The sequence below is a fragment of the Proteus sp. fly-1089 genome, assembly GCF_040138965.1.
GTDB classification, from domain to species: Bacteria; Pseudomonadota; Gammaproteobacteria; order Enterobacterales; family Enterobacteriaceae; genus Proteus; species Proteus vulgaris_B.
In genome coordinates, this window is the sequence record NZ_JBEETS010000001.1 from 867,804 (window position 1) to 983,146 (window position 115,343).

At 37.0% G+C, this 115,343-nt stretch carries 109 protein-coding genes and 1 tRNA gene (2 of these 110 cut by a window edge); 50 read left to right on the top strand and 60 right to left on the bottom strand.

Translation table 11 applies throughout. The features are described from left to right. Both ABN080_RS04055 and pyk read left to right on the top strand, forming a co-directional pair. Positions 1-776: the 3' portion of a MurR/RpiR family transcriptional regulator gene (locus ABN080_RS04055; protein ID WP_196554184.1), read on the top strand. Its footprint begins 67 nt before the window's first position; only the last 776 of its 843 coding nucleotides appear in the window; its start codon lies beyond the left edge, outside the window; the stop codon is at positions 774-776. Between the two features lie 232 nt (positions 777-1,008). Further along, positions 1,009-2,451 carry a pyruvate kinase gene (pyk, locus tag ABN080_RS04060; protein ID WP_072068204.1) on the top strand — a complete coding sequence of 481 codons (1,443 nt, stop codon included), beginning with the start codon at positions 1,009-1,011 and terminating at the stop codon, positions 2,449-2,451. A gap of 75 nt (positions 2,452-2,526) precedes the next feature. Here pyk and lpxM read toward each other — a convergent pair whose 3' ends face one another. The 3 genes from lpxM to znuA form a co-directional block, all read right to left on the bottom strand. Next, positions 2,527-3,501 carry a lauroyl-Kdo(2)-lipid IV(A) myristoyltransferase gene (gene lpxM / locus ABN080_RS04065; protein ID WP_196554183.1) on the bottom strand — a complete coding sequence of 325 codons (975 nt, stop codon included), beginning with the start codon at positions 3,499-3,501 and terminating at the stop codon, positions 2,527-2,529. 105 nt (positions 3,502-3,606) lie between these two features. Further along, a complete protein-coding gene (gene mepM / locus ABN080_RS04070; protein ID WP_349440433.1) occupies positions 3,607-4,932 on the bottom strand; it encodes a murein DD-endopeptidase MepM in 1,326 nt (441 codons plus the stop codon). A 12-nt stretch (positions 4,933-4,944) separates the two neighbouring features. After that, the gene (gene znuA / locus ABN080_RS04075; protein ID WP_349440434.1) at positions 4,945-5,889 is read right to left on the bottom strand and encodes a zinc ABC transporter substrate-binding protein ZnuA; all 945 of its coding nucleotides are present in this window, start codon (positions 5,887-5,889) and stop codon (positions 4,945-4,947) included. Between the two features lie 74 nt (positions 5,890-5,963). Here znuA and znuC point away from each other — a divergent pair, with 74 nt between their 5' ends. Both znuC and znuB read left to right on the top strand, forming a co-directional pair. Next, positions 5,964-6,689, top strand: coding sequence for a zinc ABC transporter ATP-binding protein ZnuC (znuC, locus tag ABN080_RS04080; RefSeq protein ID WP_115349826.1), 726 nt, complete (start codon positions 5,964-5,966; stop codon positions 6,687-6,689). Further along, on the top strand, positions 6,682-7,467 hold the full coding sequence (gene znuB / locus ABN080_RS04085; RefSeq protein WP_349440435.1) for a zinc ABC transporter permease subunit ZnuB: 786 nt from the start codon (positions 6,682-6,684) through the stop codon (positions 7,465-7,467). Before znuC ends, znuB begins: the two co-directional genes overlap by 8 nt. Before the next feature lie 93 nt (positions 7,468-7,560). Here znuB and ruvB read toward each other — a convergent pair whose 3' ends face one another. From ruvB to aspS, 6 genes are all read right to left on the bottom strand, one after another. Further along, complete coding sequence (ruvB, locus tag ABN080_RS04090; protein ID WP_349440437.1) at positions 7,561-8,568, bottom strand: Holliday junction branch migration DNA helicase RuvB; 1,008 nt, start codon at positions 8,566-8,568, stop codon at positions 7,561-7,563. 12 nt (positions 8,569-8,580) lie between these two features. Continuing rightward, positions 8,581-9,201, bottom strand: a complete 621-nt coding sequence (ruvA, locus tag ABN080_RS04095) for a Holliday junction branch migration protein RuvA (protein WP_349440438.1) — start codon at positions 9,199-9,201, stop codon at positions 8,581-8,583. 103 nt (positions 9,202-9,304) lie between these two features. Beyond that, positions 9,305-9,826, bottom strand: a complete 522-nt coding sequence (gene ruvC, locus ABN080_RS04100; RefSeq protein WP_006536599.1) for a crossover junction endodeoxyribonuclease RuvC — start codon at positions 9,824-9,826, stop codon at positions 9,305-9,307. A 125-nt stretch (positions 9,827-9,951) separates the two neighbouring features. After that, entirely contained in the window at positions 9,952-10,707 is a 756-nt protein-coding gene (locus ABN080_RS04105) for a YebC/PmpR family DNA-binding transcriptional regulator (protein ID WP_072068212.1), read from the bottom strand. Positions 10,708-10,735: 28 nt separating this feature from the next. Then, complete coding sequence (gene nudB, locus ABN080_RS04110) at positions 10,736-11,170, bottom strand: dihydroneopterin triphosphate diphosphatase (protein ID WP_349440439.1); 435 nt, start codon at positions 11,168-11,170, stop codon at positions 10,736-10,738. A 3-nt stretch (positions 11,171-11,173) separates the two neighbouring features. Further along, positions 11,174-12,958, bottom strand: a complete 1,785-nt coding sequence (gene aspS, locus ABN080_RS04115) for an aspartate--tRNA ligase (RefSeq protein ID WP_349440440.1) — start codon at positions 12,956-12,958, stop codon at positions 11,174-11,176. A 266-nt stretch (positions 12,959-13,224) separates the two neighbouring features. On the opposite strand from aspS, the gene ABN080_RS04120 reads away from it, so the two are divergent. The 5 genes from ABN080_RS04120 to ABN080_RS04140 all read left to right on the top strand — a co-directional run bounded on the left by ABN080_RS04120 (position 13,225) and on the right by ABN080_RS04140 (position 18,297). Continuing rightward, a complete protein-coding gene (locus ABN080_RS04120; RefSeq protein WP_023582071.1) occupies positions 13,225-13,623 on the top strand; it encodes an MAPEG family protein in 399 nt (132 codons plus the stop codon). A gap of 187 nt (positions 13,624-13,810) precedes the next feature. Beyond that, on the top strand, positions 13,811-14,563 hold the full coding sequence (gene cmoA / locus ABN080_RS04125) for a carboxy-S-adenosyl-L-methionine synthase CmoA (protein ID WP_196554179.1): 753 nt from the start codon (positions 13,811-13,813) through the stop codon (positions 14,561-14,563). Further along, positions 14,563-15,537 (top strand): tRNA 5-methoxyuridine(34)/uridine 5-oxyacetic acid(34) synthase CmoB, encoded by a 975-nt coding sequence (gene cmoB / locus ABN080_RS04130; RefSeq protein WP_349440441.1) that lies wholly within the window; start codon positions 14,563-14,565, stop codon positions 15,535-15,537. The genes cmoA and cmoB overlap by 1 nt, the downstream gene beginning before the upstream one ends. A 128-nt stretch (positions 15,538-15,665) precedes the next feature. Then, on the top strand, positions 15,666-16,481 hold the full coding sequence (locus ABN080_RS04135; RefSeq protein WP_349440442.1) for a hypothetical protein: 816 nt from the start codon (positions 15,666-15,668) through the stop codon (positions 16,479-16,481). 241 nt (positions 16,482-16,722) lie between these two features. Continuing rightward, positions 16,723-18,297, top strand: coding sequence for an ATP-binding cassette domain-containing protein (locus ABN080_RS04140; RefSeq protein WP_349440443.1), 1,575 nt, complete (start codon positions 16,723-16,725; stop codon positions 18,295-18,297). Positions 18,298-18,353: 56 nt separating this feature from the next. Here ABN080_RS04140 and cutC read toward each other — a convergent pair whose 3' ends face one another. Continuing rightward, positions 18,354-19,106 (bottom strand): copper homeostasis protein CutC, encoded by a 753-nt coding sequence (gene cutC, locus ABN080_RS04145; protein ID WP_072068218.1) that lies wholly within the window; start codon positions 19,104-19,106, stop codon positions 18,354-18,356. Between the two features lie 154 nt (positions 19,107-19,260). Further along, positions 19,261-19,815, bottom strand: coding sequence for a VOC family protein (locus ABN080_RS04150; RefSeq protein WP_349440444.1), 555 nt, complete (start codon positions 19,813-19,815; stop codon positions 19,261-19,263). Between the two features lie 172 nt (positions 19,816-19,987). On the opposite strand from ABN080_RS04150, the gene argS reads away from it, so the two are divergent. Beyond that, positions 19,988-21,718: an arginine--tRNA ligase gene (argS, locus tag ABN080_RS04155; RefSeq protein WP_349440445.1), complete on the top strand. Its 1,731-nt coding sequence runs from the start codon at positions 19,988-19,990 to the stop codon at positions 21,716-21,718. Positions 21,719-21,859: 141 nt separating this feature from the next. Here the strand turns inward: argS and ABN080_RS04160 are convergent, their stop codons facing one another. The 3 genes from ABN080_RS04160 to ABN080_RS04170 all read right to left on the bottom strand — a co-directional run bounded on the left by ABN080_RS04160 (position 21,860) and on the right by ABN080_RS04170 (position 25,439). Continuing rightward, on the bottom strand, positions 21,860-22,132 hold the full coding sequence (locus ABN080_RS04160; RefSeq protein WP_072068221.1) for a hypothetical protein: 273 nt from the start codon (positions 22,130-22,132) through the stop codon (positions 21,860-21,862). Between the two features lie 1,027 nt (positions 22,133-23,159). After that, positions 23,160-24,695 (bottom strand): murein biosynthesis integral membrane protein MurJ, encoded by a 1,536-nt coding sequence (gene murJ, locus ABN080_RS04165; RefSeq protein ID WP_196554172.1) that lies wholly within the window; start codon positions 24,693-24,695, stop codon positions 23,160-23,162. A gap of 147 nt (positions 24,696-24,842) precedes the next feature. Next, positions 24,843-25,439 (bottom strand): TetR/AcrR family transcriptional regulator, encoded by a 597-nt coding sequence (locus ABN080_RS04170; RefSeq protein ID WP_349440446.1) that lies wholly within the window; start codon positions 25,437-25,439, stop codon positions 24,843-24,845. A gap of 102 nt (positions 25,440-25,541) precedes the next feature. Between ABN080_RS04170 and ABN080_RS04175 the strand changes: the two genes are divergently transcribed. Continuing rightward, positions 25,542-26,177: a GNAT family N-acetyltransferase gene (locus ABN080_RS04175; protein ID WP_349440447.1), complete on the top strand. Its 636-nt coding sequence runs from the start codon at positions 25,542-25,544 to the stop codon at positions 26,175-26,177. A gap of 109 nt (positions 26,178-26,286) precedes the next feature. Here the strand turns inward: ABN080_RS04175 and rimJ are convergent, their stop codons facing one another. Further along, positions 26,287-26,868, bottom strand: a complete 582-nt coding sequence (gene rimJ, locus ABN080_RS04180; RefSeq protein ID WP_072068225.1) for a ribosomal protein S5-alanine N-acetyltransferase — start codon at positions 26,866-26,868, stop codon at positions 26,287-26,289. Positions 26,869-27,065: 197 nt separating this feature from the next. Between rimJ and mdtH the strand changes: the two genes are divergently transcribed. After that, a complete protein-coding gene (mdtH, locus tag ABN080_RS04185; protein WP_072068226.1) occupies positions 27,066-28,268 on the top strand; it encodes a multidrug efflux MFS transporter MdtH in 1,203 nt (400 codons plus the stop codon). A gap of 42 nt (positions 28,269-28,310) precedes the next feature. Continuing rightward, complete coding sequence (locus tag ABN080_RS04190; protein ID WP_196554168.1) at positions 28,311-28,865, top strand: lipoprotein; 555 nt, start codon at positions 28,311-28,313, stop codon at positions 28,863-28,865. Positions 28,866-28,974: 109 nt separating this feature from the next. Here the strand turns inward: ABN080_RS04190 and ABN080_RS04195 are convergent, their stop codons facing one another. From ABN080_RS04195 to ghrA, 4 genes are all read right to left on the bottom strand, one after another. Next, the gene (locus tag ABN080_RS04195) at positions 28,975-29,547 is read right to left on the bottom strand and encodes a TorD/DmsD family molecular chaperone (protein ID WP_349440448.1); all 573 of its coding nucleotides are present in this window, start codon (positions 29,545-29,547) and stop codon (positions 28,975-28,977) included. A 253-nt stretch (positions 29,548-29,800) separates the two neighbouring features. Then, positions 29,801-30,409 (bottom strand): 2OG-Fe(II) oxygenase, encoded by a 609-nt coding sequence (locus ABN080_RS04200; protein ID WP_349440449.1) that lies wholly within the window; start codon positions 30,407-30,409, stop codon positions 29,801-29,803. Positions 30,410-30,646: 237 nt separating this feature from the next. Further along, a complete protein-coding gene (locus tag ABN080_RS04205; protein WP_349440450.1) occupies positions 30,647-33,541 on the bottom strand; it encodes a hypothetical protein in 2,895 nt (964 codons plus the stop codon). 198 nt (positions 33,542-33,739) lie between these two features. After that, complete coding sequence (gene ghrA, locus ABN080_RS04210) at positions 33,740-34,681, bottom strand: glyoxylate/hydroxypyruvate reductase GhrA (RefSeq protein ID WP_196554164.1); 942 nt, start codon at positions 34,679-34,681, stop codon at positions 33,740-33,742. A 314-nt stretch (positions 34,682-34,995) separates the two neighbouring features. Here ghrA and ABN080_RS04215 point away from each other — a divergent pair. Both ABN080_RS04215 and dauA read left to right on the top strand, forming a co-directional pair. Next, positions 34,996-35,083, top strand: a tRNA-Ser gene (locus ABN080_RS04215). A gap of 577 nt (positions 35,084-35,660) precedes the next feature. Continuing rightward, a complete protein-coding gene (gene dauA / locus ABN080_RS04220; RefSeq protein ID WP_072068232.1) occupies positions 35,661-37,361 on the top strand; it encodes a C4-dicarboxylic acid transporter DauA in 1,701 nt (566 codons plus the stop codon). A gap of 168 nt (positions 37,362-37,529) precedes the next feature. On the opposite strand, the gene ABN080_RS04225 is transcribed toward dauA, so the two are convergent. The 7 genes from ABN080_RS04225 to hemA are packed head-to-tail and all read right to left on the bottom strand — an operon-like array spanning position 37,530 to position 43,544. Beyond that, complete coding sequence (locus ABN080_RS04225) at positions 37,530-37,718, bottom strand: type II toxin-antitoxin system TacA family antitoxin (RefSeq protein WP_349440451.1); 189 nt, start codon at positions 37,716-37,718, stop codon at positions 37,530-37,532. Beyond that, positions 37,666-38,610, bottom strand: a complete 945-nt coding sequence (mnmL, locus tag ABN080_RS04230) for a tRNA modification radical SAM protein MnmL/YtqA (protein WP_349440452.1) — start codon at positions 38,608-38,610, stop codon at positions 37,666-37,668. Before mnmL ends, ABN080_RS04225 begins: the two co-directional genes overlap by 53 nt. 7 nt (positions 38,611-38,617) lie before the next feature. After that, positions 38,618-39,472, bottom strand: a complete 855-nt coding sequence (gene kdsA, locus ABN080_RS04235; RefSeq protein WP_109407578.1) for a 3-deoxy-8-phosphooctulonate synthase — start codon at positions 39,470-39,472, stop codon at positions 38,618-38,620. 57 nt (positions 39,473-39,529) lie between these two features. Beyond that, positions 39,530-40,339, bottom strand: coding sequence for an invasion regulator SirB1 (gene sirB1, locus ABN080_RS04240; protein WP_349440656.1), 810 nt, complete (start codon positions 40,337-40,339; stop codon positions 39,530-39,532). Continuing rightward, positions 40,323-41,171: a peptide chain release factor N(5)-glutamine methyltransferase gene (prmC, locus tag ABN080_RS04245; RefSeq protein WP_349439054.1), complete on the bottom strand. Its 849-nt coding sequence runs from the start codon at positions 41,169-41,171 to the stop codon at positions 40,323-40,325. The genes sirB1 and prmC overlap by 17 nt, the downstream gene beginning before the upstream one ends. After that, positions 41,171-42,253 carry a peptide chain release factor 1 gene (prfA, locus tag ABN080_RS04250; RefSeq protein ID WP_072064034.1) on the bottom strand — a complete coding sequence of 361 codons (1,083 nt, stop codon included), beginning with the start codon at positions 42,251-42,253 and terminating at the stop codon, positions 41,171-41,173. The genes prmC and prfA overlap by 1 nt, the downstream gene beginning before the upstream one ends. Positions 42,254-42,281: 28 nt before the next feature. Beyond that, positions 42,282-43,544 (bottom strand): glutamyl-tRNA reductase, encoded by a 1,263-nt coding sequence (gene hemA, locus ABN080_RS04255; protein ID WP_072068236.1) that lies wholly within the window; start codon positions 43,542-43,544, stop codon positions 42,282-42,284. A 240-nt stretch (positions 43,545-43,784) separates the two neighbouring features. On the opposite strand from hemA, the gene lolB reads away from it, so the two are divergent. The 3 genes from lolB to prs all read left to right on the top strand — a co-directional run bounded on the left by lolB (position 43,785) and on the right by prs (position 46,330). Beyond that, positions 43,785-44,423, top strand: coding sequence for a lipoprotein insertase outer membrane protein LolB (lolB, locus tag ABN080_RS04260; protein WP_072068237.1), 639 nt, complete (start codon positions 43,785-43,787; stop codon positions 44,421-44,423). Continuing rightward, positions 44,420-45,295 (top strand): 4-(cytidine 5'-diphospho)-2-C-methyl-D-erythritol kinase, encoded by an 876-nt coding sequence (gene ispE, locus ABN080_RS04265; protein WP_072068238.1) that lies wholly within the window; start codon positions 44,420-44,422, stop codon positions 45,293-45,295. The genes lolB and ispE overlap by 4 nt, the downstream gene beginning before the upstream one ends. 87 nt (positions 45,296-45,382) lie before the next feature. After that, positions 45,383-46,330, top strand: coding sequence for a ribose-phosphate diphosphokinase (gene prs, locus ABN080_RS04270; protein ID WP_036912921.1), 948 nt, complete (start codon positions 45,383-45,385; stop codon positions 46,328-46,330). Between the two features lie 244 nt (positions 46,331-46,574). Here prs and ychH read toward each other — a convergent pair whose 3' ends face one another. After that, entirely contained in the window at positions 46,575-46,853 is a 279-nt protein-coding gene (gene ychH / locus ABN080_RS04275; RefSeq protein WP_072068239.1) for a stress-induced protein YchH, read from the bottom strand. Positions 46,854-47,198: 345 nt separating this feature from the next. On the opposite strand from ychH, the gene pth reads away from it, so the two are divergent. From pth to lhgD, 14 genes are all read left to right on the top strand, one after another. Further along, positions 47,199-47,783, top strand: coding sequence for an aminoacyl-tRNA hydrolase (gene pth / locus ABN080_RS04280; protein WP_072068240.1), 585 nt, complete (start codon positions 47,199-47,201; stop codon positions 47,781-47,783). Between the two features lie 184 nt (positions 47,784-47,967). Then, a complete protein-coding gene (ychF, locus tag ABN080_RS04285) occupies positions 47,968-49,059 on the top strand; it encodes a redox-regulated ATPase YchF (protein ID WP_072064039.1) in 1,092 nt (363 codons plus the stop codon). Between the two features lie 565 nt (positions 49,060-49,624). Beyond that, positions 49,625-50,452 (top strand): acetolactate decarboxylase, encoded by an 828-nt coding sequence (gene budA / locus ABN080_RS04290; RefSeq protein ID WP_349440453.1) that lies wholly within the window; start codon positions 49,625-49,627, stop codon positions 50,450-50,452. Positions 50,453-50,518: 66 nt separating this feature from the next. After that, the gene (gene alsS, locus ABN080_RS04295; RefSeq protein ID WP_349440454.1) at positions 50,519-52,198 is read left to right on the top strand and encodes an acetolactate synthase AlsS; all 1,680 of its coding nucleotides are present in this window, start codon (positions 50,519-50,521) and stop codon (positions 52,196-52,198) included. A 302-nt stretch (positions 52,199-52,500) separates the two neighbouring features. Further along, entirely contained in the window at positions 52,501-52,929 is a 429-nt protein-coding gene (locus ABN080_RS04300; RefSeq protein WP_349440455.1) for a PPC domain-containing DNA-binding protein, read from the top strand. Positions 52,930-53,004: 75 nt separating this feature from the next. Beyond that, entirely contained in the window at positions 53,005-53,586 is a 582-nt protein-coding gene (locus ABN080_RS04305) for an ECF transporter S component (protein ID WP_072068244.1), read from the top strand. 2 nt (positions 53,587-53,588) lie between these two features. Beyond that, complete coding sequence (locus ABN080_RS04310; RefSeq protein WP_349440456.1) at positions 53,589-54,293, top strand: energy-coupling factor transporter transmembrane component T; 705 nt, start codon at positions 53,589-53,591, stop codon at positions 54,291-54,293. After that, positions 54,284-55,129 carry an energy-coupling factor ABC transporter ATP-binding protein gene (locus ABN080_RS04315; protein WP_349440457.1) on the top strand — a complete coding sequence of 282 codons (846 nt, stop codon included), beginning with the start codon at positions 54,284-54,286 and terminating at the stop codon, positions 55,127-55,129. The genes ABN080_RS04310 and ABN080_RS04315 overlap by 10 nt, the downstream gene beginning before the upstream one ends. Then, entirely contained in the window at positions 55,113-55,934 is an 822-nt protein-coding gene (locus tag ABN080_RS04320; protein ID WP_349440458.1) for an energy-coupling factor ABC transporter ATP-binding protein, read from the top strand. The genes ABN080_RS04315 and ABN080_RS04320 overlap by 17 nt, the downstream gene beginning before the upstream one ends. 58 nt (positions 55,935-55,992) lie before the next feature. Beyond that, positions 55,993-56,505, top strand: a complete 513-nt coding sequence (locus ABN080_RS04325) for a DedA family protein (protein WP_349440459.1) — start codon at positions 55,993-55,995, stop codon at positions 56,503-56,505. A gap of 387 nt (positions 56,506-56,892) precedes the next feature. Then, positions 56,893-57,927, top strand: coding sequence for a TAXI family TRAP transporter solute-binding subunit (locus tag ABN080_RS04330; protein ID WP_349440460.1), 1,035 nt, complete (start codon positions 56,893-56,895; stop codon positions 57,925-57,927). Positions 57,928-57,939: 12 nt separating this feature from the next. Beyond that, positions 57,940-59,907: a TRAP transporter permease gene (locus ABN080_RS04335; RefSeq protein ID WP_072068250.1), complete on the top strand. Its 1,968-nt coding sequence runs from the start codon at positions 57,940-57,942 to the stop codon at positions 59,905-59,907. Continuing rightward, positions 59,908-60,621, top strand: a complete 714-nt coding sequence (locus tag ABN080_RS04340) for a FadR/GntR family transcriptional regulator (protein WP_072068251.1) — start codon at positions 59,908-59,910, stop codon at positions 60,619-60,621. Between the two features lie 15 nt (positions 60,622-60,636). Further along, the gene (gene lhgD / locus ABN080_RS04345) at positions 60,637-61,842 is read left to right on the top strand and encodes an L-2-hydroxyglutarate dehydrogenase (protein ID WP_349440461.1); all 1,206 of its coding nucleotides are present in this window, start codon (positions 60,637-60,639) and stop codon (positions 61,840-61,842) included. A gap of 64 nt (positions 61,843-61,906) precedes the next feature. Here the strand turns inward: lhgD and ABN080_RS04350 are convergent, their stop codons facing one another. After that, positions 61,907-62,785 (bottom strand): LysR family transcriptional regulator, encoded by an 879-nt coding sequence (locus tag ABN080_RS04350; protein ID WP_349440657.1) that lies wholly within the window; start codon positions 62,783-62,785, stop codon positions 61,907-61,909. Positions 62,786-62,955: 170 nt separating this feature from the next. Here ABN080_RS04350 and bla point away from each other — a divergent pair, with 170 nt between their 5' ends. Next, positions 62,956-63,852, top strand: coding sequence for a class A beta-lactamase (gene bla, locus ABN080_RS04355; protein ID WP_349440462.1), 897 nt, complete (start codon positions 62,956-62,958; stop codon positions 63,850-63,852). 503 nt (positions 63,853-64,355) lie between these two features. On the opposite strand, the gene ABN080_RS04360 is transcribed toward bla, so the two are convergent. Continuing rightward, the gene (locus ABN080_RS04360) at positions 64,356-64,820 is read right to left on the bottom strand and encodes an Lrp/AsnC family transcriptional regulator (RefSeq protein WP_036936508.1); all 465 of its coding nucleotides are present in this window, start codon (positions 64,818-64,820) and stop codon (positions 64,356-64,358) included. Positions 64,821-64,981: 161 nt separating this feature from the next. Between ABN080_RS04360 and ABN080_RS04365 the strand changes: the two genes are divergently transcribed. Continuing rightward, positions 64,982-65,593: a LysE family translocator gene (locus ABN080_RS04365; protein WP_349440463.1), complete on the top strand. Its 612-nt coding sequence runs from the start codon at positions 64,982-64,984 to the stop codon at positions 65,591-65,593. A 57-nt stretch (positions 65,594-65,650) separates the two neighbouring features. On the opposite strand, the gene ABN080_RS04370 is transcribed toward ABN080_RS04365, so the two are convergent. Both ABN080_RS04370 and ABN080_RS04375 read right to left on the bottom strand, forming a co-directional pair. After that, on the bottom strand, positions 65,651-66,220 hold the full coding sequence (locus ABN080_RS04370) for a HutD/Ves family protein (RefSeq protein WP_349439062.1): 570 nt from the start codon (positions 66,218-66,220) through the stop codon (positions 65,651-65,653). Between the two features lie 115 nt (positions 66,221-66,335). Continuing rightward, complete coding sequence (locus ABN080_RS04375; RefSeq protein ID WP_349440464.1) at positions 66,336-67,751, bottom strand: aminotransferase-like domain-containing protein; 1,416 nt, start codon at positions 67,749-67,751, stop codon at positions 66,336-66,338. Between the two features lie 137 nt (positions 67,752-67,888). On the opposite strand from ABN080_RS04375, the gene ABN080_RS04380 reads away from it, so the two are divergent. The 5 genes from ABN080_RS04380 to ABN080_RS04400 all read left to right on the top strand — a co-directional run bounded on the left by ABN080_RS04380 (position 67,889) and on the right by ABN080_RS04400 (position 72,509). Beyond that, on the top strand, positions 67,889-69,223 hold the full coding sequence (locus ABN080_RS04380) for a cytochrome ubiquinol oxidase subunit I (protein ID WP_115349849.1): 1,335 nt from the start codon (positions 67,889-67,891) through the stop codon (positions 69,221-69,223). Further along, a complete protein-coding gene (gene cydB / locus ABN080_RS04385) occupies positions 69,213-70,220 on the top strand; it encodes a cytochrome d ubiquinol oxidase subunit II (protein WP_349440465.1) in 1,008 nt (335 codons plus the stop codon). Before ABN080_RS04380 ends, cydB begins: the two co-directional genes overlap by 11 nt. Beyond that, positions 70,201-70,362 (top strand): DUF2474 domain-containing protein, encoded by a 162-nt coding sequence (locus tag ABN080_RS04390; protein WP_072068259.1) that lies wholly within the window; start codon positions 70,201-70,203, stop codon positions 70,360-70,362. The genes cydB and ABN080_RS04390 overlap by 20 nt, the downstream gene beginning before the upstream one ends. 524 nt (positions 70,363-70,886) lie before the next feature. Beyond that, a complete protein-coding gene (locus ABN080_RS04395) occupies positions 70,887-71,270 on the top strand; it encodes a DUF805 domain-containing protein (RefSeq protein WP_072068260.1) in 384 nt (127 codons plus the stop codon). A 393-nt stretch (positions 71,271-71,663) separates the two neighbouring features. Then, a complete protein-coding gene (locus ABN080_RS04400; protein ID WP_197269125.1) occupies positions 71,664-72,509 on the top strand; it encodes a siderophore-interacting protein in 846 nt (281 codons plus the stop codon). A gap of 93 nt (positions 72,510-72,602) precedes the next feature. On the opposite strand, the gene ABN080_RS04405 is transcribed toward ABN080_RS04400, so the two are convergent. The 6 genes from ABN080_RS04405 to phoH all read right to left on the bottom strand — a co-directional run bounded on the left by ABN080_RS04405 (position 72,603) and on the right by phoH (position 79,606). After that, positions 72,603-73,301 carry a fimbrial biogenesis chaperone gene (locus ABN080_RS04405; protein ID WP_349440466.1) on the bottom strand — a complete coding sequence of 233 codons (699 nt, stop codon included), beginning with the start codon at positions 73,299-73,301 and terminating at the stop codon, positions 72,603-72,605. Between the two features lie 11 nt (positions 73,302-73,312). Next, positions 73,313-74,389, bottom strand: coding sequence for a fimbrial protein (locus ABN080_RS04410; protein WP_349439066.1), 1,077 nt, complete (start codon positions 74,387-74,389; stop codon positions 73,313-73,315). Positions 74,390-74,400: 11 nt separating this feature from the next. Continuing rightward, positions 74,401-76,914, bottom strand: a complete 2,514-nt coding sequence (locus ABN080_RS04415; RefSeq protein ID WP_349440467.1) for a fimbria/pilus outer membrane usher protein — start codon at positions 76,912-76,914, stop codon at positions 74,401-74,403. 13 nt (positions 76,915-76,927) lie between these two features. Next, positions 76,928-77,620, bottom strand: a complete 693-nt coding sequence (locus tag ABN080_RS04420; protein WP_349440468.1) for a fimbrial biogenesis chaperone — start codon at positions 77,618-77,620, stop codon at positions 76,928-76,930. A 49-nt stretch (positions 77,621-77,669) separates the two neighbouring features. Beyond that, complete coding sequence (locus ABN080_RS04425; RefSeq protein WP_196554139.1) at positions 77,670-78,260, bottom strand: fimbrial protein; 591 nt, start codon at positions 78,258-78,260, stop codon at positions 77,670-77,672. Positions 78,261-78,820: 560 nt separating this feature from the next. Further along, complete coding sequence (phoH, locus tag ABN080_RS04430; RefSeq protein WP_349440469.1) at positions 78,821-79,606, bottom strand: phosphate starvation-inducible protein PhoH; 786 nt, start codon at positions 79,604-79,606, stop codon at positions 78,821-78,823. A gap of 349 nt (positions 79,607-79,955) precedes the next feature. On the opposite strand from phoH, the gene ABN080_RS04435 reads away from it, so the two are divergent. Continuing rightward, positions 79,956-80,399, top strand: coding sequence for a methyltransferase family protein (locus ABN080_RS04435; protein WP_115349854.1), 444 nt, complete (start codon positions 79,956-79,958; stop codon positions 80,397-80,399). A 15-nt stretch (positions 80,400-80,414) separates the two neighbouring features. Here the strand turns inward: ABN080_RS04435 and ABN080_RS04440 are convergent, their stop codons facing one another. Next, positions 80,415-81,398, bottom strand: a complete 984-nt coding sequence (locus ABN080_RS04440) for an endonuclease (RefSeq protein ID WP_231619288.1) — start codon at positions 81,396-81,398, stop codon at positions 80,415-80,417. Positions 81,399-81,651: 253 nt separating this feature from the next. Between ABN080_RS04440 and ABN080_RS04445 the strand changes: the two genes are divergently transcribed. After that, positions 81,652-81,834, top strand: a complete 183-nt coding sequence (locus tag ABN080_RS04445) for a hypothetical protein (protein WP_036912881.1) — start codon at positions 81,652-81,654, stop codon at positions 81,832-81,834. Between the two features lie 4 nt (positions 81,835-81,838). Here the strand turns inward: ABN080_RS04445 and ABN080_RS04450 are convergent, their stop codons facing one another. The 6 genes from ABN080_RS04450 to ABN080_RS04475 form a co-directional block, all read right to left on the bottom strand. Then, positions 81,839-82,312: a threonine/serine exporter gene (locus ABN080_RS04450; protein WP_176694679.1), complete on the bottom strand. Its 474-nt coding sequence runs from the start codon at positions 82,310-82,312 to the stop codon at positions 81,839-81,841. Further along, positions 82,303-83,106 (bottom strand): threonine/serine exporter family protein, encoded by an 804-nt coding sequence (locus ABN080_RS04455; protein ID WP_115349856.1) that lies wholly within the window; start codon positions 83,104-83,106, stop codon positions 82,303-82,305. Before ABN080_RS04455 ends, ABN080_RS04450 begins: the two co-directional genes overlap by 10 nt. Positions 83,107-83,713: 607 nt before the next feature. After that, complete coding sequence (locus ABN080_RS04460; protein WP_072068270.1) at positions 83,714-84,151, bottom strand: universal stress protein; 438 nt, start codon at positions 84,149-84,151, stop codon at positions 83,714-83,716. A gap of 65 nt (positions 84,152-84,216) precedes the next feature. Further along, positions 84,217-84,555 (bottom strand): hypothetical protein, encoded by a 339-nt coding sequence (locus tag ABN080_RS04465; protein ID WP_075674296.1) that lies wholly within the window; start codon positions 84,553-84,555, stop codon positions 84,217-84,219. Positions 84,556-84,669: 114 nt separating this feature from the next. Beyond that, on the bottom strand, positions 84,670-85,098 hold the full coding sequence (locus tag ABN080_RS04470) for a universal stress protein (RefSeq protein ID WP_036912874.1): 429 nt from the start codon (positions 85,096-85,098) through the stop codon (positions 84,670-84,672). Between the two features lie 142 nt (positions 85,099-85,240). After that, a complete protein-coding gene (locus ABN080_RS04475) occupies positions 85,241-86,125 on the bottom strand; it encodes an NAD(P)H-hydrate dehydratase (protein WP_349440470.1) in 885 nt (294 codons plus the stop codon). Between the two features lie 262 nt (positions 86,126-86,387). Here ABN080_RS04475 and ABN080_RS04480 point away from each other — a divergent pair, with 262 nt between their 5' ends. The 4 genes from ABN080_RS04480 to ABN080_RS04495 all read left to right on the top strand — a co-directional run bounded on the left by ABN080_RS04480 (position 86,388) and on the right by ABN080_RS04495 (position 89,762). Then, positions 86,388-86,609, top strand: coding sequence for a DUF2594 family protein (locus tag ABN080_RS04480; protein WP_036936466.1), 222 nt, complete (start codon positions 86,388-86,390; stop codon positions 86,607-86,609). A gap of 729 nt (positions 86,610-87,338) precedes the next feature. After that, positions 87,339-87,701, top strand: a complete 363-nt coding sequence (locus ABN080_RS04485) for a hypothetical protein (RefSeq protein WP_006536483.1) — start codon at positions 87,339-87,341, stop codon at positions 87,699-87,701. Between the two features lie 445 nt (positions 87,702-88,146). After that, the gene (hemB, locus tag ABN080_RS04490; protein ID WP_072064069.1) at positions 88,147-89,124 is read left to right on the top strand and encodes a porphobilinogen synthase; all 978 of its coding nucleotides are present in this window, start codon (positions 88,147-88,149) and stop codon (positions 89,122-89,124) included. A gap of 173 nt (positions 89,125-89,297) precedes the next feature. After that, entirely contained in the window at positions 89,298-89,762 is a 465-nt protein-coding gene (locus ABN080_RS04495) for an HIT family protein (RefSeq protein WP_072068274.1), read from the top strand. A 110-nt stretch (positions 89,763-89,872) separates the two neighbouring features. Here the strand turns inward: ABN080_RS04495 and ABN080_RS04500 are convergent, their stop codons facing one another. The 8 genes from ABN080_RS04500 to betI all read right to left on the bottom strand — a co-directional run bounded on the left by ABN080_RS04500 (position 89,873) and on the right by betI (position 98,405). Further along, complete coding sequence (locus ABN080_RS04500; protein WP_197269123.1) at positions 89,873-90,217, bottom strand: low molecular weight protein tyrosine phosphatase family protein; 345 nt, start codon at positions 90,215-90,217, stop codon at positions 89,873-89,875. A 2-nt stretch (positions 90,218-90,219) separates the two neighbouring features. Beyond that, entirely contained in the window at positions 90,220-90,438 is a 219-nt protein-coding gene (locus ABN080_RS04505; protein WP_349440471.1) for a hypothetical protein, read from the bottom strand. 192 nt (positions 90,439-90,630) lie between these two features. After that, positions 90,631-91,383: a YaaW family protein gene (locus ABN080_RS04510; protein ID WP_349440472.1), complete on the bottom strand. Its 753-nt coding sequence runs from the start codon at positions 91,381-91,383 to the stop codon at positions 90,631-90,633. A gap of 319 nt (positions 91,384-91,702) precedes the next feature. After that, entirely contained in the window at positions 91,703-92,980 is a 1,278-nt protein-coding gene (locus ABN080_RS04515; RefSeq protein WP_349440473.1) for a cytosine deaminase, read from the bottom strand. Then, positions 92,970-94,220 (bottom strand): cytosine permease, encoded by a 1,251-nt coding sequence (gene codB, locus ABN080_RS04520; protein ID WP_340893161.1) that lies wholly within the window; start codon positions 94,218-94,220, stop codon positions 92,970-92,972. The genes ABN080_RS04515 and codB overlap by 11 nt, the downstream gene beginning before the upstream one ends. A gap of 363 nt (positions 94,221-94,583) precedes the next feature. After that, complete coding sequence (betA, locus tag ABN080_RS04525; RefSeq protein WP_349440474.1) at positions 94,584-96,263, bottom strand: choline dehydrogenase; 1,680 nt, start codon at positions 96,261-96,263, stop codon at positions 94,584-94,586. Positions 96,264-96,302: 39 nt separating this feature from the next. Beyond that, positions 96,303-97,778: a betaine-aldehyde dehydrogenase gene (gene betB, locus ABN080_RS04530; protein ID WP_349440475.1), complete on the bottom strand. Its 1,476-nt coding sequence runs from the start codon at positions 97,776-97,778 to the stop codon at positions 96,303-96,305. A gap of 24 nt (positions 97,779-97,802) precedes the next feature. Beyond that, positions 97,803-98,405: a transcriptional regulator BetI gene (betI, locus tag ABN080_RS04535; RefSeq protein ID WP_349440476.1), complete on the bottom strand. Its 603-nt coding sequence runs from the start codon at positions 98,403-98,405 to the stop codon at positions 97,803-97,805. A gap of 208 nt (positions 98,406-98,613) precedes the next feature. Here betI and ABN080_RS04540 point away from each other — a divergent pair, with 208 nt between their 5' ends. Further along, positions 98,614-100,656 carry a choline transporter gene (locus tag ABN080_RS04540; protein WP_197269119.1) on the top strand — a complete coding sequence of 681 codons (2,043 nt, stop codon included), beginning with the start codon at positions 98,614-98,616 and terminating at the stop codon, positions 100,654-100,656. Between the two features lie 64 nt (positions 100,657-100,720). Here the strand turns inward: ABN080_RS04540 and ABN080_RS04545 are convergent, their stop codons facing one another. Continuing rightward, positions 100,721-101,335 carry a LysE family translocator gene (locus tag ABN080_RS04545; protein WP_349440477.1) on the bottom strand — a complete coding sequence of 205 codons (615 nt, stop codon included), beginning with the start codon at positions 101,333-101,335 and terminating at the stop codon, positions 100,721-100,723. 203 nt (positions 101,336-101,538) lie between these two features. Here ABN080_RS04545 and ABN080_RS04550 point away from each other — a divergent pair, with 203 nt between their 5' ends. Further along, a complete protein-coding gene (locus ABN080_RS04550) occupies positions 101,539-102,414 on the top strand; it encodes a LysR family transcriptional regulator (RefSeq protein WP_349440478.1) in 876 nt (291 codons plus the stop codon). Positions 102,415-102,573: 159 nt separating this feature from the next. Beyond that, a complete protein-coding gene (locus ABN080_RS04555; protein WP_349440479.1) occupies positions 102,574-103,731 on the top strand; it encodes a pyridoxal phosphate-dependent aminotransferase in 1,158 nt (385 codons plus the stop codon). Between the two features lie 73 nt (positions 103,732-103,804). On the opposite strand, the gene ABN080_RS04560 is transcribed toward ABN080_RS04555, so the two are convergent. After that, positions 103,805-104,704, bottom strand: a complete 900-nt coding sequence (locus ABN080_RS04560) for an endonuclease/exonuclease/phosphatase family protein (RefSeq protein WP_072068282.1) — start codon at positions 104,702-104,704, stop codon at positions 103,805-103,807. A 674-nt stretch (positions 104,705-105,378) separates the two neighbouring features. On the opposite strand from ABN080_RS04560, the gene ABN080_RS04565 reads away from it, so the two are divergent. Both ABN080_RS04565 and ABN080_RS04570 read left to right on the top strand, forming a co-directional pair. Continuing rightward, positions 105,379-106,131: a T6SS immunity protein Tli3 family protein gene (locus tag ABN080_RS04565; protein WP_349440480.1), complete on the top strand. Its 753-nt coding sequence runs from the start codon at positions 105,379-105,381 to the stop codon at positions 106,129-106,131. Then, positions 106,128-108,326 (top strand): T6SS effector phospholipase Tle3 domain-containing protein, encoded by a 2,199-nt coding sequence (locus ABN080_RS04570; protein WP_349440482.1) that lies wholly within the window; start codon positions 106,128-106,130, stop codon positions 108,324-108,326. Before ABN080_RS04565 ends, ABN080_RS04570 begins: the two co-directional genes overlap by 4 nt. A 94-nt stretch (positions 108,327-108,420) precedes the next feature. Here ABN080_RS04570 and oppF read toward each other — a convergent pair whose 3' ends face one another. The 6 genes from oppF to ABN080_RS04600 all read right to left on the bottom strand — a co-directional run. After that, positions 108,421-109,428 (bottom strand): murein tripeptide/oligopeptide ABC transporter ATP binding protein OppF, encoded by a 1,008-nt coding sequence (oppF, locus tag ABN080_RS04575; protein ID WP_072068286.1) that lies wholly within the window; start codon positions 109,426-109,428, stop codon positions 108,421-108,423. Next, entirely contained in the window at positions 109,425-110,411 is a 987-nt protein-coding gene (locus tag ABN080_RS04580; protein ID WP_072068287.1) for an ABC transporter ATP-binding protein, read from the bottom strand. The genes oppF and ABN080_RS04580 overlap by 4 nt, the downstream gene beginning before the upstream one ends. 10 nt (positions 110,412-110,421) lie before the next feature. Beyond that, complete coding sequence (gene oppC / locus ABN080_RS04585) at positions 110,422-111,330, bottom strand: oligopeptide ABC transporter permease OppC (RefSeq protein ID WP_072068288.1); 909 nt, start codon at positions 111,328-111,330, stop codon at positions 110,422-110,424. A gap of 18 nt (positions 111,331-111,348) precedes the next feature. Then, a complete protein-coding gene (oppB, locus tag ABN080_RS04590) occupies positions 111,349-112,269 on the bottom strand; it encodes an oligopeptide ABC transporter permease OppB (RefSeq protein WP_023581988.1) in 921 nt (306 codons plus the stop codon). Between the two features lie 77 nt (positions 112,270-112,346). Further along, positions 112,347-113,984, bottom strand: a complete 1,638-nt coding sequence (gene oppA, locus ABN080_RS04595) for an oligopeptide ABC transporter substrate-binding protein OppA (protein WP_115349871.1) — start codon at positions 113,982-113,984, stop codon at positions 112,347-112,349. A gap of 270 nt (positions 113,985-114,254) precedes the next feature. After that, positions 114,255-115,343, bottom strand: the 3' portion of a protein-coding gene (locus ABN080_RS04600) for an ABC transporter substrate-binding protein (protein ID WP_197269110.1). Its footprint extends 549 nt past the window's final position; the window shows 1,089 of its 1,638 coding nt (coding positions 550-1,638); the start codon falls outside the window, past its right edge — the gene reads right to left on this strand; the stop codon is at positions 114,255-114,257.

Sequence of the window (115,343 nt, forward strand, 5' to 3'; positions counted from 1 at the left end):
AAGCTGTTTTAACTGCACCACAAACTGTTATTCATTCTAGTATTGCCTTAATGGCTAAAACCGCTGATGTCAGCGAACCCACGGTTAATCGCTTTTGCCGTCGCATGGCAACCAAGGGATTTCCTGATTTTAAATTACAATTAGCACAGAGCATTGCTAACGGCACGCCTTATGTAAATCGTAATATTGATGATTCTGATACAGTCTCTTCTTATACCAATAAAATTTTTGAATCCGCCATGGCGGGACTTGAGAACGTTAAAAATAATATTGATATCGCCGCAATCAATCGTGCAGTTGATATTTTGACACAAGCTAAAAAAATCTCTTTTTTTGGCTTAGGCGCATCAGCGGCCGTGGCTCATGATGCCATGAACAAGTTTTCTCGTTTTAATATTCCTGTTACTTACTTTGATGACGTTGTTATGCAGCGTATGAGTTGTATCAATAGCGCTGATGGTGATGTTGTCGTGGTTATCTCCCATACGGGGCGGACTAAAAATCTCGTTGAAATAGCTAAAATTGCACGTGAAAACGATGCTGCAGTGATTGCTATTACGACACCCGGCTCACTTTTAGCCTCTGAAGCCACTCTTCCTATTTTACTTGATGTGCCTGAAGATACTGATATCTACATGCCAATGATCTCCCGCCTTGCACAACTCACTATTATTGATGTTCTCGCGACAGGATTTATTTTACGTCGAGGACCAAAATTCAGAGATAACTTGAAGCGCGTCAAAGAAGCTTTACGTGATTCACGGTTTGATAAGTAACCGTTTTTAATTATTCTGTTAGTATTGTCACACTTCCTATTGTGCCCCTGACTAGATAACTTTTTGAAAACTGGTAGCATATCTGCGAGCTAACTCTCGCATATAATGAAAACAGTAGTGTATGTTGCAATTAGCTTGATGCGTTTCACTTAACATATTGGATAAAATATTGTCTAATTTCTGTTTTATCCAATAGCCAACACCTTTTCGTTCAAGGTCAACGGAGTAATACATGTCCAGACGGCTCAGAAGAACAAAAATTGTTACCACCTTAGGCCCAGCAACAGATCGTGATAATAACTTAGAAAAAATTATTATTGCTGGTGCAAATGTTGTTCGATTAAATTTCTCTCATGGTTCTGCGGAAGATCATCTTGCTCGCGCTAATCGTACGCGTGAAATTGCAGCAAGATTGGGGCGCCATGTTGCTATTCTTGGAGATTTACAAGGCCCTAAAATCCGTGTTTCTACATTTAAAGACGGAAAAGTTTTCCTGAATGTCGGTGATAAATTCTTGCTTGATGCCGCCCTTGAAAAAGGTGAAGGCAATCAAAATCAAGTCGGCATTGACTATAAAGGCCTACCTGCCGATGTGGTTCCTGGTGATATTTTGCTGCTCGATGATGGTCGCGTTCAGTTAAAAGTTCTCAAAGTTGATGGACTAAAAGTCTTTACTGAAGTCACTGTGGGTGGCCCTTTATCTAATAATAAAGGAATTAACAAGCTCGGTGGCGGTCTTTCTGCAGATGCATTAACAGAAAAAGATAAACAAGATATTATTACGGCAGCTAAAATTGGTGTCGATTATCTTGCTGTTTCATTTCCAAGAACAGGTGAAGATCTTAACCTCGCTCGGCGTTTAGCCCGTGATGCAGGTTGCGAATGTCAAATCGTATCTAAAGTAGAGCGAGCTGAAGCGGTAGCTAATGATGAAATTATCGATGAAATCATTATGGCATCCGATGTTGTGATGGTAGCTCGTGGTGATTTAGGCGTTGAAATTGGCGATCCTGAACTTGTTGGTGTGCAGAAAAAATTAATTCGCCGTGCTCGTCAGCTTAATCGTGTTGTTATCACAGCTACTCAAATGATGGAGTCAATGATAACAAACCCAATGCCAACTCGGGCAGAAGTTATGGACGTTGCTAATGCGGTGTTAGATGGCACTGATGCCGTTATGCTTTCGGCAGAAACTGCAGCAGGACAATATCCAGCAGAAACAGTCGCTTCAATGGCACAAGTCTGTTTAGGGGCTGAAAAAATGCCTGCGGCTAATGTTTCTAAGCATCGCTTAGATATGGTGTTTGATACCGTGGAAGAAGCAATTGCGATGTCCACTATGTATGCCGCTAACCACATGAAAGGCGTTAATGCGATTATTGCGATGACAGAATCAGGCCGTACTGCACGCATGATGTCTCGTATTAGTACCGGTTTACCTATTTTCTCAATGTCTCGCCATGAGAAAACACTAAATCAAACAGCACTTTATCGTGGTGTTACGCCTGTTTACTGTAGTACTCACACTGATGGTATTGCAGCAGCTAACGAAGCAATTTCTCGTTTGCGTGATAAAGGTTTCTTAGTTTCTGGCGATTTAGTGCTAGTCACTCAAGGTGACCTTATGGGTACAATCGGTAGCACTAATACATGCCGTATTTTGACGGTTGAATAATACCCAGTTGTAAATCTTAATAACAAAACGGGCACTTAATTAAGTGCCCGTTTTTTATATTTACTTATTAACTGACTAATCCAATATATTTTCACGCGAGTAAGGCTCTATTTCGCCCTCTTTACGTGTCTTCAGTAATTTTAAGATCCAAGTATATTGTTCAGGGGTTGGTGCCACTAGTGCTTCTAACTCTTCATTCATTCTACGTGCAATGTACGCATCATCTTTATCTTCAATATCATCCATCGGCTCACGAATAATAATGTGAAGTTGATGTGTTTTATGACAATAGACTGGGAACAAAGGCACAATAGCGGCTCGGCATACTTTCATTAAACGCCCAATCGCAGGTAATGTTGCTTTATATGTACCAAAAAAATCCACAAATTGGCTATGCTCTGCGCCATGATCTTGATCAGGTAAATAATATCCCCAAAAGCCTTGTCGAACAGAAGAAATAAATGGCTTAATACCAGCTTCGCGCGAATGTAATCGTCCATCAAAATGGTGGCGTGCTTTATTCCATAAATAATCAGCCACGGGATCTTTTTGGTGGTGGAACATAGCCGCCATTTGCTGGCCTTTGGCTGCTAATAACATTGCAGGGATATCAACTGCCCAGCCATGTGGCACCATAAAAATGACATTACGGCCTTGCTCTTTAAAACGTTCGATGATCTCCAAGCCTTGCCAGCTTGTTCGTTTTAATATGTGCTCAGGCCCTCTTAAACAAAGCTCTGCTAACATTACAAAGGATTGAGGAGCCGTTTCAAACATACTATCAAGAACTGTTTCACGTTGTGTTTTATCCCATTTTGGAAAACAGTATCTCAAATTGATATCTGCACGACGTCTTGCGCTTTTCGCTTTACGCCCAACAAAACGACCAATAGAAGCAAGAAATGGATCACGCCATTTAACTGGCATATAAGCCAATGCACTTAAAACACCAGCACCTATCCAAGTTCCCCAGTGACGAGGATGTAAATATGCACGGTGAAAAGTAGGCACATAACCCGCTTTGCTATCTGTATCTTTTTCTTTATTCATCAGATAACTCTCTGAACTGACACCCCTAATAGGCGTAAAAAACGTTAAAACAAAAACGGATGATATCAATCATCCGCTTTTATGTCTTTAAAATCGTGTTTATTGTCAATCGGCTAGCACTAATTGAGGCTTAATCTCTTTGACTTTAGCTAGGTATTCTTGCTTATCTTTGCCTGTTAAACCATCAGCTCGAGGTAATGTTGCCGTTAATGGATTAACTGCTTGTTGGTTGATCCACAGTTCATAGTGTAAATGAGGTCCTGTAGAACGCCCTGTATTACCTGATAACGCAATTCTATCGCCACGTTTAACACGTTGCCCTGGTTTTACTAATAATTGACGTAAATGCATATAACGCGTGGTGTATTGGCTACCATGGCGAATAGCGATAAAGTTACCTGCGGCACCACTATATTTTGCCACAATCACTTCACCATCCCCTGTTGCTAATACTGGTGTACCCACTGGCATAGCAAAATCGACACCTTTATGAGCCGCTAAACGTCCTGTAACTGGGTTAATACGACGAGGATTAAATTGAGAAGACACTCTAAACTGTTTGACCGTTGGGAAACGCATAAACCCGCGTTCTAATCCACCTGCTTGGCTATCATAAAAACGGCCATCTTCAGCAAGGAACGCATAATAATCTTTACCGGCACTACGTAAACGGACACCAATTAGCTCACTTTGCTCAGTGCGCCCATCAAGCACTTCACGAGAAAACAGTGCCGCAAATTGGTCACCACTTTGTAATTTTTTAAAGTCTACTTGCCACTGTAATGCTTTAGTAACAGCGCGTGCTTCAGCGTTAGTTAAACCTGCGTTTGTTGCACTAACAGAAAAACTGCCTCGAATAACACCAGTCGTTACGCTATTTTTCCATTCCCCTTTCTGGAATTCTTTTGTTTCTTTAAAACCCGCTTCTGTACGGGTATAAACGCGAGTTTCGCGACGAGAAACACCCCAGCTTAATTCTTGAAGTAACCCACTATCATCAAGTTCCCAGCTAATTGGTTGCCCAATCTTGAGATTTCTGAGATCTTTATTTTGATTAGAAATAGTCGCAATATCAGCAGAATCAATACCAAACTGAGTCAGTATTGAACTTAATGAATCGCCACTAGACACAATATAAGTATGAGGAACTTGTGCAACTATTGTACTTGCATCAGTACCATCATCTGCACCAACCAAGCCTTCGTCTGTAAGCTGATCGCTACTATCTGTGATGATGTCATCGGTATTTTCGCCTTGATTAGCAAGAGGCATTTGAATACTGACAGGAACTTCTCGACTTTGTTCATTTTGAAGAACCACTGGCCGCCAAATCGCGACGGCCAATGTTGCTGCAGTTAACGAACCAAGCATGATTTTATGTGGGAGTGGTAAACTTAAATATACCTGTGCAATGGATTTCTTCTGCTGCACGCTCTTAATTCCTTATTGTGTTTCATTCAGGCAGCTCGCATATTGGTTAGCTAGTTGGGTAAGGAATTTTACATAGCTCTCTTGAGTTAGAGCAATCCCACTTCCTAGGGGGTCTAATACACCCATTTTAACCCCAGTGCCTTTCGCCACTGTTTCTATTACTGTCGGCCTAAATTGTGGCTCAGCAAAAATGCAGGTTGCTTTTTGCTCAACCAACTGTGTTCGTATTTGATGTAATTTCTGCGCACCTGGCTGTATTTCAGGGTTGATAGTAAAATGACCTAATGGCTTTAAATTATAATGTTTTTCGAAGTAGCCATAAGCATCATGAAAGACAAAATAACCCTTATTTCTAACAGGCGACAGAATATTAACAAGATTTTTATCAGTTTGCTTGAGTTGTTCACTGAATTTACCTAGGTTTACGTCCAGAAGTTCTTTTTTATCTGGATAAAGTGCAATTAACCTTTCATGGATCTGTTTTGCAGACGACAACGCAATCTCTGGTGATAACCAGATGTGCATATTATAATCACCGTGAGAATGATGTTCGTGATTTTCCTCATGTTTATGCACATTGTCATCATCATCTTTCAATAAAAGCGACTTTATTTCGTTAGTTTCTGCTAAGGCCAACTTATGATTGTCTGTAAGTCTGTTTAATGGCCTATCTAAAAACACTTCCATATCAGGCCCAATCCATACCATTAGGTCTGCGGAAGTAATTTTTTTTAAATCAGAAGGTTTTAACGCGTAATCATGTGGAGATGCACCATCCGGTAATAAAACTTCCGTTGGGGTCACCCCGTCAGCAATAGCTGCAGCAATAAACCCGATAGGTCGAATAGAAGCCACCACATCAGCCTGAACAGAAGCGCTGAATGAACTTATTATTATTGTCGCTAAAAATGATTTCAATAAAAAACGATGCGCAAATTTGTTGTTTTTATGTAACATAGGAAGAATTCTCGTGAATCATCATTGGAAATGTTATATTATAACGTTTCAATGATTCTGCAAGTGCTAATTTTATGTCTGACTTGATTTGTTTAAAATCGGTTTCTGTTTCTTTTGGTGAAAGAGAAATTTTAAAAGATATCTCTTTTGATTTAAAAGCAGGCCGTATTCTTACTTTACTTGGCCCTAATGGTGCGGGTAAATCCACGGTTATCCGTTTAGTTCTTGGATTATTAAATCCAACATCAGGAAAAGTAGAACGCCATAATACGTTACGTATTGGCTATGTTCCTCAAAAACTTTATCTTGACCCCACAATGCCATTAACAGTTAAGCGCTTTATGACGCTAAAACCAGGTGTACAAGATAAAGATATTCTCCCTGCCCTTGAGCGTGTTAATGCAGCTAAATTACTCAATCAGCCAATGCAAAAACTGTCTGGTGGTGAATCTCAACGTGTGTTATTAGCAAGAGCCTTGCTTAATCAACCTCAACTTTTAGTTTTAGATGAGCCGACTCAAGGTGTTGATGTTAATGGCCAATTAGCACTTTATGATTTGATTAATCAACTTCGTAATGAATTAGGTTGTGCTATTTTGATGGTTTCTCATGATCTTCATCTTGTAATGGCAAAAACAGACGAAGTCCTCTGTTTAAATGGTCATATTTGCTGTTCGGGTACACCTGACGTGGTTTCTTCTCATCCTGAGTTTATTGCCATGTTTGGAAGCCGCGGTGCTGAACAACTCGGTATTTATCGTCATCATCACCAGCATAGTAAGGAGTGTCGTCATGATTGAGTTGCTGTTACCGGGTTGGATTGCCGGTATGCTCTTAGCAATGGCGGCGGGCCCTTTGGGCTCTTTTGTCGTTTGGCGTCGTATGTCTTATTTTGGCGATACCTTAGCTCATGCCTCGCTACTTGGTGTTGCTTTTGGTTTGCTATTTAATATTGAGCCTTTTTATGCCGTTATTGCAGTCACACTTCTTTTAGCTATTTTGTTAGTGTGGTTAGAATTAAAACCTCAACTTTCTGTTGATACCCTTTTAGGGATCATGGCACACAGTGCGCTTTCTTTAGGACTTGTGGTTGTTAGTTTGATGTCCAATGTGCGTGTTGATTTAATGGCATACCTATTTGGTGATTTACTCTCGGTTAACTACCAAGATGTTATTAGTATTTTTATTGGTGTTGTGATTGTTTTATTTGTGATTATCCGTTCATGGCGTCCACTACTTTCTATGACCATTAATCAAGATATGGCCTTTGTTGATGGCGTAAATATTCAGAAAGAACGCTTAAAGCTAATGATGATCACCGCATTAACTATTGGTTTAGCAATGAAGTTTGTTGGAGCATTAATTATCACCTCACTGCTCATTATCCCCGCAGCAACGGCACGTCGTTTTGCTCGTTCTCCGGAACAAATGGCTCTGATTGCAATCGCTGTTGGTATGTTGGCAATTACTGGCGGTTTAACCTTCTCTGCTTTATATGATACTCCCGCTGGCCCTTCTGTGGTTTTAGCCGCGAGTTGTCTATTTATTTTGAGTTTATTTGCACCTACTAAACAGTAATCAAATAATCCAAATTTAATACAAAAATAACCCTTGATGAAATGACTCCATCAAGGGTTATTTTTTATTTATGATAAATGACAGAACGTAAATTTAGTCTTCTACAATACGATTAAAATGACGATAGGCATGATTAGTGGCAATACGACCTCTTGGCGTGCGCTGAATAAAACCTTGCTGAATTAAATAAGGCTCTAACACATCTTCAATGGTTTCTCGCTCTTCACCAATAGCGGCCGCAAGGTTATCTAATCCCACCGGGCCACCCATAAATTTATCAATGATGGCAAAAAGTAATTTACGATCTAAATAGTCAAAACCTGCAGCATCTACATTTAGCATATCAAGTGCTTTAGAGGCGGTATCCTCATCGATGGCTCCATTACCTTTGACCTGTGCAAAGTCTCGTACTCGGCGCAACAATCGATTAGTAATACGTGGTGTACCGCGTGAACGCATTGCAATTTGACGTGCTCCTTCATCTGTCATCTCTAATCCCATAAAGCTGGCACTGCGAGACACAATGTGTTGGAGATCGTCAACATTATAAAACTCAAGACGTTGCACAATACCAAAACGATCACGCAAAGGTGATGTTAAAGAGCCAGCTCTTGTGGTTGCTCCCACTAAAGTAAATGGCGGTAGATCAATTTTAATTGAACGGGCGGCAGGCCCTTCACCAATCATAATATCGAGTTGGTAATCTTCCATTGCAGGATAAAGGATTTCCTCAACCACGGGAGAAAGTCGATGAATTTCATCAATAAACAGTACGTCATGAGGCTCAAGGTTAGTTAGCATTGCGGCTAAATCTCCTGCTTTTTCAAGCACAGGCCCTGATGTCGTACGCAAATTAACCCCCATTTCATTAGCAATGATATTTGCCAATGTGGTTTTACCTAATCCGGGAGGGCCAAAAATAAGCAAATGGTCGAGTGCATCATGACGTAATTTAGCCGCCTGAATAAAAATCTCCATCTGTTCACGAACTTGTGGTTGCCCAACATATTCGGCAAGAGATTTAGGGCGAATAGCCCTATCTATCATTTCTTCTTCAGGTTGTTGAATTTCTGCTGAAATCAGGCGATCTGCTTCAATCACAATGTGTTACTCCTAAATAGCCGCGCGCAATGCTTCTTTGATAAGCGTTTCACTATCTGAACCCAGTTTTGCTACTTTACTGATCATTTTTGCTGCTTCTTGTGGTTTATAACCCAATGCGATTAATGCAGCCGAAGCTTCAGCTTCAATATCAGCCACTTTTGGTGCTTTAGGCGAAGCACTTTCTGGTAATTCAATATCGCTATTTTCGAATAAATCACCATTAAGGCCCTTAAAGCGGTCTTTCATTTCAACCACTAAACGTTCTGCTGTTTTCTTACCCACGCCCGGTAATTTTACTAATGAAGAGATAGATTCATTTTCAATGGCGGTCACAAATTGGCGAGCAGACATACCAGATAAAATGGCTAAAGCGAGTTTAGGTCCCACACCATTTACTTTGATTAATTCACGAAAAAGTGCGCGCTCTTGTTTTTGGTTAAAACCATAAAGTAATTGTGCATCTTCGCGTACAATAAATTGCGTATAGATAATGGCTTCTTGGCCAATATCAGGCAGTTCATAAAAACAGGTCATTGGCATATTAATTTCATAACCTACACCATTACCTGCCTCGATCAGCACCACTGGTGGCTGTTTTTCAAGAATAATTCCTCTGATACGACCTATCACCCTAACGCCTCCGCAAATATATTTACGCCAAGTTTATAACATAAAAAAAGCTGGACGTATATCCAGCCTGTGAAAAACCAAAGACATTTACCAAGATAACAACTTATCTTAATCGACCTCGCGTTAAAACTAATCGAGGATCACCCACACGTAATAAATTTTGGTTAAAGTGGCAATGTGTAATAGCAATTGCCAAGGCATCGGCGGCATCTGATTGTGGTGCAGCGGATAGCTTTAATATTGAACGCACCATATGTTGCACTTGGCTTTTTTCGGCAGCGCCTGTCCCCACAACCGTTTGTTTAACTTGGCGAGCTGCATATTCAAAAACAGGTAAATCGTTATTTACTGCAGCCAGTATCGCCACACCTCGTGCTTGCCCTAGTTTTAATGCAGAATCCGCATTTTTAGCCATAAACACTTGTTCAACCGCAAATACATCAGGCGAAAATTGCGTAATTATTTCGCTAACACCTGCATAAATACGTTTAAGTCGATTAGGAAGGTCGGGAACTTGTGTACGAATACAACCACTTCCCAAATAGATAAGTTGTCGCCCTTGTTGTCGAATTACACCGTAGCCTGTAACACGCGAACCGGGGTCTATACCTAGAATGATAGCCATATCAATTCCTGTTGCCGATATGGTCGATGGCGAGAGAAAAGAGCAAGAAAATCTGCTCTGCTCTTCTCTTCGCACTTTTTAATAACAGCAATCAAAACTGTTATTTTCGATAATCGTTATAACGATTACAGGATATCTTCCAGTTGTTTTGCAACTTCATCAGAGATATCACCGTTGTGATACACTTCCTGCACGTCATCACTATCTTCTAACATATCAATAAGACGCATTAGTTTTGGTGCTGTTTCAATATCCAATTCTGCTTTTGTTGATGGGATCATGGAAACTTCTGCAGCTTCAGCGACAAAACCAGCCGCATCCATTGCATCTTTCACTTCACCAAATGATTCTGGTGTAGTGTAAACATCAATAGCGCCATCATCATAAGTTTCAACGTCATCCGCACCTGCTTCTAACGCAGCTTCCATCACAGCATCTTCATCAACACCCGGTGCGTAAGAAATTACACCTTTTTTGGTGAAAAGATAAGAAACTGAACCATCCGTTCCTAAGTTACCCCCTGTTTTGGTAAATGCATGGCGAACATCGGAAACAGTACGGTTACGATTATCACTTAAGCATTCAACCATCACAGCAGTACCCGCAGGGCCATAGCCTTCATAGATGATAGTTTCCATATTATCATTTTCATCATTACCCACACCGCGTGCAATCGCACGGTTTAAGGTGTCACGAGTCATGTTGTTTGATAATGCTTTATCAACTGCCGCACGTAAACGTGGGTTAGTTGCAGGATCACCACCACCTAAACGTGCTGCTGTAACTAATTCACGGATGATTTTAGTGAAAATTTTACCGCGTTTTGCATCTTGCGCTGCTTTACGGTGTTTTGTATTGGCCCATTTACTATGACCTGCCATGAAAATATCTCCAAACGTGGTCTAATCATTAAATAACAAATTCTTCAATCGCTTGCTGATTACTGGTGGATTTTGTTAATTTTGCCGCCAGTGGTGCGTCGAGCCATTGACATTGAGAATGCTCAGTTAACACAAGTTCTCGCTCTGCGGGCAGTGCTAACGTAAACCAATGTTCCTGACAATGTGTCACATCGGGTGCATAACGATGCCGAAAATGTGCAAAAATTTCAAAAAGGACTGAGCGATGACAATCCACCAGCTCAAGATTTTCTTTTATGATATCAATTCCAACTTCTTCTTGCACTTCACGTAACGCAGTTTGAAAAGGCGCTTCGTTCTCTTCTAAACTACCTGTCACCGATTGCCAAAAATCCGGATCATCTCGACGCTTAAGCATAAGCACCCGTTTGGTCTCTTTTGCATAAATAACAACTAAAACGGATACCGGGCGCTTATATTTCATTATTTACTCTTTATCTTCACTAACTTCTTTTTGAGTTACCGCAATTGCTAGCTCTTTTAAAGAATCAGCATTAGCAAAACTTGGTGCGTTAGTCATTAAGCACGCTGCCGCTGTTGTTTTAGGGAATGCAATAACATCACGAATATTATCAGTTCCAGTTAGCAACATCACTAAACGGTCTAAACCAAAGGCTAAACCTGCATGTGGCGGTGTACCAAATTTAAGTGCATCTAATAAGAAACCGAATTTCTCTTGTTGCTCATCTGGCGAAATACCTAAAATACTAAATACCGCTTGTTGCATTTCATTACGGTGAATACGCACAGAGCCACCACCAACTTCATAACCGTTGATAACCATATCGTAAGCATTTGCCACCGCACCCACAGGGTGTGCTGTTAATTCTGCTGGAGAGAGATCTTTCGGCGAAGTAAATGGATGGTGCATTGCACTTAAACTACCCGTTTCTTCATCTTCTTCAAACATTGGGAAGTCGATAACCCATAATGGTTTCCATGCATTTAAGTCTGTCAGTTCAAGATCTCGACCCACTTTCAAACGCAGAGCACCCATTGCATCACTCATAGTGCCTTTACGGCCTGCACCAAAGAAGATTAAATCACCATCAGTTGCACCCGTTGTTTTTAAAATAGCGTTAACAACATCATTAGTTAGGAATTTAGCAATTGGGCTTTGTACACCTTCAATGCCTTTAGCACTTTCGTTGACTTTCATCCACGCAAGGCCTTTAGCGCCGTAAATACCAACAAATTGTGTATACTCATCGATATTTTTACGAGTTAATGATGCGCCACCTGGTACACGCAATGCGATAACTCGGCATTTTTCATCATTGGCGGCTTGTGCAAATACACTGAACTCAACATCTTTGACTAAATCAGCAATATCTTTGAGTTCCATTGGGTTACGTAAATCAGGTTTGTCTGAACCATAACGACGCATTGCTTCAGCAAAGGTCATAACAGGGAATGCACCTAAATCAACATTAAGAATATCCAACCATAATGCGTGGATCATGCGCTCCATCACTTCGCGCACTTGATCTGCACTCATGAAAGAGGTTTCAACATCGATTTGTGTAAATTCAGGCTGACGGTCAGCACGCAAGTCTTCATCACGGAAGCATTTTACGATTTGATAGTAGCGATCAAAGCCAGACATCATTAACAGCTGTTTAAAAAGCTGTGGTGATTGTGGTAATGCGTAAAATTTGCCTTTATGTACACGACTTGGCACTAAATAGTCACGCGCACCCTCTGGTGTTGCTTTTGTCAGCATCGGGGTTTCAACATCAAGGAAACCTTCACCATCCATAAAACGGCGAACGAAGCTTGTGATTTTAGCACGGGTTTTTAAACGATCAGACATTTCAGGGCGACGCAGGTCTAAATAACGATAAGTTAAACGACGCTCTTCAGTATTTGTTTGATTGCTATCTAACGGTAATGGCTCTGAACGGTTAAAAATAGACAGAGATTCTGCCGCTAACTCAATTTCACCTGTTGCCATATTTTTGTTAACTTGGCTATCAGGGCGAGCGCGTACTGTTCCTGTGACTTGAATACAAAATTCATTACGCAGTTCTGATGCCTGAGAAAATGCCTCTTTCTGCTCTGGGTCAAAGAAGACTTGAACAATACCTTCGCGATCTCGCATATCAATAAAGATAAGCCCACCTAAGTCACGGCGACGGTTAACCCAACCACAAAGAGTCACTTTTTGGCCCACATGGGCACTATTCAACTGCCCACAATAATTAGTACGCATACAATATCCTTTTACTCAGCTTGTTGTGCTTTCTGCTGCGGAAATTTTGGCAATAGTCTTTTTCGAGTAGTGTCAAAAAAAAGGCAGACATTATAACGAAAATTCTTCCTAGAGATAAGAGTATAGACCTAGTTTATATGATACATCTTTTCAAGGATTTGCTAATCCCCAAACAATTAATTAATAATAATTATTTATAGCGACAGAAGTCGCTTTGAGGTTTATCATTAAATTCGCCGTTTTTTGGCTTTGGCAATGGAGAAAAGATGGTTAGCTCGCTTTATATCGTACTGGGCGCACTATTATTGATTAAATTGTCCCTCAATGTTGTAAAACTCAGAACACAATATCGGGTTGCTTATGGTGATGGTGGCTTTTATGAATTACAAACAGCCATCCGTGTTCACGGCAATGCGGTAGAATATATTCCTATTTCTATGATCTTATTACTGGTCATGGAAATGAATGGTGCTTTTGTTTGGATGGTACACATCTGTGGCTCAATTTTAATCGCAGGTCGCTTTTTACACTCTTATGGATTAAAACACCGTGAACTTCGTTGGCGTCGTTCAGGCATGGCTGCCACTTATTTATCAATGGTATTGATGATCATTGCTAATATTTATTTCCTTCCTTGGATACAAATCTTTTCCTTTTATTACTAAGTCCTCGCGGGAATAACATGATCATCCATGATCAAAACCGACATCCTTGCTGTTGTGTCTAATAACGGCAAGGTATCAAAAAGGTTTATTTGTTTTTTCCAATTTCTTTCTAAATAATGCAACTTTGTGAGCACCGTCGCTTCTGGTAGAATGCTTGCTTCTTTTATTCCTTAAACCTATTTTAGTTATGTCGAATTCAAAATCATCACAACAAGACAGCTTATTTGCGACACCTATTGCAAACCTTGGTGACTGGCGCTTTGATGAAAAAGTCGCTGAAGTATTTCCTGATATGATAAAACGCTCAGTGCCTGGTTATTCAAATATCATCTCTATGATCGGTATGCTTGCAGGTCGCTTTGTTACACCCAATAGCCAAGTATATGATTTAGGCTGTTCTTTAGGTGCAGCAACCCTTTCTATGCGCCGCAATATTAGTGTGACAGGCTGCAAAATTATTGGTGTTGATAATTCACCAGCTATGGTAGAGCGTTGTCAACGCCATATTGATGCCTATAAAGCAGATACCCCCGTCGATATTATCGAAGGTGATATTCTTGATATTGAGATCAATAATGCCTCAATGGTAGTGCTTAACTTCACCTTACAATTCTTAGCACCGAGTGATCGACAAATATTATTAAACCGCATTTACCAAGGCCTTAACCCTGGTGGTGTGTTAGTGCTTTCTGAAAAATTCAGTTTTGAAGATAACGAAATTGGTGAATTGTTGTTTAATATGCACCATGATTTCAAACGCGCTAACGGTTACAGCGAATTAGAAATTAGCCAAAAACGTAGCATGTTAGAAAATGTTATGCTGACAGACTCAGTCGAAACCCATAAAACTCGCTTACATAATGCAGGTTTCCCTCATGCAGAAGTTTGGTTCCAATGTTTTAATTTTGGCTCTCTTTTAGCGATTAAAGGCAATAACTAATGATTAATTTTAGCTCGTTCTATCAACTTATTGCGCAAGATGAGCGCTTATTTCATTGGTTAGATACATTACCGGCTCAATTATCAGAATGGCGCTCAAATGCGTTACACGGTCACTTTTCTTCATGGGAAAGAATGCTCGATGGTTTGCCAGAAATAATCCCTACAGAACTTGATTTAAAAAATGGAGTAATTGCCAATAAAACACCTACATTAAGTGCAGGCGAACAACTGGGTTTAAATAATATTCTGAAATCCTTAATGCCATGGCGAAAAGGCCCTTTCTCTCTTTATGGGGTCGATATTGATACAGAGTGGCGCTCAGATTGGAAATGGGAGCGTGTTTTACCTCACCTTTCCCCTCTCGAAGGCCGTTTAGTGTTGGATGTAGGTTGTGGCAGTGGCTATCACATGTGGCGAATGCTAGGTGAAGGGGCTGAGTTTGTTGTGGGGATCGACCCTACTCAACTTTTCTTATGCCAATTTGAAGCTGTCAGAAAATTATTAGGAAATGATCAACGTGCACATTTAATTCCTGTTGGTATTGAACAAATGCCAGAATTAAAAGCCTTTGATACCGTATTCTCAATGGGCGTACTTTATCATCGTCGTTCACCGCTTGATCATTTATGGCAATTAAAAAATCAATTGGTTTCGGGCGGTGAATTAGTATTAGAAAGCCTCGTTGTTGATGGTGATGAATTTCAATGCCTGATCCCAGGTGAACGTTATGCACAAATGCGTAATGTATACTTTATTCCATCAGCAAAAATGCTAAAGGTTTGGCTAGAAAAATGTGGTTTTAAAGATGTACGTATTGTCGATGAAAACACAACCTCTCTAGATGAACAACGTAAAACAGATTGGATGATAACAGATTCATTAGATGCGTTCTTAAATGCTGATGATAAAACAAAAACGGTTGAAGGTTATCCAGCGCCTAAGCGTGCAATATTAATTGCCACTAAGCCTTAATTTTTTATTGTGATCTAAAGGGATATCAAGTTATTAAATATCCCTTTCTTCCATAATATTCATCTTGTTTTTTTATTAAAGACATCTTATACGTCCTCTTATTTGCAAATGAACGATTAAAGAAAATTATGGCAAAGACACCAAAGAGCAAAGTTGCAACCCAAAAGGAAATAACACAAAAAAAACAACACGCTCTTTTACAAAAGAATAAGCGTCAGCAATATGATGATCCTATTTTTTCGTCCTTTGTAGAAACCACACCAGCAAAATGTCTCCCACTAACACCATTACAACGTGGGGTACAATTCTTTTTTTCATTATTTGACTACACCACACAACTTTTATATATCGCTTTTATTATTACCGTTTGGTGGTTTCCTGAACATTTCTCAGTTCAAACAATTTATAATCTAACCGTTTTATTTTTATTTGAGTTTATTCTCGTGCACTCAGGTGTTTTTATGGCTGCATTTGCTCGTACTAAGCTTATATTTGCCCTTATTCCCTTTTATGGAATATTTGCACTTATTATTAATAGTATGATTATGGGTGATGAAAACCTGATTATTTGGCTCTATGCTGTGATTGTTGCCAATCGAATTATCAATGGTTACCAAGTAAAAACTAAAGAAGAAATGGGGAAAAATTTATTCTATTCTGCACTATTAGTTTTAAATTTTATGCTATGCCTTTTTTCTGTCATGATTTTTAAGTTTTTAGTCCCTTATGGTGGATTAACGCCCCAATATTTAAATAAAATTGACTATCTTTATTTAATTCCACAACACAGCGATTATTTTAATGTTCCACATATTGGCATGGCTTACGGCACTCTATTTTATGGTATACCTTTAGCTTGCATTACCTACATTAATATATTATCAATTTATAAACGCATAATGTTCAAAATAAAAGCTCGTAAAATAAGAACCACACGCAGATAATCTTATTCGGCGCTTGTTGCTTGTTGTTCATCTTTATTCATGCTTAAATACGCGTGTTATCTATCCAATTACTTCTCTTTTTAAAAAGGCACTTCCCTACGATGAACTAAATTCTGCCAGAAAATTTCTCAAATACCTTTTTGGTATTCATTTTCTGTTACTGGCAGACAATAATTTATTTCGTCGCATCTAGAAAAAGATCTCGGCTGTCTGCCACCTATTTCGCTTAGGAGGTATTACTATGACAATAGCCTGCCACTTCTCACAACTTACTATCGAATTTAATCAAGAGCGCCTTTTTCCACCATTAACTCGTTCGTTGGCTTGTCAGCAAAATGCATTAATCGGCCATAATGGTAAAGGAAAATCCATACTACTAAGATTATTGGCACAAAAAATAACGCCTTCATCTGGGCAAGTTGATTGGAATATGCCTTTTGTTCACGTTGATCAATTAACCAGGTTACAAGGTGATACTCTTGCTCAAGCGTTAGATATTCATGAAATTTATCATGCATTCCAACGCGTTGATGCAGGTATTGCGACATTAGAAGATATTGAGTTACTTGATGGCAAATGGCAGCTTCCTGTTACGTGGCAGAATTTATTAGATTCAGCACAACTCCCTGTCGTATTAGATACCCCTATTGCGAATTTAAGTGGCGGAGAACAAACACGTTTAGCACTTTGTCGCGCTTTTTTATGCGAGGAAAGTTTTCTACTTTTAGATGAGCCAGATAATCATCTTGATTATCAAGGACAACAGTGGCTAATAAAACAGTTGGCTCAGCACAAAGCTGGCTCTCTTATTGTTAGTCATAATCGAAATTTACTCACTTATGCCGACACTACTTTAGAGTTAAGTGAAAAAGGTTTATCTGAATATGGTGGAAATTATGCTTTATATGAAACACAAAAAAGCACAGAAATTGCATCGTTGGAAGCCGTAAGTGATCGACTAAACAGCCAAATTAAAAATGAAAAACGCCAACAACAAGCCACCTTGCAAAAAGCAACTCAACGTAAACGCCAAGGTGAATCAATCAGACAAAGTGGCTCTCAGTGCCTACTTCTGCTAGATATGCAAAAAAATAGAGCAGAGCAACGCCAATCGGCTGTAGCAAAACGTCATCAGCGTGTAATAGAAGATATGCAATCTAAAAAACAAGGTGTTGATGAAGAAAAAGTGCATGTTCATCAGCAAAAAATGGTATTGAATTACCAAAGTGATGGGTATCGTTTAAATGTATTTGTAGATAATCTTCAGCTTCCGTATGGTTATCAGCGCCCTATTTCATTTTCAGCTTACAGTAATGAGCATTGGCATATTAAAGGTAAAAATGGATGTGGAAAATCGACATTATTAAAATGTCTGATCCAACAATTTAGCCCACTCTCTGGTGAGTTTCGTCTTAATAAAGACTTTTGTTATCTTGATCAGCATCTTGCTTTACTTGATAAGAAATTGCCTGTTGCACAGGCACTGCACCAATATCAACCCGCTATTTCTATCGAGCAATGGCGAACACGGCTGGGTATGTTAAGGATCAGAGGTGATAAGTCATTACTTCCTCTAGAAAAACTAAGTGGTGGCGAACAATTAAAAGCAACGTTATTAGCTTTAACACACAGTCCTATTCCTCCTGCGGTATTATTGCTTGATGAACCAGATAACCACCTTGATATTGGCTCCAAACAATTATTGGAAAATTTACTCGTTGAATATCAAGGTACATTATTACTGGTTTCCCATGATGAAGCCTTTGTTGAACGTTGCGGTATAACACATACCTTAGTATTAGATGAGATTGCATAAAAAAACTGCGCTATAAAAGGCGCAGTTTTAAAATCTGTCACTAAAGCTAATTAAAACTAAGAAGCTAATGGCGTATAAATACTCATAATATCTTTCATTGCTTCAACGGTATCTTCATCCACACAATAATGGGTAAACTCATCAACTTCACTGTCTGAGCTCATTGTGACACCCGCTTTACGATAAATCATGGTTGAGGGTGCGACCTTACCCGCAGAACTATGTATTTCTTTTAAACCTGCATCTAAGAATTTTTGGATATTACTTAATCTTACGCCAGCTCCTGCCATAATGACGGGACCTTGTGTTTTTTCATTTAATGTTCGTAATAAAGGTAAACCTAATTCCGCATTTGCCTGCTGGCCTGATGTTAAAATACGAGAAACACCTAACTGTGTCAGTTGTTCTAACCCTAATAATGGATTAATACACATATCAAAAGCACGATGGAAAGTAATAGCTAAAGGGCCAGCAAGCTCCATTAGAATTTCCATTTTAGGCAAATCAATATGTCCTTCTTCATTTAATAAGCCAACAACAGCGCCTGGAAACCCCATATCACGAATTAGGCTAATATCATTTTTCATTGCCGAAAAATCAGCTTGTGTGTAACAAAAATCTCCCCCTCGAGGGCGAATAATAGGATGAACGGGAATACGAACCAGATCTCTGACTTGTCTTAGCATTCCAAAGCTTGGCGTAATGCCACCTTCTGATGGACTGGTGCATAGCTCAATTCTATCCGCACCTGCTCGTTCTGCCACCAGCGCACACTCTGCGCCAAAACAACAAATCTCCAACGTAGCCATATCATCCCTCTTTATCCTTAATACAGAAAGTAATCAGAAAATAAATATCATTTCTCAGCGATTACTAACAATAGTTGTCGAATATCTCTATTCATTCAATTCCACTATCAGAGTTTTGTGCTGACACAAGCAAACTATTTTCTGAAAGTGTCGTTCAACACTCACTTTCTACAATTTCAAGTAACGAATAAGGATGATATTTCACTGTCACTTTACTATTAGAAATAGCCACCGTGGGATTGGGCAAACGTTCTTTTTCACCTTTAGGTTCACTGATTTTTAAGCTAATACCCTCTGGCAAAGGAGATGGTAAAAATGACATAACGTTATTAACTAAATCAGAAGGCTCAACAGGGATCACTTGCTCAATGTGCTCCCAACCTTGGTACTTATATATTTTATGGGTGGGGAATGGTAATTCAACAATGGAAACAGCTTGATTTAAAACCGTTAATGGCGTCTCTAATTGAAAAAGATAAATTGGGCGTCCGTTAATAATATTATCAGAAATACACTTTCCACATTGACTAAGCCCTTTTCGCCATTGTTCAGCCAATGTTAAATCGTGACAACGTAACGAAATATGGTCAATAAGATAAAGTGTGAAATTTAAACCTAACTGATTGGCAAACTGTGTCATTTTTTCTTCAAACTGTGGAAGCTCGTGAGTTAAATCATTTAATTGAGGGATTGAAGAAAATAACGCCATTTTGAGTAACCTTAATGAAAAAACAGAGAAAAAATCTTAAAGATAAGGTGCAGATGGTAGCATGTTCTAGCCGGAATATGTTATAAATTCAAGGTTAATCCTAATTCTTTATAATAAACCTGTCAGGCTTTTGTCGTCAGGTTTTATTTTCCCAATAATTTAAGGTAACCCGGTGAATATTCAGGCTTTTCTTTCAGAAAAAATCAGTGTGGCAATGTGTGCTGCTGGCGCACCCGCTGATAGCGAACCCCTTGTCCGCCAGTCAGCCAAAGTGCAATTTGGTGACTATCAGGCAAATGGTGTCATGGGAGCAGCAAAAAAAATGGGGATCCCACCCCGACAACTCGCAGAGAAAATTCTGGAACAGCTTGATATTACAGGTATTGCAGATAAAGTTGAAATCGCGGGTCCTGGTTTTATCAATATCTTCTTATCGCCACAATGGGTTGCAAAGCAAGCAGAAGACGCATTAGTCGATGAACATCTGAACGTAACATCTGTTACACCTCAAACTATTGTTATTGATTATTCTTCTCCAAACGTTGCAAAACAAATGCATGTCGGCCACTTACGCTCTACGATTATTGGTGATGCAAGTGCGCGTACATTATCTTTCTTAGGCCATAACGTTATTCGTGCTAATCACCTCGGTGATTGGGGTACGCAATTTGGTATGTTAATTGCGTATTTAGAGAAAAAACAAAACGAAAATGCCGCTGATATGGCGTTATCTGATCTCGAAGAGTTCTATCGTGAAGCAAAAAAATGCTATGACGAAGATGAAGTCTTTGCAGAGCGTGCGCGTAATTATGTTGTGAAATTACAAGGCGGCGATGAGTATTGCCGTACAATGTGGCGCAAACTTGTTGATATCACAATGCAACAAAACCAAGTGACTTATCAGCGTCTTAACGTCACATTAACCGAAGATGACATTATGGGTGAAAGCCTTTATAACCCAATGTTACCTGGCATTGTTGCTGACCTAAAAGCAAAAGGCCTTGCTGTAGAAAGTGAAGGTGCAACGGTTGTTTTCCTTGATGAATATAAAAACAAGGAAGGCGAACCTATGGGAGTTATCGTTCAGAAAAAAGACGGTGGCTACCTTTATACAACAACTGATATTGCTTGTGCTAAATATCGTCACGAAAATCTACATGCTGATCGCGTTCTCTATTATATCGACTCTCGCCAACATCAGCATTTAATGCAAGCATGGACAATTGTCCGTAAAGCAGGTTATATCCCTGATTCAATGTCACTTGAACACCATATGTTCGGCATGATGTTAGGTAAAGACGGTCGTCCATTTAAAACACGTTCTGGCGGTACTATCCGTTTAACAGATTTACTCGATGAAGCGCAAGAAAGAGCCCGTACATTAATTGCTGAAAAAAATCCAGATATGGATAAAGACGAATTAAATAATGTTGCTCGCGTTGTCGGTATTGGTGCTGTGAAATACGCTGACTTATCTAAAAACCGCACTACAGATTACATCTTCGATTGGGATCTGATGTTAAGTTTTGAAGGTAATACCGCACCTTATATGCAATATGCTTATACTCGCGTTGCTTCAATCTTTAAACGTGCTGAAATTGATGAAAACACATTAACTCAGCCGATCACATTAGCGCAATCTCATGAAAAACAACTTGCATTACGTTTAGTACAATTTGATGAGACCATCATGCAAGTTGCTCGTGAAGGAACTCCTCATGTGATGTGTGCTTATCTCTACGATCTGGCGCAAACCTTCTCTGGTTTTTATGAAAACTGCCCTATCTTATCTGCTGAGGATGAAAACACTCGCCAAAGCCGTCTAAAACTAGCTCGTTTGACCGCGAGAACCTTAAAACAAGGTTTAGATACTTTAGGGATTGAAACGGTCGATAGAATGTAATCAGCTTAAGCTCGCAAATTACAGAAACAAAAAACCGATGGCATTTAACCATCGGTTTTTTTATACATTCATTATTTATTTGATATAGCTAAAAAACACTTCAAACAATCACTCAATCGAACTTCCAATGCTACTTAGTCATTAATCTTCATTAGCCGTTATAACATCCTGACACAAGAGTCCTCTGATGTCTTTTGCTTCAATCCAACCATCAACACTATCTATTGGCTTGCTTGGGCTATAAAAGCGGTCGTTAACGTCTTTAGCTGTAAATGACAGTTGCTCATTCGTTTTATCAAACACACCCACACAGTTAACTGGCGTTAATTTTGAAGTATTAATTTTTCCATCAGCAGTACAACCTGCAAGAAATAACGTAGCTAATGATACAGAAATGATAATTGCTTTTTTCATAGTAGCTCCTTGACACTCTTTTATTTTTATTTTTACTAAAAACCATCTAATTGATTATTTAGTAGTCTTTAAACTAGAAATATCTAATAGTTTATAACTGCCTTGAGTATAGCGAACATATGGAGAAATATTTGAGTTATTGAGCTATTAATGAAAAAAATAAGAACTATTGCGAAGGATTTGAAAAGAGAGGGAAAAACAGAAAACAATGGCGGATAAATGAAAACAATAATTAGTGTACCATACCGAATTATCAGTAATCTAATTATCTATTAATAATAGATTTAATATTAATTTCATTATTCACGCGACTTATTGTTTACTGCTTATCCCCAGCAATCGTATTACCTATTTGAAGCGCAGACAAAATAGATATGATCACTTTCAGTAGTACTGAACGATAACAAGCAAATAACTTTACAGTCACGGTTAATCTACCTGAACAAAGAAATAATAATATGTCTTAAATCAAAAAAATCAAATATTTTAAAATATACTGCAATATTTTGAAATATTTGTAATATCTCATCATTAAGTAAGAAATATTTAACAGATGTGTCATTTTTTAAACCTAAACAACACCAGAGAGTTTATCTAAAAAAAGATAATTCGTCAAACCGTAAGTGCTTAGAATATAGCGTCTATTTTTTTACTTTATGTAGAATGACAGTATAGGTAAACAAATTGTCTAAAGATATTCGGTATGAATAATGATTAAATTAATTTATGTATTAGGCTTAAAAAGTGCTTTTCAATGCCGAAAAACTGTATAAATCATTCAGAAATTGGAAAAAAAATTTAATAAAAAAATAATGAAGAAAAAAATTTTCCGCGTTTTTTTATTCTATTTTTCTTTTACGACGACATAGATCTAATCTAACTAAATACCAAAAATGTGATCAATGTTGCATTATAAATAGTCTAGAAATAGAGAAAGGTTCTAAATGAGAGGATTAGCACTGATAAAAATATTGTTAATTTAAACCTCCCTGCTTTTATACAAAAAGCAGGGAGCATATTTTATGAACTATAAAGCACGTAATGAAAAATGACGAGGTCTAAAACCTAATACATACAAGGCCACAAAATAACTGCCAGCCCCAACCACAACGACGAGTAATAGACGTAAAATACGCATAAGCATACTTCCAATATCCCAGCTTGGCATGATCCATAACATTCCAACTAACACAGCCCCCATTACCACCAACGCTATTGTTAGTTTTAATAAAAAGACTGGCCATCCCGCCAAAGGTTGATAAATATCTTTTTTACGAATTTGCCAAAATAGCATAGAGGCATTAAAACAAGCTGCAATACCAATCGAAAGTGCAAGGCCAACGTGTTTTAAGCTACCAACAAATGCGAGATTCATTAATTGTGTCAGTATTAATGTTGCGATAGCAATTTTTACAGGTGTTTTAATATCCTGACGAGAATAGAAACCAGGCGCTAAGATTTTTATGATAATAAGCCCCATCAACCCAACACAATAAGCAATTAACGCTTGTTGTGTCATTAACGCATCATGAGCATTAAAATTACCGTATTGGAATAAAGATGCCGTTAACGGCCCTGATAATACAGCTAAACCAATCGTACAAGGTAGTGCTAATAAAAAGCACAGCCTTAATCCCCAATCCATCAATTTTCTATATTCTTCAGTATTACCACTAGCAAAACTCTTCGATAATGAAGGTAATAAAATAGTGCCTAATGCAACCCCTAACACACCTGTCGGTAGCTCCATTAGACGATCAGCATAATACATCCAAGAAACCGACCCTGACACTAAGAAAGAAGCAAAAATTGTATTGATAATTAAAGATATTTGGCTAACTGAAACACCTAAAATAGCAGGCCCCATTAATTTTAAAACACGCCAAACACCACTGTTTTTAAATGAGACTCTAGGTAGTACAAGCATACCTATTTTTTTCAAATGCGGTAATTGATAACCAAGTTGTAATATTCCTCCAGCAACAACCGCCCATGCCAATGCCATAATTGGTGGATTACAATAAGGCGCAACAACCAAAGCAAAAAATATCATACTGACATTAAGTAATGTTGGTGCAAAAGCAGGTACTGAAAAACGATTCCATGTATTTAAAATAGAGCCCGTTAATGAAGCCAAAGAAATAAGAAAAATATAAGGAAAGGTTATTCGTAATAAATCAGTCGTAAGTTGAAATTTATCTGGTGAGCTACTAAAACCTGGCGCTGTGACATAAATGACCCATGGTGCAGCAATAATACCAATTACCGTAACGACAGCAAGGATCAGTGTTAGCATACCTGAAACATAAGCAATAAAAGTACGTGTTGCTTCATCACCTTGCTGACTTTTATACTCAGCTAATATTGGCACAAAGGCTTGAGAAAATGCCCCTTCTGCAAAAATACGACGAAGTAAATTCGGTAATTTAAACGCAACAAAAAAAGCATCAGTTGCCATACCTGCGCCAAAAATACGCGCAATGATTGCATCACGAATGAATCCTAAGACCCGTGAAAACATAGTCATGGAACTCACTGCGGCCAGTGATTTAAGTAAATTCATAAAGTTATTCTAATTTTTGTTGAATGGAATAAAAAGAAAGGGACTATACTCCGTCTCTAACATCGAAAAATCAATCATCAATTGGCTAAAAATAAACAGTTTCAACTTACTTTTAGCTAATTCCAATAAGAGAAAAACACCTATGGTTTATGACCTAGCTAATATTTTTCTCAACATCATTTTTAGCATAGTTTGATTATCACCTTCATTAAACTCAGGATCGATAATATTTCTCCCCATAGAACCATCTGCAATCACAAATAACCATGTGGCGATTTTTTCTGGCTCTAATCGCGGATCAATTTGCCCTTTTTTAATACCGTTTTCTAACATGGCAATCAAACGTTGTTTATTGTTTCTTTCATTTTCAATGAAAATTTCGTGAATACTCGCATTGCGTGAAGCTTCAGCAAAAATCTCAATACTAATGCGCGCGTATTCTGGATGATTATAAAGCGCTATAATCTCTATCATTAAACCAATAACTGCTTGAACGCTCCCTTCTTGCGCTTCATAACGACAAAAAATCTCATCAAAAAGCTGTGCATCATCTAACGCAATAGCTTCAATAATCGCATTTTTATTGGGAAAATAATGAAATACATTTCCGGGGCTCATCCCTGCTTCATGACAAATTTCTGCTGTTGATGTGGAATGAAAACCTTTTACGGCAAAGCAACGCATCGCAGCATCAATTATGTGCTTCATTTTTGCTTTTTGTTTTTCAGTCGCTGTCTTGTTCATAACCTAAAAATCTCTGGACAAAATAAATTAGACTGATTAGTCTAGAATAAAATAGACCAAACAGTCTAAAAGTTAGCCCTATTATTGCAGAGTAACGATATCATGCAATTACTTAATGAACATTATCAGCTTCGTGTTGCAGAGCCTTCAGATATTCCTGAAATTATTCAATTGTTTGCACAAGCCTTTCATTTTAAATTGAATGCTTTTAATATTGATAGCACTAATCCTAACCAACGTCAGCAATTAGAAGCCATTTGGAATACGCTAGCGCGTAAAAAGAATAGCCAACAATTTGTTGTCACCGAGAATGAAAAGATAATTGCAACATTTTGTTTAGTCACAAAAGAAACTCAATTTATGTCAAATTCTTTTGCTAAAACACCCTTCTCTAATTATTGGCGCTATGGCATTACCCATTATATTAAGCAAAAAATTTTCTTTTCATTATTTGATTATACGCCAAAAGAAAATGAAGTTTATTTAGCTCATATTGCTGTTTTATCCACTTATCAAGGCCATGGTATCGCTTATGCAATACTTCAATGGGTAACGCAATACAGTAAAAATATTCTGAAAAAAATATATTTATCACTTTATGTGGATATTCATCATAAAGGCGCTCTTTATTTATACCAAAAAGATGGATTTTATATTGAGAGAAAAGAATCATCGCACCTGACACAATCTATTTTTCATATTCAACACTGGTATTATATGTTGAAAAAAATCAACTAAAGGCAAATTCAATATCACTATTGGCATCAATATATTGGTTAAAAGCACTGAAAAAACAAGGTATCACTATAATTATAAACAGTGCTTTATCCTTAACAATAAAGGCTATTTATCGTTTGAAGTACGTTCGTGTTGTTAATGCGGTTAATACATGATCACGCCATTCTTGGTTTATTTGCAGATAATTTTTTGCATAACCCTCACGTTCAAAACCATGTTTTGCCAATAAATTACCACTGCGTAAATTATGAGGCATATAATTCGCCATAATACGATGCATACCTTGTTGGCGTTGCATATAACGTAACGTTTCAGTTAATGCCTCAGACATATAACCTTTACCTTGCCATTTCTCACCTACAGAATAACCTAAAAAACAGGCATTAAAGGCACCGCGCATAACATTACTGTAATTAGCCACACCAATAATTTCATCTTCCGTTGGTGTTAACAACAAAAAATGAAATGCACTTTCTTGTCGATGTAATTCGTTCATATATTGCAAACGATGTTCCCAACCGGAAGGCAAATAGTGTGTTTTATCTCTTAATGGTTCCCATGGAATTAAAAAACGACGATTTAATGTATAATAATCAGCCAACCTTTCCGCATCTCGTTCATACGCTAAACGAATTATCATTCTTGTCGTTTCGAAACGAATTTTAGGAACTCCACCACGATAACCAAACATTGCGATCCCATTATCCTTTGATATAAATAAGTCTAATTCTGAAGTAACTCTTCTTATTCTGCCACTAACCTTAATAAAAAAATATCATCTTTAATTTACTATGAATTATGCACATTTAGAGACAGAATAGTCGAAGAAATAAATTATTTCGTTCCCCCCTTATTTTATTTAAATTATTTGCTTATTGATGGTGAGTAATGGCACTGGTAACACAAGCCCGTACCTTGGGTAAATATTTCCTCCTAATTGACAATATGTTAGTTGTCTTGGGTTTTTTCGTCGTTTTTCCTCTGATTTCCATCCGTTTCGTCGAACAATTAGGTTGGGCTGGTGTTATTGTCGGTTTTGCATTAGGGCTTAGACAATTAGTCCAGCAAGGCCTAGGTATTTTTGGTGGCGCCATCGCAGACCGCTTTGGTGCAAAACCAATGATAATAACTGGAATGTTATTACGTGCTTTAGGTTTTGCTTTAATGGCAATGGCAGATCAACCGTGGATACTTTGGTTATCTTGCATTTTATCTGCATTAGGGGGAACGTTATTTGATCCACCTCGTACAGCACTAGTTATTAAATTAACCAGACCTTATGAACGTGGCCGTTTTTATTCTTTATTATTAATGCAAGATAGTGCAGGAGCCGTTATTGGGGCGCTGATTGGTAGTTGGTTATTATTATATGATTTTCATTTAGTGTGCTGGGTTGGTGCAGGTGTTTTTGTTATTGCTGCTTTATTTAATGCTTGGTTACTACCTGCTTACCGCATATCTACAACCAGAACACCGATTAAAGAAGGACTAAATCGCGTATTATTGGATAAACGCTTTGTCAGTTATGTCTTAACGTTAACAGGCTATTTTATATTGTCTGTTCAAGTCATGTTGATGTTCCCTATTATCGTTAACGATATTGCAGGTACTCCGACTGCAGTAAAATGGATGTATGCCATTGAAGCATTACTCTCTTTAACCTTGCTCTATCCTATTGCGCGCTGGAGTGAAAAACGTTTCAAATTGGAACAACGTTTAATGGCCGGATTATTCTTAATGAGCATCAGTATGTTTCCTGTTGGAATGATCCATTCATTACAAGGCATTTTCTTAATTATTGGTTTATTTTATCTCGGCACGATCACCGCAGAGCCTGCACGTGAAACATTAAGTGCCTCACTGGCTGATCCTCGCGCTCGTGGTAGTTATATGGGATTTAGTCGCTTAGGTTTAGCCTTTGGTGGCGCAATCGGATATACCGGTGGTGGATGGATGTACGATTTAGGTAACCAATTTGATATGCCTGAATTACCTTGGTTCTTATTAGGTACAGTAGGATTAATAACACTTTACGCACTACACCGCCAATTTAATCGTAAAAAAATAGAAACAGCCATGCTTACTCCTTAGATATCAGGTAAACTTTTAGTTATCAATGATCAAGGAGTGTTTATGAAAGCTATTTTTCTAACAACCATATTATTACTAACAAGCTTTATCGTGGGTTGTGATCAGCTAAAGCAATTTGATGTAAGTGAAAATTTGATTAATGACTATATTAGCCAAAAAACAAATCTTCAAAAACACATTGGTGAAGATGAGGTTGTCTCCGCTGATATTAAGTTAAGTAATCTTTCAATCCAAATTGGTCGTACAGAGCCGGGTAAAATTAACCTTTCAGGTACTGCCGATCTAAAAATTAATTCATTTTTTGGTAAAACAAGTGCCAAAGTTGATCTTACATTATCAGGTCAACCTTCTTATCAAGCCGATCAAGGTGCGATATATATAAAGGACATGACTATTGATAGCTATAAAGTATCACCAGAAAAAATGGATGCTGTCGTTGTAGCATTAAAACCTTATTTAGATACCACCATTGCAACGTATTTTGATAATCACCCTGTTTATGTCCTTGATCCTGAGAAAAATAGTGCTGAAGCTGCGGCATTTAAACTGGCAAAAGGCATTGAAGTTAAACCGGGTAAATTCGTGATCCAACTCTAATAGTTACGTGTGTTGATTAAAAATATTTATCGACATTAATGAGAAAGGCAAACCTAATGGTTTGCCTTTTTTATGAATAGTAAAATCCCTTTGCAAAGAAAATAAGACATTACTCTGCTTCGGTACCTTCACCCTCTCCATCATCAGAAAGCTCTTCACGTAATGCTGATAACGCACCACGCGCAATTGCGGCTAATGTACGATAAAAACCACTTGTTGCGTGAGCTTCTATTTTACCAAGAAATGCCCCTGCCCAAGGTAATAAGTATTCATCAAATAGCTGTATTTGGGCTAATACTTCATCTTCTGCTGAATTATCTTCCAGCCATGACGCAGCAAGTAATAAAGCACCAAAACTGTCTGTTGCATTATCAGTAACAGGCATACCTCTTGCAACTAAGAATTGACGAACATCGTCTTCTTTGATTTTTTCATAATCATGAGCATAAATAGATACAGCGGGAGTCACTCCACCAAAAAGAGATTGGTGATCCGCTTCAACAATAGCCAAATCTTTGACACTATTTTTTAATGTGTTAAATAATTCGTCTTGCTCCAATGGCCATAACTGGCTCAACTTTCCTTCACCTATCATTTTAATAATTGGCGCTAAAATAGGATCATTTGGGTCACGTTGAAATAATGTGCCTAAAAGTCGGCAAACTATTGAGAATTCATTCATTGTATTTTTTATCCTAAAAAGTTTCGCGTTATTGTGCGTTTAACGACAAGAAAATCAACTTTTTTCTTTTTTATGATTATAAGTATTAATTTAACCAAAGGGAGCTTTTAAAACAGAAAAAGCGCGCTCTTAATAATTAAGCTTTTGCTTAATATAAGAAACGCGCCTAATCCCATGCTACTTATCTTTTAAAACAGTTTTATTATAACAACTTTAAAACTCTTTTATGACAACAGCATTTTTGTTGCATTAGTTAACTTGCAATATCAAGAAAATTATCTCTTACACCATTGACACGAAACCACCCGGCAATACTCACTCGCTCTTTATTAGTAGGAAGCACTTCATGAGGGAATTGTTCTGAAAGGAAAATAACTAAACGCCCTCCTTTGGGTGCAATTGTCGCAAGTTCATTATCCTTTAAATCATAAATAACTAACTCGCCACCATCTTCGGTTGTCCAATCCTCATTAAGATATAACACTGTAGTTAAACGTCGAGTCACATTTTCTTTAAAAGCATCAAGATGTTTTTTATAAAATGCTCCTTTTTCATAACACGCAAAATGTGCTTCATATTCAAAAAGCCCTAAATAAAATTCTCGATTAACAGCACGTTGAATAGACTCCATTTGCATTAAATAATGTTGTACTGGTTCACCCATTTCTGGCTCTAGCCAACTTATTTTATCGCTACGTATTGTTGTTTCTGCTTGACGATTTTCATGACGACCAATACGAGCTTGTTGCGCATTATCACCAAAACAAGTGCGTAGTTGTTGAACAGCTTCTGGTGTAAGGAAATCATCCCATACACACCATCCTTTCTCTGCTATTTGCTCAAGAAGTTCTGCTATATTCATTAGGTATATTGTCTGATAAACATGGGAAATTACTTTATATCACCAAGCTAGCTAAAATGACAATTTAATAAACTTATCTTTTCGATAATATCAATTAATCAGAGATAAATCTGATAAAAATCAAAAATAAAAGATAGAACAAGATTTAACACTACTGATGCTTTTAAAAGCCTCATTTTTATAAGGGGCATTTTATAAGTTGCATCACATTAACAATAAGCAAAATGAATGATTTGTTTAGTAATAATAATTTATCAATATTTTATCCACACTCTCTTCACCTTCATTATAAATATAATTAATATTCCCTTTAACTTGAGTATGTGTAATCGCTTTTTTATTTCCTAATCGCACAAATCCTGTCGGTAATGTCTTCTTTTTGTACGAAAGTTCACTAACAGACATAATATCTGTAGAAGCAATTTGATATTCAACATGAGCAAACTGCTGTTTATATTTAGTATATAAACCATCCAGATCTTTTTTGACTTTATTTAAATCAATCTGTTCAGAATTTCTACTCTCTTCAACAAAATTATTTACTTCAGTTTCTAAATTAGAACGCAGTGAACGCCCCTGTTTATTTAACTGATAATTTGCTGTAAAATAAGGCTTAAATTTTTCATTCATATTATCTTTTGTTTGAGAAGACAATGTCTCTTTTCTTTCCCTTAATGAGAATAAAAAACGATCAATGTTATATTGCCTATTTTCTTTTGTTATTTGAGCCTGAAAAATATCTTCTTTACTTTGAAATGGAGCAGTCATTAAATTTTTATTAGTATTATTTTTAAATTTATTCATTGCCTTTTTATCTGATGATAAATTTAAATAAATACTATCTAATTTAGAGATACTATTAGACAGATGATATTTCTCTGGATATTTTTCTAATAATCTATTTATTTTTAATACTCTTTTATAAATTCCTTTTATGTTTTTTTTATCTTGATCCAATTTTTCTGCGCTTATTAATTTCTCACTTTTAAAAAGTGTAAAACTTAACAAGCTATTTATTCTTTTTTTTACCATTAATTCGAAATCTTTTACAGATGTTAATGGATACCACTGAATAACATTATCAGAATTGCTTGTAGAAGGCGTAAATTTTAAATCACGATAAATATCAACACCAAGTTCTAATAAATCGAGATCAAGCCTTTTTGTTTTTTTTGTCACATCGCTTTTACCATAATCGATAAATTTATTAATATTTAAATTTAATTTTAATAAATTGAAAATGAAGTTTATACCAATAGCATTTCTGGGTACGGTGAGCTCCATATTGGGATTAATCATTACATCAACATCAAAACTGGCTTCACTTCTTACCTCCGTTCCTAACGAAAGACTTATATCATGATTAATTTCAAGGGTAGAATTATTGATTAATTCATTTTCATTTTGATTTAATCCTTGATTAATAAAATTCGGGATCTCATTAATATCAAGGCTAAATGAGAAATTAGATTTTTTAGCGTAAGTGGCACCTAATAAAGCACTTGCCATGACAGGAGTAACAAAACCATAGTCAACATTTCCTAAATCCCATCTTTTTTCATATCCACCAATCCCCGCTGATAAACCGGCAATCAAAAGATTCTTCTTATTATTAATAAAAGAGAAATTAATCTTATTATCTTCACTTTTTGATAATGTAATAGAGTGCGATTTTACATAAGAAGCTAATAGAAAAGCGTTAACCCCTATATTATTTAGCAGTTGAAAAGCATTAATACCAAAGAAGGCTCGAACATCATTATGGTGATTAATGGTAATATTTTCTTTATCTTTTAGAGACTTAACTAATGAATAAATCACCTCGCCTTGTGTTATACCATTTTTTACACCTTTAACAGCACGATTTAACACATCATAGCTTTTCCCTATGTTTTCTTTAATGCCATATAATGCCATCGGCTTACTGTTATATGCAGAAGTCGAAGAGTTAATAAGTTGCTTTATATTATAAAATAATCCTCTAAATCCAGGATCAACAGCTTTTACAATATTTTTCATCATTGTCTTATATTCTTTTAATGCATATTGCTCTTTTGCTTTATTAATATTTAACCGAGCATTATCAATAAAAGAAGAGAAAAAAGGGATATTTCGGCTACTAAAATTGCCAACTGTTTGAGTAGAAAATGGTTGTCCTGAATGATAATTTTTATAATTATTCTCACCTACCATTGAGTAAAAAGATAAAGGAGGTTCTTGCTTTAAACGAGTAACTTCATATTGATAATCTTTAATCGCAAAAATATTCAAAGGGTCAAGATAATATATTTTTATTTTATTTCCTTTATCTACAACGAGCTGTACTTTATTTAATATTGGTTTGATTGCTAATATTTTATCTGTATCTTTTAATGGAATTTTTATTTTATACTCTTCCATTTCTATGGAAGCTCCATCAACTTGATCTCCAGAAGAAATTTTATTAGGTAGTCCTTGAGCATAAAGCGCATTATCTTTAAGCTTAATGGTTAAATCTAATCCTTCACGATTAATTTTAATTATATTATTTTCTTTTAACTCCACAACATTATTAATGTTTGATAAATCTTGCTTTAGATTATCATCAACTATATATTTTTCATATTCAACAACAAAGTTACTACTAATAGCATTTGATGAGATATCATTTAAACTATATTCTTCTTCTACTTTGTTAAATTTAATTTTGTAGAGATCACTACTATTATCTATATTGCTACATTTATTTCCAATCAAAAAACCATTATGATCAACATAAAGTTCTTTAAACTTCATATTGTCACCATTTTGAGACTCTATATTAAAAAGATTATATTTAAATCCTCCTTTAAAGTGTTTTTGATATAACCCCGCAAATAAGTCATATGTTTTACCTTTAATTAAGGTCAAGGAGCCATCATTTGAAAGTGTGATCCCCATATTATTAAGTAAAGATGTATTTGTTGATCCTAAGTATACATAGTTATTTGCATTATTTAGGATGAAATCTTTTTCTTCTTTCTGTTTATTATTATTTTTATGATAAATGTTATTACTATTAGCCAATCCTTCTACTGGATATTTTTCTTTTTTTCTATCAAAATCACCTATAGGTATAAGTTTACTAGGAATAATCTCTACTTTATTAGTCATATATGCCTCATTGTTTTCAAATCATGAAGCAATAATCAATAAGATAATCTGCAAACGATATCTTTTTACAACCAGATTTTTATGACAATATATAAAAATTAAAAAAAAGTACCTTTTTTTGAGAGTCCAGACAAAAAATAGGCAGCAAACTAAAATTTACCGCCTATTATCTAAAATTAAAATATAAATAAAATAGACTTAGTAACCACTCTTCATATCAACCACACCCAAAGGTACCTCTCCTTTTTCAATTCGCTGAATATTTTCAACAATCGTATCCATGGCAATATTCGGAATGGTAAAAGCAGCAATATGTGGCGTAATAGAAACACGAGGGTGCGTCCAAAATGGGTGCATTCCCGCTAAAGGCTCTTGAGCAAAAACATCAAGAGTTGCATCAGCAATGTATCCTTGGTCTATTGCTTCTAATAAATCTTGATCAACTAAATGTGCACCACGAGCAAGATTAATTAAATAAGAAGAAGGTTTAAGTTGTTCAAAAAGAGAAAAATTCAAAATGCCATGAGTTTCTGGTGTGTAAGGCAATAAGTTAATCAGTAAATTACACTCTTTAAGGAAGCCATTGAGTTGTTCTTTACCATAAAAGCTTTCAACATGCTTAATTTGCTTTTCACTACGGCTCCAGCAACGCACTTTAAAGCCTAGTTCAGCGAGTTTAGTCGCGACACTCCCGCCTAAAGCACCTGCACCTAAAACACCAATCACAAAATCATCATAAGAGTGAGAAGGAAGCTGTTTCCATAAACGTTGTGATTGTTGACGTTTATAATCATCCATACGACGAAAATAATACATCACTTTCGCAATTGCATATTCTTGCATTTGGAGTCCCATTCCGGTGTCTTCCAAACGCATAACAGGAACGCCTGTTGGTAATGTGCCAGGCTTTTGTTGTTCTTGTTTTAAAATAGCATCAACGCCTGCCCCTAATGCAAAAATACCTTTTAGGTGATTGCGACTTGCCAGCATTTCATAAGGAGGAAGCCAAACCATAGCATAATCAGCCGGTTGATTATCGCCTGGTTCCCAAATGCGTATATTGGCATTCGGCAAACGCGCCTTCATACCGTTAATCCATGTCTCTGCGTCAAAAAAAGGATGATAATAAATAATATTCATTGTGCCTTCCTCCAGCATTTTTATCATAGGGTGCGAGGGTTACGTTCTGATTTCAAGTCTCTTTGAATAAGTTGTTAATAAAAATGTTGAGAATGTTAACCAGTTAACGAAAATCTCAATTCTTTTTTCAATGCGCTAACCTCTTGCGTGAATTGGTTTACTGCATAATTTGTCTAGCATTTGTGCATATTGTTTTTTATTTGACTGCTTGATACAAAAGTTAAAAGAAAAATGCATTTAGCTGTTGACGCTTATGCTCCTTTTCCCTATAGTAGCGCCCCGTTGAGAGATGTTAAGTGCATATCCAACAATACGGTGAGATGTCCGAGAGGCTGAAGGAGCACGCCTGGAAAGTGTGTATACGGCAACGTATCGAGGGTTCGAATCCCTCTCTCACCGCCATATTCTAAGATAGAGCCTAATTTTTAATTAGGCTCTATTTTTTTGTGGAAAAATATCAATTTTTCAATCTGGTTATTTTTCTCACTTCCATCTATAACCTATTTAAACTCATTTTTCGATACTATTTTTTTAGTATACAGCACGCCACTTATTTTATTTTGGCTTAATCATTTTATTTAATAATTTTTTATCAGTTAACAATCTCTAATAATTAATTTTTAATGATCAAAAATAGCTTATCTAGTTACTATTTAACTCTAATCGTATTTTTATGACAGAAAACAACTTTTATTACCTCTCTATAAATGACATTTATTCTAAAATAAAACGCTTTTTATAATTTTAAAATAAATTTAAACTTTATTTTCAAGCAAGCAACAGAATAAATACAATAAGATACATTGTATTATCTCTTTACATTAACTTATTAGTTTAATTGATTTAATTTTCACTAAGCTTTAAGATATACATTAATAATTTGATGTATCACATTATTATCAGCGAATAAAAGCGATATCCTCTCTTTTCCTTATCGCCGTTATTCGGCATCTGACTTCTTATTTTGGTTTAAGCCTAAATGAAAACTCATAAAGTTAACCGGGTTCGCCCCTTTAGTGCATTTATTGATGCATGTGTAAAAGAGCCTTACTCTTTTGCTCGTTTATTAAAAGATATTATTGCAGGGATCACCGTCGGAATTATCGCGATACCATTAGCCATGGCACTGGCAATTGGTAGCGGTGTTCCTCCGCAATACGGTCTTTATACCGCAGCTATTGCCGGTATAGTCATTGCTGTTTCTGGTGGCTCTCGCTACAGTGTTTCAGGTCCTACAGCCGCTTTCGTTGTGATACTTTATCCTGTATCTCAGCAATTCGGTTTAAGTGGTTTATTGATTGCCACATTAATGTCTGGCGTTATTTTAGTTGTTATGGGATTAGCTCGCTTTGGTAAACTCATCGAGTATATTCCTGTTTCTGTAACACTTGGATTTACCTCAGGGATTGCTATCACCATCGCGACCATGCAAATAAAAGACTTTTTTGGTCTTGAAATGGCGCATGTACCAGAAACTTATATCGATAAAATTATTGCCTTAGGTTCTGCATTACCTACCATTCACCTTGGCGATACGCTTATCGGCTTAACAACATTGTTTGTTTTAATCTACTGGCCCAAATTAAATTTACGTTTACCCGGACACTTACCCGCTCTAATCGCAGGTACTGCAGTAATGGGTATTGTGAATATGTTTGGCCATGAAGTTGCAACAATTGGCTCACAGTTTAGCTATCTACTTCCGGATGGTTCGACTGGGCAAGGTATTCCACCGATACTACCTCAGTTTGTTTTACCTTGGAATTTACCAAGCACTGGAGCATCTCTTGAATTAAATTGGAGTACAGTGTCTGCTTTGTTACCGGCAGCTTTTTCAATGGCAATGTTAGGTGCAATCGAATCGTTACTGTGTGCCGTTGTGCTTGATGGCATGACAGGTAAAAAGCACCACTCTAATGGTGAATTACTAGGACAAGGTGTCGGTAATATTGTCGCGCCTTTCTTTGGTGGTATAACTGCGACTGCGGCGATTGCACGTTCAGCAGCTAACGTCCGCGCAGGTGCAACATCGCCAGTTTCAGCTATTGTTCACTCATTGTTGGTGTTACTCACTTTACTGGTATTAGCCCCATTTCTTTCATATTTACCTTTAGCCGCAATGTCAGCACTACTGTTAATTGTGGCATGGAATATGAGTGAAGCGCGTAAAGTGATTGATCTTATTCGTCATGCGCCTAAAGACGATATTATTGTCTTAGTATTATGCTTATCTCTCACCGTTCTCTTTGATATGGTCATTGCCATTACTATCGGTATCGTATTGGCTTCACTGTTATTTATGCGTCGTATCGCCAATATGACCAAAATAACAGAATCGCCGTATACTGATGACGATAAACAATTATTGGTTGTGCGTGTGAATGGTCCGTTATTCTTTGCAGCAGCAGAGCGCATTTTTAATGAATTGCGTGAGCGTAGCAAAGGTTATAAAACGGTGATTATGCAATGGGATGCTGTACCAGTCTTAGATGCAGGGGGCTTACATGCCTTCCAACATTTCGTCACTGATGTCAAACATGACACGCATGTGATTGTGTGTGATATTCCCTTCCAACCTTTAAAAACGTTGGCAAGAGCAAGAGTCACACCTATTGAAGGAGAACTTAATTTTTATCCTTCATTACAAAAAGCACTGGATGATTTGGAATTAATTCAGTAGTTATTCAATCTAAAATAATATAAAACTATATAGCCCTTAATTTAAATTATTTAATTAAGGGCTATATTAATCATTCATATTTTATTTGCCATTGTCAGTGCAGTATAAATTGTCTTGAAGGAAATTAATAAAGAGTGAGGTGAGCCTAATAATGGCACGGCTCCATAGCTAATTATTTTCAATAACTTGCCGAGCGATAGGTACGACATTACGAAGGATAAACTCTGTTAGGTTTGTATTTTCCAAACTAGCTACAAGAACAAGCTGTGATTTATCTTCTGTAGTAATACGAATTGATACTCTCTCACTGTTTTCTACAAGTTTTAGCGTTTGGAATAAATACTTTACCAATCCCACTTCCTTGCGCGCCTTTTTTTAATAAATCTTGATAAAGTGCATTCATGCCCAACCAGTGATTTTCACACCATTCTGGAGCAAGTAAGGTCGGTTTTCTCGCACTGGCACAAACGCGGTGATAGATAATTTCAGGGGGAGTATAGCGGATCATTTCACCCGCCGTATAAACATATTGTTCTTGCGTCAATGCATTAATACGCCCTGCTTTCCATGCCTTAGCTATCGTGCTACCTTCAACAATGTGCAAAGGATGTAATTTAAGCCCGTCAGTACCTGTTTCAATCACTCGTTCTAACGTCTGCATATTAAGCTGATGATCTTCTCGTGGTAACCCGACAATAAGGTGTGTACACACTTTTAAACCACGACGTCGAGCTTCTCGCGTTGTCGCTTGATAACACTTAAAATCATGCCCACGGTTAATCTGTTTCAATGTTTTATCATAAGCGGTTTGTAAACCAAGCTCTAACCATACTTCATAGCCTTGATCACGATAACCTTGCAATAAATCTAACACACTAATCGGTACACAATCTGGCCGAGTCCCTACACATAACCCTACCATATCGGCTTGTAATAACGCGGTTTCATATAAAGTACGTAAATATTCTACTTCTGCATAAGTGCTAGTATAAGCTTGGAAATAGGCAAGATAACGACGTGCTCGGTTGATATTTTTGGCTTGTAGCGCAATTTGCTCTTCAATGGAATGATATTGCGTTTGTTCATCCGCAAAAGAAGAGACATTACAGAAAGTACAGCCACCTCGCCCTAATGTACCATCTCGATTAGGACAGTTGAAACCGCCATGAAGGGTGATTTTATGGATCTTTTCATGATAACGGCGCTGAAGATCAGCGCCGAACATATTCACTACTGTATGCAGTTGCATAACAATTTTATTTGCTGGTATCTAACTCAGGGAAACTTTTAACTAAGTCATCAATGGCTTTAATTTGTGCTAAGAATGGCTCTAATTTTGCTAATGGTAAAGCTGATGGGCCATCGCAACGTGCATTATCTGGATCTGGGTGAGCTTCAAGAAATAATCCTGCAAGACCTACCGCCATACCTGCACGTGCTAATTCAGCAACTTGCGCACGACGTCCGCCTGATGCAGCACCAAATGGGTCACGACATTGTAATGAATGCGTTACGTCAAAAATAACCGGAGCACCCTGAGATGCTTGCATCATGACATGAAAGCCTAACATATCCACAACCAAGTTATCATAGCCAAAGTTACTACCACGATCACATAAAATAACTTGGTCGTTACCGCCTTCTTTAAACTTATCGACGATATTTCCCATTTGACCTGGGCTAACAAACTGAGGTTTTTTTACGTTAATCACTGCACCTGTTTTTGCCATTGCTTCAACAAGATCGGTTTGACGTGCTAAGAATGCAGGTAATTGGATAACATCAACGACTTCGGATACAGGCTGAGCTTGCGCTGATTCATGAACATCCGTAATAATTTTAACGCCAAAAGTCTCTTTTAACTCTTGGAAAATCTTCATTCCTTCTTCTAAACCAGGACCACGATAAGAGTGAATAGAAGAACGGTTTGCTTTGTCAAAAGAAGCTTTGAATACATAAGGAATATTCAGTTTTTGAGTCACAGTGACGTAGTGCTCACAAATACGCATGGCTAAATCGCGCGATTCTAATACATTCATGCCACCAAAAAGCACAAATGGTAGGTCGTTTGCTACCTTGATATCACCAATATTCACCACTTTATGTTGCATATTTATCCCTATACTGTTTGTAATGTACTGTGTTAATCAAGTACGTTGCGTAAACTTTTAATGTAGAACAACTGGATTTTGCTCTATCGAATGAATTTGAATTTTGATCATTTCTGAAATTGGATCTTCTGGACATTGCTCAACAAAATAGTTTAAGTCGGAAATTGCCACATGATGACACTCTAACTGAGCAAAAATCAGTCCACGATCACGTATCTCATAGGGATCTTCAGGATCAAACATCAATACCGTTTCACTGGCTTTTAACGCTTGTTCCATATTCTTTTCTTCCATTAAGGACACTTTCAGGGTATCTAAAAGCTTGCGAATAATAGAGCTGTATTCTGATTCTTCTAAATCGGCCTCTAATAACACCGAATTATTTCCTACATTCCCTTTTAACCAAACTTCTAGGGTATGTTGTGATAGATATTCGCCATTTATTGGGTTTAAAAATAACGTTTTTTCATTGGGAATATCTATTCTGATGATAAGTTGCGTAGGAAAAATAACGGGAGCTAACGGCAGATTTAACGCTTGTGCGATATAAATAAGAATCGAACCTAGTGAAACAGGAGAACCCACATGTGTCGCTAATACTTTATCTAACCATAAAGTATCGGAAAGACAATATTTACCACTTGCACCACTAAAGTGCCACTGCTTATAAAACAGTTTTAGTAATGCTTCTATTTGTTCTTTGACGTTTCCTTGCTTAGGAATTTCAGCTTCTGCTTGCTCAACAAGTTGCGCTAGTTGATAACCAACAGAAGTGGTCGGAAAATCAGGTCGAATAGCCTGAGAGATAAGGATCATGCCCTTAACTAAAGGGGCTTTATTAAATTCGTAATCAGCTATGGTTTCTATCATAATTCCAACGACCTACTGTCACTCGCTCATTACCGCCATAATCACGGAAAGTTTCCACACAGCAGTAACCCTTATCAGTAAAAATTTTGCGAACACCTTCACCTTGCTGCCAACCGTGTTCCAGTAATACCCAGCCTTTATCAGTTAAAAACTGACGGGCAGTTTCAATAATAATCTCGATATCAGCAAAACCGTTATTACCAGCAACTAACGCGGTTAAAGGTTCAAAACGAACATCCCCCTGATGAATATGCTCATCATTTTCATCTATGTAAGGAGGATTACTAATTATCATACCAAATTGATACCCAGAGAGTGAACTAAACCAGCAACTTTCCATAAATTCTGTGTTGTTTAATGCTAAGTTGGTCGCATTCTCTTGCGCTAATGCCACTGCTTCGGCTTGAAAGTCCACACCAATAATATGGCAATCAGGGCGTTCTGATGCCATAGCAAGCGCAATAGCCCCCGTCCCTGTTCCTAAATCAAGAATAGTTGTTGGCTCTGTTGGCAGTTTTTCTAACGCTTGTTCAACAAGACACTCAGTATCAGGTCGAGGAATTAATGTTGCAGGTGAGACTTTTAAAGGCAGTGACCAAAATTCTCTTTCGCCCACTAAATAAGCGATGGGTTCACCTTTAATACGTCGAGTAAGTAGTTGAGATAATTGTGTTAATTCATCTTGTGAAAGCAACGTTTCATTAAAAGCCATTAAGTACGTTCGAGCACGCTGTGTTACGTGCCCAAGCAGAATTTCAGCATCACGTTTAGGGCTGTCACTTTCAATTAATTGCAAGGCTGCTTGACGCAGCCATTGTTCATAATTCATTAATTCAACTCAGAAAGTGCAGAAAGCTGATCCGCTTGATATTCAGTTACGATAGGCTGAATTAATGGATCTAATTTTCCTTCCATCACTTCATCTAAGCGATAAAACGTGAGGTTGATGCGGTGATCTGTTACACGACCTTGCGGGAAGTTGTACGTTCTAATTCGGTCAGAACGGTCACCAGAACCTAATAAATTACGACGTTCAGAGGCTTCAGCTTCTTGGCGTTTTTGCATTTCAGCTGCACGAATACGTGCACCTAATACAGACATCGCTTTGGCTTTGTTTTTGTGCTGTGAACGCTCATCCTGACATTCCACCACAATTCCTGTTGGAATATGCGTAATACGGATAGCAGAGTCAGTGGTATTAACGTGCTGACCACCCGCCCCTGATGAACGGAATGTATCAATACGTAAATCGCTTGGACTAATATCAGGTAATTCAGCTTCCGGCACTTCAGCTAATACGGCAACCGTACAAGCCGAGGTATGAATACGACCTTGAGATTCTGTTTCTGGTACACGTTGAACACGGTGACCACCTGATTCAAATTTCAATACCCCATAAGCACCATCACCCACTACTTTTGCAATAACTTCTTTATAGCCACCATGCTCACCTTCGTTAGCATTCATGACTTCAATACGCCAGCGACGTGATTCTGCATAACGGCTATACATACGGAATAAATCACCGGCAAATAATGCGGCTTCATCCCCTCCTGTTCCTGCTCGAATTTCAAGGAAACAGTTAAATTCATCATCAGGATCTTTAGGCAATAACAGCACTTGTAACTGTTGCTCTAAATCATCGTTTAGTGCTTGCGCTTCTTTCAGCTCTTCTTGCGCCATCTCTTTCATTTCAGGATCATCAAGCATCATTTCTGCTGCTTCGATATCGTCTTGCACTTTCCGCCATTGACTAAAACAAGCCGTGACGTCGGTTAATTGAGAGTATTCTTTTGAAAGCGCACGAAAACGCTCCTGAGAGGCAATCACATCGGCTTCTGACAGAAGTGCCTGAATTTCTTCATAACGCTCTTGTAGAGCTTCCAACTTAGCGACAATAGAAGGCTTCATTCGTAGATTAAGATCCTGTTAGACAAAGTTAATTATGGGTAATACCCAAACTTTCACGTAATAGATTCAGGCGTTCAATATCACCATCACTGGCAGCCTGTTGAAGAGATTTCGTTGGTGTGTGAATTAGACGATTCATCAATTGATGTGAGAGTTGCTGAATAACTTTTTCTGCATCTGCTCCATTTTGTATCAATGTGATAGCTTTTTCTGTCATTTCTGCACGTAACATTTCAGCACTATCTCGATATTCTCGAATCGCACCCACAGCACCTTGCGCTCGTAGCCAATCCATAAATTGTCCACTTTCTTGTTGAACAATATGTTCGGCTTGAATAGCGGCTGCTTGGCGTTGTTCGCGGTTATGTTGAATAATCGCTTCTAAATCATCGACACTATAAAGGTAGACGTTATTGAGTTTTTCAACATCTTGTTCAATATCTCGCGGAACCGCAATATCCACCAGCAACATAGGTTGATTGCGACGCTTTTTAAGCGCCCTTTCAACCATTCCTTTACCAATAATAGGCAAAGGACTTGCGGTAGAACTAATAACAATATCAGCTTGCGATAGACATTCATCAATCTCTGATAATGTAATAACATCTGCATCGACTTCATTGGCTAAACGCTGAGCACGCTCTTTAGTTCGGTTAGCAATAATGATTTTTTTAACTTGATGCTCACGAAGATGACGAGCGACTAATTCTATCGTTTCACCGGCGCCGACCAATAAAATAGTCAAAGAGGATAACGATTCGAAGATTTGACGCGCTAAAGTACAAGCGGCAAAAGCAACAGAAACTGCATTGGCACCGATTTGTGTCTCTGTTCTCACTCTTTTCGCAACTGAAAAAGATTTCTGAAACAAACGTTCCAGCTCTGAAGAGAGCGAGTCATAATTTTGGGAATCGGCAAAGGCTTTTTTAACTTGCCCTAAAATTTGAGGTTCACCTAATACGAGAGAATCTAAACCGCTTGCCACTCGCATTAAGTGGCTAACAGCTTGATTATCTTGATGCCAATAAACACTACTTTTTAGCTCACTTGGCTCTATTTGGTGATATTGACATAACCAACGAATAAGCTGTTCATGGCTATTTTCTTTGTCTTCCATACTGAGATAAAGCTCAGTACGGTTACAAGTGGACAGCACAACACCACCTCTGACAGCGGGTTGCTGTAAGAGGTTATTTAAGGCATCACCCATGGTATCGGGAGAAAAAGAAACTTTCTCACGTAAAGCAACGGGGGCTGTTTTATGATTAATACCTAATGCTAATAACGTCATATCAACTATATCGAGTTATGAATAAATACCGCCTCGCGACTTGACTTAGTGTAAACCTAAAACAGCGCATTTAGTATGGACTCTTCATTTCCGCCATTCTACTTGATGAACAGATTCAATAAAAGAGCTTACTTGAGTGATAGGAGATTTCTATACACAATTTAACGAAATATCGTTATATCATAAGGTTTATGATACTCTTTTTTTTAACTAATAACGAATTAAAGGAATGTCTCAGCTATGCGTTCACGCTTTTTTTCAACCAAACAACTCCTGCGTATCATCCCGCTTACGGCGTTGTTGCTGAGTGCCTGTAATCTAAATCAGATAAAGACACAAGGCTCTGCGTCTGATAACGATGTGCAATGGCAAGCTCGCCAACAAGCATTAAAGAAAATTTCACAATATGAAACTCGAGGTGCTTTTGCTTATATCGAAGATACAAACAAAACCTATGCCCGATTTTATTGGCAAGACAAAGCAGATGAGCGTTATCGTTTATTATTGACTAATCCGCTAGGTACCACCGAGCTTGATTTAAATGTTATGCCAGGTGTCATTGAAGTCACCGATAATAAAGGTAAAAAGTATTATAGTGATAATCCAGCAGAGATGATTTATCAACTTACTGGCATGGTTATTCCACTGAAAAATCTACGTGCTTGGCTTGTTGGTTTACCGGGTGATGCAACTAATTTTGAGTTAGATGCAAATCATTTATTAAAATCGGTCACATTACCCGCCCCCGAAGGTGATTGGCTTGTGACTTACCAAGCTTATGATTCAAGCACTACCCCTAACCTGCCACAACGTCTTGAGTTAAAACAAGGCGAACGCATTATCAAATTAAAAATGGATAACTGGGATATACAGCAATGACTCTAAGTTGGCCTTCTCCTGCCAAATTAAACCTTTTTCTCTATATCACAGGGAAACGTTCGGATGGTTATCATAATCTACAAACGTTATTCCAATTTTTAGATTATGGCGATACATTAACGATTACTCCTCGTGATGATACCCAGTTAACTATCTTAACGCCGATTGAGGGTGTAGAAGATAAAGATAATTTAATTATTAAAGCGGCTAAATTACTACGTGATTATTGTCAACAACATAATATTCCTTTGCAGTATCAAGGCGCAGATATCAGTGTTGATAAAAAGTTGCCAATGGGTGGTGGCTTAGGTGGAGGCTCTTCTAACGCTGCAACCACATTAATTGCACTTAATTACCACTGGCAAGCGGGTTTAAGTGATGAAACCTTAGCCAAATTAGGAGTAAGTTTAGGGGCTGATGTCCCTGTTTTTGTAAAAGGTCATGCTGCATTCGCCGAAGGCGTTGGTGAAATTTTGACCCCAGCAGAGCCAAAAGAGCAATGGTATTTGGTCGCACACCCCGGAATTTCCATTCCAACCCCGACAATCTTCACAGATCCAGAATTAAAACGTAATTCTCCTATTCGCTCTCTTGGCGCATTATTAAAGGCTCCGTTCGAGAATGACTGTGAAATGATCGCAAGAAAACGTTTTCGTGAGGTTGAATATCTGCTTTCGTGGCTGTTAGAATATGCACCGTCACGCTTAACTGGGACAGGTGCCTGTGTTTTCGGTGAGTTCGAATCACAAGTTGCCGCTAGTGAAGTGTTAATTAACGCCCCTGAGTGGGTGCATGGATTTGTAGCGCAAGGCGTCAACATTTCTCCTCTGCATTTATTCCGCTCAAGGATACCTGTGTTATTGCACCCGTAAGATGATGTTTACAAACCCTATGTTCATAAACACGTTCTTTACAGGTCAACAATATCTCTCTCTGGACGCAAGCCTGAGGTTTTTCTCGTGCCCGATATGAAGCTTTTTGCTGGTAACGCAACCCCGGAACTGGCTCAACGTGTTGCCAACCGACTCTACACTAGCCTAGGAGACGCGGCTGTAGGTCGTTTTAGCGACGGTGAAGTCAGTGTGCAAATCAACGAAAACGTACGTGGTGGTGATGTATTTATCATTCAATCAACCTGTGCACCTACTAATGATAATTTAATGGAATTAGTGGTCATGGTTGACGCATTACGTCGAGCTTCCGCTGGTCGTATCACTGCTGTTATTCCTTACTTCGGTTATGCCCGTCAGGATCGCCGTGTTCGTTCAGCCCGTGTTCCTATTACGGCAAAAGTTGTTGCGGATTTCTTATCTAGTGTAGGCGTAGACCGTGTTTTAACCTGTGACTTACACGCAGAACAAATCCAAGGGTTCTTTGATGTACCGGTTGACAATGTCTTCGGCAGCCCAATTCTTTTAGAAGATATGCTTCAAAAAGATTTGGACAACCCTATTGTTGTTTCTCCAGATATTGGCGGTGTTGTTCGCGCTCGTGCTATCGCTAAACTGCTAAACGATACTGATATGGCTATCATTGATAAACGTCGCCCTCGCGCTAACGTTTCTCAAGTTATGCATATTATCGGTGATGTTGCTAACCGTGACTGTATCCTTGTTGACGATATGATCGACACTGGTGGTACATTGTGTAAAGCAGCTGAAGCGCTGAAAGAACGTGGTGCTAAACGCGTATTTGCTTACGCAACTCACCCAATCTTCTCTGGTAATGCTGTTGAGAACATCAAAAGCTCTGTTATTGATGAAGTGGTTGTCTGCGATACAATTCCATTGTCAGCAGAAATCAAAGCATTAAATAAAGTCCGTTCATTGACTCTTTCTGGCATGCTGGCTGAAGCAATTCGCCGTATTAGCAATGAAGAGTCAATCTCTGCGATGTTTGAACATTAATTTGTTATAACATTCATTGCAATTTGAGATAACTAAACCCGCTATAGCGTTTGTTATAGCGGGTTTTTTGTTACCGTTCGCCAAAAACAAGGTAGTTTAGGCAATAAAAAAACCCGCCAAAATATCAACGGGTCTATTGATGTGTATTACTCTCATAATGATGGCAGTTATTCACTTAACACCAGTTTATCTTAAACTTAGTTATTATTTTTTATCTATTCTGATATTAATTGTATTAACAATATTATGGATAACGGTGATTATCATGGCGACGATAACGTTCATCATGATTACGTAACCACCAATACCTTTCTGCTATTGTTTCTCTACCACCGATACGGGCACCTGCTAGCCAAACCAGAGCACCGATGAAGATCCCCATTAAAGAGATATCTGCTAAAAACTCAGGCAATCCCAAAGGGAAGATATGACTAAGAAGGGTATAACCAAGACTACCGAGCATCACAACCATCCCCGTAGCCATACATAAATTACCAACTGCAAATGCATGTTTATATTTCATGTTGCACCTCCAAGCGCGTCGTCAGACGATTCAACACCAAAATACATCGAATAACCTTTTATTCATTGCAGTTATTATAGCCATAAATACTCAGAAGGTATTGTCGAAGCGATCACATCGCTCTGAGATTTATTGATAAATCTTCACAAAAAATGTGTTTTTTTATTTTCAAAGTAGTAAATAACGCTGTTTTTATCGTTTTCGCTCTTTTTGTTAAATTAAAATGAGGATATTTCCTCGCCCCTCCATTTCTTAAAAACATTCTATGCAATCTATTTTGTGCTTCTGTGCTTAGACAGGTAAACTATGGGCTTTCTTTTAAGACGATAACAGTGAAAGGCTATTGTGAGTAAAATTAAACTTATCGTCGGGTTAGCAAACCCCGGTGCAGATTATGCCCAGACTCGCCATAATGCGGGTGCTTGGTATGTAGATTTATTGGCTCAACGTCATCAGCAATCTCTAAAAGAAGAGAGCAAATTCTTTGGTTACACCGCACGCATTAATTTAAATGGTAATGACGTTCGTTTATTAGTTCCGACCACTTTTATGAATTTGAGTGGTAAAGCGGTACAAGCAATGGCGAACTTTTATCGTATTGAACTTGATGAAATTTTAGTTGCACATGATGAACTCGATTTACCGCCCGGTGTTGTCAAAATGAAATTAGGTGGTGGTAATGGTGGCCACAACGGATTAAAAGACATTCAAAGCAAGTTTAGCAATAATCCAAATTTCTATCGTTTACGCATTGGTATTGGCCACCCTGGTGATAAAAATAAAGTTGTTGGCTTTGTATTAGGCAAACCACCAATGAGTGAACAAAAATTAATTGATGACGCTATCGACGAAGCCCTTTCGTGCACAGATATTTTAATGCGTGATGGTTATGAAAAAGCAATAAACCGCTTACATAGCTTTAAAGCATAATCATTACATTGATAAATTAAGCGATTTCAATATTCAGAGGGTAAAATGCCCTCTTCTTTTGTGCGATTAATCCCTGATGATTTAATCAAACAGGGATTTGCTCTATAATAGCGCCAAATTTTTTTTAACAGCACACAACAGGAATACTCCCTCCTGTTGTTTTTATGTGACAAGGTGAACGTTTATGGGATTTAAATGTGGTATCGTCGGTCTGCCTAACGTAGGGAAATCTACACTGTTTAATGCCTTAACTAAGGCAGGTATTGAGGCAGCCAACTTCCCATTCTGTACTATCGAACCAAACACAGGTGTTGTTCCAATGCCTGATCCTCGCTTAGATAAACTGGCTGAAATTGTTAAGCCACAGCGTATTTTACCCACAACAATGGAATTTGTTGATATTGCAGGCTTAGTAAAAGGCGCATCTAAAGGTGAAGGTTTAGGTAACCAATTCCTAACGAATATCCGTGAAACTGAAGCGATTGGTCATGTGGTTCGTTGCTTTGAAAATGACAATATCATTCACGTTGCGGGTAAAGTTGATCCTGCTGAAGATATCGAAACTATCAACACTGAATTAGCACTTTCTGACTTAGATACCTGTGAACGTGCAATGCACCGTAATCAGAAAAAAGCAAAAGGTGGCGATAAAATTGCTAAAGCAGAAATGGAAGTGTTAGAAAAATGCTTACCGCATTTAGAAAACGCTGGCATGTTACGTGCTTTAGATTTAACGGAAGAAGAAAAAGCAACGATTCGTTATTTAAGCTTCTTAACGTTAAAACCAACAATGTATATTGCAAACGTTAATGAAGATGGTTTTGAAAATAACCCATATCTTGAAACTGTTCGCAAAATCGCAGAAGCAGAAGGTTCTGTGGTTGTTCCTGTTTGTGCTGCTATCGAAGCAGACATTGCTGAGTTAGAAGATGCAGAACGCGAAGAATTTATGCAAGATTTAGGTATTGAAGAGCCTGGCTTAAACCGTGTTATTCGTGCGGGTTACTCATTACTGAACTTACAAACTTACTTCACAGCTGGCGTTAAAGAAGTACGTGCATGGACAATCCCTGTTGGTGCAACTGCGCCACAAGCCGCAGGTAAAATCCATACTGACTTTGAGAAAGGTTTTATCCGTGCTCAAACTATCGCTTATAACGACTTTATCACTTACGGTGGTGAACAAGGTGCGAAAGAAGCCGGTAAAATGCGTGCAGAAGGTAAAGAATATATCGTTCAAGATGGCGATGTAATGAACTTTTTGTTTAATGTTTAATTAAATAAAAACATTAACCGTTCTCTAAAAGCCTTATGTTTTCATAAGGCTTTTTTTTCCTAATTAACTTAAAATTATTCTATATGCATTTATGAACATTCATATTATAAAAAAAACTAAAAGATTTAAAAATCAAAAATATAGTTAGTCGACTCTATAATAGACAAATAAGATAAACAAATATTTTTTATATTTAGACTCTTCCTCACAATCAGAATGTGGTAATCCATCCCAAAATATATTTTATATCAATAAAAACGATCATGAGTGTATATAAATCACTTTTAATAATCTTGAAGAGATGGAAATAGACTTAATTACAAAATAAAAAATACATCCATAGCTAACATTATTACTAGTTATGGATAAATATCCATATAATAAACATGGTCAAGTTAATTAACTATAATTATAAAAGATAACATCTGGTTAATTTATAAATATAAAACCATCACCCTTTATTTAATTACAACAAAAACATTTGAAATACTTATGAATTAGGTCAATACTTAATTTGACAATCGATTAATGATTGTTACTTATTAAATAAAGGAATAGCTTTACCATGAATAATAATTTTCAATCTAATGTGCGAGATAATAGCGATATAACACACAATAAAAATCATCATTGCCAATGTGGACAAGAAATAATAACCAACTTAAATAATTATATTAGTAAACACCCCGAATGTACTATTTATCAAAATTCATTAATGAGCAGTTTAATTGCAGGTGTATATGACAGCGATATCACTATTGCTGATTTATTAAAACATGGTGATTTTGGTTTAGGAACTTTTGAACAACTTGATGGCGAGCTAGTTGCATTCGACAATAATGTTTTTCAATTACGCTCTGATGGTAGCGCACGTCAGGCATTAAACTCTCAAAAATCCCCTTTTGCTGTTATGACATTTTTTAATTGTGATATTGAACATCACTTTTCTTATGGTGCATCGCAAAAAGAAATACACAATGTAATTAATCAGTATGTTCCTTCCGACAATCTATTTTGCGCAATCAGAATTGAAGGCGAATTTGAATTAGTTAAAACACGCACAGTTCCTCGCCAAACTCCTCCCTACCTTCCAATGTTAGAGGCTATCGAGGATCAGCCTATTTTCACATTTCATAATGAAACAGGAACTATTGCGGGTTTTCGCTCCCCACAATTTACGCAAGGAATAAATGTTGCAGGGTTTCATGAACATTACATTAATGAACAACGCCAAGCCGGTGGTCATGTCCTTGATTATTATTTAAAACAAGGCGTCTTACAGATAGGTGTTATTTCCCGTCTTACCATTGATTTACCCAGTCATTCCTCCTTTCTACAAGCAAATTTAATGCCGGACAATCTTCATCAAGCAATAGAGCAAGCCGAAAATTAATTTAAATAGCGCTTAACTTTATTCTTAATCTTATTTTTATTCACTTGCAAAATTAAAGAAGGTTATATGAACACTCCTCATTGGAAATGTGGTGCAGATTTAGTTGTCAAACAATTAGAACAACATGGCATTAAACAAGTGTTTGGTATTCCGGGTGCAAAAATAGATCGTGTATTTGATTCTCTTGTTGATTCAACTATTGAAACGGTGGTGGTTCGTCATGAAGCTAACGCCGCCTTTATGGCCGCAGCGGTTGGTCGTTTAACGGGTAAAGCGGGTGTGGCTATCGCAACATCGGGGCCAGGATGTTCTAATCTTGCAACAGGTATTGCAACAGCAACATCTGAAGGCGATCCGTTAGTTGCATTGGGAGGATCAGTAAAATCCGCAGATAGATTAAAATTGGTTCATCAAAGCATGGATACCGTTACCATGTTTAATCCTATTACTAAATTTTGCGCAGAAATTGATTCATCAAAATCAATTTCTGAAACCATGGCTAATGCTTTTCGCCATGCGGAATCAGGAAGACCTGGTTCGGCTTTTTTAACTTTTCCAATGGATATTTTAAATAATGAGGTTAATAGCCCAATATTAGTACCTAAATCAAAATCCAATATTGGGAGTGCAAATAATGATGCCATTCAAGAAGCCGTTAAATTATTGCAGCGTGCTAAAAGTCCAGTTATTTTATTAGGGCTGCAAGCTAGTTATCCTGAAAATGCATCAGCATTACAAAATCTACTTGATATTTGTCCTCTCCCAATTGTAGGTACTTATCAATCAGCAGGTGCGATTGCTCAACGCCATTTTCCTTTATTTGCTGGTCGTATTGGCTTATTTAATAATCAACCGGGGGATGAGTTATTATCTCATGCCGATTTAGTGATTACTTTGGGTTATAGCCCTATAGAATATGAACCATCATTATGGAATTACAATAATGCCAATATTATTCATATAGATGAGATCCCTGCTGAAATTGATTTAGCTTACTGCCCTGACTTAGAATTAATCGGTAATATCAAATTAACAATTGATAATTTAACTCAGTATTTTGCTAAACAATCTACATCCCAAATTACACTCTCAAATAATACTCATCACATCCTTGAGAAAATTCGTCACCAAAGAGAAATTCTGCAACAAAATAGTTATTTTCGGCATGGTTCTCCTATTCACCCTTTAACCATCATCCATGAAATGCAAAACATTATTGATAACAATGTAACACTCTGTATTGATATGGGGAGTTTTCATATATGGCTTGCACGTTATCTTTATAGTTTTAGAGCAAGACAAATGTTGATTTCTAATGGACAACAAACCATGGGTGTTGCACTACCTTGGGGAATTGGTGCTTCTTTTGTCCGACCTTCTGATAAAATTATTTCTGTTTCTGGTGATGGTGGCTTTATGCAATCGTCCATGGAACTAGAAACCGCGGTTCGTTTAAATACTAATATCTTGCATATTATCTGGGTGGATAACGCTTATAATATGGTAGAAATGCAAGAGCAAAAAAAATATGGCCGTTATTCTGGTGTAAAATTTGGAGCAATTGATTTTAAACATTACGCTAGATCCTTCGGTGCTAAAGGGTTCTCTGTTGAATGTGCTTCTCAATTACGTACCGTCTTACATGAAGCGATGGCTGTTGATGGCCCCGCCGTTCTCGCTATTCCTGTCGATTATCGTGATAATGCTAAATTGATGGAACATATTGATTATAATTTGATTATTTAGCTATTTTACTTAAATATCGTGTTATTAAAAATAGGGGTGAGCATTTTCCACTCACCCTTATTCCTCTCTTTGTTTTTCTTCCTATCTTATTCTTTTGATACAAAACAACTTCATTGTTAATAAAAGGTTATTATCTATTTCTTCTTTCGTTTTTTTTATTAATAATACGTTATGCGATTTTTGTGCATAAAAATGAAAATAGATAATATAAAGTAAGCTAGGTCTTATCTGACACAGTCATTTTGGTGCTTACAATAACCATATAAATTAAATATAGACTTTCAGTTATTAGGATAATCACGATGTCTCACACCTCATTACTTTCTTCCCATGCTCGATTTATTCCACTTCGCCTTCTCCCTAATGAAGATGTGATTATGGCATTACGACAGATAATGAAGGAACAAAACCTAAAATCAGCATTTATTGCAGGTTGTGTGGGAAGTTTAACCAATGTGGTATTACGCTTTGCAGGACGCGAAGAAAATCGCTATCTTACAGGTAAATTTGAGATTATTTCACTAATTGGAACATTAGATGACCAAGGTGAACATTTGCATTTAGCAATCTCAGATGAAAATGGATTAATGTGTGGTGGACATATGATGCCAGGTTGTACAGTGCGCACGACGCTAGAGCTCGTTATTGGTGAGTTAGAGCAAGTGACTTTTAGCCGTCAGCCTTGTAAACACTCTGGTTATGAGGAGTTAGTCATCACACCGCGTAAATAGCTTTTTATAAAAAATCGCTATATATGCAAAACAATAAAACCAATAGTCACTATCCTTTGTAAAGGTTTTTAAACTATGTCTACAACTCCTCAAATTTCGAGTCGTACACTCGTGCTCATTGTTGTATCTATTGCAATAAATATGATCGGCGGCCAAATTACCTCAATGGTAAAACTCCCTATATTTTTAGATTCTATCGGTACACTAATTTGTGCCTTATTAGGTGGTCCATGGGTCGCATTATTCACTGGATTATTAACCAATCTATTATGGGGATTAATCAGTGGTCCAATGGCGGCCGCATTTGCTCCGGTTGCCATGATGATAGGGTTAAGTGCGGGTTTATTGGCTCGTGCAGGTGGTTTTCGTTCTTTAATTCGCGTTATTGGTTCAGGTATTGTCATTACTTTAGCGTTAATGATTGTCGCTGTTCCAATTCGTACTTATCTATTTGGTGGTGCAACTGGTAGCGGTGCTGATTTCTTTGTTGCTTATTTTCATGCTGTAGGTGAAGGGCTTATTGAGTCTGTTGCCATTACTGTATTAGGTGCAAATCTTGCAGATAAAATCTTATCTGCAATTATCGCTTGGTTATTAGTGCGTCAATTACCACAACGAACACAACGTAATTTCCCTGCGATTGCCAAGGTTCGCTAATAATGCATCCATTTACCTCATTGGCATTATGGCTTTGGCTAAGTGTTAGTGTGCTTTTTTTATCATTAGGCTTACCACTGCTGATAATCAGCAGTGGTATTTTTATTAGCTTATTGATTTGGAAAGCATCTCGCTGGCGTTGGCATTTTATTGCTTGGTTAATGATCCCTATGGCAATCGGGTTATGGTTAGTCCATAGTGGCTGGCTAGCTTATTGGTTAACAGGAGGATCTTTAGATACCAGTAAACAGACTATGGCAATAACGTTATGGTTAAGATTATTAGCAATAATAAGTGGCGCTCAACTGTGGTTACAATACACATCAACAGAACAATTCATTAGAGCATTATTTGCTAGCCGTTTACCTATGAGCCTTTCCTATTTATTAGCAGGACCTTTGTTGCTTGTAGAACAATTACGCCAACAATTACACAATATAAGAGAGGCACAATTAGCGCGAGGTGTTCCTCTTGATGGAACATTTTGGCAACGGCTCATCACATTACCCGCTATTATTCTGCCTCTTATTAGTCATGTATTAAGTGATTTAACGATTAGAAGTGCAGCATTAGATATGCGAGGATTTCGTATTATTAAAAAACGGACAACTTTATATCCTCCAGCAGATACACCACTTCAAATAATGCTTCGCTATTTGATTTTATTGCTTATTTTGTTTGAAGGAGGTATTTGGCTATGGTACTAAATCTTCAGCAATTGAGTTTTATCCCCACTGGTGACGAACAGCCTATTCTTGGCCCTATCGATTTGCAGTTAAAACAAGAGGAATGGCTTGTGATTTTAGGGGGTAATGGCAGCGGAAAAAGCCTTCTTGCACAATTACTAGCCGGTTGGTATCCCGATTTATTAACAGGTTCAGTACAAGGCATGGGAATTGTACAAAATATTGCTCTCGATAAAAGCCGATTAGTGTCGCTAGCACCCGGACGACAGCTCGTTCAACAATCACCACAATTACAGCTTTCAGGATGTGCATTCACTGTAGAGCAAGAAATTGCCTTTGGCCCTGAAAATTTGGGATTGAGCGATAATGAAATTCGATTTCGAGTAAAAGAAGCTATGGCATTAACACAATGTGAATGCTTGCGTTTTCGCCACCCATCAACCCTTTCTGGCGGTGAAGCTCAACGCGTTGTCATAGCAAGTGCGCTTGCTATGCACCCAAAATTATTATTACTTGATGAAGCTTTTAGTCGCTTAACACCCAATGCAACCCAACAATTACAGCAACGCATAAAACACTATGCAAAAGAGCATAAATGCAGTGTCGTTATTTTTGAACGCAATTTATTACCTGCAATAAGTCTGAGTGAACAATTTTTATTATTGGAGGCGGGAAAAGTGAAGGCAAAAGGTACTTTAGACTCTATTTTTCCATTCTTATTTTCAACGATTAATGCTCCAGACGCATGGCAAGCTTTACATTGGTTAATTGAAAACCATCATTGGAATAAGAATATTGTAAATAATGACAAAGCCTTGCTTAATGCTTTTAAGGAATTTTATGTTACAGCTCAATAATGTAACTTATCGCTGGAGCGATGATGTTCCGCCTTGTATCTCTCAATTATCCTTAACCTTAAATCAAGGAGAATGGATAACCTTAGTCGGTGATAATGGAGCGGGTAAATCTACCTTATTACGATTAATTGCAGGACTATTAACGCCCAACGAAGGTGATATAACACTCAATAATCAGTCACTATTTCAACTAAAAGCACAACAGCGCGCTCATTATATTGGAGTGTTATTTCAAGAGCCTGAACGACAGATTTTTCATAATACGGTTGAGAAAGAGATCACTTTTGGTTTAAAGCTTCGTAAATTTCCGAAAAAAGAAATTAAAAAATGTTTAGATGAAACACTGTCGCTTTGTGGTTTAAGTGATGTTGCAGATGTTCATCCTTTAGATTTACATGCAGGCCAGCGTAGAATGGTTGCTGTTGCAAGTTTAAGTATTTTATCACCTAAAATATTATTACTTGATGAACCCACTCGTGATTTTGATGCACATTGGTTAAGCTGTTTTGAAAATTGGCTTCAGATACAAAAAACATTAGGTACAACGGTATTGGCTATTAGTCATGATCTTGATTTTACTGCTCGCCATTTTCAGAGAGTTATCCATTTATCTTCAGGTAAATTAATTGCCGATGGCTCCCCTGATAAAGTGCTAATGAATTCAACACTGCAATCCCTTACTGATATTCCTGCGCCTACGCTATACTCATTAAGTCAAAAACTGAAATTACCAATTAAAAATACGCCTATTGAATGGGCGATAATGTTAACTGAAATGAATAAGAATTCTAAAATAAACTCATAATAATATTAATATTTATTACTATTATTGTATTTATTTGTAAGTAGTTGGAGATAATTAAATGGAAATTATTCACACTTTACTTGACGCCTTAAGTCACTTGTCTCCTATTACTCTATTCTTATCTATTATTTTAATCACAGCTGGAAAATCGACCATCGGTATTTCTTCATTTTTGCCCCCCGCATCTTTAATGTTGCTCTTTATTTTTGGTGCTTGTTTACCGCTTTATTCTCCTATATTTCTTTGGTTAGCCACCAGTTGTGGTGCTCTATTAGGTTCAATTTTAAGCTATGAGTTGGGGCGTTCTATCTATCGTTTTCCTCGCCTTAAAATATGGGTTAATCGTTATCAGTCAAAAATTAATCGCACTCAACAATTATTAAAAAATAAAACTCACTATATTTTGTTTATTTCTCGATTCTTAGCTGTTTTTCGCTATTTAACCCCCTTTAGTGCTGGCTTATTAAAGCTATCTGCATATGGTATTTATATTACCAGCACCATTTCTGCCTTAGTCTGGTCTGCAATGTTTGTTTTAATCGCAACAGGTGTACTTACTTTTGCTTTATAAGTGGTAAATTAGTACTTAATTTTAATCTTTCTATTAATACTAAAAGTGGTCTATTTTCTTTTTACATAATCATATTGTTTAAATATCTTCTGACCTCTCTTTTTTTCATTTTATTTTTAATTATCGATAAATAGGCTATTTTTTAGCTTCTTTTATCTTTTCTTCCATGCTTTATTGATATTTTCTTTCGCATTTTGCGTCTATCACCATAATTATGATTAAAATTTGCATAATTACTATGGTGATCACAATTTGTTACCTTCTTGTTTTAATTTCATTACGTCACGTCACAATTTCTTAACACCCCTTATTTCTATAAAAGTTGTCATGTTGTATACAAGTTGGTGTGAAACATTCACCTGCGTTTTTATCTACAGGAACAACATCATGAGAATAAGAAAAACAAAGCTTGCCATCGGTATTGTTGCTGTTATTGCGGTTGTCTCATTAGCAATAGCTGGCAAAAAAGAAAATGCGAATAAACAATTTCTCTCTGTAGCAACCGCTTCAACAGGAGGAACGTATTATCCGATGGGAGTGGGATTAGCAAACGTATGGAGCACACACCTTAAGGATAGAGGCGTTCAAGTAACAGGGCAATCTTCGGCAGGATCGATAGAAAACATCTATTTAATGCAAAAAAATGAAGCTCAGCTTTCTATTTTACAAAGTCTTTTAGCTGTAGAAGCTTATGAAGGTGTGCGTAATTTTGAAGGTAAACCAGAAAGAAATCTGCGCTCAATTTCTATGTTGTGGCCTAATGTCGAACACTTTGTTTTAATGAATGACAAAGTAAAAACCGGCACATTAGATGATATTCGTGCAACAAGTTTTTCTGTTGGCCCTCAAGCGAGTGGTACAGAGCAATCAACGATTATCATTCTTAAAGGTGTTAATTTAACCAAAAAAGACATTACCCCTGAATATCTTGGGTATGGAGATACTGTTTCCGCCATGCGAGATGGTCGTCTTGACGGTGGTGCATTACCTGCTGGTGTCCCAGCTTCAGCCGTCACCGATATGTATGCCAGTGGTGTCAGCGCAAAACTACTCGAAGTCACAGATAAACAACTTGATGATATCAATCATGTGGCAAATTCATGGTTTCGTTTTGAAATACCCGCGAATACCTACCCTCGCCAAGCTGAAATGGTCAATACGATAGCTCAACCTAATATCTTAATGGCCACAACCAGTATTGATAATGACTTAGTTTATGAGCTAACAAAAACTATGTTTGAGAACCTTCCTGAAGTTCATCAAGTTCATAGCGCAGCTAGGTACATCACCACAGAAAATGCATTAAAAGGTGTTTCTGTGCCATTACATTTAGGGGCTTACCGCTATTACAAAGAAATCGGTTTAGAGATCCCTGATTATCTTATTCCACCAGAAGCTCAAACGCAGACTAATAATAAATAACAGGAGTGAGTTATGACTAATAATGACCACCTAACTCCGGTAGAGCCACCTGCATTAGATAAAGAAGCAAGCTCTGGCAATCGCCAGCTTGCAGGCATTTACCTGAAAATCACCACGACTCTTGCAATATTAATTTCACTTTATGCGATTTATTCCAACGCATTATCAAATACTCAAGAGTTTTACCGTAATACTATTTTTCTTAGTGGTATTTTAATTTTAGGCTTTATTTTATTTCCATTCTCTAAGCGTTTTTCCACACCTAAATTTAATGGATGGGATTATCTTTTTATTGCTTTAACATTAATCAGTTATGGCTATTTTTTCTTTAATTACGTTGATCTTCATGTAGTAAGAAAAAGTATTCCAAATACTACTGATTATGCCATGGCTATATTAGGTATTATCGTACTGTTTGAAGCTGCAAGAAGAACTACTGGTTATTTCATTCCAGGACTTGCAACTTTTGCCATTATCTATGCTTTATTTGGCCAGTATTTTATGGGTATTTTCGGTCATGCCGGATTTTCTGTAGAAAGATTGTTATACCGTTTATTTATGACCAGTGAAGGGATTTTTGGTATTACCCTTTCAACAGCCTCCACCGCGATTGTGGTTTTTATTCTCTTTGGTTCATTCTTGAGTGTCAGTGGTGCTACTGCTTTATTTAATGATTTAGCGTTGGCTATCGCAGGTCGTCGTCGTGGTGGGCCAGCCCAAGTTGCGGTTATTTCATCTGCATTAACAGGCTCTTTAAGCGGAAGTGCTGTTGCTAACGTAGCAACAACGGGGACTTTCACCATTCCTTTAATGAAAAGTATTGGATTAACACCGCGTTTTGCTGGAGCTGTAGAAGCGACTGCATCAACGGGTGGCATGATCATGCCTCCGATTATGGGTGCGGCCGCATTTATTATGGCTGGCTTTTTAGGAATTTCATATACCACCATTGTTATTGCAGCCATTATTCCAGCACTGTTGTATTACGCCGCATTAATTATGGCCATTGACATTGAAGCCAAGAAACAAGGGTTAAAGGGGTTAAGTAAAGAAAATATTCCACAAGTTAAAGCCGTATTAAAAGCCCGAGGCTTACTATTATTACCATTGGTTATTGTCATTGGAACCCTATTAGTAGGTAAAACACCTATTTATGCTGGCTTCTTAGGTATTCTAACCATTATTGTTGCAAGTTGGATAACACCCGACAAAACTGTTCGTATGACTTTAACTAAAGTGGCTGACGCCTTAGCCGAAGCGGCTCGTGGCTCAGTTCAAGTAACAGTCGCTTGCGCAGCTATTGGCGTGATTATCTGTGTAGTTACAATGACGGGTATCGGAGCAACATTGGCCTTTAATATCGTCTCAATGACGGATAATACACTATGGATGATATTATTAGTTGTCATGCTGGTGTGTATTGTATTAAGTATGGGGTTACCTTCAACCGCTTTATATATCGTTGTCGCCGTTACAGTGTCACCTATCTTAATTAAAGCTGGTGTTATGCCTTTAGCGGCTCATTTCTTTGTATTCTGGTTTGGTGCACTATCCAATATTACGCCTCCTGTTGCCTTAGCCAGCTATACTGCTGCAAGTATTGCAAGAGCAGACCCTATGCAAACATCATGGGATGCGGTTCGTTTAGCACTTCCCGGTTTTATTATTCCGTTTATTTTAGTCTATAACCCTGCTTTATTGATGCAAGGTGATAATTTAGGTGTACTTTCTATTGGATTAATGATTATTACTGCATTAGTCGGAATTTATGCACTAAGTATCGCAACAGCAAACTTCTGGATGATTAAAACAACGTGGTTTGAGCGTATTGCATTTGCAGCTGCGGCAATTTTAATGATTAAACCGGGCTTATATACCGACCTTTTAGGTGTTGCCTTGATCCTATTAACTGGTGCATTCCATCTATTACGGTCTAAAAAACAGTTAGCTAATATGGGGCATGCATCTGGAGAAAACTAGATGATACAAAAGATCTCACGCCAAAAAGCGTCGCATCAAATTCTTGAGCAAATAAAGCAAAATATTAGTAACGGGACATACCCTATTGGTGAAAAGTTACCTTCTGAAAATGTACTCGCTGATGCCTTTGGCGTCAGTCGAGTCCCGATCAGAGAAGCATTAGGTGTCTTAGAAGCCAGTGGCATTGTGACTTCACGCCAAGGAGGTGGTCGCCGTGTAATTGACCATTCTATACTCAGTAAATATGAGCCATTAGTCATGGAAATTGCTTGCCCTGAAGAGATAGATTCACTACTTGAGATGCGTGAGGTCATTGAACATGAAGCGGCAGCTATTGCCGCTTTACGTCGAACACCAGAAGAATTACGCGCTATCGAAAATGCTCACGATGCCTTTGTTTTAGCAACAAGACAAAACAAAAGTATTGGCCATGAAGAAGACTATCAATTTCATCGTTCTATTATGGTTGCCGCACACAATCCTTTTTTTGTCAGGATCTTAGATAATATGCATGAACTTTATCTTGGTGTCTTAATGTATTCATTAAGCCAAAATAAAGGGCGAGAGACAGAAACAGAGCGTGTTATTGCAGAGCATGAAGCGATTGTTGAAGCAATACGTCAACAAGATCACGATGAAACAAGCTATAAGATGCGCCTTCATTTAACGAATGTACGTGGCAAATTAAAGCGCTTACAACAAGAACCCTGTTAATTTAAAATTTATAAAATGGATAAGATTATGACGTATGACGTGATTATTATTGGTGCGGGATTAGTCGGATTAGGGGTTGCAAGTGCGCTACAAGAAAGTCAACCTGAACTAAAACTACTGGTGATTGATAAAGAATCCGGCCCTGCAGCTCATCAAAGTGGACATAACAGTAATGTTGTTCATTCTGGTATTTATTATACACCAGGGAGCCTTAAAGCAAGGCTGGCTAAACAAGGTAATATCACCACTTATGCGTTTTGCCAACAACATAATCTTTATTACGATCGTTGTGGCAAAGTGATTGTCGCTACCAATGAAAAAGAGCTAAATGCGTTAGAAAACATTTATCAACGTGGCATTGATAATGGGCTTGAAGTTATCAAAATGACTGAAAGTGAACTGAAAGCTAGAGAGCCTTATGTTAATGGTATTGCTGCATTATTAGTTCCTGATGCAGGGATCGTTAATTATCCTGAAATAGCAGCAAAACATGTTGAAATTATTAAATCTCGTGGTGGTAAATTTACGTTTGGCCAAGCTGTAACATCTATCAATGAAACGGATGATAATGTCACAGTAACGACATCCAATGAGCAATTTACAGGCAAATGGTTAATTAATTGTGCAGGATTATTTAGTGATCGTATTGCTAAAATGGCAGGTTATGACACAGGTATGAAGATAGTCCCATTCCGTGGTGAATACTTTATGCTTAATGCCAATAAAAACTACTTAGTCAACCATCTAATTTATCCCGTTCCTAACCCTGATTTTCCATTCTTAGGCGTACACTTCACACGCATGTATAACGGACATCGTGATGTTGGGCCTAATGCGGTATTAGCGTTTAAGCGCGAAGGCTATAAAAAAAGCGATATTAATTTAAAAGATCTCGCCGAAGTGCTCACTTATAAGGGTTTTTGGAAAATTGCAGGTAATTATTTAGGTGAAGGAATGGCCGAGCTTCGTCGTTCATATTCTCGCAAATTATTTACTGCGAATGCGCAAAAATTAATTCCTGATTTACATGAAGCAGATATTCATCCTGGTCCTGCGGGAGTTCGTGCTCAAGCATTAACTCGTGAAGGAAAATTAGTAGATGATTTCCATTTTGTGAAAGGTAAACGTTCATTACATGTGTGTAATGCCCCATCACCTGCTGCAACTGCATCTATTGAAATAGGTAGAGAAATCGTTAGAGAACATTTTTCTTATAATTAAAAAAATATACTGCGAGTACAAATAATAAATAGCACTGAAATTAATCAGTGCTATTTATTTTATATCACTCACGACACTCTTTTAGCGCTTCATTCATTAACCACTGCTGAAATATTTCCATTGATGCGGTCATTGGTTTTGATTTTAAATACGTTAACCAATACTTCCCCATTTCAACTTCTATTTTAAAAGGTTGTATTAGCTGACCGCTTTCTATTTCTCTTGAAAACATATTTGCGGGTGCTAATGCAACTCCACCTTCATAAATCGCGCTTTCTACCATTAAACGTGAAGAATCAAAAATAGAACCTGTTATTTTTATCGGCGATATATCTGCTTTTTCAAACCATTGTGACCATTCATCTTCTCGATAAGAACGATATAAGTTTTCATTTATTAAGTCAGTTGGATAATGTAACCGTTCTGCTGTTTTTGGTGAGCACAAAACTGTTAATGGTGCAGAGAATAAGGCTTTATTATGGGTTAGAGGCCATAGTCCTTCACCAAATCGAATGGCAAAATCAAGTCCTTCAGTTGCCAAATTAACCACATTGTTATTTGTTCTTAAATTCACTTCTATTCTTGGATATTGTTGCTTAAATTCAGCCAATCGAGGTAATAACCAGCCAATAGCAAATGTTCCCACAGTGGCAATCGAAACAACATCACGATATTCACCTCGTTCGAACTGTTTAAACACCCGTTCGATATCACTAAATGCGGTTGTTAATACCGAAAATAAGATCTGTGCATCATCTGTCATCTCCAAACCACGAGGTAAACGCTTAAAAAGCATCACGCCCAATCGTTCTTCTAGCATTCTCACCTGTTGACTCACTGCGCCTTGGGTGACATAGAGTTCTAATGCAGCTTTGGTAAAATTAAGGTGTCTTGCGGATGCTTCAAAAGCGCGTAGTGCGTTGAGGGGAAGATGTGTTCGCATAATATTCTTAGCCATTAGATTTTCTATAGGCTAAGGCGATTTATTATCGATTGTCAATAAATCAATTAAATAGGATATTGCACCTGATAAATAAACAGCGTCACATACTGTCGATAACCGTCTATTTATATTTAGCTTTTTTTATTAAATTAATATGAGCATCCATTTCTATGTTTAAAACAACATGCCGTCAAACCGCAGTGATCGCAGTTTCATTAATATCTCTACTTGCTTCACCAATGCTATGGGCTAAAACAAATAGCACTATTGAAGAACAATTAACGACACTTGAAAAAAATAGCCAAGGCCGTTTAGGCGTTGCGTTAATTAATACTAAAGATAACTCACAAGTAACTTATCGTGGTGATGAGCGCTTTGCAATGGCAAGTACCAGCAAAGTTATGGCTGTAGCCGCCGTTTTAAAAGAAAGTGAAAAACAATCAGGATTGCTTGATAACCCTATAACCATCAAAAAAACTGATTTGGTCCCTTATAGCCCGATTACAGAAAAACATTTAGCAACAGGAATGACACTGGCTCAATTAAGTGCGGCTACCTTGCAATATAGCGATAATACAGCAATGAATAAAATCCTAGATTATTTAGGAGGGCCTTCCAGCGTTACTCAATTTGCACGTTCAATTAATGATGTAACTTATCGCCTAGATCGCAAAGAGCCTGAATTAAATACGGCTATACATGATGATCCTCGTGATACCACCTCTCCAATTGCCATGGCCAAAAGCCTTCAAGCATTAACACTAGGCGATGCATTAGGTCAATCTCAACGCCAACAACTTGTTACTTGGTTAAAAGGCAATACAACAGGCGATCACAGTATTAAAGCGGGTTTACCAAAACATTGGATTGTTGGAGATAAAACCGGTAGTGGTGATTATGGCACAACTAATGATATAGCCGTTATTTGGCCTGAAAACCATGCACCATTAATTTTAGTCGTCTATTTCACACAACAAGAACAAAATGCGAAATACCGTAAAGATATTATTGCTAAAGCAGCTGAAATTGTAACAAAAGAATTTTCCAATTTATCTCAAACAAAATAAATTTCTTTATTGATAATATAAATAATAGAACAAATGTAGTAATAGAGTTATTTATTGACTCTATTACTACAAGTATACAAAAAATAATACAAATAACTTAAAAATAAACAATTAGATTGTAATAAACAAGAATAATATATTGACTTTGATTAAATGGATTTATGTTGAGGAAAAAGATATCAGAACTTTTTGAATTAATTAGTGAATTATTATCGTGCGCGGGTCAAATCACCCTCACCCAGATCAGACTTTGTATCGTTATTCTTATCATATTAATGCTAATTATTGTCTCTTTATGTACTTGGTCGATTTATCTCTATTTTATTGGTGCTTCATTATTTTTCTGTATGTTACTTTATACACCAGAGATATATCGGTTTATTAAAAGCTGGGTAATTTAACTTATGCCAATAAAAAGCCTCTGTTAAGATTTAACTTGAGGCTTTCTCTATTAAATATATCTGTGATAATTAAAAATCAAATAACTCTAAATATTTAAAAAATTAAAGTGGTAAAGCAAAACTTACTTTTACCGTTTCCATTGGTACTTCTGTTTTTATACTTTGGATGCTTGGAATTTGTGTTAAATAATCGGCATGAAAACGACGATATGTTGCTAAATCTTTAGTCACTATCCGAATTAACGCATCACACTCGCCGGCCATTAAATGGCATTCTACCACTTCAGGTAACACCTTAATGGCCTTTACAAATTCTTCTATCGTTTCTGCATCCTGTGCTCTAAACCAGATCCTTGCGAATAAAGATAAACCTGCATCAACCATACTACCATCTAATACAGCAACGTAACGCGTGATCACTCCCGACTCTTCAAGTAAACGTACTCGGCGAAGACAAGGTGACGGTGAAAGTCCAACTTCTTTTGCTAGCTCAATATTTTGGATTTTGCCATCACGTTGAAGCACCTGCAAAATATGTTTGTCTATCTTATCTAATTTTATTGACATCAAAGATTAACCTTAATTCTATTTGTGGAATTTTATTGCCAATTAATTCTTTTTGTTAGCAACAAAGCAACCCGATTTTTTCGAAAACATCATATAATCTTTCCGCTAAATTTCACAGCAAAAACGATGTTTCTCTTAATCTATCTCTATCAGGTGAAAAGATGGAATTTAACACTTTATTATTATTCGCATTGACGGTTCTACCGCTTATCTGTACACCTGGGCCTGATATTCTTTTTATTTCATCCCAAGGGTTATCAGGAGGAATGAAATCAGCATGGGTTGCAAATTCAGGCGTGATATCCGGTTATTTAACCCATGCGTTACTGAGTGCTTTAGGGCTTGCAGCCTTAGTATCTACATCTCCCATTTTATTTCACTTACTCAAATGGGTCGGTGTTGTCTATATCAGTTATCTTGCCCTTAAAATGTTGATATCAGCCTGCAAAAAAGGAAAGTTAGTCCTTAATGCCACTAAAACTTCGTCTCTATTTCGTAAAGGTTTTTTAACCAGTTTCCTTAATCCTAAAGGTTTATTAGTTTATCTCGCTATTTTACCAAACTTTATTGATAATCATAATGATGTCGCAACACAATCATTACTGTTATCTGGGATATTTATCACGACTTGCTTAATTATTTATGGCCTTCTTGGTAGCTTCTTTGCTTATGTCGGCTTAAAAGGTGGTTTAAGTGATAAACGTCGTCGTTATAACGATGGTATTGCTGGTGGATTACTCACTCTTGCCGCCGTTAATCTGGCTTTAAATTAGCCATAATCCTAAGCATCATTTATTATTTCAATCAATATTTGACCACAAAAAATACCTTTATTTTAGTGGTCGAATATCTGCCCATAATAATTGGCAATTTGCGGTTAACGGCCTTATTTCACCTTCTCGAATATCTGGTAACCACCATGCACCTTGCCCTTTTGATAAACGCTGACAAGTAGCGCCAGTTAAAGTCCATTCACCTTGCGTTATATAAATAAGTCCCGCGTGAGAGCTTGGTAATATAAGGGGTTGTGTTACTAATGTGGTTTCTGCTTTCCAGCATGTCCTGCGTACCATAATATTTAAACATTTTACACCCCCTTTAATCAGCTCTGACTTAACATGAATATCACCTGAAAAATCAAAAGGCTGATAAGGATCAGTGACAGAGTGACTCAGAAATCCAGAGCTATTTAAATTAAGTCCATTACCTTCTAATAGAACCATTTGCCGTTCAATATCAGGAAACTGTCCTAATGAGCCATTATCTTCGATAGATGTTAAACACGCTCGCCATGAAAAATCATTATTCACTGGCCAACACACAATTTCTTGGGTTGTGCCTTTTTGATTACGCCATGGAATAAACGGTAACTCTTGTTGATCAAAACAACGTAGCTTCATTGTGTCCTCCTGCAATATCTGGCTAGTCAGTCTGATAATGAGGTTAAGAATTAATCATTGGAGATTACCGTTCATAAATCAATATCTAACTTTAAAAAATGTGCGCTAACGTCTGCTATTTACGTCGTAATTTTCTACATCCTTCACCGATAATTTCCATTCCTTTCTCTGTCCTGCTATTCCATTGAAAAGAAGAATTTAAACGAAAGGCATGGTTAAATTGAGAACTGGTGGAAAACATGGAGCCTGGTGCAATACTGACCCCTCTTTCCAATGCAAAGTGATAAAGTTTATTTGCATCAAATGTTGATTCAAATTCTAACCAGAGAAAATATCCTCCTGTTGGAATATTCACTTTTACATCTTCAGGTAAATGTGCCTGTATGGCTTGCAACATGCGATAACGCCTTTGTTCTAATAATAATCTTAATCGACGAAGATGCGTATCATAGCCTCCTTGTGATAAGTAATCCGCAATGGCTTGCTGTGTCGGCATACTCGCAGAAACTGTACTCATCATTTGTAACTGTTGTATTTTTGTTGCGTGTTTTCCTGCGGCAACCCAACCTACACGAAAGCCCGGCGCTAAACATTTAGAAAAAGAAGCGCAATGTAATACGCTATTCGCTTTATCAAAGCCTTTTACTGGCATTGGCGCCTTTTGGCTGTTATAGAGTTCTCCATAGACATCATCTTCAATTAACGTTATCTGTTTTTTCGCTAATATTTCCACCAGTCTTATTTTATTTTCATCAGGCATTGTTCCACCTAATGGATTTTGACAATGACTCATCAACCAACACGCTTTTATATCGTATTGATCCACTACTTTTTCGAGTTCTTCTAAACAAATTCCTGTTATAGGATCTGTTCTAATCGCAATGGCTTTTAAACGTAAACGTTCAATAGCTTGTAATGCGCCATAAAATGCAGGTGATTCAATCACCACCCAATCACCTGGTTCAGTTACTGCCTGTAAACTAAAGCTCAATGATTCCATTGCACCCGCAGTGATCACTATTTCATCTGGAGAGACGTGAATACCTTGCAATGCATAGCGTTGCGCAATGTTACGGCGTAACTTTTCATTTCCTGGTGGTAAATTAATTACTGAACTTTGAGGTGCTAAATGCCTTGCTGCCGATGCTAATGCACTACTGAGTTTAGGTTGGATAAATAGACTAGGATCGGGAAATGCTGAACCAAAAGGAATAATCTCAGGATCTTTACATGCTTGGAGTACATTAAAAATGGAGGTGCTAATCTCAACATTTTCACTCATGTGTAACCCTTTACTGGCTGTTACTTGGCCAAAGCGTGTATTACGATGTGCAACGTAATAACCTGATTGTGGTCGTGCGGTTATCCATCCTTGGCTTTCTAATAATTGATACGATTGTAAAACAGTCATTAAACTTAAACCTGATTGTTTTACCGTATCCCGCAATGAAGGTAAACGGTCGCCAGATTGCCAGATATTATCTTCAATCTGTTGGCGTATTTGCGCTGCAAGCTGTTCATATCGAGTCATATAAAACTGTTCACCTCAAAAACTGTTATAGTCATTTTTAAACTTATTGTCACTATTATAGCTTACTGTCATATGGTCTACTAATCCACACGATTTACCTGCAATTTACATTTACATATCAATAAAACGAGGTTTTTATGCTTGGGTTAAGTGCCTTCGATTTGGCGCGTATCCAATTTGCGTTCACAGTTTCTTTTCATATTATCTTTCCCGCTATTACTATCGGACTGGCTAGTTTTTTAGCCGTATTGGAAGGTTTATGGTTAAAAACCCGCAATAAGGATTATTTAGCGTTATTTCATTTCTGGTCAAAAATATTCGCTGTTAACTTTGCTATGGGTGTTGTCTCTGGTTTGGTTATGGCCTATCAATTTGGAACCAACTGGAGCTTTTTCTCTGACTTTGCCGGCTCAATTACAGGCCCTTTACTGACTTATGAAGTGCTTACCGCTTTCTTCTTAGAAGCGGGATTTTTGGGCGTAATGCTATTTGGTTGGAATAAAGTGGGCGAAAAACTTCACTTTTTCGCAACCTGTATGGTCGCATTAGGCACACTGATGTCAACGTTTTGGATCTTGGCATCAAATAGCTGGATGCAAACACCACAAGGTTTCGAAATCATTAATAACCAAGTTGTACCCGTAGATTGGATTGCGGTTATTTTTAACCCCTCTTTCCCTTATCGTCTCGCTCATATGGGCGTTGCCGCATTCCTTGCTTCTGCTTTCTTTATTGCTGCTTCCGCGGCGTGGCATCTCCTTAAAGGCAATAAAACATCAGCAATGAAAAAGATGCTTTCAATGTCTTTGTGGATGATTTTAATTTTAGCACCAATTCAAGCTCTCATTGGTGATGTCCATGGTTTAAATACCTTAAAACATCAGCCTGCAAAAATTGCTGCCATTGAAGGTCATTGGGAAAATAAACCGGGTGAAGCAACACCGTTAATTCTCTTTGGTATGCCTGATATGGATGCTGAAGAAACCAAATATAAGATAGAAATCCCTTATCTTGGTAGCATGATCTTAACTCACAGCTTAGAAAAACAGGTTCCGGCATTAAAAGAGTTTCCGAAAGAAGATAGGCCTAATTCACTTATCGTTTTCTGGTCTTTCCGCATTATGGTTGGCCTCGGGATGTTAATGATCCTAGTGGGTGTTTGGGGAACTTGGCTGCGATATAAAAATAAACTTTATGAATCTAAAACCTTCTTACGTTTAACGTTTTTAATGGCACCATCAGGTCTTATCGCGATCCTTGCAGGTTGGTTTACAACAGAAGTCGGTCGCCAGCCTTGGGTTGTTTATGGCATACAGCGAACACGAGATGCTGTCTCTGCTCATGGTGAAATGCATATGAGTATAAGCCTGCTGATCTTCTTTGTTGTTTATGGCTCTGTGTTCGGTGTTGGATATGCCTATATGTTAAGACTGATCCGTAAAGGTACTTCGGAGGTTCATCATGGGAATTGATTTACCCGTTATTTGGTTCATCATCATCGTATTTAGTACATTAATGTATATTGTCATGGACGGCTTCGATCTCGGTATCGGTATGCTCTATCCATTTATTAAAAGCGACCAAGATCGTGACTTAATGATGAATACCGTAGCCCCTGTGTGGGATGGCAACGAAACATGGCTAGTCTTGGGGGGAGCTGCATTATTTGGTGCATTTCCACTTGCTTATGCTGTTATTCTTGATGCATTAGCAATGCCTTTAACTTTAATGCTTGTTGCGCTGATTTTTCGTGGTGTTGCCTTTGAATTTCGTTTTAAAGCAGATAACAATCACAAAGGTTTTTGGGATAAATCCTTTATTTTGGGATCAATGCTAGCAACCTTTATGCAAGGAGTTGTCGTTGGTAGCATTGTTCAAGGCCTACCTGTTGTTAATCGCACATTTGCAGGTAGCTATTTTGATTGGCTGTCGCCTTTTGCACTCTTTTGTGGTTTTGGCTTAGTTATTGCCTACTCCTTATTAGGATGTGGCTGGCTAATCATGAAAACCGAAGGCCACTTACAGCAAAATTTATACAAAATTGCTAAACCACTGACATTGGTAATGCTTGCTGTGATCGCTGTTGTTAGTGCATGGACACCGCTAGCACAACCAGCCATTGCTGAACGCTGGTTCACGTTACCTAATTTATTCTTCTTTTTACCCGTTCCACTTTTAGTGTTATACAGCTCATGGCTGATTTTGCGCTCGATAAAAAAACAAGGACATTATCTTCCTTTCTTTGGGGCATTGGCTTTAATTTTCTTAGGTTTTGCCGGATTAGGCATCAGTATTTGGCCTAACATTATTCCGCCTGCCGTTAGTTTTGTAGCCGCTTCGGCGCCACCAGAAAGCCAAGGATTTATGTTAGTTGGCGCGCTCTTTATTATTCCAATTATTCTCGTTTATACATTCTGGAGTTATTACGTTTTCAGAGGAAAAACCAATTATGAAGAAGGCTATCACTGATCCACAAATACAAAGCAAACCCTCATTATTAAAAAAATGGGGCTGGCTAATTACAATTTGGTTTTGTAGTGTTTTAGCTTTATTTGCGGTTTCTTCTCTTTTTCGATTCTTAATGACGCTTGCGGGAATGAAAGTGAAGTAAAGGCAAAACACACACAGCAATATAAAAACAGTACCGCACGACGGTAAAAATAAACACAAAGGGCTGATATTATTTTAGCCCTTTTTATTTTCCATAATTAACTAAATTTAAATCAAACACATTGATAAAATAACTATAAATACATCATTTTTGATCAGTAGTAAGGGATAAACTCTTTTTTATTATGTTATGACGATAAATAAAGATATAAACAATCCTATAAAAAGCTATCTTCACTAGAAATAAAATAGAGTACTTGTTGAATTCAATTTCTAAAGTAATTATGATACCCGCCACTTAGCACTCCACATCAGTATTAGTTTATAAAGACGCATATTGTATATCATTTAGATATTACCTATTTGATTAACTTAAAAATTAAGCTCATATCCCTATAAAATAGAGGGAATGGTCATAATGTCTTTTTAAAAATGTATTTTGATAATTTAGAATTATCTTAATTGCTAAGAAAGATCACCTAAACTAGGCTTACGTATTGTTGCTACTAAATTAAGGATGAAGTCATGAATTGGTATTTGGAAGTCATTAAAAATAATTACGCTAACTTTTCAGGCCGTGCTCGCAGAAAAGAATATTGGATGTTTACTCTGGTAAATACCATTATCATTACTGTTCTATACGCTATTTTAATGTCATCAATAGATATGAACACTGGTGAAATGAGTTCATTAGGTTCAATTGTAGGTATTATTATCGGTATTTATTCTTTAGCTATTATTGTACCTAGCCTTGCCGTCACTATTCGTCGTTTTCACGACCAAGATAAATCAGGTTGGATGTTCTTACTTGCATTTATTCCTGCTGTTGGTGGATTAATTGTTTTTGTCTTTATGTGCCTAGAAGGAACTAAAGGCGACAATAGATTTGGCCCAGATCCTAAAGCTTAATCTATTGCTGACATTATATAAAAATACAGTGAGTATAATATTTTAAAGTTTACTCACTGTATTTATTGACTTTTCCGCATTTATTTCAACTCTCTAAAACCATTCCTTTTTTCAAAAAAATAACACCAATCCTCTCCTACCACATTACATTTTAGTGTTTTTGTTTTCTTCTCATTTTTTCTAATTAATACTTATTAATTATTACATCAAGCTTATTACATTGATTTTTAAGTTTTTTTCTTGATTGTAATTTGAGCCTAATCACACAATGATAAGTAAAACATACACCTCACTTTACTAAATTAAAGTTAATGTTGATAATGACTATCATTATTAATTGAAAATGATAATATCTACATCGAAAAAACAATTAAATGAGTCAGGTAAAAAAACGTGAGTAACCCAAAAACACCTCAAGAAAAAAATATTTATAAACCAGCTCCTCCTCGCCTAGTTCAAGTAAAACGTATTACTGATGTCACTCCAGGAATGCGCTGCATTACCTTTACTAGTGATGATTTAGATAACTACCCAGCTGATACTGCGGGCGCACATCTAAAAATATTTTTGCCATTAGAAGGCCAAGTTAAGCCAACAGTACCGGGTTTTTCTGAAAAAGGTCCCAAGTGGCCTGAAGGCGAACCAAGATCGATTGTACGTACTTATAGTGTCCGTGCTATTCGCCCAGAGCAAAAAGAGTTAGACATTGAATTTGCCGTTCATAACGATGCTGGTCCAGCTATTCATTTTGCGCTAAATGCAAAGCAAGGCGACTATATTGGGATCACTAATCCAGGTGGCCCAGATCCCTTATTAGCTCCTGCATCACATTACTATATGGCAGCCGATCCAAGTTCATTACCTGCGTTAATGGCTTTAATTGAAACAATGCAACCTAATGTTCAAGGAAAAGTCGTTATACGAGTAGAAAACGAAACACATCGCCAAGAAATTAAACATCCTAATGGATTAGAAATAATCTGGTTAATTGGCTCAGTTGAAGAGCAAACTGAAAACTTAATTAATGAATTTATGTCTTGGAAATTACCTGCTGAAGATGTGGCATTTTGGATTGCTGGTGAAGACAAAATTATTCGTGCATTAAGACGTCATATTCGTCGTGATAACGGTTACGATCGTAGCTTAATTTATGCTATTCCTTATTGGCGTTTTGGCTATGACGAAGAAGGTTATCACGCTGAACGTCACCATGTTATGGATAATGAAGACGTAAGCTAAGTAATAAATTAAAGATTAAACGTTGGCTGTACAGGCTGCATATTAGCCCCTCATTAATATGCAGCCTTTTTATTTAATCGTGATATGAAAACGCTATTTCTTCATCCTTTTCTCATCTTGCTGATAATTTCCATCATCATCAATATAAACAAGAGTCATAATCTGATGAGGATTTACCTGTCCTTGATATTGAATTTTTTGTTTTGAAAATGGTGCAACCATAATAGCATTAATGAGAGGTTGAGCTTCTTTATCATCAATATAGATCTTTGAAATAGTAAAAAAATAAGCACTAGGATTATTTATCTCTAAATATTGCGCGCTCTGTGTAATTTCAATCTGTTTAAAAATATCGCGGGTCGTTAATGTAAGTTGATTAGGTCGGTAGAAAATTTTTATTCGTGTCTGTAAAGCTAATTGGAGTGTATTTACATTTTCTTTCTTGTCTGGCTTTGGCGGAATATCTAATACATTTAAATAAAAAATAGATTCTCTATCTTGTGGTAAAGAATTATCAAGTTGCTGTAATTTTAATTGCAGCCCCCCATTTGCAGATATTTTCGCCATAGGAGGAATAACAAGAAAAGGTGCAGTTGTGGTTTCTGGCGTCGATGCAATATTTCCCTCATCTGTCCAACTCTGAATTAATGTTGATTGCTCACTTTGATTAACTATCTGTAATAATATCGTTGATTGGTCAGCAGGGAAAACTAAACGCGTTCGTTCTAACACTACGCTGGCATTTGTAAAAGGCGTTATCAATATAAATAACAGAATAAAAATTTTTTTCATCTTGACACCTTTTAATCGTAAGACATTACCAGTGTTGCCGAACTTGTTATTTTACCTTGAGTCACCGTATTCGCATTATAAGGGGAGTAGTAAGCGCCCATATTAATAGAAAATACAGGAGATAATGTACTCCCTTTAGTCACACTAAAAATACTCGTCGCACTCCCTTGTGTATTTATGGAATCAGATAAAACAAGCGGGCTATTTGTGTTATCTGCTTTTACGACACGAAATCCAACCCCTCCTGCCCCCTGTGCGGTAGTATTCGTTAATATGGTTTTATCCGCCGCTAATAAGTTTTGGCTTGATAAAAACATATTAATATTACGAGATGTTTTCGAATCACCTAATAAATTTTGGCAGGTAAAGTTTAATGTAAAAGGAGTATAACCGGCTTTATCAACTGTTTTTACCTCTTTTACACTAATTAAAGGTAATGAGACAACAAGTCCTGCATTAGAAAAATCACATGTTGTCATTACTGGGTTATAGGTAATTTTCATTGGTTGTAAAAAAATATCATTTTGATCGACAGGCCATACCCACGTTAATAAAAACTGCACTAATTTAATCACAATATTCAGTAACCATTGAATAATCCCTACACTTGATGCATCAGAGGCTAAAATAACCGGGGTTACAAGGGCCGTATTTCCACTTACTTCAGTGTAATTACTCGATGGCTTAGAGGTGAGTAACGTAAATTTAAGGGTAAAATTAGTATCTAAATCAGATGCAGGATGCGTTCCCGCAGCAATATTTTCCACACTCTTTTTTTCTAATGACGTTAAAGTGATAGAAACAAACTGTTTTCCACCATTAAAACCAATTGTTCCTGTTCGATTATCAGCAAAGGGTGAAGCTATACCCACTGAATTAGGAAATAGCCCTCTTGCGGTACATTTAAATGTACCTGGAAATGTTGTTCTACTCGCCTTCGTAACCGTTGTTGAAGCGCTATTTAAATCTCCAGATATGTCGAAATTAATATCTGGTGCTGTGATCGTACTATCTGGCTTACAATTAGCAATCGCCTTTTGGCTTAATATTCCTATTAATAATAAAAATATAAAGGTTGATAATTTCATAGAACTTTCCTTTATCGACAGATATTACGATTTTTATCCATCGTATTAATTAAATGGCTAATTACACATTCTATTTTGCCGGTTTCATTTATTTTTATAGAGACAGAAGACGGTAACGTATCACTTTTTAAATAAAGTACACCGGATTGTCCTACATATCCTATTGCTTGTTTCTTATTATTAAAAACTTCTGTTCCAAAAGGTAAACTTTCACCATTATCTAAAGAAGCTCTAATAATAAAAGTTTGGCGTTGATCCGTTTCTAATGAAAGATAATTAACTGCACCTAAATAAGGAGTGACATGCGTGATATTTCCAACAACTTCAGCATTTGATGGAAGTTCAGTATTGGTTAATGTATAAATATTTGTACGATAAGGAATGCTATTTGCCACCAATACAACACCTTGATGATTAGTTAAGGTTGCTTTATGTCCATTCACCATCATATTATTTGCCATTGGTGCTTCAATAATGGTATAGGTTTTTCCAGTATCTCCTGAAAATGCAATATGATTAGGAATAGCAACAACGGTTCCTCTTGCCCCTAATCCACCTTGACGATAATCATTTGCCTCAGTATAAGAAGCGGAAAGTGTGCTATAAGGGTGGCGATAACTCACATTTGCACCGACTAAATTATTCCCACCCGTTTGATTTGAACCTGTTAAAGTATAATTGACTAAATCATCTTTACCTGCCGTTCCACTTAAACTTAATGTAGATTGCTGATAGCGTGAGTCTGCCGCGTAAATAGAGGTATTTAGGTTTGCTCTTTTATCGAAAAACGAAACAGGGATACTGACATTTAAGTAATAACGTGTTTCTTCTTTATTATCGTAATTTCTTAATTTGGATACAGAAAGATTATAAGCAATATCGTTATAGTTATTTGAATATCCTAATTGATACTCTCGATTACTGTTAGTTGTATTCCAATAATTTCGATGCGTGCCTGAAAGAAAAATAACGCCTCTTTGACCACCTAGATATTGGTTAAGATTAATGGTAAACGTATTTTTTGCTCGTGATCCTCTTAATGCATCAAAGGTTGTTAAATCTAAATCAGAAATAGTATTATTATTTCCCTGCTGTTTAGCGAGATCGTTTTGATAATCTTTCCAAGCTTGGTAATTGTCATGCGAGTAAATAGAATCAACAAAACTATAATAATCACGAGTTGAATAACGATAAGCCGCCAGTGTTAAATTTGTTAATGTGGCATCCATATATTTGCTATATGCCAGACGAAAGCTTTGCCCTGTCTTCTTACCGATTTGTAAATCTGCGCTTGCATGAGTTATATCCGCAGAGATTGCGCCAAATTTAAAATTCCAACCACTCCCTATTAATGCTGAATAATAATCTTCGCTGACAATTCCTCCTGTATATACAGTTACTAAATTATTTAAGCCATAATGAAATTCACCTTGTGCAAATTTAGCTCGATAATCCGTATTGTTAATACGTGATTCGCCTAGCATCACATTATAGCGATATACTCCTTCTTTTAGCATATCGGGAACGGCTGAAAATGGCACCGTGAAAGACTCTCTTCTTCCATCAGCTTCTTGAACAACCACTAACAGATCACCGCCACCTGCTGTGGGTTGAATATCTCGAAAAGAAAACTCGCCAGGAGGCACATTTTCTTGAAAAACTAAATTTTCATTTTGATAAACACTGACTAATGCGTTGGTTTGAGCAACACCCCGAATAATAGGAGCAAATCCTTGGCTTGAATTGGGTAGCATTCCCATTTCTGTCGCTAATGATGCGCCTCTAAATGAAATACTGGTAAAGAGTGCCGCAGGTGTATAAAAATCACCAATCGTTAATCCCGCAGTTATCTGACTTAGCGCCTTATACACATAGCGGGTATTATTCTTCCACTGGCTTTTCCCGTGAGAATAGTAGGAATAGTTAGATTCATCTCTAAATTGCCATGCTCCTAAGTTAATACCTGAGTTAAGATTGGCAAAGAAATTTTCGTTATTACTTTTATTTCCTTTTTTCTCTTTGTAGTTATAGTAATTTAAATTATAGGATAAGATCAGCGCCGAGATACCTCGCTCCCAATAACTGGGATCAACATATCCCATTTCAGATTGTTTAATAGAAATCTGAGGTGCACTGATATCAAGCCTTAACCGATTAATATCTAATGTTGTAGTAACATTTTTTGCAAGCTCGTTAATTAAAATTGTTTTTTGTTCTGTTATTTTTTGTTTGGCTGATAAAGATAAATTTAAACCGAGCTTATTTACATTTTCTGTTTCAATACTCATCCCTGTCTTAGCACCAAGAACATTTATTTCAAATTGCCCTTTCCATGCTTGATTGACATAGACATCAACAAGTTGTTTTCCTTCAGGCACTTTATCATCTATATAAAATCGTGAAATATCCCCGTTTTTTGATTTTCCTACTAATAAAGATGTATCAAATCCCTCTGCATACAGATCTTGAGCATAATGTTGCATTCCTAAAAAAATAAGGATTGAGAGGTATTTTGGATTATTCACGATGCTGTCTCTGTTAGAGTTTAATATTCTGTGATTTATAAACACCAAAATCATCAACATAAATAACAACAACCGAATGATTGGTTAATTTATTGATTAGCGGTAACTCACGAGAAGATAAAGGCGAGATCATTTCAGAATCAACAAGCGTAATACGAGGAGTTTCTTGTGTAGAAATAGAGGCTATAGTGAAATGATACTGTGAGTTATTTTTAACAATGACTTTATTACCATTCAATTGATACGTTATTTTTTCATTAATACGTGCTGGATCATCCATTAATCCTTTCGGTCGATAAAAAACTTTAATTCTTGTTTTCATCGCTAATTGTAAATAACTTTTTCCTTTTAAGGCTTCCGCATTTTCAGGGATATCAAGAATATTTAAAAAATAAACTTGTTCAATATTATCTTTTAATCCTTCATTGGAATTCTTTATTCTTAATGTTTGCCCCTGTCTACCCGCTATTTTTACAATGGGTGGGTATAAATAAAAAGGAGAATTTGCATCTTCCGGCGTTGAATCGACATCACCGTCATCTATCCAACTTTGTATAAGTGAAGCTAAATCACCATTATTTGTTAATTGAAGATTAACACTATCTACACCTTCATAATAAATAACGCGTGTACCGTTAATAATAACATTAGCAAATACACTCATTGGTAATATCAAAGCAATAAAAAAGATAATTAATTTTTTCATTATAAACACCTTAAAAAACCAGACTCAAATTGAGTCTGGTTCCTTTAGATTATAAATAAGAGACAGTATAAATAACGTTAGAGTGTACAGGCCCTGTTTTAGCCGCTGTTGCATTGGTTTTATAATAACTCGCAATTAAACGTAGTGTATCTGCATCCGGTGCTGTTTTATCACCTTTAATGCCCGTATCAAATGTTACATTTAACGGTATAGCAACCGTTGGTGCAGCCGTTGTCGATAAGCTAAAGCCGACATTTTTTGCAACTGTTGGATCATTTTCATTAGCGGTATCATTCACTAAATATAACCCACTTGTTGAAATACTATTTGCAGATGAAAAATGTATTTTTAAATTACTGCCACTGGGTGTTGATGCCGGTGCACAATCAGAGAATGTTAAAGCAAACTCTTTTTGATTTTTGGTGATCACAGTATTAGCTGTTGTTCCTGCATCAGATACAGTAATAGGATCTAATAAAATAGAGAAATCGGCGCTATTTCCTCCATTAATGGTACAAGTGGTATCACTAATAGCACCAGAGAAAGAAATAATTCCACCGGCGCTGTTAGTTGCGGCAAATGCTGACGTCGACAATATAGCCACTGATAATAATGACAGTGGGAGTTTATGTTTAAGCATATATAACCCCAAGAATAGACAAATATTTAATTAGCAAAAATAAGCTTCTATTATTGCCATCATTAACTAAAGGATGAATAAAAAACCCTAGTCATTTTTGATATTAGCTACATTTAAAAACCTCAACAAATAAAAATAAACATTTTTTAAAATTCGTGATTTAAGTCAAATTTAATTAACCACACACCATAGTTAATATATAAATGTATTGATATTTAAATTTATTATTTAATTTAAATACAATTAACTAAAAAACAATAACAATTAATGTATTAATAAGTAATCCAATAAAGAATAGTTTTTTTACAAATGCAAAAATAAGGAATAATTTATTTTAATAAACTATTCCTTATTAAGATATAAAAAATACCTTTTCATTCAGAATGAGAGAGTGTATAAATTTTATAGTGGAAATAATCGTCAATAAAAGAGTGCGTTATAAAATTGATAGAATATCAACACCATGCCATTTAACATATTTAATTGTTGATAGGCTACATATTAACTATCTCAATAATATGTAGCCTTTGATTATTTTATGCAGAAACCCTGAACTTTATTCAATTAGTATATGCTGCTAATACATGTTGACATAAAGTTGAACGCACACAGTCTTCTTGTGTGAATTTAATCACGCCAATTTGCTTATTTTCCTCAAATCGAATAAGGGCATCCGCTAATCCTGAATTTATATGTGAAGGTAAATCACATTGGGTTATATCACCATTAACAACCACGGTAACATTCTCGCCCATACGTGTTAGAAATAACTTCATTTGATTCACGGTAACATTTTGTGCTTCATCTAAAATAACAAAGGCATTTTCAAATGTACGACCACGCATATAAGCAAAAGGGGCAATTTCAACTTTACCAATTTCGGGTCGTAGACAATATTGTAAAAACGAAGCACCTAAGCGTTTCACTAATACATCATAAACAGGACGAAAATAAGGTGCGAACTTCTCAGCAATATCACCCGGTAAAAAACCTAAATCTTCATCAGCTTGTAAAACAGGACGTGTCACAATAATACGCTCTATATCTTTATTAATTAGTGCATCGGCTGCCATTGCGGTACTAAGAAACGTTTTACCACACCCCGCTTCTCCTGTAGCAAAAATAAGATTTTGATGTTTAATGGCATTCATATATTGGTGCTGTATTTCATTACGCGGAGAAAGTACACGTTCATCACGCTTCTCTCTCGCCATACCAATAGTATCAATATCCCCAAATCCCGGTAAAATCATCACATTATCTCTATGTACTCCACTACGTTGTTCTTTACGTGAAGTACGTTTATTTTCTCGGCGTGATCGTGTTGCTGCTTTTTGTCTACTCATAGTGGTATTTACCCTTGTTAGTCTTCAAAAAGTCATCGACATCTCTATTTGTCTTCCATTCGCTTACCGATGAGTCCCCTTTAGACTCTGTTTAGTCACAGAAAACAAAAAACCGGTCACAATCCTGAACATTAAACATCAATGAACGGTTGTTGCCGGTTTTCTGTGAGTAATGAGATATTTCCATTGCTTCTATCATTCATATTCCCCATCATGGAGTTAGAGTGAAAATTAACGAAGCTTTGTGACAGTATAATGACAAAAGAAAAATATTTTCAATACTGAGCTTATCTATAACGAGATGAACTTAACATAAAAATAACAATAAGTGTTATTTTAGGGGGAATAAATGAATTTCTTGCGATTACCTTTTATTTATTGGTTACTACTTAACCTAATTCCATTTATTAGTTTTGAACTTCACTCAGGCTCTCTAAAAATGGGTTTCTTTTTTTATTTAGGTTTACTGACTATTACGACTTCTGGGATCTGGCTTTTTTATTGCCTCTCATTTTTTATTAAACAAAAAACATCTCCTAATCCCAATCACACACCTCGACAATTAGTGACAAGTGGCCCTTATAAAATTAGCCGTAATCCTATGTATCTCGGTTTTTTGGATATCAGTATTGGACTATTTTTTATTTTTGGTAATTGGGGATTTTTAGGTGCAGCGATTGCGTTCTACTTTATTACTGATCGCTATACGATAGTACGTGAAGAGAAGATCTTAAATGAGTTATTTCCACAAGCGTGGCAACAATATTGTCGCCACGTTCGTCGTTGGATGTAATCTAAATAATCACCCTTAAGGCTGTTTGCAGTTATTTGCTAAACGATAACCTGCCTTAATAGCCTCATTTTCTGTTTTAAAGAAGACAGCATTTTTATCTGACATGGTTTTATAACCAGAGCAATGGGCAAAATGATAAATTTTACTATTTGTATTACCCTTAATACTTTCAGACTGTGATGTACTTACTTGTTTAGGAGTTTCAGTTTTAGCTTTAGTGACTGGTGCATTATTTGTTGCAGATAATCCGACACCACTATTTTTATGCCCTAATTGCCATTTCACTTCTCCCGTCACAAAAGGATTATGATATCCAACGACACGAGCAATACGATTATCACGCTCTTTTTCCCATGTCGTTGGCGGATAAGACTTATCCCAAGCCATTAATAATTGTTGTTGCTGACGTGACATTGAGAGGTTATAGCGATCATGTAAATAGAAATAGACCCTTGCTACTTGACCTTTTACTTCATTACGAGGCTCAAAAGTACGTGAGGCAAAATCAACACGGCTACGGCATTGACCATATTGGTAAGGTGCTTGAGTAGGTAATTGCCCAAAGCTGAAATTACTACGATCACCATTAACTTCACCAATAGACGGTGCTAAATTGTGTAAATCGGCTTCGATCTTGCCAAACACAGGATCGTTTTTCACACAATTAGCTCGACCACCATTTTGCCAACATTGACGCTGATGCCCAAACACCCATGCAGGAACAATATGTTCCCACTCAATACGTGCAGCTCTTGTTTGTTGTGTTCTTACTTGATAGCCACAACTGGCTAAATCGACACGACCACCAGATTTCCCTACCCATTCCCAATCACAGCCACAATAAATCGTTCCTTGTGATTTTTGATTTTGATCATAATAGATACGTTCTTTTGCTATCTCTTTTGCTTTTGTAAAATTTTCTGGGGCTTGTGCTTGAACATTTAATGTAAAAATAAATAAACCCAATACAATCGCGGTATAGTGTAATATTTTTCTCAAAGTGATATCTGCCTTACGCTTTATTTTATTAAACCCAATAAGAATTATCTTTAATAACCAACTGATAATCTTATTTTTATTTTTCTTTATATTACCTTTTTTAAATTTATTTTGGGCAATCTTTCTTGCTATTTTTTATGTGAAAAATAAAACAATAAGTGTGAATAGTAATAGAAAAAGCCGTTATTCTCGACATTAACGCAAAAGGGATTTGCTATGGTTTAGTCCATCAATGATTTGGAGAAATTTAAAAATGAATGAGAATATGCTGAATTTAATGGATGAATTAGTAGAGATCACAAAAAAGCATGCGAATAACGAAGATGTTAAAGCGCATGCAAGTTTGGAGTCTGAAAACAAATTACGAATTCAAATTATTATTTCTGACAAAAATGAACTGGATATTACATTAAATTCACTACAACACGCGATGTAAGAAATTATACACTCGGACGCTTGCGATATAACCATAATCCCGGCAAGGATAGCCCGATAGAAAGCGCACCGACAATAAATGAAGCTTTAAGGAAATTAGTAACTAAAGCTTCAAAAATCTCCTCGCTATAACCGATTTGTGTTAATTTCACCACAGAGATCATCGCGATATAGGCATTAATTCCAGGGAACATTGGAATAACAGCCGCGACAGTGAAAACTTTAGGATGAGCAAGCCACCAGCGTGACCATTGAATACCAATGCAACCGACTAAAATTGCGGCACAGAAACTTGCCCATTCAATATTCATTCCACTCATAATCAGCACAGTGCGTGAGCCATGCCCTATTGCCCCTAATAACGCACAATATTTTAAAGCACGTAAAGGTACATTAAATACCATTGCGAAACCCACAGCAGGAATGGCAGCTAAAATCATATCCTCGATAAGGGTAAGAATAATCGTTATTATGCCCAATCTCTTAACTCCCATACTGCCATGGCTAAAATAACGCCTAAACAGGTTGCCAATGTTAACATTGTTGCCATTGCCCAACGCGCTAAACCCGTATTAACATGGCCTTTAAACATATCAGCAACAGCATTAATTAAAGGAAATCCGGGAACCAGTAATAAAACACTGGCAGCCATTGAAATAGTTGCCGTTGTTTGAAAATAAGAGAGTTTTAATAATAGACCTGAAACAGATGTGGCAACAAAAGCAGTAATACAAAAATTAATTAGTGGATTCATTTGGCGATGCGTTAATACTTGGCGTACAAACATACCAAGGCCACCACCAATAGCCGAAACTAAAAAGCCATCCCAATTGCCACCATTTAATTTAGAGAAACAACCACAAGATAAGGCAATCATAAAAATAATCACCCAACGTGGATAGCGTAATGGCTTTATATGCTCAAAGCGTTTTCTTGCTTCATGAATATCTGCAAGATGATGTTCAACCAAAATAACAATATGCTGAACTTCTGTCACTACATGCATATTAATGCCACGATCAACTATCTTTCGTGTTGATGTCTGGCAATGCCCATTGACTATCGTCGTTAATACAACTGCATTAGCAGAAATTGCACTTTCGACCTGATGTACACCTAAAGCTAAACCTAAACGGGTTGAAAGCTGTTCAACCAGCATACTTTCTGCGCCATGCTGTAATAGCAATAACGCAGTTTGAATACATAACTTGGTAATTTCACGCTGTTTATCTTGTGAAATGGCAGTGCAATCCGCCATTATCTCATTATCCATACCATGCCTTAGTTTTAATCACAAACGAGCCACTGCTGATATAAAGTTTATCAGCATAGCTCATTTCTCGCCCTGTTATCTTTCAATACTATTATGAGCAAATAAAATATTTAAGGCTGTAGGTAGATCAATCTTTATTTACTCACTAGCTTTTATTCGTGGGCTATTTGCTTTAGAAAGCCCGTTAAATAATATGTACTCTAAATCATTCATGGTACAACTAACCAACAAGCAGAGCTTTTAAGATACGTGCAATAGTATATAACTTGTGCAAATAAACGTCGCCTATAACGCTGTAATTTGAAGTATGACGAGTATATAAAATAACAAAGGTGCCAAATTTGGTATTCAACATAATACTCATCTCTCATTAAAAAAATAATAGAACCTACTTTAGAATGCCTATCATTCTCAATCAATGATGTTCCTTATGTTTGCATAAAAACTGCATTAATAAACAATTACACTTATCTATATTTTTTTACCTAGCATTGAGATGAAAATGTATATCCGAAATAATAAGTAATTTTTTATAAACCAAGAGGTAAAAAAGCCCCCAAATAAATAATTTAGGGGCTTTAGCTGTTTTTTACTTTTATGAAAATTTTTAGCGGACAACTAAAACAGATTGCTTCGCATAAGCAACGATACCTGACGCATTTGAACCTAATAAGTGTGTTGAAATACTTGGACGACGTGAACCAATCACAATCAAATCAGCATTAATTTTTTCAGCTAGCTCTAAAACTTTATCTCTTGCAGAGCCAAATACGGCTGAATATTCAACTCGTTCATTAGGCAAATCGATACTATTAGCTAATTCTTGCAGTTGTTCTTGTACACGTTCAAGCGCTTTGTTGGCAAAAGAACTTAACATGTCATAGTGATAGCTATAGCTAATAGAAAAACGTGAAATATCAGGAATAGCATGGAAAAGATGCAGTTTCGCACCTTCTAGTTTGGCAATATAAACAGCGTGTTGTAAGGCTTTTTTCGTTAACTCATCTTCTGAAATATCAACAGGTACTAGAATTGTTTTGTACATAGCAACTCCTCATTATCAGATTACTGTCTGTTTTTATTGTAGCGTTAAACCCACAGCTTGCTTATTTAATCTTCCTCAAGATGCCATTTATGCAATTGTCGATGAATAAACGGTGTGACAACCAGCCCAATTGATAAAATAAAAACACACTGAAGAAACAAACCATATATTGCAATAAAAAAGCGCCCTGTTGGGGTTGCAGGTGCAGGCTCTACTGGTTGTCCACTCAACATAGAAATTGCATTTAATGAGGACTCCATAAAGCTATGCCCTTCAATTAAATAAAATCCTAATACGCCGGGTAATAACCCTAAAAAAAAGAAAATAGAGCCTATTACATAATAGCGTAAGATGCGTAGAATAAAATGATCGAGCCTTAAAAGTTCTTGGGTGAATTTTTCCATTCTTATTCACTCTATAGAGTGTTTACTCAATAAATGGCTTACTAAATAAATAAGATAAACTACGCAAAAATAAAATATGCTACGAGGAATACTCATAGCATATTAATGAATATATTAACGAACAACTAACACTGAAATTTCCGCGTAGCGAACTACGCCCGCTGCGGTAGAGCCTAATAAATGAGTGCTAATATTAGGCCTGCGTGAGCCTATGACAATTAAGTCGGCTTGAATATCTTTTGCTGTAACTAAAATTTCATCACGAGGTGAGCCAAAAGTAACCGTATAAGCGACCTTTTCAGCTGGTAAATCTACCGAATCTACCAACATTTGCATATCATTTTCTGCTTTCACTGTCGCTTTATCTTTAATTTCTGGATAACCCAGTGAATAAGCATTAATGATTGCCGAAGAGATAGGAAGAACATGAATTAAATGTAAGTTAGCTCCCGTTTCTTTTGCTAAATACACAGCATGTCGTACTGCTTTACTGGTTAACTCTTCTTCTACAATATCAATAGGTACTAAAATCGTTTTATACATAATAACTCCTCTCAACTCTCCATTTGCCTTAATCCTACCGCAATAACCCAAAGATTACTGTGAGTGAATTAACTAAAAACAATCTAATCTTAATATAAACCTACTTTAATTATTAATACGTTATACGATAAAACAAAAGATCTTATTCAAAATAATCGGCATTATGTTGTTGTGTTTGCGCCCATATTTGATTACGAACATCGCGAACAGTATCAATCAATTCTGAAGCGGTTAATCCTATTGGTCCAATACCTTTTTCAACTAAAATATCAGCAGCAATACCATGTATCCAAACCGCGCTTTTAACCGCTTCAGACATTACCATTCCTTGCGCTAAAAAACTTCCCATGATACCGGTTAAGACATCCCCACTTCCTGCTGTTGATAATCCACTGTTACCTGTTCTGTTAATTAGGATCTCACCTGTAGGAGAAGTAATAACTGTATTTTCCCCTTTGAGTATTGCCCAACAGTGGTAAAGTTTTGCCATTTCTTTAGCTGCTTGTTTTCGGTTATTTTGAACATCACTCAATGTACAATTAAGTAAAATAGAGGCTTCTTTGGGGTGTGGCGTTAATACGCAATGTTGATTAAGTGAGATTTTTGATTTTAATTTTGCCATCAACACTAGCGCATCTGCATCAAAAACATAAGGTTGGTTTTCATCACGTTGAGCTAATACATTTAATAAAATATTTTCAGAATTTGCCGACACCCCCAACCCGCAACCAATAGCCCAAGCAGAAATATCTTGCCTATCGACTAACTCAGACGCTGTTTTTAGCATGAGCTCTGGTGCGCTATCAATAAAAGGAAGAGGAAGTTGTAATTGTGCAAAACCAAGAAAAACTTTTCCACAGCCCGCTTTTAATGCACTTTTACCAGCCAACACAATGGCACCACTCATTCCTTCAGCACTACCAATAATACCAATTGTTCCAAATGTACCTTTATGTGTATTTCCTGTTTTACGCTGATAAAGTGCAGGATAATGTGTTATTGCATATAATAACTGCTCTTTTTTCATCTTATTCTTCTCCACCATTTCCTGCATTTTTTCTTATTATTAATCGCAATAGATATACAAGCTCTCTTTAACGACTGATATTCAAAGTATAGCGTGATTTTAGTGAGTAAATGTAAGAGCGTACTATTTTGCCTGATTGTCACTCTAACGATACCAATCTTATAAAATGCTTGAGGCTACACTATTCATCCCTCATCAAGACTTTGCTATTCTATCGGCCTAATTGATATCATTGGCCAATTAAACACAAAGGAAGTAGATAATGAACGAAAAATTTAAAACACAAGCAGATGTTGAAACATTGGCAGAAGAAGTGGCTTGTTTAAAAACCCTAGTCACTTATATGTTAAAAGCATTAGGCCAAGCAGATGCAGGTCGTATTATTTTAAATATTGAACGCGCAATTGCAGAAGTTGATGACGAAAAACAAGCAGAGACATTCCGTAATACTATTAGCCAAATTAAAACTGTTTATCGCCAGTAATTGATTTATTTTGGATTGGGTTTGGTACATATTTTTATTCTATTTTCTGAACTTTTTGTGCTGCACAAATAAACAAAAATTAGTTTTAAATTCCTATATACTCAATCTCGAAATAAACCATTCTTTATTCATTTAGCTACCCCTCTATCTTTATAGAGGGGATTTTTTTCTCTTTTACTCCCATTTCTTAACTCTCCCATTAAAAGTTTTTTCATATTTTATAATATGATAATTATCTTGTTTATTCATTATCTTTAGCTAATAATCTGAATAATAAATGTTTTTTGTTAAGTGTTTTTAATGTTATTTGAATTAGGGAGTAAGATAAAAATCTTATACTTTTAGTGTGTTGTTTATAAATTAATCTATAGAATACAATAAATTAAGTTTACTTCAGTATTAACAGCTTATAATTTTATCCTTATTTTTATATTTAACTCTCTATTTTTTATTATTAACATAAATAAAAACCAATATCATAAAATGTAAATAAAGATAAATCCTAATATCATTAAAACCATGTTATTTTATTTATTGTTAATTATAACTTTCCTTTGAAAATAAGAACCTGGTTTATTGTCCTTAAACACAATTATAGCTATAAAACTAGATTCAATCGGATTAAAAAAATTAACGTTTTATATTTTTACACTTATTCTGATTTATCGTCACCCTTGTTTATATGTTACACTCGATAAGTACGTACCAAAAAATAAACATGAGGCTAAAATGAAACCACTTCTCTTATCTCTGCTATTATTGCCCGCAGTTGCTTTCGCAAACCCAACTAAAATGGCTGATGATTACTGTGATACCTTTAAAGATATCTCAATTAAAGCTTATGATACAAAAGAACCAGCAGAGAAAATCGCCAAAGATGCAGTAGCCTCTTTAAATGCAAAGAAATTTGATTTTGCAAAATTAGAAGCAACTGAAGCACAATTTACTGAAGGCACTATCGAAGTTGTTAACTCTTTACGTGACGCAAAAGCTGAAATTGGTTCTCGTGCAGAATTCCAAGAAGGCCTAACTCAAATTGTTGCAGCTTGTAAAATTCAAATGATCTCTGCATTAGAAGAGCAAAAAAAATAATCCTCTCATTAAGAAATGAGTAGTCATCAATTTAAAGAGTAGAAATTATCCTGCTCTTTTTTTCTCTTTCTCTATAACTAACTCTCTACACTCTAAATAATTCGAGGTGTGGTCAACAACGCTACAACTTGAAATATAACGAGTAAATATTTCAAATAACTCAAGGTGTTGCTACATATGACTAGTGCGAATGAAAGAAGTCAACAACGCTACAGCTTGAAGTATGACGAGTAAATACTCTAAATAATTCGAGGTGTAGCTAGGCGACAAGTGAATGAGTCGCTAGGAGCATACAATAGTATGTGACTAGTGCGAATGAAAGAAGTCAACAACGCTACAGCTTGAAGTATGACGAGTATCAATTATAGAGTATCTATCTATCAATATTAAGGTTTATAATACCACAGTAAATACTTGTTAGTACTGGCCATAAAAAGGAGATATTGTGAGCAACGAACAATCCATCCAACGTTTAAGAAGACTACGCCAGTCAGAAAACCTGCGCGCGCTCTTTCAAGAAACAACCTTAACTAAAAATGATCTCGCTCTGCCTATTTTTGTTGAAGAAGGACTTGATGATTATCAGCCTATTAAAAGTATGCCGGGTGTGGTTCGTATTCCTGAAAAGCGTCTTGCTTATGAAATTGAACGTATTGCCAAAGCTGGCATTAAAACTGTTATGACTTTTGGGGTATCCCATCATCTTGATGAAACTGGAAGTGATGCTTGGAAAAGTGATGGCTTAGTTTCTCGCATGTCTCGTATTTGTAAAGATGCAGTACCAGAAATGATTGTGATGTCTGATACTTGTTTTTGTGAATACACTTCACATGGTCACTGTGGCGTTTTACATGGTGAACATGTTGATAATGATGAAACTATCTATAATTTAGGTCTTCAAGCTGTTGCTGCGGCACAAGCTGGTGCAGATTTTATCGCGCCATCCGCAGCAATGGATGGTCAAGTCGCAGCCATTCGCGCGGCTCTTGATAAAGCAGGATTTAGTGATACAGGCATTGTCTCTTATTCAACTAAATTCGCTTCAGCCTTATATGGCCCGTTCCGTGATGCTGCAGGCTCTCGCTTAATTGGTGATCGCAAAACTTATCAAATGAATCCAATGAACCGCCGTGAAGCGATCCGTGAATCATTAATTGATGAGCAAGAAGGCGCTGATATGCTGATGGTAAAACCCGCAGGCGCTTATTTAGACATTATTCGCGATGTGCGTGAACGTACGTTATTGCCTTTAGCTGCTTATCAGATCAGTGGTGAATATGCCCAAATTAAATTTGCGGCATTAGCTGGTGCAATCGATGAAGATCGTGTGGTGATGGAAACTTTAGGCTCAATTAAACGTGCAGGAGCAGATTTAATTCTATCTTACTTTGCACTTGATTTAGCTGAAAGAAACCTACTTTAATCATCTTATGCTCGAAATGATCTAAGGTGTACTAAGATACAGCTATACACAATGTTTTATTTGAGTACATACAGTAAACAACTTATTGAAGATGCTCCAAATAATTCAAGGTGTAGCGACAACAACGCTACACCTTGAAATATGACGAGTAATTTTATTATGGGGCAATTACTATGGATAACTGTATTTTCTGTCAAATCGTTGCGGGAAAAGCACCTTGCCATAAAATTTGGGAAGATGATCACCACCTCGCTTTTCTCTCTATATTTCCTAATACCAAAGGCTTTACTGTTGTTATCCCTAAAAAGCACTATCCAAGTTATGCGTTTGATTTAAGCGATGAAGCCTTAGCTTTACTCGTTATTGCAACCAAAAAAGTCGCTAAGATCTTGGATAAAACATTTCCTGATGTTTCTCGCTCAGGCATGTTTTTTGAAGGATTTGGTGTTGATCATGTTCACAGTAAACTTAGTCCAATGCATGGTACTGGTGATATGACAAAATGGGCGCCCATTGAAAATAAGCAGAAGATTTTCTTTGATAAATATCCTGGTTATCTTTCATCTCACGATTTTGAACGCGCGAGTGATGAAGAGCTTGCACAATTAGCGTCCTTGATCAGAAAAAACAATCAATAAATACAACCAATAAAAATCTAACTTATTCTTTTTATACTCAGGGCTCTCAAATATAAAAAAACGCTCAGTCTTATACTTTAAGCTGAGCGTTTTTTATCAAGACAAATGAATTATTTAGTTGAAAGCTTTGCTTCCATCGGTAAATAAGGCTGAACTTTCTGTTCAAGGAGTTCAATTAATGCCAGATCATTAAAGCGATAATTATCAGGTATTCCCAACACATGTGCTTTTTTATAGCGCATGATTGCCGGAAAATGTGCAGATAATCTATTTAAATGTTTAGATTCCATGACAAGCACTAAATCAGCCCATTTTAGCAATTCATTATCAACAACACATTGCGCATCTTTGCGTGTACCAGCTGAAAGTGTATTAATCCCTTCTCTATCTGCAAACAATAGTTCAGCGGTCGGACTTCGCCATTGGTTTTTACTGCAAATAAATAAGATATTCATTATTACTCACTATCAGATAACGCATTTAATCGACGCTGACTACGAGAAATTCTTGGGTATTCGATTCCTAGTTGTGCAGCTCTGGTCATTTTGAGTGATCGAGTATATAAATTAGACCATTTTTTTTCTGGTTTAAATATCACTCGTGAACAACCCATTTCTTGATGTTTATTTTTGCGGTTAACACATTGGCGCCAACCACGATCTCTTTGTGTAGACATAAAAACCTCTCAGATTAAAGGGATAGCAGCCGCAGTAATACGGAGAGGGTCTAACAGTGTCTTATTTTAGTTGAATTAGGTAAATCTGCAATGATAAATACAGCAGTGATTCATTTTCATTCAATAAATATTTGAATAAACAAACAGAGAGTATTATAGATTTGTTGTTCTAACTGAAAAACTCATTATTTCTCAATCAAAACTAATCTCATTCGCTAATTTAGCAGAGGATTGTGTTCTTAAAAATGCGACTTGAATTACGGCAGGAATTGTTACGCGATAAGCAGCACTACCAATATCAATTGCCGTCCATATTCCTGTAATAGCCCAACCAACTGGCCCTGCTAAGATTGACATTGTTCTCATTAATGTGCCATTCGCAGCAAAACTTAATCCTCGACCAATTAAAGCTTTCATTATTTGATTTACAATAATCGCCGTTAACTGATACGACTTAAATCCACCAGCTCTAAATATTGCCTGAAAACCAGCAGTTAGTGTTTGTGCTGTTAAGCCTGATGTATTTTTTACACCTAGTTCTCCACCTAATTGCTTAATTTGTTCTGGTGTCATCGAGTCAAGCGCGTCTGCTACTATTTTCATCAAAAGATTATTTTCAATAATCTCAATAGTAGAATTTTTATTATAATTAACTTTTAATTTATCACAGACATCAGTTAATACTTCTCGATATAAAACACCTTTCCCCCCTCTAAACATGGTAGCGAAAGTATTACCACCAAAACATTGTATTTCAGCAGCGATTTCTTCCCAATATAAACTATGATTAGGATAAAATGCTTTATAATTAGAATTATTTGTTAACTCTTCTGTCCAACGTTTTTCGCCATCTTTATCATGTGTTAATAAATAAACAAGATCATTCAATTCTTCATTTGAACATTCTGAGAGAAAAACGAGATCTTCATCATTACGATATGCCATAAACATCTATCTCCTTTTATTATGTTTTATAAATAAGATTATTTAAATAGATTTTATAGCAAACCAAATAGATTAAATATATTCTTGTTTTATATAAAACACCAAAAATGAGATAATAATAATTTAAATATATTTATTTGCGTTTAGTAATTGCATTTCATGAGCATAAGGTAAATTATGCTTTTTAAGTTAAATAATATAAATAAAAAAAATATAAAATAATCAAGCGCAATATGTCTATTTATTGTTCAATTCATTAAATTATCTATAAAAAAAGTCATCTTAAATAAAGATGACTTTTACTACAATTATTTGGTTATTACTTATAATTAATCGCTGTCGGCTTATCTAACATAATTTCTGTTTTGGCTGGCTCTGTTTGAGCAATCACTTTACCTTGGCGAATGGAATAACGTACAGGGACTTGGCGACGTAGAGCATCAAAGCCATTATCTGCTGGTAAAATAATAAAGTTTGCACTATTTCCTACTTCAACACCATAATCCGTTAAAGCGAGTGTTTTTGCACTGTTATGGCTAATTAACTGTAACCCGTTATCAATTTGACCATAACCCATTAATTGGCAAACATGTAACCCCATATGTAAAACTTGAAGCATATTTGCTGTACCTAATGGATACCACGGATCAAAGACATCATCATGACCAAAGCAGACGTTAATATTACTTTCTAACATCTCTTTTACGCGAGTAATACCACGGCGTTTTGGATAAGTATCAAAGCGCCCTTGCAAATGAATATTAACCAGAGGATTAGCCACAAAGTTAATACCAGACATTCTTAATAATCGGAATAAACGTGAAGTATAAGCCCCATTATAAGAATGCATTGCGGTTGTATGACTTGCAGTCACTCTTGAGCCCATATTTTCTTTGTGGGCTAAAGCTGCAACAGTTTCAACAAAGCGCGATTGTTCATCATCAATTTCATCACAATGAACATCAATTAAACGATCATACTTTTGTGCTAAAGCAAAGGTTTTATGCAGTGATTCAACACCATATTCACGAGTAAATTCAAAATGAGGGATTGCACCAACAACATCTGCGCCTAATTTTAATGCTTCTTCTAATAGAGCTTCACCATTAGGGTAAGATAAAATACCTTCTTGAGGAAAAGCGACTATTTGTAAATCAACCCAAGGTTTAATTTCTTCTTTTACTTCCAACATTGCTTTTAATGCTGTAAGTGAAGCATCCGAAACATCCACATGTGTTCTTACATGCTGAATACCATTAGCAATTTGCCATTGCAGTGTTTGCCATGCACGTTGTTTAACATCATCATGTGTTAACAGTGCTTTTCGCTCTGCCCAGCGCTCGATACCTTCAAATAACGTACCTGATTGATTCCAATTCGGTTGCCCTGCGGTTTGTGTCGTATCTAAATGAATATGAGGTTCAACAAAAGGCGCATGAACCAATCCACCTTGTGCATCTAAGGCATCAGGGTGAAAATCATGTTCAGGTTGCGGTTCAATAGCTTCTATTTTGTTATTTTTTAGCGTAATGCTCCATAAACCATCTTTTCCAACTAGGCGAGCATGGTTAATTTGTTCGATATTTTTACCCAGCATGACTTATCTCCGCTTGTCGAGCTGTACGACGATTTAATATTGGATTCAACACAGCGTAGCTTATTGCTCCCCCCAACACGGCATTAACAGGCACAATACCCGGTAACCAGTGCCCTGCTATAATGCCAATTGCAACAGCGAGTAGCGCTACCCAGTTAACCGATTGCATTGTAGCAACATTAAAGGTGTTATAGCGTGCTTTATTCATCAGATAATCTGCAATAATAACACCTCCTACTGGTGGAATTGCCGCAGATAAAAAGGTAAGCCAACCGACAAAGTTATTATAAAGCCATAATGCACATAACGTACCAATGATACCGTTTATTACTGAAAGTTTTTTACTTGATAAACCAGTGATATTGGCAAAACCTAATCCTGATGCATATAACGCGTTGTCGTTCGTTGTCCAGATATTTAAACCTAGCACTACGATAGCCGGAAGTAATAATCCTTGAGCAATCATCACATCAGAAATATCTGCCATTCCCAATGAAGCGGCACCAGCCGCACCAAAGACAAACATCAAGGTATTTCCTAAGAAGAAAGCAATAATTGCAACAACTACAGCAACTTTAGGGTTTCGTCCAAATCGAACAAAATCAGCTGTCAGTGTACCCGCACTAATAAACGATCCAACAACCATTGCTAACGCTAAATTAAAATCTAATGGCTGAGCCGGTTTTACCGCCATTAGTGTCGAAAGCCCACCCATATCATGCACAGCAAGATAAACAGAGTAACTTCCGAGAATAGCGATAGCAGGAACAGCGATGATAGAGAGAACGGTGAGAGCAGAAATACCGAAGAATACTGTGATGGTCATTAAAATGCCGGAAATGGCGATAAGAAGATTGATATCAATACCAGTGGCTTTTCCTACTGGAATCGCAAACATTGCCACACCCACACCAAACCAACCAACCTGAGTACCACCGAGTAAAAATGAGGGAAGCCAAGAACCTTTAATACCGAAAGAGTAACGCGCGAGGAGATGAGTAGTAAGACCTGTTTTTGAACCAATAAAACCAAGAAATGCGGTGTAGATACCAAGAAGAAGATTACCAATTAGAACTGCGAGGAAGAAATCATTAAAGGAAAGACCAGTACCAAGAGCGCCGCCAGTCCACATACTGGCTGAAAAAAACGTTAATCCCAACATCACAAAGGTTAACGCCAATCCACCCTTTCTTGCGGATATGGGCACTGGGCCCTGACTATAATTGTTGTCCTGAGACACTTTAACCCCCTATTAATTTCACCAGGCCAAAAAAATCTGACGAATTCTATCTATATAAAAATATTATGCAAACGTTTTCGTCGTCTGTTTATTATAATTAATGGAATGCTTCACTTAAGGAGAGTTGACATCCGTCACAAAAACGGCGAAAAAATCGTTATTTTACTTGAATTTATCTTGTTATTTTTATTTTTTTATAAAGTGATTTTATTTAGAAATACTTATGATAAAAATTAATTATATTTTTTCCTGAACATTTGGATTTTATATAAATTATTTTTATATAACTTCAATATTAATAGAGAGGAAGTAATGGTGAAAAGACAAAAAAGGAATTTACATTCCTCTTTTGTCTATCCAGATTTATAGGCTTAGATTCATTTTTCTTACAGGCTGATCACCTGCAACATAATATTTAGCCTGACTTTTAAATAAAGGTCTAATTCCTCTCACCTTATCAGCTAACTTTTCAGCAATCATAATCGTAGTCGCATTCAAATTCCCAGTGATTATTAGAGGCATGATGGATGCATCAATAACTCTTAAGTTTTCTATGCCATGTACTCGACCTTCTCCATCAACAACCGCCATTTCATCCGTTCCCATTTTACACGTGCCACAAGGATGAAATGCTGTTTCAGCACGTTCTCTGACAAAAGCATCAAGCTCTTCATCGCTTTGAATATGTTTACCCGGGCTAATTTCTTCACCACGATAAGCATCTAATGCCGGTTGTGCCATTATTTCTCGCGTAATACGGATAGCTGAGCGAAACTCTTCCCAATCTTGTTCGGTGGACATGTAATTAAACAAAATATTGGGATGTTGATGAGGATCTGTAGATGCTAATTTTACTCGTCCTCGACTTGGTGAACGCATAGAGCCTACATGAGCTTGGAAACCATGCACTTCTACCGCATTGGTTCCATTATAATTAATAGCAACGGGCAAAAAGTGAAATTGAATATTAGGCCACGCAAACTTTTCGCTAGAGCGAATAAATCCCCCTGCTTCAAATTGATTGCTTGCACCGATCCCTGTTCCTTGAAATAGCCATTGTGCGCCAATCTTAGGCTGGTTATACCATTTTAAAGCAGGATAAAGTGAAACGGGCTTTTTACATTCATATTGCAAATACATTTCTAAGTGATCTTGCAGATTTTCCCCAACACCGGGTAGTACATGTACTGGTTGAATATTGAATTCGTTTAATACTTTTTCAGGCCCAATACCAGAACGTTGCAAAATTTGGGGCGAAGCAATTGCGCCTGCGCAAAGTAATACTTCTCGATTGGCTTTGACACGATGAGGCGTGGTATTTTCTCCTGAGAAATAACGGACACCCACGGCTTTTTTACCTTCAAACTCAATAATATCGGTCGTTGCATGTGTCTCAATCGTCAAGTTTTTACGCACTTTTGCTTGATCAAGATAGCCTCTTGCTGTACTTGCTCGACGACCTTTAGGTGTGACGGTTCTATCCATCGGACCAAAGCCCTCTTGTTGGTAGCCGTTAAGATCAATCGTTCTTGGGTATCCTGCTTGTATACCCGCCTCAATCATTGCTTGAAATAAAATGTTATTGCCTTTTTTCGGCGTAGTCACACTTACAGGGCCTTTATCACCATGATAATCATTGGCGCCAATATCACGATTTTCTGCCTTACGAAAATAAGGTAAACAGCTTAAGTAATCCCACTCTTCAAGACCGGGTAATTTAGCCCAACCATCAAAGTCCATCGCATTACCACGGATATAGCACATACCATTAATTAATGATGATCCACCAAGCCCTTTCCCACGACCACATTCCATGCGTCGGTTATTCATATGTGGTTCAGGCTCTGTTTCATAAGCCCAATTATATCGCCTACCTTGTAACGGATAAGCTAATGCCGCTGGCATTTGTGTACGAAAATCGAACCTGTAGTCCGGACCTCCAGCTTCAAGGAGCAGCACAGTAACTTCAGGATCTTCTGTCAAGCGGGTAGCAAGAACGTTACCGGCTGAACCAGCACCGATAATAATGTAGTCATAGACCATTGTTATCTCCTCTGTTTCAGTCATTAAAAAAAGAATGGATTAAAAAACGGATGAAAACTCCCCAAGCTCAACTTGAATAGATTTTATTTGAGTATAATTTTGTAGTGTAACAAGCCCGTTTTCACGTCCCACCCCAGAATGTTTATAGCCACCAACGGGCATTTCAGCTGGAGATTCACCCCATGTATTAATCCAACAAATTCCTGCTTCCAATTGGTGAATAACACGGTGAGCTGTTGTGAGATTTTTGGTAACAAGACCTGCTGCCAAACCATAAACACTATTATTTGCACGTAAAATCACTTCATCTTCAGTTTGATAACTAAGAATACTCATCACAGGGCCGAAGATTTCATCTTGTGTGATATTCATATCATCGTTGCAATCCGTGAAAACCGTAGGTGCAACATAAGCACCTTGAGCAAAATTACCTTCTAATAAACGATGGCCACCATAAAGTAATCTGGCTCCTTGAGTTTTGCCTAACTCAATATAATTCAAGACTTTTTCAAGATGAGGAAAACTGACCAGTGGACCAAAATTGGTGTCCATTTCAAGAGGAGAGCCGATCCTAATACGTGATACGCGCTCTATAATTTTCGCTTCAAATGCAGGTTTTAATCTTTCGGGAACAAAAACTCGAGTACCATTGGTGCACACCTGCCCTGAACTATAAAAATTCGCCATCATCGCAATATCAGCAGCAGTATCTAAATCTGCATCATCAAAAATAATTAAAGGCGATTTTCCACCAAGCTCCATGGTTACTTCTTTCAAACTTGAAGCAGAAGCATTTGCCATCACCTTTTTACCCGTTTCAATTCCACCAGTAAAAGAAACTTTCGCAATATCAGGATGCTGTGTTAACCATTGCCCCACATTAGCTTTTCCTGTAACAACGTTAAAAACACCCTTTGGCAATCCTGCCTGTGTGTATATTTCGGCAAGTTTTAATGCTGTTAATGAAGTCATTTCACTTGGTTTAAAGATCATGGCATTACCTGCGGCAAGTGCAGGCGCAGATTTCCATAACGCTATTTGAATGGGGTAATTCCAAGCACCGATACCGGCAACAATTCCCAATGGTTCACGACGAGTATAAGCAAAAGCGGTCTCCCTAAGCGGAATTTGCTCTCCTTCAAGTGCAGGAATAAGACCGGCGTAATACTCTAAAACATCAGCGCCTGTCACAATATCGACATAACGTGTTTCAGATAGGGGTTTGCCTGTATCTAGGGTTTCTAAATGAGCCAATTCATCATTACGTTCACGTAAAATATCAACAGCGCGTCGTAAAATTCGAGAACGTTCCATTGCGGTCATAGCACACCAAATTTTTTGCCCTTGCTTCGCACTCTCGACGGCCCAATTGATATCTTCTTCACTTGCTGATTGTAAATATGCAATCACTTCACCATTAGCTGGATTAATCGCTTCAAATTGTTCACACTCCGGTTGTGCACAATCAACATATCCACCATGAATATAGAGTTTATGTAACGGCGGGTTTGGCATAGTTTCTCCTTTATTATTAGTTTTTTAAGTCTTTATTTGACTCCGATTTGTAAGTTGCATATCGATATATTCATTAGTAATGGTTTTGGCCTCTTCAAGAGAAAATGGTGTATTACTTAATGCACTTCGTAGCCATAAACCATCTATTAATGCAGCTAAACCTTTTGCAGCTAAACGTGCTTGATCTTTAGTAAGAACGCGCCCAAACTCGTAACTTAAATTGGAATAAAGCCTTCTATCATTGACCTTTTGTAGACGATTTAAATTAGGCTGATGCATACTACTTGCCCAAAATGCTAACCATGTTTTCATTGCTGCTTCACTGGTTTGAGTGGTATCAAAGTTACCTTCAACAATGGCTTGAATTCGTAGCTTAGGTGTTGCATCGCTTAACATTCTTAAACGTATCGCTACCGCAAAACCCAATTGATACTGGATATGGCGCATGGCAGCTTCCAACAATCCATTTTTATCACGGAAGTAGTGACTAATAATGCCGTTAGAAACACCGGCTTTTCGAGCTATCAATGCGATGCTCGCCTCTTGCATTCCAACCTCATTAATAACTGCTAACGTCGCTTGGATTAATTGCTGTTTACGTATCGACTGCATTCCTATCTTCGGCATATTTTAAAGACCTAAAAAATACATTGAACACATTCATTAAACGTTTTTTTAATTGAACATTCAATCAATATTAACTATTGTTTATCACAATTAATTTACATTTCAATATGGGAGGATATCGTGAAAATTTGAATCTTTGCAACTAATTCAATTAGTTAACAAAGAATGCAACTTTTAACTTTAGATAAATAAATTTTTGGAATTTCTGATGACAACTCTTAACAGCACAAAAAAACCACAGAAAGATAAGCTAAATTCTGTCGTTTTTTTCGCTTCAGCAACGCTGATTTTAGCGTTTTCTTTTTTCACTATTTTGATGACAGAAACAGCAAATACATGGATTGTGGCAACACTGGGATGGGTATCAAAAACCTTTGGTTGGTACTATCTATTGGCGGCAACGTTATACATTGTTTTTGTTATTTTTGTTGCCACATCTCGTTTTGGAAATATCAAATTAGGGCCTGAGCAATCGAAACCTGAATTTAGTGTTTTAAGTTGGTCTGCGATGTTATTTGCAGCAGGTATTGGGATTGATTTGATGTTTTTCTCTGTAGCAGAGCCCATTACACAATATATGTTACCGCCAACCGGCGAAGGTGAAACAATAGAAGCAGCCCGTCAGTCGATGGTGTGGACTTTATTCCACTATGGCCTGACGGGCTGGTCTATGTATGCACTTATTGGTATCGCTTTGGGCTATTTTAGCTATCGTTACAATTTGCCATTAACCATACGCTCTGCACTTTATCCTATCTTTGGAAATCGTATTTATGGCCCAATTGGTCATACGGTTGATATTGCCGCGGTATTAGGCACCATTTTTGGTATTGCAACAACGTTAGGTATTGGCGTTGTACAACTTAATTATGGGCTAAAAGTTCTTTTTGATTTGCCCCAAGGATTGGGTGTTCAAGGCGGATTAATTCTATTATCTGTTATTATGGCCGTTATTTCTGCAACATCGGGCGTTAACAAAGGGATCAGGATTTTATCTGAACTGAATGTATTACTCGCATTGGGGCTTATTTTATTTATCTTATTTGCGGGTGATACTGAGTTTTTATTAAATGCACTGGTATTAAATGTCGGTGATTATACTAATCGTTTTTTAGGCATGACGTTAAATAGCTTTGCATTTGATAGGCCAACAGATTGGATGAATAGCTGGACACTGTTTTTCTGGGCTTGGTGGGTTGCATGGTCACCTTTTGTTGGGCTCTTTTTAGCACGTATTTCAAGGGGACGAACAATTCGACAATTCGTCATAGGCACTTTAATTATTCCCTTTGTTTTTACACTGCTATGGTTATCCATTTTTGGTAATAGCGCTTTATATGAAGTGATCCATGGTAATAAAGCACTCGCACAAACAGTATTAGAAGCTCCCGAAAAAGGATTTTATTCATTATTAGAACTTTATCCTGGTTTTGGTTTAACGGCTTCGGTCGCCACAATTACTGGATTATTATTTTATGTTACTTCTGCCGACTCTGGTTCATTAGTATTAGGCAATTTTACCTCTCAATTAAGCCATGTTAATAACGACGCACCTAATTGGCTTCGCATTTTCTGGTCTATTGCTATTGGTTTATTAACGTTAGGTATGTTAATGGCAGATGGTATTTCTGCCTTACAAAACACGACCATAATAATGGGATTACCCTTTAGCTTTGTTATTTTCTTTATTATGGCTGGACTTTATAAATCATTAAAAGTCGAAGATTTTAGACGAGTTAGTTCGCTAAATACCAATGCACCAGCACCACTTTATGGTAATGCTACGATGAATTGGAAACAGCGTTTAGGGCGGGTTATGAATTTCCCTGGAACGACCTATACACAGCGCATGTTAGATTTAACCTGTATGCCAGCGATGCAAGATGTGGCTAAAGAGCTTTTATTACGTGGAGCGAAAGTCGAATTCAATTATTATCCAATTGAAGATAATGAACGTTTACATCATTTAGAGCTTGTGGTTGATCTTGACCAAGAACAGAATTTTATTTATCAAATTTGGCCACAAAAATATTCAGTACCTGCATTCACTTATCGTGCTCGTCGAGGTAAATCAGATTATTACCGCTTAGAGACCTATTTATGGGAAGGAACCCAAGGAAATGACTTAATGGATTACACCAAAGAGCAGGTAATTACTGATATTTTAGATCAATATGAAAAACACTTGAATTTTATTCATCTTAGTCGTGAAGCTCCAGGATCGACATTAACTTTTCCTGAGTCAAACTAAATAGTAATTAAAAAATAAAGAAAAGGAGACCGTTATCTGATCTCCTTTTTATTTGATTAATTTTCTACTTCACTGAAATAAACAGCAACCCAATACCTAAAAGAATTAATAAAATGCCAATAATTTTATCTGCCATTTTTTGATGCGAAAGTATTTTTGTGCGTAATAAAGGTGTGGAGAAAAATAATGCAACACAACTAAACCAAATCCAATGAGCAACAGAGATAAACATACCATAAGAAAGATTTACCCAGAGTGGATTACTCAAGTTAGCCACTTGTGTATACAACGCAATAACAAATAACATTGTTTTAGGATTTAATGCATTCGTTAAAAAACCAACACGTAATGCCTGAAACACACTAGGAGCCGAATTTACCGCATTTTCAATCGTCAATTGTGTTTTATTCGTTAATGACTTAGAGCCTAAATAAATTAAATACCCCACTCCTAATAACTTCATTATAAAAAAAAGTGTTGGAGACTCTGTAATAATAAAAGAAACACCAAAGACAGTATAAAAGACATGAACCTGAACACCAATCGCAATACCCATTGCTGTAATCAGCCCAACTCTCACACCATAGGAATAACTATTTTTTGTCACCATAGCAAAATCAGGGCCAGGACTAATCACAGCCAATACCGTGATCATTGCAACAGCAATTAGCTCACTCATTTCTTTCCTTACTCTCACATTTGAGTTAATTATAAGTAATAAAAAGTGACATAAAATAAGCTTTTATTTGAATAAAAAACCTATTTAATCCACCGTAACCACTTTATTTTGCTAATTTGACTAAAAATAAAAAGCGATTTATCTTGCAGTATATCTGTAATTTTTCATCGTCTATTTTATTACTCACTTTATGGCTTACTTTTATGAAAATGCCTTCTTTAACATCCTTACGTTTTTTTAATAGTGCGGCACAAACCGGCAGTTTTGTCAGTGCTGCGGAACAACTTCATGTTACACACAGTGCAGTAAGCCGACAAATACGCTTATTAGAAGATGAATTAGGCATTGCTTTATTTGAACGTCGTAATCGTGCAGTTTATTTAAATGAAGCAGGTCAGTATTTATATAAAACCACGTCAGCAATATTTGAACAACTTGAAGAAGCCGTTACCCATCTGCGCACTCCTTTAAATAACCCCGTGTTAGTCGTTTCATGCGAACCTACTATTGCCATGAAATGGCTAATCCCGCGACTTTCTCATTTTTATGCATTACATCCTGAAATCACGTTGCACTTAGTTGCCGCGGGTGGTGCGATTGATTTTAATAAAGAAGGTGTTGATTTAGCATTTCGACGAGATGATTTTTTTTGGAGCAAGAATATTTATGCAACCAAAATTTGTGATGAAAAAATAGGTGCTGTCATAAAACCGAATAATCTTCATCACTCACATAAACAGTTAATAACATTGTCACGGCCTCAAGCTTGGCAAGATTGGTTTCAATACTCAGGAGTTGTATCAAACTATACAAAAACCAGTGAATATGAGCATTTTTATCTGGCTATTCAAGCAACATTAGCAGGGTTGGGAGCAACAATTGCCTCTTTTCTCATGGTACAAGATGAATTACATAATCAGCAATTAGTTGCCATAAATGGATTTGTAAAAGATAACTCAAGTTATTATCTACTTTCACCAATAGAAATCACCCCTGATTCTAAACAGGAAAAGTTTAAAAACTGGATAATTGCTGAAGCTGAAAAGAGTTCAAAAAAGGTTGATGAACAATCGTTATAATGTTGTTTTCGCAAAAATAAAACCGTATTTCTGATTTATCCCTTTAAAAAAAGATTGAATAAATAACTATTTTTTACGCATACATATTTACTTTGGTCTATTTTTTAGTAATCTATGTGAACTAATAAAACATAGAATAATTTACTTGGGAAACATCACATGAATCGTCGTTCATTCTTAACATCATCAAGTTTAGTGATTGGGGGGCTTTCATTAAGTTCCTTTGTTAGCTCTGCTTATGCCAATGAAACGCTAAAAAATAAATTGGTTTTTAACGCAGAAAATCCGCTATTACTTAACTTTAATGAAAACTCATTAGGCATGTCACAAAAAGCAAAGCTTGCCATTATTGATGCATTACCTAATGCATTTAGATATCCCGATGACGCACGTAGCGCATTAATTAGCGAATTAGGGAAAGAATTTAAACTTTCAGATAAACATATCACTTTGGGTAATGGTTCATCTGAGACAATTCAAGCAGCCGTTCAATTTGTGGCCAACAAAGCTCAAAAAGAGGGTAAAGCGGTTCAACTTATTGTTCCTGATCCAACATTTAACTATGCCGAGCTTTATGCAGAACCTTTAGGGGTAAAAATCGTTAAAGTTCCTGTTGATAGCACTATGGCTTTTGATTTAGTAACCATGCAAAAAAAAGCGCAAGAGTTTGATGGTATTAGCATGGTGTATTTGTGTAACCCAAACAATCCAACGGCAATGTTGACACCAACGGCAGCGTTAACCCATTGGATAAAATCGGCTAAAGAAAATGTCTTTTTTATTATTGATGAAGCTTATGCAGAATTTGTTTCAACACCTGAATTTACCAGTGCTATTGCGCTAGTAGCTGAAGGCTATAAAAACCTGATTGTTGCGCGTACTTTCTCAAAAATTTATGCCTTAGCTGGACTTCGTGTCGGTTATGGTGTTGCCGTACCTGACGTTATTTCAGAAGTTGATGTGTTTGTTTCCATTGATAATACCAATACAGCAGGTGCGGTGGCGGCGCTCGCATCATTAAAAGATAAAGCCTATGTGGAATATAGCCGTAAGTCGATTGATGTTTCTCGTCAGATGGTAGTAGATGCATTAAAAGAGCTGGATATTGAATACACGCCTTCTCATGCAAACTTTATATTCCATAAAGTTAAAGGTGATGTAAAAACCTATCAAAATAGAATGAAAGACGCGAACATTATGGTCGGTCGTGAATTTCCGCCTGCTTTTGGTTGGAGCCGTTTAACATTAGGCACACCCGAAGAGATGAGCTATTTCGTCACTACATTAAAAGCCTTTAGAGCTAAAGGTTGGATTTAGCCTGATTTAACGCTTAATTAGCCGTTGATGAAAATAATGCCCTTGAAAATACTATCAAGGGCATTTTTATTTATTACTGTTCTTGTAACTCTAGTTCTGCAATAACAGGAAGATGATCACTTGCGTCTGACCATTTAAATGTTGCTGAATCTTGTGGGATGTCCATATTTTTGATATCCCACACTTGACCTTTAAACGTAAATATATGGTCAATATCTATAGCTGGATTAATTGCAGGCCATGTACGTTTATCACTATTTGGCTTTTCAACAGGGTTCCAAAAATAGTTAATTTCTTGGATGGGTTGTTCATTAGCGGTAGAGTTAAAATCACCCGCTAATATTTTTATTGATGTTGAAATATTATCAAAGCCTGTCTCAGTATCACCAATTGCAGCATCTAAAATATGTCTTACTTGACCGATACGAATCGTGGGATCTTTTTGCCAATCAAGGTGTGTTCCCATAATAATAATCGGTGAATCAAACCCTGGTTTCGTAATTTGTGATAATAAAACAATGCGTTGTTCTGCATCACCGGAAGGCAGATTAACGACTTGTGATTTATCAATTTTATATTTAGATAGAATACCGACACCATATTGTCCACCATCAAAATCAAGTGCTTTGCCAAAAGCAAACTGTAGATTATTAGCTTTTGCTAACTCTTCAAGCTGGTTAATATTTTTACTACGTGCCGTTTTATTATCAACTTCCGTCACTACTATGACATCAGCATCGATATTTTTGATTGCTTGGTTAAGCTTGTCAAAATTGGTGACATCTGCTGAAACTTCATTTTTGCCGATATTATAGGTAGCAACTTTCAGTGTTGGTTTATTATTTTGATACACCTTATTGGGTGTTCCCCCTGATTGTACAGCAAGGATTTCTGAGCCTGTGGTATTTGCCACTGCCATTGATGACAGTAATACACCTGTGCTGACTAAAATAGATATTACACTTTTTTTCATCATTTCCCCGAAAAATAAACAGAATGCCAATAGATGTTCAATAATAAACTATCACATTGAAAATATGACACAGTGATACAAACCACAAAGTTATTTCGAGATGCAAAAAATCGACCAATGTAACTAAATCAAAAGCCTTTAGAGCTAAAAGCTGGATTTAGTCTGATAATAAGACTATGAAATAGTATAAGTTTTATTTATTTTTAGTTTTCAACTAATATTCCATTACGTTATCAATAGTTAATATAATTTAAAATAAAAACACCTGTGCATTCGCTATTTTTATTATTTTAATTAAACCTATTAAATGTTAATAAGATCAATTTAATTACGTATGACTACTAAAGTAAGAATTTGTTTTTGCGAATTCCGTCTTAATAATAAAGTCAACACATTGATAATTAGCATCTTGCTTGCTATAACTAAAATTATCGAATAAAAATATAACTTCCACTTCAAAAAAATAATAAATTAGCTTTATTACTTTAATAATTAATAAATTATATTTTTTATCATTTATAAAACATGGTTATAACCGCCAAGGACAGCAATATTATTGAATTAGCATGATGTTATAAATCACAATTTTTTATAGATACCGTGATTAATTTTACAGTCATAAAACATCGGCAGATGCACATATAAACAAATCAGCATCACTAAAAGGACACCCCATGTTATTACATCAACTGAAACTTCCCTTACTGTTTATTTTGAGTGCCACGCTATTAACCGGTTGCTTATCATTAAAAGAAAAAGCCGCTATCAAAGCGGAACAAGATAGAGTCGAGCAACAACGTTTAATAGCCGAAGAGATTAAAAGTTATGGCCCTCCCACTGTCATTTATCGTATTGATGACCACCGCTTTTTTACCTTAGAGAAATATAATGAAAGGCGAGAAGGGATCACCTATTACAACAATACAAAAAATAATATCCATCAAGAAATATTATATGGATCAGCTTGCTTATACCAAGGTCGTCTAATCTGGGCAACTGAGCGCGATGATGCCTTAGTATTCCCTGCAGTACTGAGCCGAAAAACAGATCAATGTGCAGGCACTAAATGGGGTTGTGTTAACGCTATTCTTGTCACCCTTGATGGTGGAAAAAACTTTAGGCCCACAAATGGGGGGTTTGGCATTCACACTGACCACCCTGGTTACTACTCTTCTTTTTTCGATATCATCGTCACTGATGAGGGATTTTATTTAGGTAAAACAACCGTCAGTCGGCGGAAAACTAACGATGAATTAGCTGACCCTTGGTGGCGTGTCATTTATTTTGATCCCACCGATTCAAATTATGTTCATAGTAGTTGGGGAGAAGAAAAAGACCCATCTAAAAACTTAATAACCCCCTCAGGGCAAACCCGTTTTGATTGTAGCGCCCCTTCTATTTACCCTATTTCACAGGCAGAAAAATGATGAGTAACAACAATCCAACCCGTTGGCTAAAACCTAAAGAATGCCTTGATGGCAGTCAAGAATGGCGTTCTATCACTCATGCTGCCAATATTGGGGCAGAAATCCATGCTAAACCTCATTTACCCGGAATTATTATTTTTGTTCATGGGGTTAATTCAGAAGGGGAATGGTATGACGATGCTGAACGAGAACTTTGTGCAGGGCTGAATGAGCGGTTAAATTTAGCTAATACAGATTATCAATTAAAACAAAATGAATACTTTGAACCCAAATTTATTTTAGATGAAAAAAATTATGATAATAGCCATTATATTTATGAAGAACCCATTCGAACCCTGAAAAAGTTAGGTAATTCCCCTGTGATCCGTTTTTACTGGGGATATCGTGCAACTGATGACGATTTAGGCCAATATTGTATTCCATTAAAAAATAGAGCCGGAGAAAGCTATCATCGCTTAGTCAGTGAGATATTAGAGCCCGAATACAGTCATAAAGATGAAAGATATTGGACCCTTGAAGATATAAAAAAATACAATACTGTACAAGAATACCATTCCTTGCCTTACCGTAAAAAACGCCTCTTTATTAATGAAAAAATTAAACATAAAGGTCCTTTTTTCTGGGGCGGTGGGCCGTTTCAAAATGGATGCAATAATTTAGTCAGTTTATGGAGTAAGAGTGGCTTTAGCAATCTCGCGATGTTATGGACCGTGATCCCAACGCCAATCCCTTTTAATGTACAAGCCTTTAACCCTGAAACAGATCGGTTATTAACAAAATCACCTCCCCGCCATTATTATGCTCATGCTGTAAAACGGTTAGCCAATTTAGTCGGGAAAATACGTAAAGATTATCCTTATGATACCGTTACCGTCATTTCACACAGCCAAGGTACCATGATAGCGTTAGCCGCAGCAGCAATTGAACCCCCTGATAGTTTGTTTGTTTTAAATTCTCCTTATGCCACAGAAGATAATTTCTTAAATAGTTACTCGTATGTTTACAATGAAAATATTAATCAAGCACATAGAGAAGCCACACTTAAAGAAATTATTGATAAAATTGCAAAAAATAAAAATCGATTGAAAGAAGCCCCTTGCGGATATTCAGGTCTAATTGTTGGGCAGAGTGAAGATAAAAAAAGTTGGACTCCTGATGTCGTCATATATAAAGGGAATAAACTTGATATTAGCAATAAAAGAAATATTGAAAAAAATAAGGAAAAATTAGCTAAAGGTGAAATGATTAAGGAAAGAGATAATCATGGGCGATTTTATATTTATTGTAATCCACACGATCGCGTAATGGGCTCATCGCCTTTACAAAGTATTGGTTGGTGCCCACTTCCTAATATTACTCAAAAGGGACAAACTTCTCACCATCCACTATTTAGCCTTAAACATCCGCCCTATATCAGAATGTTAGCACGTAATACGCCTTGTGGTGAAAAACCTAACCCAAACACAGTATTTACCGATGCAAATGGACGATTTAGTGACGGTAATATTTTCTGGGACAGTAATACCAAAACATTAGAAGGCTTCGCATGGCCAGCTCCTTCCGCTAATATGTCATTAAATATTAATGCCCCAGAAGTGCCCCACCCTATTACACCAACCGAATTAGCAACATTTGATGAAGATTTTGCCGTAATAGAAAAAAAAGCGGAGAAACCAGCCCCTGAAATTAATATTAATGCTGATAATCAGAAAAAAGAGATACCTTTAGGTCAAGGTTATGGACAATTAATATATAACCCCAAAAATAGAAGATATGAACCCAAAGATGCCGAATACTATTTCTATAAAGATCTCTATTCTTATCAACATCGTATTTGGGTAGAACTCACCCCAGAAGAGCGAAAAATACTCCAGAATAACCCACTGTTAGATCCTCAAGATAAAAATACAACCTCAAAATATGAAACCTTAGAAGAGATGAGAACACGTATTCGCGAATATAATCAACGCCCTACTGACCATGGTACATTACCAAGAAATTCACTGTTTCTTCGTCGTGTAGTCACTTATGATTTACCTATTGGTTATTGTGAAATAGGTAGAAACCCAGAAAGAATGGATGAGTTAAGAAAATATGCGGATTGGCTAAGTGGCTTAGATATCTATATGGAAAAAGGCGAATTAGATTTACCAAAGATGCCCGATATTATCGAAGATCCGTTAAAGAGAAAATAATAATTAATGTCCAATATTCTGCATGTTAAAAATAAGAAGCCCGCTTGAATTTATTCAAGCGGGCTTCTTCTCTTATCAACACTATTTAGTTACATTAAAGCGGATCTACTTTTAAGCAAGAGACGGCATGGCGGAAACTTCCCTCTAATAAAGGGCGTGTTTTGGCACATTCTTCATCCGCCATTGGGCAACGTGTACGGAATATACAACCTGATGGTGGATTAATCGGTGAAGGTAACTCGCCTTCCAATAAATCAATGTGCTTATTACGCTCTTTATCGGGATCAGGAATAGGCACTGCTGACATCAACGCTTTGGTATAAGGGTGTAATGGGTGATGATAAACTTCATCATAGGTGCCTAATTCTACCGCATGCCCTAAATACATCACCAAGACACGATCAGAAATATGTTTTACCACAGCCAGATCGTGGGCAATAAAGATCAACGATAACCCCATCTCTTTTTGAATATCTTTCAGCAAGTTAACCACTTGAGCCTGAATTGATACGTCTAATGCAGAAACGGGCTCATCACAAATCACCAATTTAGGCTCTAGAATTAATGCGCGAGCAATACCGATACGTTGACACTGTCCTCCTGAAAATTCGTGAGGATAACGGTTAATTAAGTTTGGCAATAATCCGACTCGCATCATCATTGCTTTCACTTTTTCAACCACTTGCGCCTGTTTCATTTTAGGGTGATAGGTTTTTAAGGGTTCAGCAATAATGTCGCCAATCGTCATTCTTGGGTTTAAGGAAGCCAGTGGATCTTGGAAAATCATTTGAATATCTTGGCGAATATCGCGCCATTGTTTATTACCCATTCCCAATAAATCATTGCCTAACCAAGTGACTGTACCCCCAGAGGCTTTGACTAACCCAATAATGGCACGCGCAAATGTCGATTTACCACAACCAGATTCACCAACAACCCCTAATGTTTCACCTTCATATAAACGCAATGTGACACCATCAACGGCTTTGAGGCTTTTTTTCGCTTTCCAAAACCACTGTTTATTATCTTGAACATCGAAATAAACTTTTAAGTCATTCACTTCTAGAATAACTTTTCTATCTTGTAATGTGGCCTGCGTCATACCAATTCCTCCACCGCTTTAAAACAGGCTCGTAATCGCCCTTGTGCAAATTGCGCTAATTCAGGCTCATGCGACAAACATTGCTCTGTTGCATACTGACAGCGTGGTTGGAATGGACAACCTTTTGGTAAACGCAATAAGTTAGGAGGATTACCCGGAATAGTCGCTAGTCGCTCATCTTCACCGTCTAAACGCGGAACGGCTTGTAGCAACCCGATAGAATAAGGGTGTGAGGGTTGATAAAAAATATCACGCGCATTCCCATATTCCATAGTGCGCCCTGCATACATTACCAATACTTTATCGCAAATCCCCGCAACAACCCCTAAGTCATGGGTGATCATAATAATTGCGGTGTTTAAATCATTTTTAAGCTCATTTAGCAGTGTCATGATTTGTGCTTGAACCGTCACATCAAGTGCCGTTGTCGGCTCATCAGCAATTAACAGTTTAGGCTTACACAGTAATGCCATTGCAATCATGACACGTTGACGCATCCCGCCTGAAAATTCATGAGGGTACATACTCATTCGTTTATGTGCTTCCGGCATTTTTACGGCATCTAACATACGAACTGATTCCGCATAAGCATCATTTTTACTCATGCCTTTATGCAGCATCAAGACTTCAATAAGCTGTGCGCCGACTTTCATATAAGGATTTAATGAAGTCATTGGATCTTGGAATATCATGGATATTTCTTCAGCGCGCATTTTATTTAATTCGCTTTGACGAAGATTTAAGATCTCACGGCCATTAAAATTGGCACTACCCGCTGTACGACCATTTTTCGCTAATAATCCCATCAAAGCAAAAGCTGTTTGCGATTTACCAGAACCCGATTCACCAACAATGCCTAAGGTTTCACCTGCTGATAATTCAAAATTCAGCTTATTCACTGCCGTAACGTCACCATCTGCGGTACCAAAAGTGACACTGAGATCTTTAACACTTAATAACGACTTATTTGTTGTATTTGTCATTTTGTTCTCCTTAACGATCTTTCGGATCTAATGCGTCACGTAAGCCATCACCGATAAAGTTAAAGCAAAACAGTGTGACAACTAAGAACGAAGCCGGGAAAAGAATCAACCAAGGAGAAACTTCCATTGAGTTTGCACCATCACTTAATAGTGCACCCCAACTGCTTAATGGCTCTTGTGTTCCTAAACCTAAGAAACTTAAAAAGGATTCGAATAAAATCATGCTAGGCACTAATAACGAAGCGTAAACAACCACTACACCTAATACGTTAGGAACAATATGTCTTAGCACGATATTGCGTGATGAAACACCACATACCAGCGCAGCTTCAATAAATTCTTTACGTTTTAGACTTAAAGTTTGTCCCCTTACGATACGTGCCATATCAAGCCAAGACACCATGCCGATAGCAACAAAAATCAGTAGGATATTTTGACCAAAAAATGTCACCAATAAGATAACAAAGAACATAAATGGGAATGAGTTTAATATTTCGAGTAAGCGCATCATTATTGAGTCAACACGCCCACCAATATAACCCGCCATTGCGCCATAAAGTGTGCCAACAATGACCGCAACAAAGGCTGCCGCAATACCTACCATTAATGAGATACGACCACCAATCGCAACCCGTACTAATAAGTCACGGCCTGATGAGTCAGTACCAAAATAGTGAGAAGAGGCAAAGTCAGGTGCCATTGACATCATTTCCCAATCAGTATCATCATAAAGAAATGGTGATAACATGGGGGCAAAAATAACAAATAATATAATAAAGAAAAGCAATACAAGGCTCGTGATCGCAGCTTTATTGTGCATAAAACGACGACGAGCATCTTGCCATAAACTACGACCTTCAATATCTAGCTGCTCCGAGAAATTCCCCAGAGCTTCGCTGTTTTCCTTCAGTGATAACATAACGCGCTCCAGTATCTATTAATAACGAATTTTCGGATCAATAACGGCATATAAAATATCGACAATGGCATTAAAGAAAATCGTTAATGCACCGACGATAATGGTTAAACTTAATACCAATGAGTAATCTCGGTTTAAAGCACCATTAACGAAAAGTTGTCCGATACCCGGCAATCCAAAGATAGTTTCAATAACCATTGAGCCCGTAATAATACCGACAAATGCAGGCCCCATATAAGAAATAACAGGTAGCAACGCGGGTTTTAAAGCATGACGCAGTACAATTCTTTTCATCGGCAAGCCTTTCGCTTTGGCCGTTCTGATAAAGTTTGAGTGTAATACTTCGATCATTGAGCTACGGGTAATACGCGAGATGCTAGCAATATAAGAAAGCGATAATGCAATCATTGGTAACAACATATATTGCACTGCGCCACCATTCCAACCTCCTGCTGGTAACCACCTTAAGGTAATAGCAAAAATAAGCACTAGCAGTGGTGCGACAACAAAACTCGGTATTACAACCCCCGTCATGGCAAAAGTCATGACGGTATAATCCCATTTGGTGTTCTGATTCAGTGCCGCGATCACGCCTGCCCCCACACCTAAAATTACGGCAAAAATAAATGCCGACAGCCCTAATTTAGCTGAAACAGGGAATGCTTTACCGACTAAGGTGTTTACACTGTAGTCTTTATATTTAAAAGAAGGCCCTAAATCCCCTTTCGATAGCTGAATTAAATAATCGAAATATTGCTTATAAATGGGATCATTTAAATGGTATTTCGCTTCAATATTTGCCATTACCTCAGGCGGGAGTTTTCTTTCACCCGTAAAAGGACTACCCGGCGCTAAGCGCATCATAAAAAACGAAATCGTTATTAGAATAAATAGAGTCGGTATCGCTTCCAAAAAGCGACGAAAAATAAATTTGAGCATTGCCCGTTCCTATAACACAAACCTATTCAGGCGTGACGATAAAAAGACCTTGCCTTAAAAAGCAAGGTCTCGCCCGATTACTTAGCAATAATGTACAAGTCTTTAGTATGTAAATTATCTAATGGATCTTTACCTGAATAACCCCCGACATAAGGTTTCACTAAGCGGGTGTTTACATAGTAGTAAAGTGGAACAATAGCCGAATCTTTATCTAATACACCTTCAGCTTTTTGATAAATAGCGGCACGTTCATCATCAGATTTCACACGTAAAGACTCTTTGATCAATGCGTCAAATTCTGTGTTTTTATAGTGAACAGTGTTATTACTGCTGTAAGACAGCATCATGTTTAGGAATGAAGAAGGTTCATTATAATCTGCACACCAACCGGCACGAGCAACATCATAAGTTCCTTGGTGACGAGTATCTAAGAAAGTTTTCCACTCTTGGTTTTCAAGAGAAACATCGGCACCTAAGTTTTTCTTCCAAATTGAAGAAGCGGCGATCGCAACTTTTTTATGTAAGTCGGATGTATTGTACAGAAGCTTAAATTTCAGTGGATTTGCTTTGTTATAGCCAGCCTCTTCTAATAATTGGCGTGCTTTTTCATTGCGTTGTTCTTGTGTCCAAGTCGCAAACCATTCTGGTTTGTTCTCTTTAATGCCATCAGTAAATGGAGGGGTAAAGCCATAAGCTGGGATATCGCCTTGGTTTTTCACTTTATAAGTGATGATATCTCTATCCATTGACAGTTTCAGTGCTTCACGGACACGAGGATCGTTAAACGGAGCTTTCTCATTATTAATTTCATAATAATAAGTACATAAATATGGGCTTATACGCAATTCATCCGGGATCTCTTTTTTCAGTTTTTGGAAAAGTTCGATGGGTAAATTGCTATATGTCATGTCGATTTCGCCCGCACGATAGCGGTTTACATCGGTGACTTCTGATGAGATAGGTAAGAATGTGACTTTATCAATAACGGTATTTTTATTATCCCAATAGGTTGGGCTACGCTCTAAAACAATGCGTTCGTTGACTGTCCAGTCTTTTAAATTATAAGCGCCGTTACCGACGAAATTAGCAGGTTGAGTCCATTTTTCGCCAAATTTTTCTATCACTTTTTGGTTAACTGGCGACATGGAGGAGTGAGCTAATAATTTTGGTAAATAAGGCACTGCTTCTGATAATGTCACTTCTAATGTGTTGTTATCTAATGCCTTAACTCCTAATTCAGTGGCTTTTTTCTTACCTGCAATAATATCGTCGATATTGACGATATGCGCATATTGTAGATAACTTTCATAAGGAGATGCCGTATTAGGATCTGCTAAACGTTGCCAGCTATAAACAAAATCCTGTGCTGTAACAGGTTCGCCATTTGACCATTTAGCGCCTTCACGAATTTTGAATGTCCAAACGGTGAAGTCTTTATTTTCCCAGCTAGTTGCTGAGCCGGGTAGAATTTCACCATCTGGGCCAACAATAGTAACGCCTTCGAAGAGATCACGTGCTAATGCAGATTCAGGCACACCTTCGATTTTATGAGGATCAAGTGATTGTGGTTCAGAGCCATTATTACGAACAAGCACTTGTTTTTCAGCTAATTTTACCCCGTCTGGAACAACCGCAGCGTTAGCTGTTAGTGCTGACAATCCAAAGATTGCGCTTATTGCAATCGCCAACGCACTCTTTTTAGTTAAATTACTCATCTTATAAAATACTCCCAGTTAGTGAGTTGGTTGTTAGACAACCATTCTGTGATGTTCAGTTGTGTTTTAGAACGGTTTACACAACTTATTGTTTTTACAAAAAATAAATCAAACTTACTTAATTGCCATCAGTGCTTAATTGCCTGATAACATTATAATTTTTTTATGCCGTTATCTTTTTTGTGTAGCTTTTTTATTTTTACTACGGTTAAAGTCACTTTTAACCATTTAAATCGTACATAACTATAGAATACCGATAATTTACCAGTTTTAGTTATCTACCTTTATAAAATAGCGCTTTAAGTCCGTATAATCAAAGGGGTCTTTACCAGTAAATCCACCTACTTTTGGACTCACTAATCTAACACTGACACGATAATAAACAGGTACTATCGCAGAATCCTTATCTAGCAAGGCTTCAGCGCGTTGATAGAGTTGATGACGTGCACCATTATCGAGTGCAAGTAGTGCATTATTTAATGTGTCGTCATAGGCTTTATTTTCATAAAAGATCGTATTTAGGCTACTTTTAGAAAGAAATGAGTTTAAAAATGAAGTCGGTTCATTGTAATCTGCACACCATGTTGCTCTAGCAACTTGGTAATTGCCCTGATTACGATTTTCTAGCGCTGTTTTCCATTCTTGATTTTGTAACGTGACATTGGCGCCAATACTTTTTTTCCACATTGATGCAGCTGCAATAGCTTGTTGTTTATTTTGATCTGAAGTGTTGTAAAGCAATGTGAAAGTCAGCGGATTTTTACTGTCAAATCCAGCCTCTTTTAATAACTCACGCGCCCTTTCATTACGTTGTTGTTGTGTCCAATATGCCCATTTAGGTGGCTTAAAATTACCATTACCAATAAAAGATGGTGTAAAAGAGTAAGCAGGGATTTGGCCTTGTCCCATTATTTTTTCAGCAATCACTTGCCTATCAAGTGTCAATTTCACAGCTTCCCGAACTCGGGCGTCATCAAAAGGCGCTTTTTTATTATTGAGTTCATAATAAAAGGTACATAGATAAGGTGTAACGTGTAAATTATCAGGCTGTTCTTGCTTCATTTTTTTATAAAGAACTGGAGGAATAGCGCTGTTGGTAATATCAATTTCACCACTACGATAACGGTTAATATCACTGGTTTCTGAACTAATTGGTAAAAACGTGGCTTGCTCAATAATGGTATTTTTATTATCCCAATAAAGTGGGTTTCGCGTTAAAGTTACCTTTTCATTCACAATCCAATTATCAATGATATAAGCCCCATTACCGACAAAGTTTTCTGGGCGAGTCCAATTAACACCGTATTTTTCAACAATCTCTTTTTTAACAGGCTTTAATGATGTATGACTGACCATATC

What these genes read in the sequence shown, in the direction of transcription:
- ABN080_RS04200 (WP_349440449.1), bottom strand. Translation starts at nt 30,409, where the DNA reads ATGAATATAGCAGAACTTCTTGAGCAAATAGCAGAGAAAGGATGGTGT.
- ABN080_RS04320 (WP_349440458.1), top strand. Translation starts at nt 55,113, where the DNA reads ATGTTACAGCTCAATAATGTAACTTATCGCTGGAGCGATGATGTTCCG.
- lpxM (WP_196554183.1), bottom strand. Translation starts at nt 3,501, where the DNA reads ATGAATAAAGAAAAAGATACAGATAGCAAAGCGGGTTATGTGCCTACT.
- ruvC (WP_006536599.1), bottom strand. Translation starts at nt 9,826, where the DNA reads ATGGCTATCATTCTAGGTATAGACCCCGGTTCGCGTGTTACAGGCTAC.
- ABN080_RS04395 (WP_072068260.1), top strand. Translation starts at nt 70,887, where the DNA reads ATGAATTGGTATTTGGAAGTCATTAAAAATAATTACGCTAACTTTTCA.
- aspS (WP_349440440.1), bottom strand. Translation starts at nt 12,958, where the DNA reads ATGCGTACTAATTATTGTGGGCAGTTGAATAGTGCCCATGTGGGCCAA.
- cmoB (WP_349440441.1), top strand. Translation starts at nt 14,563, where the DNA reads ATGATTAATTTTAGCTCGTTCTATCAACTTATTGCGCAAGATGAGCGC.
- ABN080_RS04105 (WP_072068212.1), bottom strand. Translation starts at nt 10,707, where the DNA reads ATGGCAGGTCATAGTAAATGGGCCAATACAAAACACCGTAAAGCAGCG.
- ABN080_RS04545 (WP_349440477.1), bottom strand. Translation starts at nt 101,335, where the DNA reads ATGAGTGAGCTAATTGCTGTTGCAATGATCACGGTATTGGCTGTGATT.
- ABN080_RS04365 (WP_349440463.1), top strand. Translation starts at nt 64,982, where the DNA reads ATGGAATTTAACACTTTATTATTATTCGCATTGACGGTTCTACCGCTT.
- ABN080_RS04425 (WP_196554139.1), bottom strand. Translation starts at nt 78,260, where the DNA reads ATGCTTAAACATAAACTCCCACTGTCATTATTATCAGTGGCTATATTG.
- ychH (WP_072068239.1), bottom strand. Translation starts at nt 46,853, where the DNA reads ATGAAATATAAACATGCATTTGCAGTTGGTAATTTATGTATGGCTACG.
- oppA (WP_115349871.1), bottom strand. Translation starts at nt 113,984, where the DNA reads ATGAGTAATTTAACTAAAAAGAGTGCGTTGGCGATTGCAATAAGCGCA.
- ABN080_RS04460 (WP_072068270.1), bottom strand. Translation starts at nt 84,151, where the DNA reads ATGTACAAAACAATTCTAGTACCTGTTGATATTTCAGAAGATGAGTTA.
- ABN080_RS04485 (WP_006536483.1), top strand. Translation starts at nt 87,339, where the DNA reads ATGAAACCACTTCTCTTATCTCTGCTATTATTGCCCGCAGTTGCTTTC.
- ispE (WP_072068238.1), top strand. Translation starts at nt 44,420, where the DNA reads ATGACTCTAAGTTGGCCTTCTCCTGCCAAATTAAACCTTTTTCTCTAT.
- ABN080_RS04555 (WP_349440479.1), top strand. Translation starts at nt 102,574, where the DNA reads ATGAATCGTCGTTCATTCTTAACATCATCAAGTTTAGTGATTGGGGGG.
- ABN080_RS04370 (WP_349439062.1), bottom strand. Translation starts at nt 66,220, where the DNA reads ATGAAGCTACGTTGTTTTGATCAACAAGAGTTACCGTTTATTCCATGG.
- ABN080_RS04435 (WP_115349854.1), top strand. Translation starts at nt 79,956, where the DNA reads ATGAATTTCTTGCGATTACCTTTTATTTATTGGTTACTACTTAACCTA.
- ABN080_RS04140 (WP_349440443.1), top strand. Translation starts at nt 16,723, where the DNA reads ATGACAATAGCCTGCCACTTCTCACAACTTACTATCGAATTTAATCAA.
- pyk (WP_072068204.1), top strand. Translation starts at nt 1,009, where the DNA reads ATGTCCAGACGGCTCAGAAGAACAAAAATTGTTACCACCTTAGGCCCA.
- dauA (WP_072068232.1), top strand. Translation starts at nt 35,661, where the DNA reads ATGAAAACTCATAAAGTTAACCGGGTTCGCCCCTTTAGTGCATTTATT.
- kdsA (WP_109407578.1), bottom strand. Translation starts at nt 39,472, where the DNA reads ATGCAACATAAAGTGGTGAATATTGGTGATATCAAGGTAGCAAACGAC.
- ABN080_RS04330 (WP_349440460.1), top strand. Translation starts at nt 56,893, where the DNA reads ATGAGAATAAGAAAAACAAAGCTTGCCATCGGTATTGTTGCTGTTATT.
- ABN080_RS04565 (WP_349440480.1), top strand. Translation starts at nt 105,379, where the DNA reads ATGTTATTACATCAACTGAAACTTCCCTTACTGTTTATTTTGAGTGCC.
- hemA (WP_072068236.1), bottom strand. Translation starts at nt 43,544, where the DNA reads ATGACGTTATTAGCATTAGGTATTAATCATAAAACAGCCCCCGTTGCT.
- ABN080_RS04390 (WP_072068259.1), top strand. Translation starts at nt 70,201, where the DNA reads ATGAAGAAGGCTATCACTGATCCACAAATACAAAGCAAACCCTCATTA.
- ABN080_RS04175 (WP_349440447.1), top strand. Translation starts at nt 25,542, where the DNA reads ATGCAATTACTTAATGAACATTATCAGCTTCGTGTTGCAGAGCCTTCA.
- znuA (WP_349440434.1), bottom strand. Translation starts at nt 5,889, where the DNA reads ATGTTACATAAAAACAACAAATTTGCGCATCGTTTTTTATTGAAATCA.
- lolB (WP_072068237.1), top strand. Translation starts at nt 43,785, where the DNA reads ATGCGTTCACGCTTTTTTTCAACCAAACAACTCCTGCGTATCATCCCG.
- betI (WP_349440476.1), bottom strand. Translation starts at nt 98,405, where the DNA reads ATGCCGAAGATAGGAATGCAGTCGATACGTAAACAGCAATTAATCCAA.
- ABN080_RS04470 (WP_036912874.1), bottom strand. Translation starts at nt 85,098, where the DNA reads ATGTATAAAACGATTTTAGTACCTATTGATATTGTAGAAGAAGAGTTA.
- betA (WP_349440474.1), bottom strand. Translation starts at nt 96,263, where the DNA reads ATGGTCTATGACTACATTATTATCGGTGCTGGTTCAGCCGGTAACGTT.
- znuC (WP_115349826.1), top strand. Translation starts at nt 5,964, where the DNA reads ATGTCTGACTTGATTTGTTTAAAATCGGTTTCTGTTTCTTTTGGTGAA.
- betB (WP_349440475.1), bottom strand. Translation starts at nt 97,778, where the DNA reads ATGCCAAACCCGCCGTTACATAAACTCTATATTCATGGTGGATATGTT.
- phoH (WP_349440469.1), bottom strand. Translation starts at nt 79,606, where the DNA reads ATGAGTAGACAAAAAGCAGCAACACGATCACGCCGAGAAAATAAACGT.
- ABN080_RS04580 (WP_072068287.1), bottom strand. Translation starts at nt 110,411, where the DNA reads ATGACAAATACAACAAATAAGTCGTTATTAAGTGTTAAAGATCTCAGT.
- ABN080_RS04310 (WP_349440456.1), top strand. Translation starts at nt 53,589, where the DNA reads ATGCATCCATTTACCTCATTGGCATTATGGCTTTGGCTAAGTGTTAGT.
- ABN080_RS04420 (WP_349440468.1), bottom strand. Translation starts at nt 77,620, where the DNA reads ATGAAAAAATTAATTATCTTTTTTATTGCTTTGATATTACCAATGAGT.
- murJ (WP_196554172.1), bottom strand. Translation starts at nt 24,695, where the DNA reads ATGAATTTACTTAAATCACTGGCCGCAGTGAGTTCCATGACTATGTTT.
- ABN080_RS04410 (WP_349439066.1), bottom strand. Translation starts at nt 74,389, where the DNA reads ATGAAATTATCAACCTTTATATTTTTATTATTAATAGGAATATTAAGC.
- cmoA (WP_196554179.1), top strand. Translation starts at nt 13,811, where the DNA reads ATGTCGAATTCAAAATCATCACAACAAGACAGCTTATTTGCGACACCT.
- ABN080_RS04305 (WP_072068244.1), top strand. Translation starts at nt 53,005, where the DNA reads ATGTCTACAACTCCTCAAATTTCGAGTCGTACACTCGTGCTCATTGTT.
- ABN080_RS04570 (WP_349440482.1), top strand. Translation starts at nt 106,128, where the DNA reads ATGATGAGTAACAACAATCCAACCCGTTGGCTAAAACCTAAAGAATGC.
- ABN080_RS04360 (WP_036936508.1), bottom strand. Translation starts at nt 64,820, where the DNA reads ATGTCAATAAAATTAGATAAGATAGACAAACATATTTTGCAGGTGCTT.
- ABN080_RS04540 (WP_197269119.1), top strand. Translation starts at nt 98,614, where the DNA reads ATGACAACTCTTAACAGCACAAAAAAACCACAGAAAGATAAGCTAAAT.
- bla (WP_349440462.1), top strand. Translation starts at nt 62,956, where the DNA reads ATGTTTAAAACAACATGCCGTCAAACCGCAGTGATCGCAGTTTCATTA.
- lhgD (WP_349440461.1), top strand. Translation starts at nt 60,637, where the DNA reads ATGGATAAGATTATGACGTATGACGTGATTATTATTGGTGCGGGATTA.
- ychF (WP_072064039.1), top strand. Translation starts at nt 47,968, where the DNA reads ATGGGATTTAAATGTGGTATCGTCGGTCTGCCTAACGTAGGGAAATCT.
- mdtH (WP_072068226.1), top strand. Translation starts at nt 27,066, where the DNA reads ATGGCACTGGTAACACAAGCCCGTACCTTGGGTAAATATTTCCTCCTA.
- oppB (WP_023581988.1), bottom strand. Translation starts at nt 112,269, where the DNA reads ATGCTCAAATTTATTTTTCGTCGCTTTTTGGAAGCGATACCGACTCTA.
- ABN080_RS04505 (WP_349440471.1), bottom strand. Translation starts at nt 90,438, where the DNA reads ATGTCTACACAAAGAGATCGTGGTTGGCGCCAATGTGTTAACCGCAAA.
- ABN080_RS04480 (WP_036936466.1), top strand. Translation starts at nt 86,388, where the DNA reads ATGAACGAAAAATTTAAAACACAAGCAGATGTTGAAACATTGGCAGAA.
- ABN080_RS04465 (WP_075674296.1), bottom strand. Translation starts at nt 84,555, where the DNA reads ATGGAAAAATTCACCCAAGAACTTTTAAGGCTCGATCATTTTATTCTA.
- ABN080_RS04315 (WP_349440457.1), top strand. Translation starts at nt 54,284, where the DNA reads ATGGTACTAAATCTTCAGCAATTGAGTTTTATCCCCACTGGTGACGAA.
- rimJ (WP_072068225.1), bottom strand. Translation starts at nt 26,868, where the DNA reads ATGTTTGGTTATCGTGGTGGAGTTCCTAAAATTCGTTTCGAAACGACA.
- ABN080_RS04550 (WP_349440478.1), top strand. Translation starts at nt 101,539, where the DNA reads ATGAAAATGCCTTCTTTAACATCCTTACGTTTTTTTAATAGTGCGGCA.
- ABN080_RS04560 (WP_072068282.1), bottom strand. Translation starts at nt 104,704, where the DNA reads ATGAAAAAAAGTGTAATATCTATTTTAGTCAGCACAGGTGTATTACTG.
- mnmL (WP_349440452.1), bottom strand. Translation starts at nt 38,610, where the DNA reads ATGCAACTGCATACAGTAGTGAATATGTTCGGCGCTGATCTTCAGCGC.
- ghrA (WP_196554164.1), bottom strand. Translation starts at nt 34,681, where the DNA reads ATGAATATTATTTATTATCATCCTTTTTTTGACGCAGAGACATGGATT.
- ABN080_RS04445 (WP_036912881.1), top strand. Translation starts at nt 81,652, where the DNA reads ATGAATGAGAATATGCTGAATTTAATGGATGAATTAGTAGAGATCACA.
- ABN080_RS04455 (WP_115349856.1), bottom strand. Translation starts at nt 83,106, where the DNA reads ATGGATAATGAGATAATGGCGGATTGCACTGCCATTTCACAAGATAAA.
- ABN080_RS04160 (WP_072068221.1), bottom strand. Translation starts at nt 22,132, where the DNA reads ATGAAAAAAGCAATTATCATTTCTGTATCATTAGCTACGTTATTTCTT.
- cutC (WP_072068218.1), bottom strand. Translation starts at nt 19,106, where the DNA reads ATGGCTACGTTGGAGATTTGTTGTTTTGGCGCAGAGTGTGCGCTGGTG.
- ABN080_RS04150 (WP_349440444.1), bottom strand. Translation starts at nt 19,815, where the DNA reads ATGGCGTTATTTTCTTCAATCCCTCAATTAAATGATTTAACTCACGAG.
- ABN080_RS04515 (WP_349440473.1), bottom strand. Translation starts at nt 92,980, where the DNA reads ATGCTGGGTAAAAATATCGAACAAATTAACCATGCTCGCCTAGTTGGA.
- ABN080_RS04195 (WP_349440448.1), bottom strand. Translation starts at nt 29,547, where the DNA reads ATGAATGAATTCTCAATAGTTTGCCGACTTTTAGGCACATTATTTCAA.
- ABN080_RS04510 (WP_349440472.1), bottom strand. Translation starts at nt 91,383, where the DNA reads ATGGCATATCGTAATGATGAAGATCTCGTTTTTCTCTCAGAATGTTCA.
- ABN080_RS04335 (WP_072068250.1), top strand. Translation starts at nt 57,940, where the DNA reads ATGACTAATAATGACCACCTAACTCCGGTAGAGCCACCTGCATTAGAT.
- prmC (WP_349439054.1), bottom strand. Translation starts at nt 41,171, where the DNA reads ATGAATTATGAACAATGGCTGCGTCAAGCAGCCTTGCAATTAATTGAA.
- ABN080_RS04120 (WP_023582071.1), top strand. Translation starts at nt 13,225, where the DNA reads ATGGTTAGCTCGCTTTATATCGTACTGGGCGCACTATTATTGATTAAA.
- ABN080_RS04350 (WP_349440657.1), bottom strand. Translation starts at nt 62,785, where the DNA reads ATGCGAACACATCTTCCCCTCAACGCACTACGCGCTTTTGAAGCATCC.
- ABN080_RS04495 (WP_072068274.1), top strand. Translation starts at nt 89,298, where the DNA reads ATGGATAACTGTATTTTCTGTCAAATCGTTGCGGGAAAAGCACCTTGC.
- ABN080_RS04300 (WP_349440455.1), top strand. Translation starts at nt 52,501, where the DNA reads ATGTCTCACACCTCATTACTTTCTTCCCATGCTCGATTTATTCCACTT.
- ABN080_RS04500 (WP_197269123.1), bottom strand. Translation starts at nt 90,217, where the DNA reads ATGAATATCTTATTTATTTGCAGTAAAAACCAATGGCGAAGTCCGACC.
- ABN080_RS04170 (WP_349440446.1), bottom strand. Translation starts at nt 25,439, where the DNA reads ATGAACAAGACAGCGACTGAAAAACAAAAAGCAAAAATGAAGCACATA.
- ABN080_RS04475 (WP_349440470.1), bottom strand. Translation starts at nt 86,125, where the DNA reads ATGAAAAAAGAGCAGTTATTATATGCAATAACACATTATCCTGCACTT.
- ABN080_RS04380 (WP_115349849.1), top strand. Translation starts at nt 67,889, where the DNA reads ATGCTTGGGTTAAGTGCCTTCGATTTGGCGCGTATCCAATTTGCGTTC.
- ABN080_RS04205 (WP_349440450.1), bottom strand. Translation starts at nt 33,541, where the DNA reads ATGACTAATAAAGTAGAGATTATTCCTAGTAAACTTATACCTATAGGT.
- znuB (WP_349440435.1), top strand. Translation starts at nt 6,682, where the DNA reads ATGATTGAGTTGCTGTTACCGGGTTGGATTGCCGGTATGCTCTTAGCA.
- cydB (WP_349440465.1), top strand. Translation starts at nt 69,213, where the DNA reads ATGGGAATTGATTTACCCGTTATTTGGTTCATCATCATCGTATTTAGT.
- ABN080_RS04325 (WP_349440459.1), top strand. Translation starts at nt 55,993, where the DNA reads ATGGAAATTATTCACACTTTACTTGACGCCTTAAGTCACTTGTCTCCT.
- budA (WP_349440453.1), top strand. Translation starts at nt 49,625, where the DNA reads ATGAATAATAATTTTCAATCTAATGTGCGAGATAATAGCGATATAACA.
- nudB (WP_349440439.1), bottom strand. Translation starts at nt 11,170, where the DNA reads ATGAAATATAAGCGCCCGGTATCCGTTTTAGTTGTTATTTATGCAAAA.
- ABN080_RS04190 (WP_196554168.1), top strand. Translation starts at nt 28,311, where the DNA reads ATGAAAGCTATTTTTCTAACAACCATATTATTACTAACAAGCTTTATC.
- prfA (WP_072064034.1), bottom strand. Translation starts at nt 42,253, where the DNA reads ATGAAGCCTTCTATTGTCGCTAAGTTGGAAGCTCTACAAGAGCGTTAT.
- ABN080_RS04375 (WP_349440464.1), bottom strand. Translation starts at nt 67,751, where the DNA reads ATGACTCGATATGAACAGCTTGCAGCGCAAATACGCCAACAGATTGAA.
- ABN080_RS04340 (WP_072068251.1), top strand. Translation starts at nt 59,908, where the DNA reads ATGATACAAAAGATCTCACGCCAAAAAGCGTCGCATCAAATTCTTGAG.
- ABN080_RS04135 (WP_349440442.1), top strand. Translation starts at nt 15,666, where the DNA reads ATGGCAAAGACACCAAAGAGCAAAGTTGCAACCCAAAAGGAAATAACA.
- oppF (WP_072068286.1), bottom strand. Translation starts at nt 109,428, where the DNA reads ATGACGCAGGCCACATTACAAGATAGAAAAGTTATTCTAGAAGTGAAT.
- alsS (WP_349440454.1), top strand. Translation starts at nt 50,519, where the DNA reads ATGAACACTCCTCATTGGAAATGTGGTGCAGATTTAGTTGTCAAACAA.
- ABN080_RS04405 (WP_349440466.1), bottom strand. Translation starts at nt 73,301, where the DNA reads ATGAAAAAAATTTTTATTCTGTTATTTATATTGATAACGCCTTTTACA.
- oppC (WP_072068288.1), bottom strand. Translation starts at nt 111,330, where the DNA reads ATGTTATCACTGAAGGAAAACAGCGAAGCTCTGGGGAATTTCTCGGAG.